This is a genomic window from Streptomyces sp. NPDC087215 (assembly GCF_044744885.1).
Lineage (GTDB): Bacteria > Actinomycetota > Actinomycetes > Streptomycetales > Streptomycetaceae > Streptomyces.
The window spans coordinates 1-113779 of sequence record NZ_JBIUZD010000004.1 but is presented as its reverse complement, the minus strand read 5'-3'; the positions used below and the strand labels follow the sequence as shown (position 1 = coordinate 113779).

The following is a 113779-nucleotide window of genomic DNA, read 5'->3' as shown; positions in this document are numbered from 1 at the left end:
GAGGACTTTCACGGCATATCAGTGGATTCCCCCCGGCACTTTCCGCGGTACTTCGTCGATCATCGTCATGTCTGCGTCGACTTTTTGTCCAGTCGAAAGGCGGCGGAGTTGTGCGAGTGCAACCTTCCGTTCCGTTCGAGCGGCCGTCCCCCACGAGCGAATTGGAACAAGGCGGGGGTCATCCGGGAGGATGTCTCCATGAGCGCCCAGATTCTCGATGGCAAGGCCACCGCAGCCGCGATCAAGTCCGATCTGACCGTCCGTGTGGCGGCCCTCAAGGAACGGGGCGTCACGCCCGGACTCGGTACCGTCCTCGTCGGCGACGACCCTGCCAGCCAGAAGTACGTGGCCGGGAAGCACCGGGACTGCGCCGAGGTCGGCCTCTCCTCGATCCAGCGCACCCTGCCCGCCGACGCCACCCAGGAGGAGATCGAGGCGGTCGTCCGGGAACTCAACGAGGACCCCGCCTGCACCGGCTACATCGTCCAGCTCCCGCTGCCCAAGGGCATCGACGAGAACCGCGTCCTGGAGCTGATGGACCCGGCCAAGGACGCGGACGGCCTGCACCCCACCAACCTCGGCCGTCTGGTGCTCAACGAGCCCGCCCCGCTGCCCTGCACGCCCAACGGCGTCATCACGCTGCTCCGCCGCCACGGCGTCGAGATCAACGGCGCCGAGGTCGTGGTCGTCGGCCGAGGCGTCACCATCGGCCGCACGATGCCGCTGCTGCTCACCCGCCGCTCCGAGAACGCCACCGTGACCCAGTGCCACACCGGCACCCGGGACCTCTCCGCCCATCTGCGCAACGCCGACATCATCGTCGCCGCCGCCGGTGTGCCGCACCTGATCAAGCCGGAGGACGTGAAGCCGGGCGCCGCCGTCCTCGACGTGGGCGTCTCGCGCAACGCCGAGGGCAAGATCCTCGGCGATGTGCACCCGGACGTCGCCGAGGTGGCCGCCTGGATCTCCCCGAACCCGGGCGGTGTCGGCCCGATGACCCGCGCCCAGCTCCTCGTCAACGTCGTCGAGGCCGCCGAGCGCGCGGCCGCGGCGCTCTGACGTGACCTCCGGGACCCCGGAGACGCCGGGGAACCGGGACGGGAACTCCGGCGCGGCGGACCCGACCGGGACGCCGGTCGCATCGGGCTCCGACGGGGGCACGGGCTCCGGCGCACCCGTGCCCTCCGGCGCGCCCGCGCCCTACCTCGGGGGCCCGGTCTCCCACGGGGGGCCGGTCTCCCCCAAGAGGCGCCGCTCCCTCTTCACCACCAGCACCGCGCGGCCCGAAGGCGGTGGCCGGGCCGCCTCCGGCGACGCCCCGGCGCCCGCCCGCCAGTGGCCGCTGCTCACCGTGCTCACGCTCGCCGGGCTCGGGCTGCTGGTGGTGGGCACGGACCTGTTCCCGCAGGCCTTCCGGGTCGGCACGATCCTGATCGGGATCGCCCTCCTGGTGGGCGGGGTGATGCGCTGGGCGCTGCCGTCCGTCGGGATGCTGGCCGTCCGGTCCCGCTTCACGGACCTGATCACGTACGGGGTGATGGGCGGTCTGATCGTGATGCTGGCGCTCATGGTCCAGCCGGAGCCCTGGCTGCGGATTCCCTTCCTGGAGGAGGTCCTCCACCTCACCGTCACCTAGTCCGGTGGTCCGGAGCGCGTGAGGACGGCGCCCGCCCTCTCCCCCGTGGGAGGGCGGGCGCCGCTGTGATCAAGAGTCATGTACGTGCCAATGGACGTTCAAGCTCCGTCGGCGCGCTGTGGCACGGAAGTGACCATTCCGCCACCTCGGCGCCGCACCGGGGCAGCGGGCCCGGCCGTGGACCTGCCATCCTTCGGGGAACGGTAGAGGGGTACGGGACGAGGGAGACCGCGGATGTCCGGCTGGAAGGCGCTGCCAGGCGAACTCGACCCGGACGTGCGCGCGTTCACGGAACGGCTCCGCAGGCTCGTGGACCGCAGCGGCCTCGCGGTCACCGCCCTCGCGGACCGTACGGGACACGAACGGTCCGCGTGGGACGCGTACCTGGACGCGCTCCTCCCCGTACCCCGCGGCGCCGTCCTGGCCCTCGCCGAGGCGACGGGCGACGACCCGGCGGCCCTCACGGCCCAGTGGCGGCACGCGGACCGCGCCTGGGCCGTACTCGGGGCGGGGGAGGAGCGCGCGGGACGGGACGAAGCCGGTCCCGGCCCCGGCCCCGGAGACCCCGACCGTGCCGACCGTGCCGACGTCATGGTGTCCGCCGACGACGTCGAGCGGTACGGCTTCGGCGGTGCGGCCCGTGCCGGGGGAGGCGCCGAGACGGCCCACCGCGACGACGGCGACCGCACTCTGAGCCTCCGGCGCGTGGAGCGGCACGGTACGGCGCCGGTCGCCGGGCGCGGACGCCCGCCCCGGACCCCGGCCGGTCCCGCACCCGGGACCCCCCTGGGCGGCGCCGGAGCGGTCCACGGCGGCCCCGTACCGGCCCCCGGCCCCGCGCCCGGCCCTCGTACCTCCGCCTCCGACCTCGGCCCCCGTGCCTCCGGCTCGGGTCCCGGAGGTCCCGCGCCCGGCCCTCGTGCTCCCGTCCCCGGCTCCGTTCCCGCGTCCGGGCCGCCAGCCCCCGCTTCCCGGCGCCGTACCGTGCTGCTCTACGCCGCCGGGATCACCGGCTCGTCGCTCGTCGTCACCGCCGCCCTGCTCCTCGTCGACCTCGGCGGCTCCGGCGCTACGGACGACCGGGCGACCGCCCCGCCCCCGGCCACGGCGCCGCCCACGACCCGGCCCCCGAGCCTCCCGCCCGGCGTGAGGTGCGCGGGCGCCGACTGCGCGGGCCGGGACCCGGAGGGCATGGGGTGCGGCGGCGACCTCGCCGTCACCGTCGCGGGGGCCCAGGTCGGCGCCGCCCGGGTCGAGGTCCGCTACAGCCGCGTCTGCGGGGCCGCGTGGGCGCGGATCGGCGGGGCCGCCCCCGGCGACACCGTGACCGTCACCGCTTCCGGCGCCGAGCGGAGCGCCACCGTCGTGAGCGGCACCGGCACGGCGGCGGCCGGCGCCTACACCCCGATGGTCGCCGTGGGCTCCGGCACGGCCGCGCGCGCCTGCGGCACCCTCGCGGACGGCGGCAAGGGCTGCACCACGACCCCGGACCCGTGACCCCGGGCCCGGGGGAGGACCGAAGGCAGTGAGGCGGACCACAAGGGGGTGGGGATCCACCGGGGCCCGGGTCGGATAGCCTGACCGCTGGATATCTCTTCATGTCGAGACACCGATCGATCAAGAGAGCTATCCCGCACCAGGGGCAGGGACCCCCACCGCCAGCTGTCTTACGGAGATCGCCATGACCCGCACTCCCGTGAATGTCACCGTGACCGGCGCGGCCGGCCAGATCGGCTACGCGCTGCTCTTCCGCATCGCCTCCGGCCACCTGCTCGGCGCGGACGTGCCGGTCAAGCTGCGCCTCCTTGAGATCCCGCAGGGCGTGAAGGCCGCCGAGGGCACCGCCATGGAGCTCGACGACTGCGCGTTCCCGCTGCTCAAGGGCATCGACATCTTCGACGACCCGAACAAGGGCTTCGAGGGTGCCAACATCGGCCTCCTCGTCGGCGCCCGTCCGCGCGGACCGGGCATGGAGCGCGGCGACCTGCTCGCCGCCAACGGCGGCATCTTCAAGCCGCAGGGCGAGGCCATCGCCGCGCACGCCGCCGACGACGTCAAGATCCTGGTCGTCGGCAACCCGGCCAACACCAACGCCCTGATCGCCCAGTCCGCCGCCAAGGGCGTCCCGGCCGAGCGCTTCACCGCGATGACCCGCCTGGACCACAACCGCGCGCTGACCCAGCTGGCCCAGAAGACCGGCTCGTCCGTCGAGGACATCAAGCGCCTCACCATCTGGGGCAACCACTCGGCGACCCAGTACCCGGACGTCTTCCACGCGGAGATCGCGGGCAAGAACGCCGCCGAGGCCGTGAACGACGAGGCCTGGCTGGCCGACACCTTCATCCCGACCGTCGCCAAGCGCGGCGCCGCGATCATCGACGCCCGTGGCGCGTCCTCGGCGGCCTCCGCCGCCAACGCCGCCATCGACCACGTCCACACCTGGGTCAACGGCACCGCCGAGGGCGACTGGACCTCCATGGGCGTCCCGTCGGACGGCTCGTACGGCGTTCCGGAGGGTCTGATCTCCTCCTTCCCCGTCACCTGCGCCGACGGCAGGTACGAGATCGTCCAGGGCCTGGAGATCAACGACTTCTCCCGCGCCCGCATCGACGCCTCCGTCAAGGAGCTCTCCGAGGAGCGCGACACGGTCCGCGAGCTCGGCCTGATCTGAGTCCGTTCCGACCGGCCTGATCCGAGTCCGGTTCCGACCGGCTGATCCGAGGCCGGTCCCACCCGGACCCACCTGCCCGGCGCCCCCGGGCCGTACGACCGACCGTACGGCCCGGGGGCGCCGTTCTCATGCCCGCCGCGCTCCCGCTCTTCCCCGGCACCGCCCCGCCGCGCTCCCGATCACCCGTCGGCACCACCCCGCCCGGCTCTCGAATTCCCGCCGACACCACCCTGCCTCCTCCCCTATGCTGACGCCCCGGTCCGCCGTCAAGGCGCCCGCACATCACGGCAGTTGCACACCATCGGGGGAGTTTTGCCGCAGTCCTTCCCGCCCAGGCAGCCCGACGAACCACCGAACGCGCCACCGGGCGTCCCACCGCAGGCCCCACCGCCCGGCATCCCGCCAGGCGTTCCGTCCGGCGGCCCGCCGCCCGTCGACCCGCGCCGCCACCCGTCCACCAGCGAGGCCACCCGGCTGCTCTGCGCGGGCACCTACCTCGACGACGCGTACCGGGACGCGGTCATCGACGAGCTGTACGTCCACGAGGAGCGCTTCGCCGCCCCCTCCCTGGGCTTCGACGCCGCCCGCGTCCTCGCCCACGCGCTGCGCGCCCGCCGCGTCGAACTCGGCTGGTCCATCGGCATCATGGCCCTCTGGATCATCGCGCTGCCGCTCACCAAGGGCCTGATCATGCTCCTGATCGTGCCGTTCGTGGTGGCCGGTCTGGCCCGCTGGATCCGAGGCCGGTCCGCCGCCGCGCCGCTCTTCCGGGTGGTCCCCGCCTTCCTGCTCCGCTGGTACGGGCGGCTGATGCTGCTCCAGTCCGCGCTGCTGCTCCTCTTCCTCGCCCTCGGCGACCAGGAGGACGTCTGGGAGGGGCTCGGCGGCGTCTCCGACACCCTCGCTGTCCTCGGCTTCGGGGCCGGTGTCATCGCCGGAATCGGGGGCATCGGACCGGTGGAGGCGTGGATCACCCTGGCCGTGCCGTGCCTCGTCGCCTGGGCGGTGGCCACGCAGCAGGGCCAGTTCGCCCGCGCGCTCACCGAGGAACTGTCCCGCGACCGCTTCCCCGACCTGGCCTCCGACCCCGCCGAGCGGGCCGAGGGCGTCCGCTTCCGGCGGCTGCGCGACCGCGTCCGGGTCGAGCAGCGCGAACGGCTCGTCATGTACGGCGCCGAGGACCCGTTCTGCGGCGCGGGCGAACCGTACGAACCGTGGTCGCTCTCCATCGAACTCCGGCCCCGCGAGGACCTCGGCGGCCCGGCCCGGCCGCTCGACAACAGCTCCGTCATGCGGCACGTCGTCCCGCTGGTGGAGGCCCTGCGCGAGCCCTCTCCGCACGGCGCGCCGCACCTCAGGGCGGCCGTCCGGGACCGGCTGCGCGAGCTGGAGATCGACGAGGTCGTCTTCCTGCCGGTCGACGGACTCCCGGCCCGCACGGCCGCCCCGTACGGCCCCGGGGGCTTCGAGCTGCACCGCTCGGGCTCCGTCGAGGAGGGCGGCGAGGCCCGCCGCCACTTCCTGCGGGTCCGGGTCGGCGGCTGGGGCGAGGAGGTCGTCACCACCGTCTTCGTCCGCGTCCACACCCAGGGCGGGATGCTGATGCTGGAGGTCGCGCCGCACGTGCTGCGGCCGGTGAAGCCGCTCTACCGGTACGCCGACCGGATCGCCCACCGCTACCGGCACAACCACCGCTTCGGCCGGGCCGTCTGGGCGCTGGGCCGCACCCCCCGCTCCGGCGGGCAGGCGTTCGTCACCGTGGGGCGTTCGCTCGGGCACCTCTGGCGGCTGCTCACCGGCGGCCACGCCCGCGCGCTGCCCGAGGGCCCCCGGGTCTCCGTCCGCGAGCTGGGCTCCGACGACCGGGCCTCGCTCTTCCAGGAGATGGACCACAGCCGCTATCTGAAGAGCGTGCAGGACCGGGTCGCGAACGGCGTCCTGCGGGCGCTGCGCGAAGCGGGCTACGAGACCGGTGAGTTCGAGCAGCGGATCGTGCACGTCGCCGAGGGCGCCACGTTCATCGAGAACACCCGGGGAAACGTCACCGTCGGCGACCACAACACCGTCACCAACAAGACCTTCACCACCACGACCACCGGAGGAAACCGTGGCTGAACAGGACACCGGAACCGGCGCCGGACGCGCCCACGGGGGCGTCCACGTCACCAACACCGGCGGCAACGTCACCATCGGCGACCACAACACCGTCACCAGCACCGTCCAGGGTGCCGCGCCCGACCGCGACCCGGCGCAGGAGGAACTCCTCCGGGCCGTCCGCAGGCTCCGCGCCGACCTCGAAGGAGTCGTGCCCACCGAGGGGACGGCCGCCCTCGGCGCCGAACTCGCCGACACCGAGGACGAGATCGAGGGCACCGGCCGCGCGGGCACCGGACGGCTGACCCGGCTGCGCCGCGCCCTCACGGACGCGGGCGCGGTGACCGGCATCCTCGCCTCGGGGGTGGCCGTCGGCCAGGCGGTCGGCGCGCTGCTCGGTGGCTGAGATGAGCGGATACGGGGGAGGCGGACGGGACGGCGGGGGCGGCGCCCGCTGGAACGCCGGAACCCAGTCCTGGGAACGGTACGGGGGCCCGCCTGGGCCCGTAGGGGAAGCGGGGCCCGCTGTCGGGGGCGCGGAGGCGCTCGTGGTGCGGGCGCCGGAGTACGCCGTCACCCCGCCCGTGCCCCCGTACGCCCCGGAGCACGGGCCGGGTGGCGTCCCCGCGTACGTGCCGGAGGAGGGCGGGTGGCGGTCCGCCGGGCCCGTCGGCGCCCCGGCGGGGCGTCCGTCCGTGCGGACGGGCCTCGTGGCGGGAGCGGTCGTGGCCGTCCTGGTCGTGGGCTCGGTCGGCGGACGGATGATCTGGGGCGGTGACGCGGAGGACCCGGTGGCGGACGGCTCCGGGGTCACCGGCACCGCCACGGTGCCGGAGTCGCCGTCGGAGCCGTCGTCCCCGTCGACGGAGCCCTTCCCGACGGAGACGACGGAGACGACGGGGACGCCGGAGGGCACGGACGGGACCTCGGCCCCCGGTGCCTCGGGGGCGGCGACGCCACCGCCGGGCTACGGGGCCGTCGAGGACCCGAAGGGCTTCACGCTCGCCGTCCCCGGCGGCTGGACCCGCACCGAGTCCGGCCAGAGCGTCTTCTACACCGCCGAGGACGGCGCCCGTCTGATCCAGGTGTACGAGGTCGCCGAGGGGGGACTGACCCCGTACGAGTCCCTGCGCGCGACCTCCGAGGACAGCCGCACCAGCAAGCCCGGCTACCGGGAGATCCAGCTGGAGCGGATCTCCGGGGACCCGGACGCTCCGGCCGACGCGGCCGAGCTGGTGTACGTCTACACCCGGGACGACGGCAGCCGCCGCAAGGTGGTCGACCGGGCCTTCACGGCCGGGGACGGCACCCAGTACGCGGTGCTGGTGGCGGGCCCGGAGGACGAGTGGCCGAACCAGCGCGAAGTCCTGAGGGTGGCACTGGAGTTCTTCGAGCCGGGCCCGGCCTGAGCGTCCGCCCCGCCCCGCCCCGCCGGACGCGCGGGGCGGATCCGGACCGGACGCTCAGGTCCCGGTGGCCCGGTGGCCCGGCAGCCCGGCGGGCCAGGGGCCGCCGGTTCCTCGCGGTGGCCCCGGGGGTCAGACCTCCCCGCCGTCCCGCACCCGCGCCGCCAGCGCCGACAGGTCCTCCTCCGCGCGCCGGAGCAGACCGTCGCCGAAGGTGATCCGGGTCGCGCCCAGGCGGCCGAGTTCCGCGAAGGACGGGCCGCCGGGGCGGGCCAGGGCGTTGAGGGGCAGATCGCCGAGGGCGGCGCGGAGCGCCGGGAGGTCCGACGGCGGGGCCAGGATCGGATAGACGCAGTCCGCGCCCGCCGCCGCGTAGCGCAGGGCCCGGTCGATCGCCCCCTCCAGCGGCTCGGGCGCCCGGCGGACGTAGGTGTCGACACGGGCGTTGAGGAAGAGGCCGGGCCCCGCCGCCCGTACCGCCGCGAGCCAGTCGGCGTGCGCCCCGGGGTCCCGGAGGGAGCCGTCCGGACCGGTGTCCTCCAGGTTCATCCCGACGGCGCCCGACTCCCGTACCCGCTCGACGAGTTCGGCGGGGGAGAGCCCGTATCCGCCTTCCAGGTCGGCCGTGACGGGCACCGAGACCGCGCGGACGACCCGGGCCACGGCCGCGAACATCTCCGCCGCCGGGGTCCGCCCGTCCTCGTACCCCAGGGCCGAGGCGATCCCGGCGCTGGGCGTGGCGAGCGCCGGGAACCCGGCCGTCTCGAAGGCGCGGGCGCTGACCGCGTCCCACGGGCCCGGCACCACCAGCGGGCCGGTGGCGGCCCGGTCCCGGTGGAGGGCCCGCAGGTGCCCGGCGTCCGGGGTTCCGGTCACGCCGAGCGCGGCACGTAGTGGCCGGGCACCAGCCGGGTGGTGACGGCGATCCGGTTCCAGGCGTTGATGACGACGATCGCGCCGATGACACGGGCGAGCCCGGTCTCGTCGAAGTGGGCGGCGGCGCGGGCGTAGACGTCGTCGGGGACGGGCCCGTCGGGGAGGGTGGTGACGGCCTCGGTGAGTTCGAGGGCGGCCAGCTCCCGCTCGGTGTAGAAGTGCCGGGACTCCTCCAGCGCGGAGAGCTGCACGATCCGCTGGACGGTCTCGCCGTCGGCGAGGGCGTCCTTGGTGTGCATGTCGATGCAGAAGGCGCAGTGGTTGATCTGCGAGGCGCGGATCTTGATCAGGTGGTAGAGCGTCGGGTCGATGTCCTTCGAGGCGGCCCCCTCCAGACGGAGCATGGCCCGGTAGAACTCGGGGACGCGCTCGGCGAAGGGCAGCCGGGGAGCGTGCTCGTGGGCGTACTCGGCCTTCCCGGGCGTGGCGGTACCGGCGGTCTCGGTGGTGTCCGTGTGTGAGGTCATGCCTTCACGGTACGGGCCGGGTGGCTCAGGGGTATGGTCCATTTCCATGGCGAACGAGTGGGCCACTTTCGGGGCCGACCTCCATCTGGAGCTACGGGGACCACGGCTGCGCGCCGGTCTCATGGACGCCCTGCGGGAGGCGGTCCGGAGCGGGCGGCTGACGGCGGGGACGCGGCTGCCGTCGTCCCGGTCGCTCGCCGCCGATCTGGGGATCGCCCGCAACACGGTGGCCGACGCGTACGCGGAACTCGTCGCCGAGGGCTGGCTGACGGCCCGCCAGGGCTCGGGCACCCGGGTCGCGCGCCGCGCGGACCCCCGTCGTACGGAGACCGCGCGGGCGGCTTCCGTACGGGCGGTCTCCGCGCGGGCGGGGGGCGGAGGACGGGTGGCCGGGGGCCGGGCCGGTGGAGGCGGAGCGGCCGGAGTCCCGGTGGCGGTCCCTCCCGTCCCTCCCCGGACGCCGACGCCCTCGTACGACCTGAAGGCGGGCACGCCCGACCTCGCGTCCTTCCCGCGCGCCGAGTGGCTGAAGGCGTACCGGCGGGCCCTCGCCGACGCCCCGAACGAGGCCCTCGGGTACGGGGACGCGCGCGGCCGTGCCGAACTCCGCACGGTCCTCGCCGAGTACCTGGCGCGCGCCCGGGGCGTGCACGCCCGGCCCGAACGGATCGTGGTCTGCGCGGGGTTCGTGCAGGGGCTGGCACTGCTGGGCCAGGTGCTGCGGAGCCGGGGCGTACGGGACGTGGCGGTCGAGTCGTACGGTCTCGGGCTTCACGCCGGACTGCTCACCGGCGCGGGCCTGGGGACGCCGGTCCTGCCGTTCGACGAGCGCGGCACCCGGGTCGAGGAACTGGCGGACGGGAAGGCGGGGGCGGTCGGGGCGGTGCTCATGACGGCGGCCCACCAGTTCCCGCTGGGCGGCGCGCTGCCGCCGGACCGGCGCACGGCGCTGGTCGGCTGGGCGCGCTCCTCGGGGGCCTTCGTCCTGGAGGACGACTACGACGGGGAGTTCCGGTTCGACCGGCAGCCGGTGGGGGCGCTGCAAGGGCTGGACCCCGAGCGGGTCGTCTACCTGGGCACCGCGAGCAAGTCGCTGGCGCCGGGGCTGCGGCTGGCGTGGATGGTGCTGCCGGAGGAACTGGTGGGCGAGGTGGTGGCGGCGAAGGGGACGGACGGCGGGAGCGCCCCGGAGCAGCTGGCGCTGGCGGAGTTCATCCGCTCGGGGGCGTACGACCGGCACGTCCGCAGGGTCCGGCTGAACTACCGGCGGCGCCGCGACCAGTTGGTGGCGGCGGTGGCCGCGCACTCGCCGGAGACCCGGGTCAGCGGGATCGCGGCCGGACTGCACGCGGTCCTCGCCCTGCCGCCGGGCACGGAGCAGGCGACGCTGCGGGCCGCCGCCTGGCACGGTCTGGCGGTCCAGGGCGTGGACCAGTTCCGCCGCCCCACGGTCGCCCCGGCCCTGGACGGCCTGGTCGTCGGCTACGCGACCCCACCGGACAGCGCGTGGCAGGGCGCCCTGGAAGCCCTGATGAGGGTGCTGCCCTGAGGAACGCCCACGCCGTCCGTGACCCGCGCCGCCCGCCGCCCTTCCCCGGGCATGGGCCCGGGGGCGACGGTCGTGATCTCGTCCGGGCACCCCCAGAGGACCACGCCGGGGCAGCCCGGCGGCTCGACGTACCCGACCTCCACGGGCACGCCCGTCCACCGGCCGCAGACGACGCACACGGCTCCGGTGGACGTGGGAACGGTGCGGGAGGTGAGGGCGTCCCGGATCACGCGGTCACCCCTGCGGCGGCGAAGTGTTCGGCGCGGAAGGGTGCGCCGAAGGCGACGGGTGGGAGGCGGCTCCGCCCGCGCGCCCTGGACGTGGCGCGCGGGCGGGGTGGATTCCACCGATCAGCCGCCTGCGGGGACCGGTCGTCCCGGATCGTCCAGCCACGGTGTCTCTCCCGTGGCGGTCACGGTGAGACCGAACCGTCCGGGGCCGGGGCGGTCGTGCCCCAGCCACCAGGCGTACGCCGCCTCCACCTCGTCCCAGAGCCGGCGGGGTCCGTGCTGCCAGACCGTGAACCGGTCCTCGGACTTCCCGTCGAAGTCCACGGCGGCCCATGACGTGGCGTCGGTGGTGGCGACCCACAGGCGGGTTTCCACGCCGTCCACGCCGGGGTCCTCGTGCCAGGCTTGCCACACGTCCCGGAGCTGGAGCCCGAGGGCGAACCGCGCGTCGAAGTTCTCCCGGGCCACGTCCCACGGGGACAGCGTGGTCACCGACTCGTCGGGCACGTGTTCCTCGCGCACCACGTCCCGGTAGATCCGCAGGCCGGTGCGCTGGCTCCGCATGAGCATGAACGCCGCGTACGGGGAGAACGGCCCCGACGCGCTGCCGTTGTCGTCCACGGTCAGCCGCAGCAGCCCGTAACAGGTCCACGGCGCATCCCACGGGGTGAGGATCACGCCCCCGGGTCTCACCTGCGTGAGCCACGGGCGAGGGACCGTCCGCACGGCGCAGGTGGACACGAGACGGTCGTACGGGGCGCTGCCCGCGTATCCCTCGGCCCCGTCCCCGGCGACGACCGCCACACCGAACCCTTCCCCGCGCAGACGGGCTTGGGCGTCCGCCGCGAGAGTGGCATCGACTTCCACGCTCGTCACGTTCCCCGCACCGGCGAGGCAGGACAGCAGTCCGGCGTTCCACCCGGTGCCCGTGCCGATCTCCAGAACCTTGTGTCCGGGGTGCGCGTCGAGCATCTGGAGCATCCGGAACACGATCTCCGGAGCGCTCGCGGAACTTGACGGCCACCGGTCCCCGTCTCCGGGGTCCTCGCCGTCGTTGACCTGTGTCACGGCGGGTTCGTCGGCGTACGCGGCACGCAGCCAGGCTTCCGGCGAATCCGCCCGGTCGCACGGCTCGTATCCGTCCCCGACCCACAGCCGGTCAGGCAGGAACCTGTGACGTCGGGCAGCCCGTGCGGCTTGGAGGAACTTCGGCTCCAAGTTGCCCAGTTCCGTGCTTACTTCATCGAGCATCGCGCGGAGCGCGGTGTCACTCGAACTGTCGGCCATGGGGTGCCTACTTCTCTTCCTTCTTGTGCTTCGGCGGGTCCTTCGGCGCGGACGTGTCCGGGAACTGGGGCGCGTCCCCAGGGTCCTTCTTGCCGGAGTGCTTTCCGTCGCCACCGCTTCCGCCCGGACCTGTTCCCCAGCCCATGGTGTGTCCCTTCGTCGGTTCTGCTCATCTGAGAACCCGCCCGGCGGTCTCACGTCCCCACGTGGGGACCGCCGGGCGGGCGTGCTGCTCCGGGAATCCGGCGGGTGCCGGTCCCGGAAGACTGAGAGGACGCGCTACGCGGCGAGCAGCGCCCGCGCGAGAAGGCCCTCGTACCGCTCGCGGGCGTTCCCGGTCCGGTCGTCGTCCTGGCGCTCGACGTCGCTCGGTCCGGTCGTCGGCCGGATGTCGGTCGCCGGGTCCTCGACGACGGGTTCGGTCGTGACGGGCATGGTCTCTCCGTTCGCTCAGCGGCTCCGGCCCCTGCTGGGCTCGGGAAGTGGTGCCCGCCCCCGCCGCAGAGCGAGTCACGGCCCCGTGCTGTCCTGGAGAGCGGGGCCTGTGCGGTGGGGGCGGGAGATCAGGGGGTGTCCGCGTACAACGGGGCTGTGAGGGTGCCGACGCGCTGCACTGCCGGGGCCACCGGAGGTTCCCGTATGTCCTCGGAGCGGGCGGTGCTGAACCAGATGCTCAGGACGTAGGTGGCGCCCGTGTCCGGGAACGCGGCACGGAACGGGTGCCGTGTCCCCAGCACTTCGAGAGCGTCCGCCGCAGCACGCTCGGAGTCGGCCCAACTCCGCAGCATCGGAGCGCAGTCGGGGCCGGTCGGGGTGACCGGTCGAAAGGCTCTCGGCGGTCCCCAGCTCACTTGCTTGGGGGCGGGGTCGATGCGGTCCGCGAGTCGGCGTGCCTCACCCCGGAGCCACCGCAGGGCGAACTTCGCGGAGATGCACTCGAAGGCCGCAAGGCGGGTCGCAGCGGTGGCGTGCGTCTCCTTGACGGGCCACTCCGCGTACACCTCGGCGACGTAGGCGGGCAGTATCACCGCCGTCAGCCCCGTCACGGCGCTCCCGCCGCCCGGCGTGCGTACGGAACGGGCGTGATGAGCGTGCGGATCTCCCCCCGCTCCGTGATGTCCGGCTCCCTGAGGGACTGACGGGACGCGGGCCACTCCGCACCGCCACCGGGCGGGCGCAGTATGAAAAGTCCGTGATCCGTTCGGACGATCTTGCCGTACCGGGCACGGCCGTTGCTGATGTCCACGGCGTACCCGTTGAGGGCGGGGGACCACGTGGTGTTGGGCACGGTCAGCCGTCTCCCTTGTGGTGCTCGATTGCGGATGGGAACACGGGGCCAGGAAGCCCCGCCCGATGCTTGCACTAGGCAACCGTCCGACCACGCACAGCGGTACCGTTGGGAAGGGGGCGGGAGTTAAGAGGGTTAAGCGGTCAGAGCACGGGAGTTGGGGCCAGTGACGACACGGCAGCCGAACGTCGGCCTTGAGAGGCTGTACCGCGAGAGCGGGTGGACCCTGCGGCAGTTCGCCCAAGAGGTCAACCGTCTCGGTACCGAGCGCGGAACCCCTCTCAAGTACCAACAGCCCTCAGTTCATCAGTGGTTAAGCGGCCACCTGCCGAAAGAAACTGTTCGGCCGCTAATCCTGGAAGCGCTCGCCCGGAGACTGCTCCGTCCCATCACGCACGCCGATGCAGGATTCCCGGAGCTCCCGGAAGAGCCCAACAGTCGCCCGACTACCGTTGAAGGGCTGGTGGACCTCGGGAGGCAAGACATGGACCCCTCACGCCGTAGCGTCCTCGGCGCGGGACTGTTCTCCGTCGCGCTCACCATTCCCAACTGGCCGGACGTGGTGGGCCGCATGGGGGCTGCACAGGCAGGTACCCGGACCCGCATCGGCATGACTGACGTGCACACGGTAGCGGCCATGACGGAACAACTCTCAGCTATGGATGACCAGTTTGGCGGCCGGACCGCGCGCCCTCTCGCTGCTGCGTTCCTGGTGAATACCGTCGCCCCCTTCCTGCGGACTGACGGGCCCGATGACGTACGGAAAGCCATGATGTCCGCTGCGTCCGATCTTTGTTACCTCACTGGGTACATGGCAGTGGATGAGGGTTTGCACGGGCTCGCGCAGCGCTATTACTTGAAAGCCCTGGAATTTGCGGGAGCATCGGAAGACCACCTGACGTACTGCACCACGCTCCGGGGCATGAGCGTGCAAGCGGTAGATCTGAATCAAGGGCCGATGGCTATGCGGCTCGCGGATGCTGCGGCGGCCTCCTCCCCGCAGGCTGGTCCGCGAATGCGCGCCTTCCTCGCCGGCCAGCAGGCACATGCAGCCGCGCAGATCAGAGACCGTCGGTCCGCGCTCATGTACTTGCAGGAAGCCGAAATTTCCATGGAGAAGGCAGAGTCGCATGGGAAGGTGTTCGGCTCGTATGACCCCGCGTCACTCAATTATCACACCAGTCAAGTGCGGTTCGAAATGGGCGACGTGAACGGCGCCGTTGCCGCTATGCAGGAATCGGACCGGCTTCGGTACAGCATCTATCGGCGTACACGCGTCAAGGAGCGGGCGATCCTTGCCGAGAGACAGCTAGCCATTGGCCATCTAGAAGCCGCATGTAAGACATGGGGGCTGGCGCTGGATGACTACCCGCTAGTTAACTCGGGGCGAATCGATAAGAGAATGACGGACATGTTCCACCTGATCCGCCCGCACATCCGCAACCACTACGCCCAATCTCTTTATGAGCGAGCGCGCGAGACCGTCAGGACCGAACTGGTTCCGACATGATGGAACCCCGTCCCGCCCTGATCTCCAACTCGGAGACCAGGGCGGCGCCGTGCCATGCCGCTGCGCGGCGGGGGATACCGCGGAAGGGCGGCAGGCGCAGCGCAGCGGGTGCGGGACGGTCGGGTGTTCGGTCGGTGAGGTGGACGCCCGCCGAGCACGCCCGCTCGGCGCTGGGGGACGGTGTTCAAGACCGTCACGTGGCGGCACACGAGCGCCTCCGCCGTACACCTTGAGGCTCGGAGCAGCCGAACGGATCGATACACGACGCCGTCCGGCCCGTGGGGGAGCCCGACGAGGCGGATCTGGTGGCCTATCTCGACGCCGGGCACGATCTGATGGACGTCCCGGAGACCGGGTGGGACGTCCTCACCGGCATGGGCCACCGGCACTCGGTGGGGTGCTCCTCCCTGATGAAGGCCCGGTTCGAGGCGCCGATCCCGACCGGGCGCGGGGACCGGCCGCAGGGCAGACGGGACCGGCCGCGCAAGCGCGGTGAGCGGTGAGTGGCGAGCGCTCGTGCGTCACGGCAGCGCCCGGGTGAGCCAGGCCACCTCGCCGTTCTCCTCCGTGGACAGACGGTCCCGTTCGAAGCCGAGCTTCTCCAGGACGCGTAGCGAGGGCGTGTTCCAGGTGCCGACGGTCGACCAGAGCCGCTTCCGGCCGGTCGCCGCGGCGGCGTCGAGCACCGCGGCGGCCGCCTCGGTGGCGTAACCGCGCCCGTGCACGCGCTGGAACAGCTCGTACGCGATCTCGGGCTCGTCCAGTGTGGAACGGCCGACGATCAGCCCGCAGTAGCCGATGAAGTCTCCTTCGGCGCGGCGCTGGATGGGCAGCAGGGCGATCCCCGTGGTGGCCGTCGTGCTCAGCAGTTCCGCGATGGACGTGCGGATGCGCTCGACCTCGGGGGTTCCTCTGCCGCGTTCGGTGAGCAGCGCGCAGAACTCCTCCGCGTCCGCCACGGCCCACGGTCGCAGCGTCAGCCGCTCGGTCTCCAGATGGAACGGCATCGTCCCGTACGTGGTCATGCCTCTACTCTGCCCCGGTCTTCACCGGTCGCAGCGGGCACGAGATGATCGCGGCCGGAACCTCCCGGTCCGTCACCGGACGGAGGTGCGGCGCTGGACGCGGCGGGCCACGGCGAGCACGATCGGTGCCGCGAGCCAGCACAGGTACGCGCCGGGGCCCCTCAGCAGGAACGAGAGGGGGATGGACGCCCCGAACACCGCCGCCAGGCAGACGCTGCGCACCAGGCTCTCGGCGAAGACCTGGGGCGGGGCGTCCGGGCGGTACAGGTGCGCGCGCCGGATCTCCCGGATGATCAGTGCGAACGACGCGGACGCCAGGACCTGCACGAGCGCGTACAGGCTGAACCGAGGCGGGAAGGCGCCGTCCGAGGTGAGCACCCGGGTCGCGAACGGCATCAGGATCTGCATGAACAGCCACGTCAGGGTGAGGCTGGTCAGGCGGCTGTTCAGCGTGCGGACGTACCGGAAGATCTCGTGGTGGGCGCGCCAGTGGGCGGCGATCACCACGAAACTGATCCCGAAGGCCAGGTACTCCTTGCTGTGGTCGGCGACCGAGTCGAGCATGGCGCTGGTGGTGTCGCCGGAGGGGACGGGGAGGTCCAGCGCGAGGAGGGTGAGCGCGATCGCGACCGCCGCGTCGACGAACGCGGTGAGCCGGTCGGCGGCGCGCGCTCCCGCCGTGCTCGTCCCGTCGTCGGGCTCGTGGCCGGTGTGGGTCGTCATGGTGAGGACAGCTCCCTGTGGCTCAGGCGCCGGTTCCCGCCGTCGTCCGGGGGGTGGCCGGCAGGCGCCGGGATCGCACGGCCAGGACGATCATGACTGCCGGGACGAGGATGTCGCTGACGGCGACTCCGCCGGTGTTTCCCGGGGCCCCTCGTGAGAGTCCTGGCCGCTCGGGGTCCGGCAGGCACGGGGTGCGTCGTTGTCCGTGGTGCCGCGCATGATCGGCACGCCGGTTCCTCGTGAAGCGGGGGAGCGGGGGAGCGCCATGCCGATCACGAACCCGCAGGCAGCGGGACATGTGCTCCTGCGGAAACCCCGTTCCCAGGAACAGTCACCCCGTCCGAGCCGGGTCCGACGGGACCGCGCCCCGAAGCGCGCCGCGTCACGTGTGGACGGGGGTCCCGTCCCGGCCGGTCTCCGGGGCCGGTTCCGGGGCCTCGCCGAAGCGGGCCAGGGTCAGGGAGCCCGCCAGGGCGACCGCGAAGCCGAGGAGGGCCGCCCAGGTCCAGCCGTCGCGGGTGCGGTCGCCGAGCCAGGCCACGCCGACCAGCGCGGGGCCGATCGTCTCGCCGATGACCATGCCCGCCGTGGCCGTCGTCACCGCGCCGCGCTGGAGCGCCGAGGTCAGCAGCACGAACGCGGAACCGCCGCCGAGCAGCAGCGCGTACAGGGCAGGGTCGGCCGGGTCGGGGCCGTCGATCAGCCGGACCGCGACCTCCACCACCCCGAAGCCGACGCCCGCCCCCAGACCGAGGACCAGGGCCCGGGGCCGCTGCGGCAGCCGCCCGCCCGCCGCGCCGACCAGCAGCACCCCGAAGGCCGTCGCGAGCAGTCCCCAGCCCAGCGCGTCCGGACCGGCCCGGTGCCCCTCCGGGCCCGAGGCCAGGGCGAGGAGCGCGAGGCCCGCGCAGACCACGGCCACCGCCGTCCACTCCACCCGGCTCAGCCGCACCCGCAGCACCCGTGAGGAGAGGACCGCCGTGACCGCCAGACTCGCCGCGAGCGCCGCCCCGACCACGTAGATGGGGAGCGTCCGCAGCGCCACGATCTGGAGGGCGAACCCCAGGCCGTCCAGGCCGAGCCCGGCGAGGTACCGCCACTGCCGCAGCGCCCGCCACAGCAGGGCGACGTCCACACCGCTCCCGGTTCCCGGCGGTGCGGCGCGGGCCGCCACCGCCTGGAGGACCGAGGCCGCGCCGAAGCAGACGGACGAGGCGAGCGCGCAGATCATCCCGAGGAGCACGGAACGACTCTAGGCGCTGCGGCCGGAAAGCACCGGCCTACACTGTGCGGTCGCGGCAGGCGCGGACGCGGCGGACGCGGAACCGCGCGGTCGCGGCAGGCGTGGACGCGACGGGCGGCCCGCACGGTGTGAGAAGCGCGACCGGGGGCCGCGCGTGAAAAGGGGAGGCGTTCGGACATGCGGAGGCTGAGGTCGAGCACCGTGGTGCTCGGCGGGATGGGCGTGCTCGCGATGACGATCACCGCCTGCGGATCGGAGCCGGACAAGCGGTGCGTGGACCCGCTGTCCCGGGAGGAACTGCCGCGCTACGAGTGCGAGAGCGGCGGTGGTGGCGACGACGATGACAACGGCTCCACCCACCGGGGCTCGTACTACTACGGCGGCTCCGTCCGCGACAGCCGGGTGAGCGGCGGCAGCTTCGACCGGACCGCCGTGGACACCGGCGGCTTCGGCTGCTCCGGTTCCAGCGGCGGCTGAGGGGAGCCGGACCGTGGAACGGCACACCATCGAACCCCGCCCCGACTGGCAGCGGATCGTGGAGGAGCAGGGTCTCGTCTATCCGCTGACCCGCCATCCGGACGGTTCGCTCCGCCCGTACTGGGACGAGAGCGCCTACTACTCCTTCACCCTGTCCGAGGTCGAGGCGCTGGAGGAGGTCGTCGAGGAACTGCACGAGATGTGTCTGACGGCCGCCGCGCACATCGTCGAGCGGAACCGTTTCGCCGAGCTGGGGATGACCGACCCCCGGCTGATCTCCCTGGTCGCCGAGGCCTGGCGGCGACGGGACGAACTCCCCAGTATCTACGGCCGGTTCGACCTCTGCTACGACGGTGGCGGCCCGGCGAAGATGCTGGAGTACAACGCCGACACCCCGACCTCCCTGGTGGAGGCCGCGAGCCCGCAGTGGTTCTGGATGGAGGAACGGTTCCCCGGCGCCGACCAGTGGAACTCCCTCCACGAACGGCTCGTCGACGCCTGGAAGCGCCAGGCGTCCCTGCTGCCGCCGGGACCGGTCCACTTCGCGCACTCGGACGGCGACGAACTGGGCGAGGACCTGATGACGGTCGCCTATCTGCGCGAGACCGCCCAGCAGGCCGGACTCGCCACCGAGGCGCTCTCCGTGGAGCGCATCGGCTGGGACCGGCTCTCCCGCCGGTTCGTGGACGACCGGCTCCGCTTCATCCGCAGCTGCTTCAAGCTCTACCCGTGGGAGTGGCTGACCACCGACCGCTTCGGCGGGCACGTCCTGGACACCCTCGACAACGGCGGCGGCACCGGCACCACCTGCTGGATCGAGCCCGTGTGGAAGATGCTGCTCTCCAACAAGGCGCTCCTGGCGATCCTGTGGGAGCTGTACCCGGGCCACCCCAACCTGCTCCCCGCCCATCTGGACGGCCCCCGCGACCTCGCGCGGACCACCGGCTGGGCCGCGAAACCGCTGCTCGGCCGCGAGGGCGCGGGCGTCACCCTGCACGAGGCCGGTACGGAGCCCTTCGTACGGGACGGGGAACCCCGCTGCTACCAGGGGCTGGCCCCGCTGCCCGACTTCGACGGCAACCGGGTGGTGCTCGGCGCGTGGATCGTCGGCGACGAGGCGGCGGGGCTCGGGATACGGGAGTCGGCTGGCCCCGTCACCGACGAGTACGCCCGCTTCGTCCCGCACGTCATCCTGTAGCGGCGCCACCGCCCGCCGCGCGTGCCCTGTGGGGCCGTACGGCCGCCGCCCAGCCTCGTCACCGGGGGACGGCGTACGGCCCGGCCGCCGCTCGGGGCCGCCGCTCGGGGGTGCCGCCCGCCCCCGCTACTCAGGGACGTAGTCGCGCAGCGGCGCGGGCCGCAGGCCCGCCGCCTCGGCCGCGGCCAGGGCGCGCCGCAGGTCCTGCTCCAGGGTCTCGTTGAAGTGCAGCAGGATGATGTCGCCCGCCTTCAGGGTTGGCGTGGGCGGGGTCCACTGGCCCCAGGTCGTGAGGTCGTACGTCCAGGTCACCAGCGCCTTCGCCCCGCAGGCGCGGGCGGCGGTGCGGGTGGTCGCGTCGTACACCCCGTACGGCGGGCGCACCAGCCGGGGCCCGTCGCCGAACTGGGCGAGGTGCTGGTCGCGCGCCCCGCAGAACTCCGCCTTCTGCCCGGCGGCGTCCAGCGTCGTCAGGTCCGGGTGGCTGACCGTGTGGTTCTCGACCCGGGAGGGCCCGTGGTCGAGCAGGGTGTGGAAGTAGCCGGAGTCGTACGAGTAGGCCCCGGGCAGCAGGAACAGCGAGGCGGGCACCCGGCGGTCGAGCAGCAGCTTCGCCGCGGCGGGGTCGTGGAACCAGCCGTCGTCGATGGTGATGAAGACGACCGGGTCGGTGGTGTCGATGTGCGACACCACCGGGACGGGCGCGGGCCAGGCCGCCGGGGCGGCGTGCACGGGTCCCGCGACCGCGCCGACGAGCGCGAGCGGGACGAGGGCGGCGAGCGCGGCACGCACGGCGTGACGCAGACGGAGTCTCGGCATGGCCGCATCATTGGCCTAGACCAACTGTCGTGTCAATGGCCCGAGTTGGCCAGAAAACTCCGTCGTGGGCCCGCCATCCTCCCCGGAGGGCCGGACCCCGGCCTCCCGCCGCCGTACGACTCCACCGCCGCCCGGCCACGGGCCACACCAGCCCCCGGCCACCGGGCACGCCGGGGCCTGCCCGGCCACCGGGCACGCCCCGGCCACCGGGTGCGCCCGGCCCCCACCGGGCGCACCCGCCCCCGGTCCTCCTCAGCCCTCCGACAGGACCTCCCGCAACTGCTCCAGACCCCAGTCCAGGTCCTCCTTCGAGATGACCAGCGGTGGCGCGATCCGGATGGTCGAACCATGGGTGTCCTTCACCAGGACGCCCCGCTCCATCAGCCGCTCCGAGATCTCCCGGCCCGTGCCCCGCGACGGCGCGATGTCCACCCCGGCCCACAGCCCGCGCCCGCGCACCGCCTCCACCGCCCCGTCGCCCAGGAGCAGCCCCAGCTCCGCGTGCAGATGCTCGCCCAGCTCCGCCGCCCGCTCCTGGTACTCGCCGGTCCGCAGCATCGCGATCACCTCCAGGGCCACCGCGCAGGCCAGCGGGTTCCCGCCGAACGTCGACCCGTGCTCGCCCGGCCGGAACACGTCGAGCACCGACCGGTCCGCGACCACCGCAGACACCGGCACCACACCGCCGCCCAGCGCCTTCCCCAGGATGTACACGTCCGGCACCACCCCCTCGTGCTCGCACGCGAACGTCCGGCCCGTCCGGCCCAGACCCGTCTGGATCTCGTCCGCCATGAACAGCGCGTTCCGCCGGAGCGTCAGCTCCCGCACCCCCGCCAGATAGCCCGCGGGCGGCACCAGCACCCCCGCCTCGCCCTGGATCGGTTCGAGCAGCACCGCCACCGTGTTCTCGGTGACCGCCGCCTCCATCGCCGTCAGGTCCCCGTACGGCACGATCTCGAACCCCGGCGTGTACGGCCCGAAGTGGTCCCGCGCCTCATGGTCCGAGGAGAAGCTGATCACCGTCGTCGTCCGGCCGTGGAAGTTGTTCGCCGCGACCACGATCTTCGCGTGCCCGTCCGGCACGCCCTTCACCTCGTACCCCCACTTCCGGGCGGTCTTCACGGCCGTCTCCACGGCCTCCGCGCCCGTGTTCATCGGCAGCACCGCCTCCTTGCCGCACAGCTCGGCGAGCCCGGCGCAGAAGTCGGCGAAGCGGTCGTGGTGGAAGGCGCGCGAGGTCAGCGTCACCCGGTCCAGCTGGGCCTTCGCCGCGTCGATCAGGCGCCGGTTGCCGTGCCCGAAGTTCAGCGCCGAGTAACCGGCCAGCATGTCGAGGTAGCGGCGCCCCTCGACATCGGTCAGCCAGGCGCCGTCCGCCGTCGCGACGACGACCGGCAGGGGATGGTAGTTGTGAGCGCTGTGCGCCTCCGCGGAAGCGATCGCGTCTTGTGTGCCCGACACGGGATCTCCGTTCGTCCTGCGGCTCGGGGGACGACCCCCGACGAGGGGGTGTGGCCCCTGTTTCTATCGTCGCTCGGATGCCGGACGGGGAAACCTCGCGCGCGGCGCGCCCGCTACGCTGAAAACACGCACGGCGACTGGCGTACGGGGAAGCGACCCCGGGGGAGCCGTGCGCGGCAGACCACACGGGACGCCGCCCGCCTGGGCGTCACGGGACCGATGTCCCGGTGGCGCCGCGCTCCGCACGCCGTCCCCGGGACCCCCGAAGCCCGGAGGACACCACCGTGACCGCTCCGCAGCACCCCGCACTCACCGCCGCCGACCCCGAGCTCGCCGCCCTCGTCGGCGCCGAGGAACGGCTCCAGGCCGAGACCCTCCGTCTCATCCCCAGCGAGAACTACGCCTCCGCCGCCGTCCTCGAAGCCTCCGGCACCGTCCTCCAGAACAAGTACAGCGAGGGCTACCCCGGACGCCGCTACTACGAGGGCCAGCAGAACATCGACCTGATCGAGACCCTCGCCGTCGAACGGGCCAAGGCCCTCTTCGGCGTCGGCCACGCCAACGTCCAGCCCTACTCCGGGTCCCCGGCCAACCTCGCCGTGTACCTGGCGTTCGCCGAGCCCGGCGACACCGTCATGGGCATGGCCCTGCCCATGGGCGGCCACCTCACCCACGGCTGGGGCGTCTCCGCCACCGGCCGCTGGTTCCGGGGCGTCCAGTACGGCGTCCGCCGCGACACCGGGCGCGTCGACCTCGACGAGGTCCGCGACCTCGCCCTGCGCGAACGCCCCAAGGTGATCTTCTGCGGCGGCACCGCGCTGCCCCGCACCGTCGACTTCGCCGCCTTCGGGGAGATCGCCCGCGAGACGGGCGCCGTCCTCGTCGCCGACATCGCGCACATCGCCGGGCTCGTCGCGGGCGGCGCCCACCCCTCTCCCGCCGGACACGTCGACGTGATCTCCACGACCACCCACAAGACCCTGCGCGGCCCGCGCGGCGCCCTCCTCATGTCCCGCGAGGAGCACGCCAGGGCCCTCGACAAGGCGGTCTTCCCCGGTCTCCAGGGCGGCCCGCACAACCAGACCACCGCCGCCATCGCCGTCGCCCTGCGCGAGGCGTCCGGGCCCGGCTTCCGCGACTACGCCCACGCGGTCGTCGCCAACGCCCGCGCCCTCGCCGAAGCGCTCCTGGCCCGGGGCTTCGACCTGGTCTCCGGCGGCACCGACAACCATCTGATCCTGATCGACCTCACCGGCCGGGACGTCCCCGGCAAGACCGCCGCGCGGGCCCTCGACCGGGCCGGGATCGTCGTGAACCACAACACGGTCCCGTACGACTCCCGCACGCCCTTCGACCCCTCCGGCATCCGCATCGGCACCCCGGCGCTCACCTCCCGGGGCCTCGGCACGGAGCACATGGCCGCCGTCGCCGACTGGATCGACCGCGCCGTCAAGGCCGCCGGGACCGGCGACGAGGACACCCTCACCGCCGTCCGCGCCGAGGTCGCCGACCTGATGGCCCTCCACCCGGCACCCGGCCTCCCGGTCTGACCGGCCCGCCACCGACCCGGTCTGACCGGCTCACGACCGACCCGCGCGGCCCGGCTCACGACCGGGCCGCGCGGCCCGACCGCCGCCGCGCCATGCACCCGGTCCCGGCCCGCCCCGGCCCCGCGGGACCGGCGGGCGCGGCGGCTCGGCGGGCGTGGCGCGGAGCCAGTCGGGGATCACTTCCCGCACCTGAGAGAATGGCCCGCATGGCCTCTGACAGTCCTCGTGTGCTCTCCGGAATCCAGCCCACCGCCGGCTCGTTCCACCTCGGCAACTACCTCGGCGCCGTCCGCCAGTGGGTCGACCTCCAGGAGACCCACGACGCGTTCTACATGGTCGTCGACCTGCACGCGATCACCGTCCCGCAGGATCCGGCCGCGCTGCGCGCCAACACCCGGCTCGCCGTCGCCCAGCTGCTCGCCGCCGGTCTCGACCCCGAGCGCTGCACCCTCTTCGTCCAGAGCCACGTCCCCGAGCACGCCCAGCTCGGCTGGGTCATGAACTGCCTCACCGGCTTCGGCGAGGCCTCCCGCATGACCCAGTTCAAGGACAAGTCCGCCAAGCAGGGCGCCGACCGCGCCACCGTCGGCCTCTTCACGTACCCGGTCCTCCAGGTCGCGGACATCCTGCTCTACCAGGCCGACCAGGTCCCGGTCGGCGAGGACCAGCGCCAGCACATCGAGCTGACCCGCGACCTCGCGGAGCGCTTCAACGGACGCTTCGGCGAGACGTTCACGATCCCCGCTCCGTACATCCTCAAGGAGACCGGGAAGATCTACGACCTCCAGGACCCGACGATCAAGATGAGCAAGTCGGCGTCCACGCCGAAGGGCCTCATCAACCTCCTGGACGACCCGAAGACCAGCGCGAAGAAGGTCAAGAGCGCGGTCACCGACACCGAGACGGTGATCCGGTTCGACCCCGAGCACAAGGCCGGCGTCTCCAACCTCCTCACCATCCTGTCCACCCTCACCGGGACGTCCGTCGCCGACCTGGAGAAGAGCTACGAGGGCAAGATGTACGGCGCGCTGAAGACGGATCTCGCCGAGGTCATGGTGGACTTCGTCACGCCGTTCCGGACCCGGACCCAGGAATACCTGGACGACCCCGAGACGCTGGACTCGATCCTGGCCAAGGGCGCCGAGAAGGCCCGCACGGTCGCCGCCGAGACGCTGGCCCAGACGTACGACCGGATCGGTTTCCTGCCCGCCAAGCACTGAGCGGCGCCGGAGACCGAGGCCCCTGGCCGAAAGGGTGGTGCAGGCCGCACACTGGCGCTGCACCACCCGGCACGAGCCGACCGACAACGACCGACACCGGAGGAGAACGACGTGGGGACCGTAACGCTCGGCGTTTCGATCGCGGTCCCGGAGCCCTACGGCAGCCTGCTCCAGGAGCGGCGCGCCGGCTTCGGGGACCCGGCCGCGCACGCCATCCCCACGCACGTCACGCTGGTCCCGCCGACCGAGGTCGCGGAGGAGCGGCTGCCGGAGATCGAGGCGCACCTCGCCGGGGTCGCGGCGGACTGCCGGCCCTTCCCGGTCCGGCTGGAGGGCACCGGCACGTTCCGGCCGCTGTCGCCGGTCGTCTTCGTGAAGCTCCGGGAGGGCGTGCCCCTCTGCGACCGGCTCCAGCTCCGGATCCGCGACGAGGCGGGGCCGCTGGTGCGCGAGCTCCAGTTCCCGTACCACCCGCACGTCACCGTGGCGCACGGCATCCCCGAGGAGGGGATGGACCGGGCGTTCGCGGAGCTCGCCGGCTTCGAGGCGGCCTGGACCTGCCGTTCCTTCGCACTGTACGAGCAGGGGCCGGACGGGGTGTGGCGGAAGCTGTACGACTACGAGTTCGGCAGCGGTCGCCCGATCTCCGCCGTCCCGGCCCAGGGCGGCAGCCCCGTCGACAGCCCGTCCGCGACCCCGAGGACCTGACCCGGCGGACGGCCCCGGGCCGCCGTACGGCCGGTCTCAGACCGGCAGGCGCCGGAAGAGCGGCCGGGGCACGTGCCGGACCGCCGCCATCACCATCCGCAGGACCCCCGGCACCCACACCGTCTCCGAGCGCCGCCGCAGCCCCAGCTCGATCGCGGTCGCGACCGCCTCCGGAGTGGTGGCGAACGGCTCCTCGGCCCGCCCCGCCGTCATCCTCGAACGCACGAACCCGGGCCGTACGACCATCACGCGCACCCCCGTGCCGTACAGCGCGTCCCCGAGGCCCTGCGCGAAGGCGTCCAGGCCCGCCTTCGACGAGCCGTAGATGAAGTCCGCGCGGCGCGCCCGCTCGCCCGCCACCGAGGACAGCACCACCAGCGAACCGTGCCCCTGCGCCTGGAGCGCGCCCGCGCACACCAGACCCGCCGAGACGGCGCCCGTGTAGTTGGTCAGGGCGACCCGGACCGCCGCGACCGGATCGGACTCGTCCCGCGCCTGGTCGCCGAGGACCCCGAAGGCGAGCAGCACCATGTCGATGTCGCCCTCCGTGAAGATCTTGCCGAGCCGCTCCTCGTGCGACTCGGGGTCGAGCGCGTCGAAGGGCACGGTCCGCACGTCCGCGCCGAGCGCCCGCAGCGACTCCGCGGCGGCGGCCAGCGCGGGGGAGGGCCGCCCGGCCAGCCAGACGGTACGGGTACGGCGGGCGATCAGCCTGCGGGCGGTCGCGAGACCGATCTCGGACGTGCCGCCGAGGACGAGCAGGGACTGCGGGGCACCGAAGGCGTCCTTCACGGGAACTCCTGGGGGTCTGGTGGTCGCGCCGCCCCGGAGGACGGGGCGACGGCCTCGGAGAGCGAGGCGACAGCCATGGGAGTGACCGTATAGCCGGGTCTGTCGGTTATGCCGGTATTGATGGGCGGTTCGTCGAAATGGGTGATGAGAGGAGAGTCGGCTGAGCACACCGGCCGTCACCCGGGCCCGGCCCCGGCCCCGGCCTCAGCCCGGGACGGGGACGGGGACGGGACGGGCGGCGCCGCGCGGGACGCGCCGTGACGGAAGCCGTACGGGATGCCGCCGTACGGGATGCCGCTGTTCGGGATGTCGCTCGTGGGCGGGCGCGCCCCGGCGGGAGATCCTGGAGCGGCCCCGCCAGGAGTGGGCGCGGACCGGCGGGAGAGGGATGAGGACATGGACTGGCTGACCAAACTCCCCGTCGTCGGGCCGTGGGTCGCCCGCTTCCTGCGGACCCACGCCTGGCGCTCGTACGAGACGCTCGACGGGGCACACTGGAGCAGGCTCGCCGCGGCGATCACCTTCCTCTCGTTCCTGGCCCTGTTCCCGCTGATCACGGTCGCCGCCGCGATCGGCGCCGCGCTCCTGTCGAAGGACCGGCTCGACCGGATCGAACAGAAGCTCATGGACCAGGTCCCCGGCATCTCCGACCAGCTCGACATCGGCGGCCTGGTCGACAACGCGGGCACCGTCGGACTCGTCGCGGGCGCGGTCCTGCTGGTCACCGGCATCAGCTGGATCGGCTCCATGCGGGAGTGCCTGCGCGCGGTGTGGAGCCTCGACGCCGTCGAGGGCAACCCCTTCCTGCTGAAGGCCAAGGACGGGCTGATCCTCATCGGACTCGGCGGGGTCGCCCTCGCCTCGCTCGCCGCGTCCTGGCTGGGCTCCACCGCCGTCGGCTGGACCGCCGACCGGATCGGGATCTCCGGCGGGGGCGCGGGCGGGATCGCCCTCCAGGCGGCGGCGGTACTGGTCGGGGTCGTCGCCGACTTCCTGATCCTGCTGTACGTGCTGACCCTGCTGCCCGGGGTGCAGCCGCCCCGCCGCGCCCTGGTGCAGGCGGCGCTGATGGGGGCGGTCGGGTTCGAACTGCTGAAACTGCTGCTCGGCGGCTATATGAAGGGCGTCGCGGCGAAGTCGATGTACGGGGCGTTCGGCGTGCCGGTCGCCCTGCTGATCTGGATCAACCTCACCGCGAAGCTCCTGCTGTTCTGCGCGGCCTGGACGGCTACGGATTCACGTCGTCCCGCTGCGCCCGGCGACGCCGCCCCGCCGCCCCGGCCAGCGGCCAGCGCCGGTTGACGAGGAAGACACCCCCGGCGAGGAGGACGAGGACACCGCCCGCGACACCGAGCGCGATCCCCATGCCGCCGGAGTGCTCCGCCGCCGCCGCGTGGACGGTGCCCTCGGGCGCGTTCTTGCCGGGGGCGGGCGCGGCGGGCTCGTCGGGGGCGGTGGTCCCGGTACGGGCGGACCTCGGCGGCACCAGTTCGCCTACCGGGGTCACCTTCCCGGAGGCGGCGAAGCCCCAGTCGAGGAGCCGGGCGGCCTCCCGGTAGACCGCGTGCTGCTCCTTGGAGGAGGGGTTCATCACGGTGACGAGCAGGACCCGGCCGTTGCGCTCGGCGACACCGGTGAAGGTGGCGCCCGCGTGGGTGGTGTTGCCGTTCTTGACCCCGGCGATGCCCTGGTAGGGGGCGACGCTCAGATCGCCGGTGAGCAGCCGGTTGGTGTTCTGGATCTCGAAGGTCTCGCGCTTCTTGCCCGGCTTCTGCTCGCCGGGGAAGGCGGCCCGGGGAGTGGCGGCGTACTCGCGGAAGTCCGCCTTCTGCATCCCGTTGCGGGCGATGAGTGTCAGGTCGTACGCGGAGGAGACCTGGCCCGGGGCGTCGTAGCCGTCCGGGGAGACCACGTGCGTGTCGAGCGCCTGGAGCTCGGCCGCGTGGTCGTTCATCTCCTTCACGGTCTGCCGCACACCGCCGTTCATGCCGGTGAGGACGCGGACGGCGTCGTTGCCGGAGCGCAGGAAGACACCGAGCCACAGGTCGTGGACGCTGTAGGTCTGCTTCTCCTTGATGCCGACCAGGCTGGAGCCCGCACCCATGCCGGCCAGGTCCTCGGTGGTGACCAGGTGCTTCTGCGTCTTGGGGAACTTGGGCAGGACGGTGTCCGCGAAGAGCATCTTCAGGGTGGACGCGGGGGCGAGCGGCCAGTGCGCGTTGTGCGAGGCGAGGATGTCGCCGTTCTCCGCGTCGGCGACGACCCATGAGCGCCCGGACAGCTCCTTGGGCAGCACGGGCGCGCCGGGGCCCAGCCGCACCTGCGTCCCGGGGACGCCGAGCAGGGCGCCGCCGAGCGAGGACATCGCGGCGGGGGGCCTGGGCTGCTTGTCCTTGGCGTCCTTCGGCTCCGCGTGCGCGGGCACGGCGGTGACGAGGGAGAGGAGCAGAGCGGCGGCGACCGCCCGAGCGGTCTTCTTCGATGCGGACACGGTCGTGAACGTACAGGTACGCGAGAACGATCCGAACCCCGGCTGGCGGTTCGCCCGCCCCCGTCCACCCGGACGCGGCCCGCCGAAGGCCCCCGGCGATACGGGCACCATCAAGCTCAGCCGCCGCGTCTCCTGGTTCTCGCTCGCGTTCGGCGTGTGGAGCTGGTTCATCTGGATCACTTTCTCCATGTAGCTAACGGGTAGAGCTTCGATGACAGAAAAGAGCAGGTGAAAGACCTTGACCCCCTTCCTTTCCCCCGTGGGAGCCGAGCACCTGGACACAGTGCGGGTGGCCGTCTATGCCCGGCAGTCCAAGGCACGTCCCGACTCGTCCGAGGCATCGCCGGAGGCGCAGGTGGCGGCTGGCGATGCGCTGGCCGCAGCCAGGGGGTGGGAGGTTGTTCACACGTTCAAAGACGTCGGTCGGTCCGGTTGGGATCCACATGCCGTGCGCCCGGCTTTCGAAGACCTCATGTCCGCCGTCCGCGCGGGCGAGGTGGACGTGGTGGTGGTCAACGAGCTGTCCCGGCTGACTCGCAAGGGCGCGCACGACGCCCTGGAGATCGACAGCGAGTTCAAGAAGTACGGGGTCCGATTCGTCTCCGTCCTCGAACCCTTCCTCGACACCTCGAATGCGATCGGCGTCGCGATCTTCGCGCTCATCGCAGCCCTCGCGAAACAGGACAGCGACATCAAGGCGGAGCGCCTGCGCGGGGCCAAGGACGAGATCGGGGCGGTCGGTGGCCGGCATTCCAGCTCGGCCCCCTACGGCATGCGGGCCGTGCGCGAGAAGATCGGCGAGCTCGTCGTCTCCGTTCTCGAACCGGACGAGGACAACCCGGATCACGTGGCGATCGTCGAGCGCATGGTGGAGATGTCGTTCGCCGGAATCGCCGACAACAGGATCGCGACGACGCTGGATTCAGAAGGCGTACCGGCGCCGGGCGAGGCCGGGCGACGCGCCACGGAGAGGCGCATGAAGTCGATCAAGAAGCGACGTGTGTCGGGGGAGGACAGCCCCATCCGGTGGCGAGCGCAGACGGTGCGCTGGATCCTCTCCCACCCGGCCGTCGGAGGCTTCGCCAGTGAACGCGTCAAGCGGGGCAAGGCGCACGTGAACGTGATCGCCCGGAACGAGGCCGGGGTACCCCTGACGCCTCACCGGGGAGTGGTCGCGGGGATCAGATGGCTGGAGCTCCAGGAGAAGCGGAGCAAGCGCAACAAGACCAACAGGCAGCCCGACGGAGAGGCCACGCCCACTCTTCTGAGCGGGTGGCGCTTCGCGACATGTGCGATCTGCTCCGGTTCTCTGGGGCAGAGCAAGAACAACGGCGGACAGGACTACTACATGTGTGCCAACCCCAAGGGGCACGGCGGACTCAGCGTCAAGCGCGACGACGCCGACGACTACGTGGCCCGGTGTGTCTGGGCGCGGCTCGACGGTGCGGACATGGACGACGAAGAGGACAGGGAGTGGGTAGCGGAGGCGGCACTCCGCTTCGCGCTGCGGCGCGACCTGTCCGGCGTGCAGGAGGAGAAGCGTGAGACGACAGCTCATCTTGAGCACGTTCGGAACTCCATTGCCGAACTTCAGGCAGACCGTAAGGCGGGGCTCTACAGAGGGCGCGATGAACTGGCCATGTGGCGCGCGACGATGACGCAGTACCGGACCTTCGAGGATCAGTGCACATCCGAGCTGGACGAGCTGAACGAGAAGACCACCGCGGCGATTCAGGTTCCGTCGGAATGGTCCGAGCCGGGCGACGATCCCTTGGGTCCCGGTTCTCCCTGGGCGGTATGGGACGTCTTCAAGCGCCGCGAGTTCCTCGACCTCTTCCTCGTCGGCGTCTCCGTCGGCCCCGGCAGGAACCCTGAGACCCGGAAGTACATCGCTGTCGAGGATCGGGTGACGCTCCACTGGAGGAGCCTTGCCGCGAATGAGGACATCGAGGACGGCGAAGAAGCGCCGGCCGCGCTCTGACTCCTCCGCGTGAGCCCCGGTGGTTCGCCCACTCCGCCTTCATGCTCATGCGGGGACAGCGGACGAACCCACGGTACGGGCCACGCCGCCTCTGGAACGAAGGGAAGCCGCGTACGTGTGGTGGGCAATGCGTGGCCGTCCCCGCCCCGAGCGGTTAGGGCCGACGCCGACCGCCACGGGTGGGACCGCGCGGCTGGACAACCCCGATCAGCCCGTTCCCCTGGCCGGCTGATCTGCAGGACCGCCCCGTCTGCGAGCCGCCTGCCCAGTACCCGGCCGGGGCTCTACTTCTCGGCTGCCCGGACACCCCGGAAGCCGATCACACCGACGGCCGTCCCCAGGACAAAGGACGTGACAGCGAGCGCGAGATGGACCCACAGGTAGGCGGTCGGGTCACCCGCGTCGTCGAAGGCAAGCCCGCTGGCGTCCTTGAACAGGTTCTTCGCGAAGGTCACCCAGATCACCCAGGACCAGACGCCGAACGCGAGCAGGAACCAGGAGACGCGGCGGCTGAGCTTCATGGGGAGTCCTTCGGGGTGGGCGAGACGTTCCCCGCCAGTATCGAACCGTTGCCTCCAGGCCCCGCAGGTGGGGCTCTGTACGCTAGTGGTCAGTAGCGTATGGATCACTTTCGTCAAGAACCTCTGGAGTGACGGGAGCGGTCTCGCCTTCGACGAAGCGGGCGATCCGACCGCCTACTTCTGGGTTCATCTGCTGCTCGCCGTCACGTCCTTTGTCCTGGGGACGGTGATCGGGGTGCTCGGGTTGCGTGGGGTGCGCGCCGCGCGCCGCGAGAACGGCTGAAGACACCGCGTGAGCGGTGAGAAGAGGGGTTACGGGGCGTGGTCGTCTTCCTGCTGGTCCTGATCGTGGTGGTCGCGCTGCTCGTGGCGGTCCACCGGTACGTGTGGCAGCGCCTGGTGCGCGACGTCACGAAGCCCGGCGGGCTGCCGCGCCGCCTGGGCACCGCCGCCGTCGTGGTGCTCCCGCTGCTCTTCGTCGCGGCCATGGCGAGCTCCCGGCTCGGGGCGCCGTTCCCGCTCCAGCAGGCCGTCGCCTGGCCGGGCTACCTGTGGCCCGCGCTGCTCCTGTACGTGACGCTCGCCCTGCTCGTCGGCGAGGCCGTCCGCCCCGCCCTGCGCGGCTGGCTGACCCGCCGGGCCGCCCGGACGGCGGGACCGTCCCCGGCACCCGTACCGGAGCCCCTGCCGGAGCCCGTCCCCGCGTCCGTACCGGGGGCCGCGTCCGCGCCGGAGCCGCCGTCCGCCGCTTCCGCCGCACCGGAGGGGTCCGCCCCCGCCGGGGAGGAGGCGCCGGTCGCACCCGCCGAGGTGTCCCGGCGGCTCTTCGTCTCCCGGGTCGTCGGCGGGACCGCCGCCGCCGTCGCGGCCGGGACCGTGGGGTACGGCACGTACGGCGTGCTGCGCGGCCCCCGGATCAAGCGGGTCACCGTCCCGCTCGCCAAGGTGCCGCGCGCCGCCCACGGCTACCGGATCGCCGTCGTCTCCGACGTCCACCTCGGGCCGATCCTGGGCCGCGCCCACACCCAGCGCATCGTGGACGCCGTCAACTCCGCCCAGCCCGATCTGATCGCCGTCGTCGGCGACCTCGTCGACGGCACGGTCGCGGACCTGGGGTCCGCCGCCGAGCCGCTCGCCCGGCTCCGCGCCCGCCACGGCTCCTTCTTCGTCACCGGCAACCACGAGTACTTCTCCGGCGCCGACGCCTGGGTGGACCACGTCCGCGAGCTGGGCCTGCGCCCGCTGCGCAACGAACGGCTGGAGATCCCGGCCGGGTTCGACCTGGCGGGCGTCGACGACATCGCCGGGGAGAGCCAGGGGCAGGGCCCGGACTTCGCGAAGGCGCTCGGCGACCGCGACCGGGCCCGCGCCGCCGTGCTCCTGGCGCACCAGCCGGTCGTCGTCCACGACGCCGTGCGCCACGGGGTGGACCTCCAGCTCTCCGGCCACACCCACGGCGGCCAGCTCTGGCCCGGCAACTTCGTCGCCGAACTGGCCAATCCGACGGTGGCGGGGCTCGAACGCTACGGCGACACGCAGCTGTACGTGTCCCGGGGCGCCGGTGCCTGGGGGCCGCCGGTCCGGGTCGGCGCGCCCTCGGACATCACGATCGTCCAACTCGCCTCGAAGCAGGCCTAATCGGGGCAGGGTCACTCCCTGCGCAGAGACCGATACGTGCTGCTCATCGACTTAAATTCGCATTTCCCGGACATATACCTGTGGTGTGAATGTTCTCACTTTGAGATGTGAAAACGGTGTGATGGGATGACTGCATCGCGACGTTCTGGGGGCCGTCGCAGCTGGGGTGGACGAATAAAGGAAGCACGGCAATGCGGTCGACGGTCCGTCTGCGGATCCTCATCACTTGTGGAGTACTGGTGGCCGCCGGAGTGGGGGGCTGGCAACTCCTGCCCTCCGACGGCGGCAGCACCGAACCGATCAGCGTCGGCACGACCGACGAGGTCACTTCACTGGACCCGGCCGGCGCGTACGACGCCGGTTCCTGGGCCATGTACAGCAACGTTTTCCAGTCTCTGATGACGTTCAAGCCGGGTTTCACCACACCGGTCCCGGACGCGGCGGAGAACTGCAAGTTCGTGGGCACCAAGCTCACGACGTACCAGTGCACGCTCCGTGACGATCTCTCGTTCTCCAGTGGACGCAAGATCACCGCCGAGGACGTCAAGTACTCCTTCGAGCGGATGCTGCGGATCAAGACGGACGTCGGTCCGCAGCCCCTCTTCCCGACGCTGAAGACGGTCACGACCGAGGGCCGTACCGTCACCTTCCACCTGAGCGGCCGGGACGCCACCTTCCCGCTGAAGGTGGCGACGGGCGCCGGTTCGATCGTCGACAAGGACAAGTACCCGGCGAACAAGCTGCGTACGGACACCTCGGTCGACGGCTCGGGCCCGTACGTCCTCAAGGAGTACAAGGAGGGCGAGTCCGCGCTCCTGGAGCCCAACCCGAAGTACAAGGGCGCCGTCACCAAGACCGGCGGCCCGGTGCTGGTGAAGTACTACGTCCAGTCCGAGGGCCTCGCCGACGCCTGGAAGGCGAAGGACGTCCAGGTCACGCACCGGCAGCTCCCGCCGGACTTCCTGTCCTCGCTCGACACCCAGGACGGCACCCGCGTCACCGAGGCGGAGAGCGCGGAGATCCGCAACATCAACTTCAACGTCGAGCCCGGCAGGCCGATGGCCGACAAGGCCGTACGGCAGGCCGTCGCCGCGGTCCTGGACCGCCCGGCGATCACCACGGGCGCGTACAAGGGCACGGTGGAGCCGCTGTACTCGCTCATCCCGCAGGGCTTCGTCGGACACAGCACCGCGTTCTACGACGTCTACCCGGCGCCGAGCGCCAGGACGGCGAAGAAGATCCTGAAGAACGCCGGGATCCAGACCCCGGTGAAGTTCACCTTCGGCTTCCGCAAGGACGCCACCTACGCCGCCGAGACCGCTGAGATCAAGCGGCAGCTGGAGGAGACCGGTCTCTTCGAGGTGAAGACCGTCGAGGCGAAGTGGACCGACTTCCAGAAGGCGTACGCGAACGGCGCCTACGATGTCTACACCGTCGGCTGGCTCCCCGACTTCCCGGACTCCGACAGCTTCACCGCGCCGCTCGTCGGCACCGAGAACACCCTGCACAACGGGTTCTCCAGCAAGCGCATCGACAGCCTGATCTCCTCGACGCAGCAGTACAGCGACCGCGCGCGGGCGACCGCCGACTTCAAGGCGATCCAGAGCGAGGTCGCGTCCGATGTGCCGCTGGTGCCGCTGTGGCAGAAGAAGGACTACGTCCTCTCCACGGACTCGGTCGCCGGTTCGCAGTACCTGACCGACGGCACCGGCATCTGGCGCCTCTGGGAACTCAGCTGGATCTAGCGGATCCCGGCCGTCCCCTCCGGATCCCGCCGGTCGTGCGGGATCCGTGGGACGACCCCGCCGCACGGACGGGCGGCCCGGTCACCTCGTGTGCCGGGCCGCCCGTCCGTGCGTGACGCCCCGGGTGTCCGATGGCCCGGGGCGCTCGTGACGTCCCGGGCCGTTCACGCGCCCGGGGCGCTCGTGGTGCCGCTCAGGCGGTTCCCTCGGAGGCGCCGGTCTCCTCGAAGGGGCCGCCGGGGACCATGCTGCCGAAGAGGCCGCCGATCAGTTCCTCGATGTCGAGCGCGGTCGCTCCGGCGGGGGCGACGGGCGTGATGCCGGTGCTCGTCCTGAGGCTGAGCCCGAACTTCTTGACCTTCGCGTTCTCCGTGAGCGCGGCAAGGTCGACGTACACCTCGGTCAGGGCGCCGTTCTTGAGCGTGAAGTCGGCCTTCGCCTTGACGTCGGGGACGTCCTTGAGATCCTTCTCGGTGGGCAGCTCCATGGGCAGGTCCTTGGCCAGCGGGCGGATCCCGGCGAGGAGTTCCTTCAGCAGGGTGCGGGCGCTGGCGGTGGCGGTGATGCGCTCGGCGCCGTCCTCGCCCTGGGCGGTGGTGAACTCGACCTCACGGGCGATGACCTCGCGCACGGAGTCCAGAAGCTTCTTCTGCGTACCGGCGTCCAGGGTCGGTGCGGCCGACGGTGCGGCCGACGGCGCCGCGCCGGGCTCCTGGGCGAACTTCCGCCCCGCCTTCTCCAGTTCGTCGGTACGGAACTTCACCCACTGGCCTTCGATGACCTTCTTCAGGCCCGCGGCCTCCGGGGGCAGCTCGTCGGCGGGCGGCAGGGGAGTGCCCATGACCTGGCTGAGGGCCTTGACGTCGGAGCGGAGGTAGGTGAAGTCGCCGACGGCACGGTACTCGAAGAGGTCGCCCGAGGGGGTGCTGACCTTCATGGAGCTGCCGGTGAGGTCCTTCTGGCCGGACTCGGTGATCGGCTTCTTCGACTCGACGGTGACGCTGATCTTCGCGCCGCTCAGCAGCTTCGCGACCTCGTCGGGGATCTCCTCGCCGGGCTCGGGCTTCGTGCCCGCGTCGAGCTGCTTGAGCGTCGCGACGTCGGCGTCCAGGTCCAGCTCGAAGGAGAGGGACTTCTCCTTGCCCAGCTTCTCGAACGCCTGGTCGAGCTTCTGCCCGGCGGACACCTGCTCGACCGTGCCGCAGGCGGCGGTACCCGCCAGGACCGCGCCGACGACTGCGGTGGCGGTGAGGGTCTTGCGTATGGCGGTGATGATGAACTCCTCGTGGACACGGCCACGGTGTGCGCGCGGCCGGTGCTGACAGTCGGTCACAACGACGCGGACGGTGGTCCGTCCGGTACGGCTCCGGCGGCCCGAGCGGACACGCCGTGCCCGCGTCCCTGACGCGGAGGGGCCGGCGGGCCCGGTCACGGCCTCGGGGGCGGGTCGCCGGAAGCCCCGGCGAGGTGAGCTCGGTCGGGGCGGCGGGGCCGCCCCTGCCCGAACTCTTTCATGGAGGGCAGTGTCGGGGCACCGTGAATATTCGGCAACGAATCGCCCCGGATCTTGCCGGGCCCGGCTTCCGGCCCGGCCCGCCACGGGCGCGGGCGCGGGCGCGGGGAGCGCCCGCCCCGGTTCCCGTGAACGGCTCCGGGACGGCTACGGAGCCTTCGGGCGGTCCCGCTCGGCGGCGGGCTTTCCCGAGGCCGCCATTCCGGCGGCCGTGGGCATGAAGTCGGAGAGCAGTTCGTGGGTCTCCTTGACCAGCGGGCGCAGCACCCGGAAGCGGGAGAGCGAGATCGCGCGGGCGGTGACCGGAGCGAGCCGCTCCACCAGACGGCGGCTGTTGGCGGCGCCCTCGGACCGGTCGTACACCCAGAAGAGCACCAGGCCCATCTGCTGGAGCCAGAGCAACCGGGGGAGGGCTTCGGCGAGTTCCGGGTCCACCTTCACGGAGGCGCCGGAGATGACCCGCCGGTGCACCTCGATCGCCGCCTCGCGGGGCCCCTCGGACTCCGGGGAGAAGGGGCTGAGCGGGCTGTCCGGGTCGGCGGCGTTCTTGAAGAACTGGGAGGCGAACTCGTGGTACGGCCCGGCGATGTCGAGCCAGCCGAGGTAGACGCCCCGGATGCGGGCCGTGAGGTCCTTCTCGCCGCCCGCCAGGAGCGGTTCGACGGCCGCCTGGTGCTCCTGGGCGATCAGGTCGTAGAACCCCTGGACGAGGTGTTCCTTGGAGGAGAAGTAGTAGTAGGCGTTCCCCACGGAGACTCCGGCCTCCTGCGCGATGGCCCGCATCGTCGTCTTGTCGTACCCGCGTTCCTTGAACAGCCGGAGCGCGGTCTCCAGGATGAGCGTCCGGGTCTGCTCGCTCTTGGGGGCCTTCTTGTCTTCCTTCTCGTCCTTCACGTGACCGAGCCTAGCCGGGTGGCCCGGTCGCTCCGCAGTGCCCGTCGTCACAGGGGCCGTCGGTCCCGGCGGGCCCGTCCCCGGGGCCCTTCAGGGCCTCCCGCCACTTCGCCGCCGCGAGCACGGTCAGCCGGGCGAAGGGCTGTCCGGCGGGGGTGGCGAGCCAGTGGGCCCTGGGCCGGTGGTCGGCGAGCGCCCAGAGGCAGACGATCCAGGCGGCGGTCCCCCGGTAGACCTGGCCCCGGTCCGCGACCACGGTGATCTCCCGCAGGGTGGTGGCGTGGTCGAGGTCGGGGAAGCGGAGCCGGGCCTCCCGGGAGCCCGCCGGGACGAGGACGAGCGGGACGAGCTGCCGCTGTCCCAGCAGCCAGTGCCTGAGGTGGACGCAGAGCGGGCAGTCGGCGTCGTACAGGACCGTCAGCCGTCCCACGGGGGTGGACACGGCGGCTCAGCCCTGGGGCGCGGGCGGCGTCCACGGCCCGGTCTTCGGGGTGGTGGTCCAGCCCTGCGGGCCGACCGGCGGCACCTGCTCGCGCTCCATGACGCCCCGGCGGCGGATCTTGTTGAGCACGTACACGTTCCCGAGGTGCATGACGCCGAGGACGAGCAGGACGACCCCGAGCTTCACGGAGAGCGCCTCGAAGAGCGCGCGGGCGTCGGAGACGGCGTCGTCCTGGCTCAGATAGAGGGCGACGAAGCCGAAGTTGACGAGGTAGAAGCCCACCACGAGGAGATGGTTGACGGCTTCGGCGAGCTTCTCGTTCCCGTGCAGGACGTCCTCCAGGAAGATCCTTCCGTTACGGCTGAGGGTGCGCGCGACCCAGATGGTCAGGGCCACGGCGATCAGCAGGTAGACGATGTACGCGACGACAGTGAGGTCCATGCCCCACCCTCCCTTGAACGCGTTCAAAAGCTGGCGGTCCTGACGGTAGACCTCTCTTTGAACATGTTCAAGTCGTGTCGGGGAGAGAGTGGGCCCTGCTCATCCGCCGCTCGGGGTCGGGAGTGTGACGCGCCCTCACGGCGTGGCCGGACAGGGCCGCGCCGCCGTCCTCCCGCCGTGCGCCGGGTCATCGGCCGTCGGCATGGACAGCGCTGGCCACGGCCGGACACCGGGCCGTCCGCTGTGATCCGGGGGGCTTCTGTGACACCCCCGTCGACGCCCCGCACACCACGCCGGGGACCATCCGCGAACTCCTCGACCGCTCGCCGCCGAACGGGCCGTCGTCGTCGGCCCCTCGTCCGGCGGCCGGGCCGGGTCGCCCCGGAGTCCGCCGCCCGCCACCCCGGCCGGGTCTCCGCCCTCGCCCTCCCCGCCCTTGAGGGGGTCAGGCCCTCAGGCGCCGGGGGCCTCTCCGTCGGGCTCCGGGCCTCACGACTTCCTGGGGCTCTCCCTCGGGCCCCACAAGCCCCACAAGCCCCATCGGCCTCACGGCTCCCCGGAGAGCCTCCCGGCCCTCATAAGCCCCACGGGCTCCCGGAGAGGTTCCCGGCCCTCCATGCAAGCCTCACGGGCGCCCCGGAGAGGCTCCCCGGCCCTCACGCAAGCCCCACGGCTCCCCGGAGAGGCTCCGGCCGTCCCTCAGCCCTCCTCCTCCGCCACCCCCACGAACAGCGCCACGTCCCGGAGCGCCTCCGAGAGGAGCAGTGGGGGTACGTCCGCCACCGCCGCCTCCGTCCAGGCGGTCCGCGCGCCCGCCGGGCCCGTCCCCCGGTCGAACCGCACCGGGCCCGTCACGCACAGCCGGGGCGTCACGTCCGCGTCCGGCCCCTCGTCGACCAGCTCGACCGGGAGCCCGGCCCGCCACCGCGTCGCCCCGGCCACCGGCACCTCGCCCGGCACCGGCAGCTCCCGCGTCATCCGCGCCGACCAGCCGTCCCTGAAGTACCCCAGATGGTTCCCCGACCAGCCGCGCTCCGTCATCAGGGCCCGCGCCCGCCCGTACCGCAGCACCCGCCCCGCGAACCGCCCCGACACCCCGTCGGCCGCCTCCTCGGGCGAGGGCGCGAACACCTCGCGGAAGACCTGCTGGAACGGCCGGGAGCCGTCGCCCCCGGGCAGCGCGGCCCGCCACTCGGCCACCTCCTCGCCCCCGGCCCGCACCGGATGCCAGAGCCGCAGCCGCGCCCCGGGCCCCACCGGGCACGCCGTCCCGTCCGCCCCCGCGAGCGCCCAGCCGCCACCGGTCCGCTCCGGTATCCCGGCCGTCCACCGCGCCCCGCCGTCCTCCGTGACCTCCCACAGCAGGACGCGGGCCACCGCCCCGGTCACCGGATGGTCCACGCAGTACCGGTGCCAGTCGTCCACCGGCCAGGTCGTCCCCGCGGTCAACTGCTCCTCGAGGCGCGCCCGTTCCGATGCCAGGAGACCCTTCAGGCGCTTCAGCTCCGCCCGCAGCTCCGCCAGCTCCCCGGCACGGGTCTCCCGGACCTCCTTCGGCGCCGACCGCAGCGGACGCCCTTCCGGGTCCAGGAAGGACAGCAGGGCCGCGCCCGGCTCCCGTACCGCCAGTTCCGCGGTGAACGCGCCGAGCCGCACCTCCCTGATCCCGCGCCCGTCGAGCCCCAGGGTCGCCACCCCGCGCTCCCTGAGCATCGACGGCGTCACCCCCGAGCGGGCCGCGACCGCCTCCAGGGCCTTGGTGATCCCCCTGGCCACGGTCCGGTTGCGGACCTTCCCCGGCAGCCTCCCCAGCCACTGCGCGGCCTCCTCGCCCCGGCCGTCCCCGCACTCCCCGAGCACCGCGACGGCGGCCGTGGCCAGCGACTGGCTCCGGCACACCCCGCCCGAGCCCCCCAGCCCGGTGCCCGCGTGCAGCGCCACCGCCCCCACCAGCGGCACCACCCACCGCGCGGGCAGGTCGAGCGACGCCCACAGCACACCGCGCAGCAGCGTGGTGTTGCCCTCCGAGGCCAGTGTCGGCACGGCCGTGCCCCACGGGTTCGGATCGGCCACCCGGTGCTCGGATTGCGCCACGACCCCCTCCAGGAGGAGCCGTACGGCCTCCGGGCCCGCTCCGGCCCCGGCCAGCAGCTCCGCCGCGCGCCGCCGCCAGGACCGGGTGGCCCGTCCCTTCCCCACCTCGGCGCAGTGCCCCAGGAACTCCACCACGCCCGGCCCGGTGAGCAGCGGCCCGTGGGCGGCGCGCATCGCGGGGCCGAAGTCGTCGTTCCCGTCGAGGAGATGGGCGGGCAGCAGCCCCGGTTCGACCCGGACCGGGCTCACCAGGAGGGCGTCCATCCGGTCCCGCAGCGCGGCGAACCGGTCGTTCCTGAACACCCGGAGCCGTTCGGCGGCCGCGCGCAGCACCCGTATCCGGGGCCGGTCGTACCCTCCGCTCCGCTCGGCCGCCGCGAGCGCCACCGGCACCAGGGCCAGGAACGACCGCTCCAGCTCGTGAGGGGCGACCTGGGCCGCCCTCCCCAGCAGACGCCCGAGCAGCAGCTCGGCCTCGGCGGCCGACCAGCCGAGGTCCTGCCGGGCGAGCGCGGCGAGCGCGGGACCCGCCAGGTCCTCGTCCGTCCTGCGGCACACCCGCAGATGCAGGGCGAGCGCGCACTCGCGCCGTCCCGCCGCGTCCAGGGAGTCCAGGAACTCCCGCAGGGCCCCGGCCCCGCCCTCGGCCCGCTCCCGCCCGACCGCCCTGTCGAGCCCGCTCTCCGGGCCCGTGATCCCCACCATGTGCCCGACCGTAGAGGGCACCACTGACAAGGCCCCGGGGCTCGCGCCGCCCCACCGTACGAAAAGCGGACACAACGGTGCACGGCGTACGATCGGCGCATGGAGCCGACGGAAGCGACCGGGCCCTCGGGCGGGCGGCGCGACTGGACCGACGGGTACGTGGACCGCTGGCGGGGGGTCCTGCCGGACCTGGACCCCGTCGTCGAGGGGGCCGTCACCCGGATGAAGAAGCTCTCCGTCCATCTGCGCCGGGTCAGGGAACAGGCACTGGTCGACTTCGGTCTGGAGCGGTACGAGTTCGACACCCTGCACCGGATCGCGGGGCACGGCGGCAGCGCCGCCCCCTCCGAGCTGGCCGACGACCTCGATCTGGCCCCCGCCTCCGTCGCCGCCCGCCTCGACGCCCTGGAGGAGCGCGGTCTCGTCCGCCGGGTCCGCGCCGCCGCCGAGCGGCGCCGGGTCGTCGTCGAGCTGACCGAGGCCGGGCGGGAGACCTGGCGCGGTGCGACCGGTGTCCTCGGCCAGGAGGAGGCCCGGCTGCTCGGGGTCCTCGCCCCCGGCGACCGCGCCCTCCTCAACGACCTGCTCCGGCGCGTCATGATCGGGGCGGAGTCCCCGGAAGCCCCCAGCTGACCCCTACCCTGCCCCTACGGGCCCGGGAACGCTCCCTACGGGATCAGATGCTCAGGGACCGGGCGTAGTTGAGCTGGCCCATCACCCAGGGGAAGGTGTCCGGGCCGCGCGCCGGGATCATCGTCGAGTGGTGGCGCCCGCCGCTGGTCACGGTGATCTGGACGAAGCCGGTCGTGTGCTTCTCCTTCATCAGCAGGAAGAGCAGACCGAGCAGGCAGAAGACGAAGAAGACGACCGCGAGGACGACCGCCACCGTCGGCATCTTCTCCTCGGTCCGCGACATGTCCATGGCGTTCCACACCGCGCCCTTGAGGGGCATCGGCCCGGCGGGCGTGATGATCTGGTCGCCGACGACGGTGATGTCGCCCAGGCTCAGCAGCGGCGCCCCGCCCATCGGGTACGGCACGGGCACCGGCACCCCGCCGTGCGCGTTCGGCGGGTACGGGGGCGTCTGAGGGTGTCCCTGGCCCGGCGTTCCCGCCTGCTGGCCCGGACCCCACTCGTAGCCCTCCGGCTTGTAAGGGTTCGGCTCGTTCATCTGTCCCCGTCCTCCGCGCGGTCCCGTACGGAGAGCCCGTACGGGACCGTAGGGGAGCCCGTACGGAAAAAGCCCGCTCCCGCACGCCGCAGCGTACAGAAGCGGGCCGTCCGGCCGAAGTCCCGGTCAGAAGCGACGCGTGATCAGCGCGCGCTTCACTTCCTGGATGGCCTTGGTGACCTCGATGCCACGGGGGCAGGCGTCCGTGCAGTTGAACGTGGTGCGGCAGCGCCACACGCCGTCCTTGTCGTTCAGGATCTCCAGGCGCTGCTCACCGGCCTCGTCGCGCGAGTCGAAGATGAACCGGTGCGCGTTCACGATCGCGGCGGGGCCGAAGTACTGCCCGTCGTTCCAGAAGACCGGGCAGGACGAGGTGCACGCGGCGCACAGGATGCACTTGGTGGTGTCGTCGAAGCGCTCGCGGTCCTCGGCGGTCTGCAGGCGCTCACGCGTCGGCTCGTTGCCCGTGGTGACCAGGAACGGCATGACGTCCCGGTACGCCTGGAAGAACGGCTCCATGTCCACGACCAGGTCCTTGAGGACCGTCAGGCCCTTGATGGCCTCGACCGTGATGGGCTTCTCGGGGTTGATGTCCTTGATCAGCGTCTTGCAGGCGAGCCTGTTCTTGCCGTTGATCCGCATCGCGTCCGAGCCGCAGATGCCGTGCGCGCACGAGCGGCGGAAGGTCAGCGTGCCGTCGACGTCCCACTTGATCTTGTGGAGGGCGTCGAGGACCCGCTCCTTGGGGTCGATGTCGATCTGGAAGTCCTCCCAGACCGACGCGTCCGACACCTCGGGGTTGAAGCGGCGGATCCGCATGGTGACCGTGATGTACGGGGAGGCGGCGGACTCCGCCTCGACCTTGTCCAGTACGGGGGTAGCCATCAGTACTTACGCTCCATCGGCTGGTAGCGGGTCTGGACGACCGGCTTGTAGTCGAGACGGACGGTCTCGGAGCCGTCCTCGCCGACCTCGCGGTACGCCATGGTGTGGCGCATGAAGTTGACGTCGTCGCGGTTCGGGTAGTCCTCGCGGTAGTGACCGCCGCGGGACTCCTTGCGCGCCAGGGCCGAGACGGCCATGACCTCGGCCAGTTCGAGCAGGTTGCCCAGCTCGATGGCCTCCAGGAGGTCCGTGTTGAAGCGCTTGCCCTTGTCCTGGATCGAGACGTTCTCGTAGCGCTCGCGCAGTTCGGCGATCTTGTCGACGGCCGTCTTGATGGTCTGCTCCGTGCGGAACACCATCACGTTGGCGTCCATCGTCTCCTGGAGCTCGCGGCGCAGGTCGGCGACCCGCTCGCTGCCCGTGGAGTCGCGCAGCTTCGCGATCTGCGCGACGACGAGGGACTCCGGGTTCTCCGGCAGCTCGACGAAGTCGGTCCTGGTGGAGTACTCGGCGGCGGCGATGCCGGAGCGCTTGCCGAAGACGTTGATGTCGAGCAGCGAGTTCGTGCCGAGGCGGTTGGCGCCGTGCACGGAGACGCAGGCGACCTCGCCGGCCGCGTACAGGCCCGGGACGACCGTGGTGTTGTCCGAGAGGACCTCGCCCTGGACGTTGGTCGGGATGCCGCCCATGGCGTAGTGCGCGGTGGGCTGGATCGGGATCGGGTCCGTGTACGGCTCGATGCCGAGGTACGTACGGGCGAACTCGGTGATGTCCGGGAGCTTGGCGTCGAGCTGCTCCGGCGGGAGGTGCGTCAGGTCCAGGTAGACGTGGTCGCCCTCGGGACCGCAGCCGCGGCCCTCGCGGATCTCCGTGTAGATGGAGCGGGAGACGACGTCACGGGAGGCGAGGTCCTTCATGACCGGCGCGTACTTCTCCATGAAGCGCTCGCCGTCCTTGTTGCGGAGGATGCCGCCCTCACCGCGGGCGCCCTCCGTCAGCAGGATGCCCATGCGCCAGATGCCCGTCGGGTGGAACTGGAAGAACTCCATGTCCTCCAGGGGCAGCCCGCGGCGGTAGCAGGCGGCCTGGCCGTCACCGGTCAGGGTGTGGGCGTTGGAGGTCACCTTGAAGAACTTGCCGGTGCCGCCGGAGGCGTAGATGACCGCCTTGGCCTGGAAGATGTGCAGCTCGCCGGTGGCCAGCTCGTAGGCCACGACGCCCGCGGAGTGCTTGACCCCGTCGACCTCGGTGATCAGCTGGTCCAGGACGTAGAACTCGTTGAAGAACTCCACGCCCTCCTTGACGCAGTTCTGGTACAGCGTCTGGAGGATCATGTGGCCGGTGCGGTCCGCGGCGTAGCAGGACCGGCGGACCGGGGCCTCGCCGTGGTTGCGGGAGTGGCCGCCGAAGCGGCGCTGGTCGATGGTGCCGTTCGGGGTGCGGTTGAACGGCAGGCCCATCTTCTCCAGGTCGAGGACGGCGTCGATGGCCTCCTTCGCCAGGATCTCGGCGGCGTCCTGGTCGACCAGGTAGTCACCGCCCTTGACCGTGTCGAAGGTGTGCCACTCCCAGTTGTCCTCCTCCACGTTCGCCAGCGCGGCGGCCATGCCGCCCTGCGCGGCGCCCGTGTGGGAGCGGGTGGGGTAGAGCTTGGTCAGCACGGCGGTGCGGCTGCGCTTCGTCGACTCGATGGCGGCGCGCATACCCGCGCCACCGGCGCCGACGATGACGGTGTCGTACTTGTGGATCTTCATGGCGTGGTTACCTCAGCCCCGTGCCTAGCGGATGTTCGGGTCGAAGGTGAAGATCACCAGCGTGCCCAGAAGGATGGTGAACACCGTGGCGGTGTACAGCAGGCCCTTGAGCCACAGGCGCGTGTTGGCCCGCTCCGCGTAGTCGTTGATGACGGTGCGGAGGCCGTTGGCGCCGTGCAGCATGGCGAGCCAGAGCATCAGCAGGTCCCAGACCTGCCAGAACGGGGACGCCCAGCGGCCGGCCACGAAGGCGAAGCCGATCTTGGAGACGCCGCCGTCCAGGAAGAGCTGGATCAGCAGGTGGCCGAGGACCAGGACGACGAGGACGACGCCCGAGAGGCGCATGAAGAGCCACGCGACCATCTCGAAGTTGCCGCGGGTCGCGCGAGGGGTCTTGCCGGTGCGCTTGCGGGGGGCCTCGATGTACGGCGCGGGGTTGTCCACGTCGTAGTGGGGACCGCCCTCGACGGGCCCGATCGCGGCTGAGGTGGTGTCAGCGGACATGTCTGGCGTCAGCTCCCGAACAGTTCACGTACGGCGTGGCCGAGGACGGGGTACAGGGAGCCCGCCATCAGCACGACCCAGATGCCCACGACGGTCCAGAGCATCTGCTTCTGGTAGCGCGGGCCCTTGGACCAGAAGTCCACGGCGATGACACGGAGACCGTTCAGCGCGTGGAAGAGGATGGCTGCGACGAGACCGTACTCGAGAAGAGCGACGATCGGCGTCTTGTAGGTCGCGACGACCTCGTCGTACGCCTCGGGGGAGACGCGGACGAGAGCGGTGTCCAGCACGTGTACGAACAGGAAGAAGAAGATGAGGACGCCGGTGACTCGATGAGCCACCCAGGACCACATTCCTTCCCGGCCGCGGTACAGCGTTCCAGCCGGCACGGAAAAACCCTCCGGGAGCGGGGATCGGGGCCGGCCGGCTTCTCTGTCGGTCTGGCCCGGCCGGGTACGGTCCACCGGCCCCGGTCATCGTAGCGACGACTTGTCGGTTCGCTCGCGCGGGGTCCGTATGTGTGATCAAACAGGCACGGACGGACTACCGCGGGGGCCCGAATCACCGCTTTGCGGAGGGATTCACCGTACGGAGTGCCGGTAGCCGGACTCCTCGGCGAGACGGAAGGCCAGCCGGGCGCGGGCGAGCCCGCGCAGTTCGTCGGCCGCGACGACCCGCTCCTCCTCCGGTTCGTTGCCGAGACGTGACCGGATGCCCGCGAGGACCCGGTCGAGACGCTCCCCGGGACCCACCCCGGCGAGGCTGATCACGAACGCGTGTCCGAACCTGCTCTCGTACGCGGCGTGGGCGGCCCGCAGCGCGGTCCGGGCCGCGAGCGGGGCGTCCGGGCGCGGCGGGACCGGGGACTCGGCGGCCAGGGCCTCGTCCAGATCCGCCCGGGACAGGTCGTACCCGGCCTCCTCGGCGGCGGCGAGCAGGGCGTCCCGGGTGTGGTACGGGCGGTGCGCGCTCACCCGTTCGGCCCAGCGGAGGCTGTGGCAGCAGGAGAGGAGCAGGGCGACCGCCTCGACGGCGGGGGCGGAGTTGAAACGGGCCAGGCCGTACGGGGAGGATCCGCCGTACTGGGCGGGCAGGGCGAGGAGGTCAGGTGTGTCCGTGGAGCCCGTGTTCCGGCAGGGGGCATGGGTGTCGCTGGTCAGCGTGGGCTCCGGTAATCCGGGACGGGTGGGGTGGACGTGACTCAACGTTATCGACGGGACGGGGGAGGTGTCCGACGAATGCGCGAATTTCACTCGGAAGGGAGAGTTTCGGGACAGGCGATGGACGTTCGGATTCCGGTCCGTCCCCCGATTGGCCCGACCGCCCCCCGTACGGGAGGATTCCGATGATGCGGTACTTCATACGAGGGCCCCACCGGGGCTCCGCGTTCCTGGCGGCCACGGTGACGCTGGTCACCGTGACGGCCTGCTCGAACGGCTCCCCGTCCGGGACCCCGTCCACCCCCGCCGCGGCCGCTTCCTCCGGCTCAGGACCCGGCGCCACCGCACCCACCGGTGCGAGCCCCGCGCCGACCCCCACCCCGACCCGGACCCACCCGCTCTCCGTCGCCCCCCGCACCGTGCCCGCCGTCCGCGCGCACGAGCCCGCCAGGGGACCCGGCTGGCGGCCCGCCCCCACCACCGGGGTCGTCCTCGCCGCGGACGCCGGGGGCCTGGCCGACGAGGGGAAGCTGATCGCCGGGGAACTCGGCATCCCCTACCGGGGCGCAGTCGCCCCCGGACCGGGGGACGTGGAGCTGGCCCTCGGAGCGGGCGGCGCCCCCGAGTCGTACACCCTCACCGTCCGCGACGGCCGGGTCCGGATCAGCGGGCCCGACGAGGCGGGCGTCTTCTACGGCACCCGCACCCTCAAGCAGTCCGTCCGCGCCACCGGCGCCGTGCCCGAGGGCACCGTCACCGACCGGCCCGCGAAACCACAGCGCGGACTCAACCTCGACACCGCCCGCAAGCACTTCACGGCGGGCTGGATCGAGGACCGCATCCGGGAGATGGGCGACCTCAAGCTCAACCAGCTCGGACTGCACTTCTCCGACGACCAGGGCTTCCGCATCGAGTCGGACAGCCACCCCGAGATCGTCTCCGCCCAGCACCTGACCAAGGCCGAGGTCCGCCGCATCCTGGCCCTCGCCGCCGAGCGGCACGTCACCGTCGTCCCCGAGATCGACTCCCCGGGACACCTCGGCGCCGTCATCGACGCCCACCCCGGACTCCAGCTCCGCTCCGCGACCGGCCGCGCCCCGCGCGGGGCCGTGGACATCTCGGACCCGGAGGCGGCGCGGATCGTCGACGACCTGCTGCGCGAGTACACCCGGCTGTTCCCCGGGGCGTACTGGCACCTCGGCGCCGACGAGTACGTCGCCCTCATGGCGAAGGACCCCGAGGCCAGCTATCCGCAGCTGGCCCGCGCGGCCCGCGCCCGGTACGGGCCGGACGCCCGCGTGCAGGACCTGGCCACCGGCTGGCTCAACGACCGGGCCGCCGTGGTCCGCCCCACCGGCAAGACCCTCAAGGCGTGGAACGACGGCTTCTTCGCGGGCGGGGTCACCAGCGCCGCCCCTGACATCGAGGCCGAGTACTGGACGGGCAAGGAGTACGGGGCCCGGAGCCCCGTCGCCTATCTGAGCGCGGGCCGGAAGGTCGTCAACCTCAACGACGAGTACCTCTACTACGTCCTCGGCCAGCCCAACGACTTCACCTACCCCACCGGCCGCCGCATCTACGAGCAGTGGACCCCGCTCGTGGTCCGGGGCACCTCGCCCGTCCCCGCCTCCTACGACCCCCAGATCCTCGGCGCCCGCTTCGCCGTCTGGTGCGACCTGTCCGGCGCCCAGACCCCGGCGCAGGTCGCGGACGGCATCCGGCTGCCCCTGGCGGCGCTCGCGCAGAAGGTCTGGGACCCGGCGCGGCCGGACATGACCTGGGACCAGTTCCGGGCCCTCGCGGCGAAGGTACGGGGCTGACCTGCGGGTTCTTCGCGCACGCGGTGGTATTTTCCTCCGGCGGCGGCCAGGTGGCCGCTCCGGCACCCGGGGGAGGGCGCCGCTTCGTTCCAGGGGAAACAGTTCTCGTGCTCCGCAATCCCACCGGCCTCTCGCACGCCGTGGTGGCGCTGCTCGGCGCCACGGTCGTCATCGACCTCTTCAGCGTGTTCGCCACCTCCGAACTGCACGCGGCGGTCACCGGCCGCCCCGCGGGGGACGTGTCCCCGCTGCTGTTCGCGCAGGGGATCGTCGCCGTCGCGGCGCTGCTCCAGATCCTGGCGCTCGTCGCGACCGCGACCCTCTTCATCATCTGGTTCCACCGGCTGCGCCAGAACGCGGGCGTGTGGGCCGGGGACCTCCAGGGCCGGAGCGCGGGCTGGGCGATCGGCGCCTGGTTCATCCCGATCGCCAACCTGTGGATGCCGCGCGGGATCGCCGCGGACATCTGGCGGTCGAGCCGCGCCGAACCCTTCGGCGCCGACCGGCCGCGCGAACTGCTGCTGCTCAACGGCTGGTGGACGGTCTTCGTGCTCGACGCGATCGTCGCCCGGGGGGCGAGCAGGGCCTATGAGAAGGCGGACGAGTTCGAGGAGTACGCGTCCGCCGCGAAGTGGCTCTACCTCTCCGACGCCCTGAACATCGTCGCCGCCGTCCTCACGATCTTCTTCGTGCGCCGTCTGACCTCTATGCAGCACGCCAAGGCCACTGGCATGATTCCGGCCGCAGACTGACGCAAAAGCGCCCCCCCGGCGCAGGCGCGGAAGTGCTGCGTCCGTAACGGCTGGCGAGGAGGCGTCCATGACGTCGGTGGTGTCCGTGGCAGGCCGGAGCCTGCGGGAGCTGATCGACCGGGCCGACGAGCGGGCGCTCGCCGCGGCCGGTCTCGCCTGCCTCGACCGCTGTCTGCCCCTGCTCGCCGCCGACGGGGGCGAGGCCCTGCGCCCGGTGTGGGCGGCCGTCGCCCGGGGTGACGGCCGGGCCTGGGGCGAGGCCGTCGCCGGAGCCAGGACCGCGCTGGCTCCCGGCAACGGCCTCTCCGACCGTGACTCCGGCGCTGGTTCTGGCCCCGGTGCCGGCTCCGGTCCGGTTTCCGCGTCGGCGGATGCCGAGGCCGTGTACGGGATGCTGGCCGCCGCCCCCGGGAACTGGACGGCCGACGCCCTGCGCGGCTGGGCCGACGGGTGTTCCGCCACCGCCCTCGCCCTGCACGGGCGGTACGACGCGGGGGCCGTGCCCGAGGGGCTCGTCGAGCGCTGCCGGGCCGGGGACGCGGCCGGTGCGGGCCCGCTGCTCGCGGGCGAACTCCGCCGTCAGCAGGCCGTCCTCGAAGCCACCGCCCACGGCCCCACCGGACTGCGCCGGGCCCGGGAGCTCTCGGTCGAGGGCGGCCGGGTGCTGCGCGCGGTGGTCTCCCGCCGGGCCCGCACCGCCTGAGGGGCCCGGCTGCCCTAAAGCGTGTTGCAGCCTTCTGCAACACGCTTTAGGACTCGTCCGGTGCCTCGGCCGTCGCCGAGGCGATCGTCGCGGAGATCTCCCGCTCCGCCGTGGCCTTGTCTAGGCCGAGCCCGGTCAGGACGCCCGTGCCGTCCTCGTGCTCCAGGAGCGCGAGCAGGATGTGCTCGGTGCCGACGTGGTGGTGGCCGAGGCGCAGGGCCTCGCGGAAGGTCAGTTCGAGGACCTTCTTCGCCGCCGCGTCGTACGGGACGAGCGAGGGCGCGTCGGCGACGGCCGCGGGCAGGATCGCCGTGACGGCCGTACGGATCTGCTCCGGAGTCACCCCCCGGGAGCCGATCCAGAGCGCGGCGAGCCCCTCGGGCTCGGCCAGCAGTCCGAGGGCCAGATGGGCGGGGAGGATCTCGTCGTTCCCGGCGGCGGTGGCCTCGTTCTGGGAGGCCATCACCACGTTCCGGGCCCGGGGCGTGAAGCGGCCGAAGCCCGCGTTGGGGTCCAGCTTCTCCGCGTCGGGGTCCTTGGGGACGAACCGCTTCTGGGCGGCCTGCCGGGTGACGCCCATGCTGCGGCCGATGTCGGTCCAGGAGGCACCGGAGCGCCTGGCCTGGTCCACGAAGTGGCCGATGAGGTGATCGGCGACATCGCCGAGGTGGTCCGCCGCGATGACGGCACCGGAGAGCTGATCCAGCGCGTCGGGATGGACCTTCTTGATCGCTTCGATGAGCTCGTCGAGACGGACGGGGACGTTCGGGGCGACTGGATTCGTCATGAGCGCAACCCTAGGTTGACACCTGAGGGGGTGTCAACCTTCGGTTGACACCGAAGGGGTGTGCCGCGCCCGGCGGCGGGAAGGGCCTGAAAGGGGAGGGGAAAAGGGAGACGACCGGGGCCGCCACCCCCCACAGGAGAGGCCCCGGTCGTCAGCCACGGAGTCGCGGTGCGGCTCCGTACTCCTTTCAGCGCCGGGGTCGCGGTTTCTGTCACACCGCACTTCCCGGGGCAAAGGTTGCAAGTTGAACAAAGAGCCCGGAGCGCGTGGACGCGGCGCCGCGCCACGACGTAGCGTGCAGGTGCGCGAGGCGGAGTGGCGGCGGTGACCGGCCGCGACGACGTGACGACGCGACCGACGGAACAGGGTTTGGGGAGTGCTGGGGGACGACGCGGAGCTGACGGCCGCGGTGCTCGCTGCGCGGGACGGGGACGAGAACGCCTTCCGTACCGTGTACCGCGCCGTGCATCCACGGTTGCTCGGCTACATACGCACGCTCGTCGGTGACGCCGACGCCGAGGACGTCGCCTCGGAGTCCTGGCTCCAGATCGCCCGCGACCTCGACCGCTTCGACGGCGATGCCGACCGCTTCCGGGGCTGGGCGGCCCGTATCGCCCGCAACCGGGCCCTCGACCACATCCGGATGCGCGGAAGGCGCCCCGCCGCCGGTGCCGACGAGGCCGAACTCACCGAGAAGCCCGCCGCGTCCGACACCGCGGGCGAAGCCCTGGAGGCGCTGGCCACCGGCCACACCATGCATCTGATCGCCCAGCTTCCGCAGGACCAGGCCGAGGCCGTCGTCCTGCGCGTCGTGGTCGGCCTCGACGCCAAGACCGCCGCCGACACCCTGGGCAAACGCCCCGGCGCCGTGCGCACCGCCGCCCACCGAGGCCTCAAGAGGCTCGCCGAACTCCTCGGGGCCGACCCGGAGGCGATCGGGTCCGGCGGCGCCGCCGGACCCGTCGTCCCGCTGGACGGCGTCCCTCCGCAGCGCGGCCGTGTGCCGGGGGCCGTGGCCCCCGGCGGTGTGACGCAATCGCGTCCGCGTACGCAGAAGGACATGTGATGGCCGACGAGCGGTATCAGTGGCTCGACCAGGAGGCCGCGGAGCGGCTGCTCGGCGGTGCGCCCGTCGGCGCACCCGACGGCCCCGCCCGTGTCCGGGCCGCCCGCCTCGCCGACGCTCTCGACACCGTCCGCACCCCCGCCCTCTCCCCGGTCACCGACGTCGAACTCCCCGGCGAGGCGGCCGCGTTGGCCGCCTTCCGGGAAGCCTCCGCCGGGCGCGCCGCGATGGCGGCCCGAGCGCCGGGCGCGGACCCGGAGGCCACCGCCGACCTCGGCCGGGTGCGCCTCGCGCCCGTCGTCGCCCCGGTGCGCCGCTGGGGCCGGTCCGTGCGGTACGGGCTCGCCGCCGCTGCCGCCGCCGTCGCGGTCGGCGGGGTCGCCGTCGCCGCCGGATCGGGGATGCTGCCGCTGCGGGGCCCGTCGCCCGCCAGTTCGGTCACGGCGGGCGAGAGCGTCGACCCGCTCCTCTCCGAGCATCCCTCCCCGCGCCGGGACCCCGGGGTGCCTTCGGCGCGGCCGGGCGGCGACGGCCGCTCGCCCGGCGCGTCCCCCTCCACCGGCCCGCGCGCCTCCGCCCCGGGCGACCGGGCCGGGCGAGGAGCCACGGAACCGGGCGGCGGCGAGGAACCCGGCGGTACGGGCCCGGGGAAGGTCCGGGACGGGACGGCCGCCCGCGAGAAGGCGGCCAAGGCCTGCCGGGCGTACCGCGCGGGGAAGCTCGACGCCCCGGGCCGGAAACGGCTCCTCGGCGCGCTGAGCGGCGGCGAGACCCTCGGCCGTTACTGCGACCGGGTCCTCGGCGCCGCTCCCGACGAGCACGGGGAGGACGGCGACGAGGACGACGAACGGCCCCGGAACGGCGCCCCCGGAAAGGGCGACGGCGGGGGCGACGACGGGCATGACGACGGGCATGACGACGGGAACCCGGGCAAGGGCAAGGGCCAGGGGAAGAGCGACGGCACCGCCAGGAGCAAGGGCGACCGAGGGAACGGCGGCGGCCCGGACCGCACCGGCACCGGGCACGACCACGACCACCGGTCCGGCTACGGCTCCGGAGACGACAGGGTGAAGAGCGGCGCGAACGGCACCGGGCGGGGTGACGCGGAGCCCCTGGAGCGGGGCGCGGCGGAAGACACCGCGCGGGGCAGCGCACGGACCCCCGTGCGGGGCGAGCCGGAGGGCAGCGCGGAAGACACCGCGAATGCCGCCTCCGCCGCTGCCGGGCGGGTCGCCGGGCGCGTGGAGAACGCCTCCGCCGGGCGCGTCGCCGGGCAGCGTGTCCGCGCTCCGTTCCCGTCCGGGCCGTGGGCCGTTCCCTCCGGCCCGGGGGCCCCGGCCGCCCCGGCCCCGTGCCCCGAGGTTCCGGCCCCCGGCACCGAGGCCGTCGCGCTCCTCCGGACGCCGGTGTAACACTTTCGGGCCCGCCGACGCAGTACGTAATGCCGACTGGTCATCGGCCGCGCGGCGAGCCGGGGTTCCCCCCGTACCTACGGCTCCGCGCAACGGCGCGGGTGGGTCACGTTCCCCCGGTCCCACCCGCGCCCCTTCCCCCTTCCGGTGGGAGCGCCCCGCCGACACCCCCCCGAAGGCCCCGTACGCACGGCCCGGGAGTCCCCGCCGGGGCCCTTGCCGAAGGTCACAGCGTGGTGTTCCCCCGTGCCGGAACTCCCGCCGCTACAGTCCGACCCGAGAGCCCGTACCGCTGGGTAACAAGCTGTCGGGCGAGGACGAGCTGTCGGGAGGCACACCAATGGCGCGCGAGTCGGAGTCGGGACTGCCCATCGAGCCGGTGTACGGGCCGGACGCGCTGGCCGGGTGGGATCCGGCGGAGAAGCTGGGCGAGCCCGGCGCGTACCCCTACACCCGGGGGGTGTACCCGTCGATGTACACCGGCCGCCCCTGGACGATGCGGCAGTACGCCGGGTTCGGCACCGCCGTGGAGTCCAACGCGCGGTACAAGCAGCTGATCGCCAACGGCACGACGGGCCTCTCCGTGGCCTTCGACCTGCCGACCCAGATGGGACACGACTCGGACGCCCCGATCGCCTCGGGCGAGGTCGGCAAGGTCGGCGTCGCCGTCGACTCGATCGAGGACATGCGGGTGCTGTTCGACGGCATCCCGCTGGACGAGGTGTCCACGTCGATGACGATCAACGCCCCCGCCGCCCTCCTGCTGCTGCTCTACCAGCTCGTCGGCGAGGAGCAGGGCGTCCCGGCCGAGAAGCTGACCGGCACCATCCAGAACGACGTGCTCAAGGAGTACATCGCCCGGGGCACGTACATCTTCCCGCCGAAGCCCTCCCTGCGGCTGATCGCGGACATCTTCCAGTACTGCCGGGCCGAGATCCCCCGGTGGAACACCATCTCGATCTCCGGCTACCACATGGCGGAGGCGGGCGCCTCGCCCGCGCAGGAGATCGCCTTCACCCTCGCCGACGGCATCGAGTACGTCCGGACGGCGGTGGCCGCCGGGATGGACGTGGACGACTTCGCACCCCGGCTCTCCTTCTTCTTCGTGGCCCGGACGACGATCCTGGAGGAGGTCGCCAAGTTCCGCGCGGCCCGCCGGATCTGGGCGCGGGTGATGCGGGAGGAGTTCGGCGCCCGCGACCCCAGGTCGCTGATGCTCCGCTTCCACACCCAGACCGCCGGGGTGCAGCTCACCGCCCAGCAGCCCGAGGTCAATCTGGTGCGCGTCGCGGTGCAGGGGCTCGCCGCCGTCCTCGGCGGCACCCAGTCCCTCCACACCAACTCCTTCGACGAGGCCATCGCGCTGCCGACGGACAAGTCCGCCCGTCTCGCCCTGCGCACCCAGCAGGTCCTCGCGTACGAGACCGACGTGACCGCCACGGTCGACCCCTTCGCGGGCTCCTACGTCGTCGAGAGCATGACCGACGACGTCGAGGCGGCGGCCCTGGCGCTGATGGCCCGGGTCGAGGCCATGGGCGGCGCGGTCAGCGCCATCGAACGCGGCTTCCAGAAGGGCGAGATCGAGCGCTCGGCGTACCGGATCGCCCAGGAGACCGACAGCGGCGAGCGGGTCGTCGTCGGCGTCAACCGCTTCGCCGTCGACGTGGAGGAGCCCTACGAGCCGCTGCGGGTCGACCCGGCGATCGAGGCGCGGCAGGCCGAGCGGCTCGCGGCGCTGCGGGCCGGGCGGGACCAGGAGGCGGTGGACGCCGCGCTCGGGGAGCTGAAGCGGGCGGCGGCGGGCACGGAGAACGTCCTGTACCCGATGAAGGACGCGCTCAGGGCCCGTGCCACGGTCGGCGAGGTCTGCGGCGCGCTCCGGGAGGTCTGGGGCACGTACGTCCCCCACGACGTCTTCTGACGTCCCCTCCGGGAGCCTGTCCCGGAGCCGTCCCGGAGCCGTCCCGGAGCCTGTCCCGGACCCGTCCCGGACCCGTCCCGGAGCCAGCCCGGGACCCGCCCGGGACCCCTTCCGGAAATGATCAAGACGCAGGTCACAGCGGAGTGTCGCGCGTGTGTGCGACACTCCCGCCATGTTGGGTGTCACCGATCTGCCGACCTATCTCGCCGGGCTCGTCCTCATCATTCTGCTGCCCGGCCCGAACTCCCTCTACGTGCTGTCCGTCGCCGCCCGCAAGGGCACCCGGACCGGGTACAAGGCCGCCGCCGGGGTGTTCACCGGCGACACCGTCCTCATGACCCTCGCCGCCCTCGGCGCGGCCTCCCTGCTCCAGACCACCCCGCTCCTCTTCACCGTCGTGAAGTACGCGGGCGCGGGCTATCTGGCCTGGATGGCGTACGGGATGCTGCGCTCCGCCATCGCCCTGTGGCGGTCCCGGGGCGAGGACACCGCCGACGGGGCGGACGCGCGGGAGCCGGGCCGCGAGGAGCACCCCTACCGCCGGGCCCTCGTCATCAGCCTCTTCAACCCCAAGGCGATCCTCTTCCTGATCTCCTTCTTCGTGCAGTTCGTCGACCCGGCGTACGCCTATCCGGCGCTGTCCTTCCTGATCCTCGGCAGCCTGCTCCAGATCGGCAGCTTCCTCTATCTGACGACCTTGATATTCGGCGGCACCCGGCTCGCCGCCGCCTTCCGGCGCCGCAGGCGGCTCTCCGCCGGGGCGACCTCGGCGGCCGGCGCGCTCTTCCTCGGGTTCGCCGTGAAGCTCTCGCTCAGCAGCGCCGCTTGACCCTCACACCGTGTGAGGGCGTTCCGTAGGGGTCGTCATGTTCACCATCGGAGACTTCGCCCGGCACGGGCGGGTGTCGGTCCGGATGCTGCGCCACTACGACGCCATCGGACTGCTGCGCCCGGCCCGGGTCGACCCGCACACGGGCTACCGCCACTACACGGCGGACCAGCTCGCCCGGCTCAACCGCGTCATCGCCCTCAAGGACCTCGGCTTCACCCTCGAACAGGTGGGGGCCGTCCTCGACGAGCGGATCGACACGGACGAACTGCGGGGAATGCTGCGTCTGCGCAGGGCCGAGCTGGAAGCGGCCCTCGCCGAGGCGCGGGCACGGCTCGCCCAGGTCGGCGCGAGGCTCCTGGCCATCGAGAGCGAGGGACGCATGTCCGTCCAGGACGTCGTCGTCAAGAAGATCCCCGCCGTTCGCGTCGCCGAACTGAGCGCCGTCGCCGCGAGCTTCGGGCCGCAGGACATCGGGCCGGTGATCGGCCCCCTGTACGAGGAGCTGTGCGGCCGTCTCGAAGCGGCCGGGATCACCGGCTTCGGGCCGGGGATCGCGGTCTACGAGGACACTGGCGAGGGCGACGGCTCGGTCCTGGTGCGCGCGGCCATGACGGTGCCGGAGGGCACGGCCGTGCCGGGCGTCGAGGTGCGCGTCCTGCCGGGCGTCGAGGAGGCGGCGACCGTCGTCCACCGGGGCCCGATGGACGACATCCTGCCGACCGCGCAGACCCTGGCCCGCTGGATCGGGACCAACGGCTACGCGTCCCGGGGCTACGCCCGCGAGCTGTACCTGGAGTGCCCGGAGGACCGGTCCCGCTGGGTGACGGAACTCCAGGAGCCGATCGCCCGCGCCTGACGGGACGGGCGGGGCGAGCGGGGCCAGGCGGGCCAGGGGTCCCAGAGGTCCGGGGTCCCGGGGTCCCGGGGTCCCGGGGTCCCGTGATTCCAGAGTCCCGCGGGAAGGTCCCTCGGGGGGAGCCCCCATTCGTAGGGGAAGGCCCTCAAGGGATCTCCCTTGAGGGCCTTCCCCTACGGGAGGTGCCCCTACGGGAGGTGCCCCTACGGGAGGTGCCCCTACGGGAGGTGCCCCTACGGGAGGTGCCCCTACGGGAGGTGCCCCTACGGGGTTGCTCCCACGGGGAAGCTCCCCGGGCCCTGCGGGGAGCCCGCTACGGGACCCTCCCTCAGGGAAAGCTCCCCACGGGAAAGCCCCTACGGCGAGGCCCCCCTGCGGGGTAGGCCCCCTGGAGGCCCCGCCCCCCTCAGCACCCCAGCGCCTCAGCCCCGCAGGGCCTTCCGCAGTCGTAGCGCCTGGCGGGCCAGACGGCGGACCTGGGGGTGGCGGGGGATCGGGAGGCCGCCGGGGAGACCGAGGACGGTGAGGCGGCGGCGGGTGAAGTGGTGCCGGGTGCGCTCGGCGAGCGGGCCCGACAGATGCCGTACGGCGGAGGCGCGCAGCTCCGGTCTGATCCTCGGCTGCATCGCGAAGCCGACCGCCGCGACCAGGTCGTTCAGCTGCTCCGCACCGAGGGGGGCGCCGCCGTCCCCGCCGTCCGTCTCCAGCGGCGGGACGACCGCGTCCACGACCGTCAGCGGCACGCGGTTGCTGTTCTGGAACGGGGCCAGCCGCTCCAGGAGCGTCCGCGTCCCGACCCGGGCGACCGGCAGCCCGTAGAAGGTCGTGGCGGTGAGCAGCGCGGTCGAGAAGCAGCCGACGACCAGCGCGGGCCGCAGCTCGCGGTAGAGGACCTCCGCGAGGACGGGCCGGTGCTCGACCGTCAGCTCGGCGCCCAGCTCCGCCGCCGCCCGCACCAGCGCCTCCGACCAGGTGTCGGGGGCCGCCGGGTGCGGTTTGAAGACGAGCTTCCGATGGCCCCGGGCCACCGCGCCCCGCACCATCCGCAGGTGCAGTTCCTCCTCCTCGGCGGCGCTCAGCAGGTCCAGGGCCGCGAGGTACTGGCCGAGGAGCAGCGCGGGCCCGTCCGCCCGGCCCGCCGGGGCGGGGGGCCCCGACAGCTCGGCGACGCACCGGAGGAACGCCTCCGTCGGTACGGGCTCCGGCACCGCCCCGAACTCGGCGAGCAGCAGCGGGTCGAGCCCGGGGACGAGGTCCAGATGGAGCAGGCGCCCGACGCGCCCGCCGATCAGCGGGTCGATCTTGTTGCGGGTCGGCCCGTAGCTCATCAGACCGTCCGCGTAGACGGTGAGGGGCGCGTCCGGCAGCAGCTGCGCGAGCGCGAGCGCGGGCGTCACCTGGATCGATTCGAGCACCAGCTCGACCCGGTCGTCGCCGAGGTGCCAGAGCGCGCGCAGATACCGCTGGAGCATCGGCAGGTCCCCGGGCCTGGGGGTCCAGCCGGCCGGATGCAGCGGGAAGATCGTCTCGTTCCAGGAGAGGACGGAGTCGAACCGGCCGCGCAGCCGGTCGAAGCCCTCGGCCTCGTCGAGCGGCGGGGTGGTCTCGGGGACGGCCGTGGTGCCGGTGACGAGCAGGACGCGCCGGTGGGCCGGACCGAAGCGGTCGCTGTCGAGGGCGGCGGCGAGCGTCACGGCTCCGTACAGGGTGGAGGCGCAGAAGATCTGGGTGGTCCGGCGGGCCCTCATGCCGCCACCTCCGGGGCGCCCGTGCCCGTACCGGCGGCCGTGCCCGTGCCCGTACCGGCACCCGCCGCGCCGCCCGGTGCGGGAGGTGGCGCCGGGCGCCGCCGGCGCAGTCTGCGGAGCATCGTCGCCCGGTCGCCGCCCATCGCGGCCAGCGCCTCTTCGAGCACGTCCTGAGGCATCCGCCGCAGCGCGCCCGCGCTCATCGACTTCAGCGTCCGGGCCACCTCGGGCTCGAATCGCCCGAGGGAACCGATGTGATGGGAGATCACCGCGCAATACGTGCGCACGGCCTTCGGGAGAAGCAGTTCCGCGTCCTTGTCCTTCGCCGTCTCCTCGATCACCTGGTCGAAGGCGCGGATGAAATCCAATTGCCGTACGTCCCCGATCTGGGTGAGCGAGGTCGCCACCCCGCGCCGGTAGAACACACCGAGTTCCCCGATCGCCGCGAACGATTCCGCCTCGCGGTGCAGCCGCCAGATCCACGGCCGGTCCTCCGCCGTCCGCAGCCCGTGCGGGAAGTGCAGCAGCCCCCGGTCGAGGAGCCGCCGGTGGTAGATCCCGGCCCAGGCGTACGGATAGTCCACGGAGGTCGTCCGGTGCGCGGGCAGGATCGCGTCCCGGGGGTCCAGGACCTCGGCCCGGCGGGGGACCGGCGCCCGGCGGACCGTGCGGCTGCGGCCCGTGACCGTGACGTGGTCGGTCCGCAGGAAGTCGCAGCCCAGCTCCTCGGCGGCGGCGACCAGCCGCCCGTAGTAGCCGGGCGCCAGCCAGTCGTCGCCGTCCAGGAAGGTGACGTACCGGCCCCGGGCGGCGTCCAGACCGGTGTTCCTGGCGGTGGCCAGGCCCTCGTTCCGCTCGTGTCTGATCAGGACGGCACCCGGGATCTCGCGCGCGGCCCGTTCGAGGAGCCGAGGCGTCCCGTCCGACGAGCAGTCGTCGACCAGCAGGAACTCGAAGTCCTCCCGGGCGTTGGCCCGCAGGCTCGTGAGGGTGTCGGGGGCGTATGTCTGCACGTTGAAGAACGGCACGACGACGGAGAGCTTGACCACCCGGCCGACGCTAGGCGCCGCCCCGGCATTCCCACCGACCGCCGGGAAACCACTCGGTGAACACCAGGAGACGGACCGCTTAACCGCCTTTCCGGGCAAGGGAGAAGCAGCCCCGCAAAACCCGGAAGGCGACCCGCTTAAGCGGGCGGAGAGGCGCTGTTCACCGTTTGTTGCCGCCCAGTTGGGCCGAAAAGAGGAATGCCCTTCTAGCGTCCTCGACGTGCCAGCAAGTACCAGAGAAGCGGTGCGGACCGCCGTACTCGCGGATTCCGACACCCGGTGGAAATGGGGCGCCCTCACGGCGCGCCGGATCACCCCGGCGGCCGTCGAGCCCACCGGATTCGTCCTGCGCGGACGCGCCACCCCCACCGCCCGTCAGCTCGCCGAGACCGGGGTGTCCGACACCGCCCCGCGCGAGGTGACGGGCGCGGAGTTCCTCCGCGAGGTGCGGGACGCGGAGGCGCGCGGCGAGGGGTACGACGTGGTGGTCCTCGCCCTCGTCGGCGGCGCCGTACGGGCCCTCCTCCAGGGCCTCGCCGACCTCGGCCCCGCCCGGCGCCCCGTGGTCGTCACCGGCTATGTCGGCGTCGTCTACGAGAAGCTCACCGACGGGCTGCTGCTCCGGCACGGCGCCGATGTGGTCCTCGCCAACTCCCGTCACGACGCGGAGCGTTTCCGTGCCGTCTACGAGGGCGTGGGCGCCTGTGCCGAACCGGTCGTGGAGGCCGCGCTGCCCTTCCTCGGCGGCGCCCCCCACACCCCGGAGGCGGGCCGCGACACCCTGGTCTTCGCCGCCCAGCCGTCCGTGCCCGCCACCCGCGCCGAACGCGCCTACCTCCTGCGCCGCCTCGTCGGGCACGCCCGCCTCCACCCGGGCCGCGAGGTCCTCCTCAAGCTCCGCTCCAAGCCGGGCGAACACACCACGCACCTGGAGGAGTTCCCGTTCCAGAAGCTGGTACGGGAACTCGACGCGCCCGCCAACTTCCGCCTGGTGTACGGGCACATGGGCGAAGTCCTCGACCGCACCGACCTCCTCGTCACCGTCTCCTCCACGGCCGCCCTCGAAGCGCTCCACCGGCGCGTCCCCACCGCGGTCCTCACCGACCTCGGGGTCCGCGAGGCGCTCGGCAACCACCACTTCGTCGGCTCCGGCCTGCTGACCTCCTTCGACCTGCTCGACCGGGGCCTGGTCCCGGCCCCCGACGAGACCTGGCTGGCCCGGCAGGGCGTGGCCGCCGACACCCCGTACGAAGCAGCCTTCGACGCCGCCCGCGAGCGGGTCGCCGCCCTTCTGGCGCTGCCCGCGCTGCCCCCGGTCACCCCCTACTACACGGCGGAGACCGCCCCCGGCTACCTGCCCGGCGTCCTCGCCCGCCACCGCCTGGACATCACCGCGCCCGAGCCCCGCGAGAGCGGGCTGCGCCGGGTCGTCCGGGAGGCGGCGCGGGGCGCCTACCGGCAGGGCGTGCAGCGCGTCGCACCCGTCATCCGCCGCCTGGGAGAACTCTGATGAGCGCCACCACAGCCCCGGCCGAACAGCCGCCCCCGGCCGCGTCCGACCGGCCCGCCGCGTCGTCCGGCCCGCCGTTCCGGGCCGGGACCACAGCCCAGCGGCCCGCTGAGACGGCCGAGCAGCCGTCCCCGGCTCCCACCGCGTCCGACCGGCCCGTCGCCCCGGCCGAACGGCCGCCCCCCGCCGCGTCCCCCCGGCCCGTCGCGTCGGCCGAGCAGCCGCCCCCGGCCCGGACCGCATCGCACGGGCCCGTCGCCCCGGTGGCCGAAGGACACGCGCCCGCCCCGGCGGCCGACGAACCCCGGGCCGCCACCGCCGCCGGAGGACACCGGCCCGCCGCGCCCCCCACCGTCCTCGCCGTCATCCCCGCGCGGGGCGGTTCCAAGGGCGTCCCCGCCAAGAACCTCGCCCCCGTCGCCGGAGTGCCCCTGGTGGCCCGCGCCGTCCGTGCCTGCCTCGGCGCCCGGCCCGTCACCCATGTCGTCGTCTCCACCGACGACCCGGGCATCGCCGCCGCCGCCCGCGACGCCGGAGCCGAGGCCGTCCGCCGCCCCGCCGCGATCGCGGGCGACACCGCCACCAGCGAAGCCGCCGTCCTGCACGCCATGGACGCCTTCGAGGCCACCCACGGGCGCCCGGCCGACGTGGTCCTCCTCGTCCAGTGCACCAGCCCCTTCCTCACCCCCGCCGAAGTCGCCGAGACCGCCGGCCGCGTCACCTCGGGCGCCGCCGACACCGCCTTCACCGCCGCCCCGGCCCACGGCTTCCTGTGGCGCGACACCGTCGAGGACGGCGCCACCGGCGTCAACCACGACAAGGCGCACCGCCCCCGCCGCCAGGACCGGGAGGCCGAGTACCTGGAGACCGGCGCCGTCTACGCCATGGCCGCGCCCGGCTTCCGTACCCACCGGCACCGCTTCTTCGGCCGCACCGCCCTCGTCGTCACCGACCCCGCCCGGGTCCTGGAGATCGACGACCCGCACGACCTGGCCCGCGCCCGCGCCCTCGCGCCGCTCCTCGACACCCCGGCCACCCCCGGCTTCGCCGACGTCGACGCCGTCGTGCTCGACTTCGACGGCACCCAGACCGACGACCGGGTCCATCTGGACGCCGAGGGGCGCGAGTTCGTCTCCGCGCACCGGGGCGACGGCCTCGGCATCGCCGCCCTGCGCCGCGCCGGACTGCCCGTCCTCATCCTCTCCACCGAGCAGAACGCCGTCGTCGCCGCCCGCGCCCGCAAGCTCAAGATCCCCGTCCTGCACGGCATCGACCGCAAGGACCGGGCCCTCAAGGAGTGGTGCGACGCCGAGGGCATCGACCCCCGGCGCGTCCTCTACGCCGGGAACGACGTCAACGACCTGCCCTGCTTCCGCCTCGTCGGCTGGCCCGTCGCGGTGAGCAGCGCCCATGACTCCGTACGGGCCGCGGCCCGCGCGGTCACCGTCACCCCGGGCGGCTCCGGGGCGATCCGCGAGATCGCCGCCTGGCTCCTCGGACCCGAGCTCGACAACCCCGAATCCTAAGGAAGAGCACCATGAGCACCCGTCTGCGCACCCTCGGCGACAAGACCGCCGGTCCGGGCCGTCCCGTCTACGTCACCGGCGAGATCGGCATCAACCACAACGGCGACCTCGACAACGCCCTCGCCCTCATCGACATCGCCGCCGAGGCGGGCTGCGACGCCGTCAAGTTCCAGAAGCGCACCCCGGAGATCTGCACCCCGCGCGACCAGTGGGACATCGAGCGCGACACCCCCTGGGGCCGGATGACGTACATCGACTACCGTCACCGCGTCGAGTTCGACGAGGCCCAGTACCGCGCCATCGACGAGCACTGCCGGAAGCGCGGCATCGACTGGTTCGCCTCCCCGTGGGACACCGAGGCCGTCGCCTTCCTGGAGAAGTTCGACGTCCCCGCCCACAAGGTCGCCTCCGCCTCCCTCACCGACGACGAGCTGCTGCGCGAACTGCGCGCCACCGGCCGCACCGTCATCCTCTCCACCGGCATGTCCACCCCGGCCCAGATCCGCCACGCGGTCGAGGTCCTCGGCAGCGCCAACATCCTGCTCTGCCACGCCACCTCCACCTACCCGGCCAAGGCCGAGGAGCTGAACCTGCGCGTCATCCAGACGCTCCAGGAGGAGTACCCCAACGTCCCGATCGGCTACTCCGGCCACGAGACCGGCCTCCAGACCACCCTCGCGGCCGTCGCCCTCGGCGCCGCCTTCGTCGAGCGCCACATCACCCTCGACCGCGCCATGTGGGGCTCCGACCAGGCCGCCTCCGTCGAGCCGGGGGGCCTCCAGCGCCTCGTCCGCGACATCCGCGCCATCGAGGCCGCCCTCGGCGACGGCGTCAAGAAGGTCTACGAGTCGGAGCTCGGCCCGATGAAGAAGCTCCGCCGGGTCCAGGGCCTCGTCGCCGCATGACCGGGCAGCTGGCGTTCGTCGAGAGCCCGGTCCAGCTCCTCAACGTCCTGGAATGGGCGCACACCCGGGCCGCGGCCACGGGCACGTCCACCGCCGCGCAGGCCGGTCCTCCCCCCGGGGAGTCCGGCCCCGCGTCCGCCGTACGGGCCCTCCGCCCGACGGACGCCACCACCCCCGGGACGGCACCCGCCGCCGCGCCCGGACCCACGGTCGTCGTGCTCTCGCCGACCGACCCCATGTCGCGGGGCCAGCTGCGCCGGATGGCCCAGCTGGCCCGCGACGAGGGCCTCACCGTCCACTGGCAGGAGGCCAGGGGAGGCAGGGGCGCGCTGGCCCGCACCCTGCGGGAGCTGGCCGGTCCGCTGCGCGCGGCGGAGCGGGTGATCATCGGCGACCCGTTCTCCCGGTACGTCCAGCTGCTCCTGACGCTCTTCGCCCCCCGGCACCTGACGGTCGTCGACGACGGCACCGCCACCATGGAGTTCGCCGCCCAGCTCGGCCGGGGCGAACGCCTGGTGCGCTGGCACCGCAAGGGCAGCCTGGGTCCGCGCGAACTGCTCCTGGCCCCGGTGACCTCGCTGGCCCGGCGGCGCCTGGCCCCCGCCGGGAGCCGTACGGTCGAGATCTTCACCTCGCTGCCCGTTCAGGCCCCGAAGGGCGTCACGGTCACCCGGAACTCCTTCGCCTGGACCCGGTCCCGGTTCGGTCCGCCGCTGCTGACCGGCGGCGCGGACCTGGTGGGCACCTCGCTGGTCGAGACGGGGGTGGTGGACGCCGACCACTACGACCGGGTGGTCGGCGAACTCGCCCGCGCGCACGGCGCCACCCGCTACTTCGCGCACCGCAGGGAGAGCGCGGAGAAACTGCACCGGATCGCGGTCGGGACGGGCCTCCAGGTGGTCCGGCCCGATCTGCCGCTGGAACTGATCGCCCGCCGGGGACCCGTCGGCCGTACGGTCGTCAGCTTCCCGTCCACGGTCGTGCACACCCTGCCGCTGGCCCTCGCGGGGACCGGGGTGAAGGTCGCCGTCTGCGAGATAGCGCCCGAGTGGCTGCGGGAGACCGCCTCGCCGCGCGCGCGGGGCTTCCTGTCCGGGGTGGCGGGGACGGCGGCCCAGGAGGTCGACCGGCTCACCTCACGGGCGACGGGCCCGGCCGACCGGCTCGAATTCGGCTGAGCGTACCCACAAGGAGTGACCTTCATGCCTGCCAAACCGAGAATCTTTCCCCTAAGGGGCTGAACTTTTCGTGATCAACGGGCAGTTGGCCCGCCCGGAGGCATACCCTTCAAAGGGTGAACCAGTTGAAGTCCCGTGAGCCAGGCTCCGCCACCCTGCCCGGAACGCTGTCCGAAGACCTGCGCGTCGAACTGATCGCGTTCCGCAGGGACTTGCACATGCACCCCGAGCTGGGGAACCAGGAGTTCCGTACGACCGCCGCCGTCAAGGCGCGCCTCGAAGCGGCCGGTCTGGCGCCGAAGGTACTGCCGGGCGGCACCGGGCTCATCTGTGACATCGGCACCCCGGACCGCGACCGGCCCATGCTCGCGATCCGCGCCGACCTCGACGCCCTGCCCATCCCGGACGTCAAGACGGTCGCCTACCGGTCGACCGCGCCCGACCGCGCGCACGCCTGCGGACACGACGTGCACACCACCACCGTCCTCGGCGCGGGACTGGTCCTCGCCGGGCTCGACCGGCAGGGTCTCCTCCCGGCGGCCGTACGGCTCCTCTTCCAGCCCGCCGAGGAGATCCTCCCGGGCGGCGCCGCCGACGCGGTCGAGGCGGGGGTCCTGGACGGGGTCGGCCGGATCATCGCCGTCCACTGCGACCCCCGGGTCGACGCGGGGAGGATCGGGCTGCGGCCCGGCCCCATCACCTCCGCCTGCGACCGGCTCGAAGTGACCCTGGACGGACCCGGCGGCCACACCGCCCGCCCGCACCTCACCACCGACCTCGTCACCGCCGCCGCCCGGGTCGCCACCGACGTCCCCGCCGTCCTGGCCCGCCGGGTGGACGCCCGCTCCGGCCTCTCGGTCACCTGGGGCCGGATCGAGGCGGGCCACGCCTGCAACGTCATCCCGCAGCACGCCGAGCTGTCCGGCACCGTCCGCTGCCTCGACCTGCCCACCTGGCGGGAGGCGCCCGACCAGATCCACGCGGCCATCGACGAGGTCGCGGCCCTGCACCGGGCGAAGTCCACCGTCACCTACGTCCGGGGCGTCCCCCCGGTCGTCAACGACCCGGCCGTCACCGAACTGCTCCGCGACGCGATGACCGCCCGGTGCGGTCCGTACGCGATCGAGGACACCGAGCAGAGCCTCGGCGGCGAGGACTTCTCCTGGTACCTGGAGCACGTCCCCGGCGCCATGGCCCGCCTCGGCGTCCGCACCCCCGGCGACACCCGGGTCCGCGACCTGCACGCGGGGGACTTCGACGTGGACGAGCGCTGCATCGGGACGGCCGTGGAACTCTTCACGGCGGCGGCCCTCCTCGACGCGACCCCGGGGCCCTGACCCCGCCGCTCCCACCCCCTCTCACCCCCTCTCACCCCTCCCGTCCCACCGCTCCCGCGCCTCCGACGGCTCTCGCCGGGGCGCGGGGCCGGGCTCCACCGCCATCGGGGCCGTACGCCCCGGGCCCGCCCCGTACAGACCCTCCGGGCCCCCGGGCCCGCCCCGTACGACCTCCGTACGCCCCGGCCCGGTCCGCACACCCCCTCCCACCGGCCGGTACGCCCCCGCCCCGCTCTTTTCGGCCGTCCGTGCCAACCCGTGGCGTGTTTCCCCCGGCGGCCTGGCGCGGGCCGTCCCCCGGGCGATATAACCGGCTGTGCCGGGCCGAACGCCCCCGGTGGCCTTTCCCTGGCCGGTTCGCGACGATCCGATAACGACTCATGAACGGGTCTTTAACTGACATCTACGCGCGTTACGATCGCCGCGAAACCAGCGCCGGAAGAGGCGCTTTCGGTCAGTCTCGAAGGGACCATCCTCTTGCGCCGGATCACCAGGATCACGACCGTGGGCATCGCCTCTGCCGCGCTCGCCCTCACCGCCACCGCCTGTGGCAAGTCTTCGTCGGACGCCGGCTCGTCCCCGAGCTCCTCCTCGAAGGCCGGCAAGGCCGCCATCGCGTACGACATCGGCGGCCGTGGCGACCAGTCCTTCAACGACGCCGCCTACGCGGGCCTGAAGAAGGCCGAGGACGAGCTCGGCGTCAAGGGCGCCGAGGCCGAGCCGTCGGCCGGCGAGGGCGACGCCGACAAGGTGCAGCGCCTCACCTCGCTGGCCCGCGCCGGGAACAACCCGGTCATCGGTGTCGGCTTCGCCTACGCCCCGGCCATCGAGAAGGTCGCCAAGCAGTTCCCGAAGACCACCTTCGGCATCATCGACGACACCTCGGTCACCGGCGCGAACATCGCCAACCTCGTCTTCAACGAGGAGCAGGGCTCCTACCTGGCCGGCGTCGCCGCCGCCAAGGCGTCCAAGACCGGCACGGTCGGCTTCATCGGCGGTGTCGAGGTTCCGCTGATCAAGAAGTTCGAGGCGGGCTTCGCCCAGGGCGTCAAGGACACCAACCCCAAGGCGAAGGTGCTCACCCAGTACCTGACCCAGCCGCCGAACTTCGACGGCTTCGCCAAGCCCGACCTGGGCAAGGCCGCCGCGCAGGGCCAGCTCGACAAGGGCGCCGACGTGATCTACGCCGCCGCCGGTCTGGCCGGTTCCGGCTCCATCGAGGCCGCCGCGAACGCGGGCAAGTGGGCCATCGGCGTCGACTCCGACCAGTACAACCAGGCGGGTCTGGCCAAGTACAAGGACCACATCCTGACCTCGGTCACCAAGGACGTCTCCGACTCGGTCTTCAACCTGGTCAAGTCGGTCAAGGACGGCAAGCCGGAGTCCGGTGAGGTCCGCTACGGCCTCGCCACGGACGGCGTCGGCCTGGCCGACTCCAACCCGGCGTACACGAAGATGACCGATGTCACCGCCGCCGTCGAGAAGGCGAAGAAGGACATCGTCGACGGCAAGATCACGGTCAAGACCGCTCCGTAAGGACGCAGGTCACGACCTTGAGCCCGAGGGCCCGGCCCCAGTGGCACGCCACTGGATCCGGGCCCCGGTCCCATTCCCGTACGGATTTTCACTTTTCGGCAGCGCTACGCGTGTAGATGTCTCCCTGGCACGATAACTTCGCCCCGCCCTGCCCTCCCGCTCCCACTCCTTCCGGCCAAGGAGAGTGCGTCATCAACGCGTCCAGCCCCCCTGCCGTCGAACTGCACGGCATCACCAAGCGATTCCCCGGCGTCATCGCCAACAAGGACATCGCCATCACGGTCCGCAAGGGCACCGTGCACGCCCTCATCGGCGAGAACGGCGCCGGCAAGTCGACCCTCATGAAGATCCTCTACGGTATGCAGAAGCCGGACGAGGGCACCATCGCCGTCGACGGCGAGCAGGTCACCTTCTCCAGCCCCGGTGACGCCATCGCGCGCGGCATCGGCATGGTGCACCAGCACTTCATGCTCGCCGACAACCTCACCGTCCTGGAGAACGTGGTTCTCGGCGGCGAGAAGCTGTACGGCATCGGAGCCAAGGCGCGGAAGCGGATCGGGGAGATCTCCGACGCGTACGGCCTCGGGGTCCGCCCCGACGCCCTCGTCGAGGACCTCGGCGTCGCCGACCGGCAGCGCGTGGAGATCCTCAAGGTCCTCTTCCGGGGCGCGAAGATCCTCATCCTCGACGAGCCCACCGCCGTCCTCGTCCCGCAGGAGGTCGACGCGCTCTTCGACAACCTGCGCGAGCTCAAGGCGGAGGGCCTCACGGTCATCTTCATCTCGCACAAGCTGGGCGAGGTCCTGAAGGTCGCCGACGACATCACCGTCATCCGGCGCGGCACCACCGTCGGCACCGCCGACCCGAAGACCGCCACCACCAAGCAGCTCGCCGAGCTGATGGTCGGCAGCGAGCTGCCCTCCCCGGAGACCCGCGAGTCGACCGTCACCGACGTGCCGATGCTCCAGGTCGAGAACCTGACGCTGGTCGAGAGCGGCGGCAGCGCCGCCCCGCTGACCACCGCCGCCCCCGCCGACCCGGCGCGGGCCCTGGACGTGCACGAGGAGGTCGCCGTCGGCCGCAAGCTCCTCGACGACATCTCCCTCACCATCCACAAGGGCGAGATCCTGGGCATCGCGGGCGTCGAGGGGAACGGCCAGACCGAGCTGATCGAAGCCCTCATGGGCATGGCGACCCCCGACGCGGGCGTCATCAGCCTCGACGGCACGGACATCTCCAAGGTCTCCGTCCGCAAGCGCCGCGAGGGCGGCATCGGCTACATCCCCGAGGACCGGCACCGCCACGGACTGCTCCTGGACTCCCCGCTCTGGGAGAACCGCATCCTCGGTCACGTCACCGAGGCGCCCAACTCCCGGCGCGGCATCCTCGACCCCAAGGCCGCCCGCCAGGACACCGAGCGGATCGTGCGCGAGTACGACGTGCGCACCCCCGGCATCGACGTCACCGCCGCCTCGCTGTCCGGCGGCAACCAGCAGAAGCTGATCGTCGGCCGCGAGATGAGCCACGGCCCCAAGTTCCTGATCGCCGCCCACCCCACCCGCGGTGTGGACGTCGGCGCGCAGGCGCAGATCTGGGACGCGATCCGGGACGCCCGCCGCGAGGGCCTCGCGGTGCTGCTGATCTCCGCGGACCTCGACGAGCTGATCGGTCTCTCCGACACCCTCCGGGTCATGTACCGCGGCAGGCTCGTCGCCGACGCGGACCCCGCCACCATCACGCCCGAGGAGCTGGGCTCCGCCATGACCGGTGCGGCCTCCGGCCACCTCGAAGGCACCGAAGAGCAGTCCGAGCAGTCCGAAGACGGTGACGCCCGATGATGAAATTCGACAAGGACAAGCTGATCATCGGGGCCGCCGGCCCGGTGCTCGCGCTGGTCTCCTCGTTCGTCCTCACCATGCTGGTGCTGCTCGCGACGGGCCTCGACCCGATCGAGCCGATCCAGCTGATGATCGACAACGCCGGGTACTCGGACATCCAGGTCCTGATCGTCAACCAGACCGGGATCTACTACCTGGCAGCCCTGGCCGTCGCCATCGGCTTCCGGATGAACCTCTTCAACATCGGCGTCGACGGCCAGTACCGTCTCGCCGCGATGGTCTCGGCCGTCGTCGGCGCCTCGGTCTCGCTGCCCGGCCCGCTGCACATCCTGCTCATCGTGCTCGTCGCGGCGCTCACCGGCGCCTTCTGGGCCGGTATCGCCGGTCTCCTCAAGACCACCCGGGGCGTCTCCGAGGTCGTCTCGACGATCATGCTGAACGCGATCGCGACCTCCCTGATCGCCTGGCTGATCCTGCCGAAGAACCTCGGCGTCCAGCCCCCCGGCTCCAACGACCTCACGACCGGCAAGATCGCCGAGTCCGGCTGGTTCCCCGGCATCGACATGGGCCAGGGCAACGGCGAGATCTACGGCTTCACCTTCGTCGCCCTCGCCCTCGGCGTCGTCTACTGGTTCGTCCTCAACCGCACCCGCTTCGGCTTCGACCTGCGCGCCACCGGCGCCAGCGAGTCCGCCGCGCAGGCCAGCGGTGTCGACGCCAAGAAGATGATCCTCACCTCGATGCTGCTCTCGGGCGGCCTCGCCGGTCTCTCCGGAATGCCGACCCTGCTCGGCGACACCCACACGTACAGCCTGTCGTTCCCGGTCGGCGTCGGCTTCACCGCCATCACGATCGCGCTCCTCGGCCGCAACCACCCGGTCGGCATCTTCTTCGCGGCTCTGCTCTTCGCGTTCCTCGACAAGGCGTCCTCGTCGCTGGACGTCGAGGGCTACCCGAAGGAGATCACGCAGATCATGCAGGGCATCATCGTGATCGCCGTGGTCGTCTCCTACGAACTCGTCCGCCGTTACGGCCTCCGTCTCCAGCAGCAGAAGGTCGGCGAGGAGCTCGCCGCAGGCGGCGCCATCAAGACCGACAAGGAGGTCTCGGCATGAGCACCGGCACAGCCACCAAGCCGAGCACCGCGCCCAAGGGCGCCGGGCGCCGCAAGCTCACCCTGCCGTGGATCATGCTGATCGCCGCGGCCGGCCTGGTCCTCTTCTCCCTCGTCCGGGTCATCTCCGGCGCCGACGACCTGACCTCCGTCGGCCAGGTCTCCGGAGCGCTCCAGCTCGCCGTCCCGATCGGTCTCGCCGGACTCGGCGGACTGTGGGCCGAGCGCGCGGGCGTCGTCAACATCGGTCTCGAAGGCATGATGATCCTGGGCACCTGGTTCGGTGCCTGGGCCGGATACCAGTGGGGCCCCTGGGTGGGCGTCCTCTTCGGTCTCCTCGGCGGCGCGCTCGGCGGTCTGCTGCACGCGATCATCACCGTCACGTTCAACGTGAACCACATCGTCTCCGGTGTCGCGATCAACATCCTCGCGGTCGGCTTCACCCAGTACCTGTCGAACTTCACCTTCGGCGAGGCCGAGGGCGGCTCCTCCAAGCAGTCCCCGCGCATCGACGAGATCACCCAGATCACGGTCCCAGGACTCTCCGACTGGCTGGGGAACCTCCAGGGCAAGCACTGGTTCCTGATCTCCGACGTCGCCGGGATCCTCGGCGGTCTGGTCACCAACCTGTCGCTGCTCACCGTCGTCGCGCTGCTGCTGATCCCGGGCACCTGGTGGGTCCTGTGGCGTACGGCCTTCGGCCTGCGGCTGCGCTCCTGCGGTGAGAACCCGGTCGCGGCCGAGTCCCTCGGCGTGAACGTCTACAAGTACAAGTACATCGCCGTCACCGCCTCCGGCGCCCTCGCCGGTCTCGGCGGCGCGTTCCTCGCGATCGTCGCCACCGGCATCTACCAGGAGGGCCAGACCGGCGGCCGGGGCTACATCGGCCTCGCCGCGATGATCTTCGGCAACTGGATGCCCGGCGGCATGGCGCTCGGCGCCGGACTCTTCGGCTTCACCGACAGCCTCAAGCTGCGCGGCGGCGCCGAGAACGTGCACGCCCTGCTGCTGCTGGTCGCGGTCCTGCTCGTCCTCGCCGCGGTGTGGCAGCTGTACCGGAAGAAGTACGTGGTCGGCGCGATCTCCGCCGCCTTCTCCGCCGCCTTCTTCCTCTGGTACGCGTTCACCGACCAGGTCCCGAGCCAGTTCGTCGACGCCGCCCCGTACATCACCACCCTGCTCGTGCTGGCCCTGTCGGCCCAGCGCCTGCGGATGCCCAAGGCGGACGGTCTGCCCTACCGGAAGGGCCAGGGCAAGTGACGGACACCCTGGCCGAGGCCGACTGGGAGGCCCTGCGGGTCACGGCCCGCGCGGCCATGGCCCGCGCCTACGCCCCGTACTCGGGGTTCCCGGTGGGCGCGGCGGCCCGGGTCGACGACGGGCGGACGGTCTCCGGCTGCAACGTGGAGAACGCCTCGTTCGGCCTCGCTCTGTGCGCCGAGTGCGGGCTGGTGTCCGCGCTCCAGGCCTCCGGCGGCGGGCGGCTGACCCACTTCGTCTGCGTGGACGGCCGGGGCGAGTCCCTGGTGCCGTGCGGCCGGTGCAGGCAGCTCCTGTACGAGTTCGGCGGCCCCGGCCTCGTCCTGGAGACCCCGGCGGGGTTCGTCACGCTGGCCGAGATGCTCCCGCAGGCGTTCGGCCCGGAGCACCTGTCGCAGTAGTACCTCGGAGCGGCCCTTCCGGCACGATGGGAAGGGCCGCTCCTCCTTTCCCCCTTCTATGCGCGTAGAAAGAGGCACCACCATGGACGTCATCTCCGTCATCCGCACCAAGCGGGACAAGGGCGAGCTGAGCCCCGAGCAGATCGACTGGGTCATCGACGCGTACACCCGTGGCACGGTCGCCGACGAGCAGATGTCCGCCCTGGCCATGGCCATCCTGCTGAACGGCATGAACCGCGCGGAGATCGCCCGCTGGACCGCCGCGATGATCGCCAGCGGCGAGCGCATGAACTTCGACGCGCTCTCCCGCCCCACCGCCGACAAGCACTCCACCGGCGGTGTCGGCGACAAGATCACCCTCCCGCTCGCCCCGCTCGTCGCCGCCTGCGGCGCGGCCGTTCCGCAGCTCTCCGGACGCGGCCTCGGCCACACCGGCGGCACCCTGGACAAGCTGGAGTCCATCCCCGGCTGGCGGGCCCTGCTCTCCAACGAGGAGATGCTGCACGTCCTGGACACCACCGGCGCGGTCATCTGCGCGGCGGGCGACGGCCTGGCCCCCGCCGACAAGAAGCTGTACGCGCTCCGCGACGTCACCGGCACCGTGGAGGCCATCCCGCTGATCGCCTCCTCGATCATGTCGAAGAAGATCGCCGAGGGCACCGGCTCCCTGGTCCTCGACGTCAAGGTCGGCACCGGCGCCTTCATGAAGAACATCGAGGACGCCCGCGAGCTGGCCTCGACGATGGTCGGCCTCGGCACCGACAGCGGGGTGCGGACGGTGGCGCTGCTCACCGACATGTCCACCCCGCTCGGCCTCACCGCGGGCAACGCCCTGGAGGTCCGCGAGTCGGTCGAGGTCCTGGCGGGCGGCGGCCCGGCGGACGTCGTGGAGCTGACGGTCGCGCTCGCCCGCGAGATGCTCGACGCGGCCGGGATCAAGGGCGCCGACCCGGCGAAGGCACTGGCCGACGGCTCCGCGATGGACGTCTGGCGCCGGATGATCGCGGCCCAGGGCGGCGACCCGGACGCGGCCCTCCCGGTCGCCCGCGAGCAGCACGTGGTGACCGCCCCGTCCTCGGGCGTCCTGACCCGGCTCGACGCGTACGACATCGGCATCGCCGCCTGGCGCCTGGGCGCGGGCCGGGCCCGCAAGGAGGACCCGGTGCAGGCGGGCGCGGGTGTCGAGCTGCACGCGAAGCCGGGCGACACGGTGACGGCGGGCCAGCCCCTGCTGACCCTGCACACGGACACCCCGGAGAAGTTCGACTACGCCCTGAAGTCCCTGGACGCGTCCTGGGACATCGCGGCCGAGGGCACCGGTTTCACCCCGAAGCCGATCGTCCTGGACCGCATCGCCTGAGTCCCGTGCTCCCGGTGTCCCGGAACCGCCGATGAGTTCCGGGGCGCCGTACGGTCACAGGGATGTGGACATCAGACAACCGTTCGTCGTGACCCTGACCGCGCGCCCCACCCGGGACGAGGTGGCGCGGCTGTGCGCCGAGCTCGGGGCGGTCCCGCCCGGTGAGGTGGTGTGCGAGGTGGGCGCGCTCGCCCGCGCCGACCTCGCCGCCGTGGACGCCCTGGCCCGGCTGGGACTGGCCGCCGGGCGGCGGGGGCACCGCATCCGCTTCCACGGAGCGGGCCCGGAACTGCGGGCCCTGCTCCTGCTGACGGGTCTCGACGGGACCCTGGCCACGGAGGACGGGCCGTCGTCCCCGTAGGCCGTCCCTTCCGGACCGTTCCGGACCGGAAGGGACGACCGGGTGCCGTCCTCAGGCCTCCAGGCGGGCCGGGAGGTCGAAGAGCGGGAACCAGCGCGGGGTGTCCAGGAAGAAGTCCATCCCCGCGACCTTGCCGTCGCGCAGCTCCAGGACGATGAGCGCCCAGGGGCTGAAGCCGCCCTCCGGGTCCGGGTGGTAGTGGGCGAAGGCCGGGGAGCCGTTGGCCACGGTGGGCACCAGCTTCGAGCCGCGGCACACGTCGCCGACGCCCAGCATCCAGCCGACGATGTCGTCGTGACCCTGGAGCCAGAGGTCGTAGGGCGGCATGGTCATGGTCGCGTCCTCGTGGAGGAGCGCGGTCAGGGCCTTCATGTCGTAGCCCTCGAAGGCGGCCACGTACCGCTCCAGGAGGGCCTTCTGCTCCTCGTCCAGCGGGTTCGCCGTGTCGGAGGTGGCCGGTGCCTGCTCGGCCAGGGTGGCGCGGGCCCGCTGGAGGGCGCTGTTCACCGAGGCGACGCTGGTGTCGAGGAGCTCGGCGACCTCGCTGGCCTTCCAGGCGAGCACCTCGCGCAGGATGAGCACGGCCCGCTGCTTGGGCGGCAGGTGCTGGAGGGCGGCGACGAAGGCCAGCCGCACGGTCTCCCGGGAGACGGCCGTCTCCGCCGGGTCGGCGACGGAGGGCAGCACCCGTCCGTCGGGGATCGGCTCCAGCCAGGTGATCTCCGGCTGCTTGACGAGCTGCGCCTGGGCGACCGGCGTCGGTCCGGTCAGGTCCATCGGCCGTGCCCTCCGGTTGCCCGCGTTCAGCGCGTCCAGGCAGACGTTGGTGGCGATCCGGTACAGCCAGGACCGCAGCGAGGAGCGGCCCTCGAAGGACTCGATGGCCTTCCAGGCGCGGACCATGGTGTCCTGCACCGCGTCCTCCGCCTCGAAGGACGATCCGAGCATCCGGTAGCAGTAACCGGTCAGCTCCCTGCGGTACTTGTCGAGTTGGTCGGTCGTCGCGGTCGCTGCGTCAGTCATCGGGTCCACACCCCACTCACCCCTCACCGGCACCCGTTCGGTGCCGGTGAGAGGGAAGCTACCCCAGCGGACTGACAGCGGGGGTCAGGTTCCCGGCTTGCGGCCGTAGACGAAGACGTCGTCGCCGTTGCGCAGGAGGTTCCAGTACGCCTTCGCGTCGGCCGGGCGCATGTTGACGCAGCCGGCCGAACCCGGCGGGTTCCACATGGACTTGGTGGTCGAGTGGAACGCCTGTCCGCCGTCGAAGAACTGCGCGTACGGCATGGAGACGTCGTAGAGCGTCGACCAGTGGTTGATGTTCCGCCAGTAGACCTTCTTCGAGCCGGTCCGGGTCTCGCTGCCGTCCTTGCCCGTACGGACCGGCACGGGGCCGAACTTGAGGCGGCTGCCGTCCTGGATCCAGCTCAGCTGGCGGGTCAGGTCCACACAGGCGATCCGGCCCCGGTTCGTCGGACACGCGCGGTCCTTGTTGGGGTTGGTCCCCGCCGCCCGCTGCTTGAGCATGGTGTCCATGGTGCGCCAGGTGACCGTCCCGGCGTATCCGGCGCTCGGGGTGATGCCGTGCTTCACCTGGAACGCCTGGACGGCCTTGCAGTCCGCGAGCGACTGGCGCCCGTCGGCCGTCCGTCCGAGGAACTTCTCGACCTGCTTCTGGTACGGGCCCGTCGTCACGTTGCAGGACGCGGCCTGTGCCGGTGCCGCGCCGAGCGCGACCGTCACCGGGACCAGCAGTGAGGCCATTCCGGCGACCAGACCGACTCTTTTCCCCGCCCGGCCCGCTATTCGCTTCATTTCTGTCAACTCCCCGTTGTGTCCTGTCGGTCAGGACGCCCGGGGGAGCGTCTCAGGTTGCGGTGCGGGCGGGGGTGATTCCGGAGTGTTCCCGGCGTGGAACCGGTCGGAATCCGTCCGGATTCAGCAGGGCGCGGCGAGCTGGAGCCGACGCGCCGCGGTGCGGGCGCTGAGGCTGCCGTACAGCGTGACGGACACGACGCCGAGGACCGCGACGAGACCGATGACGACGGTGCCCGCCCAGCCGCCCGCGTGGAAGGCGACCGCGCCGAGCGTGCCGCCGACGCTGCTGCCCAGGTAGTACGCCGACTGGTAGAGCGCCGAGGCCTGCGCGCGGCCCGTCCTCGCCGTACGGCTCACCGAGGAGGAGGCGACGGCGTGGCCCGCGAAGAAACCGGCCGTGATCAGGACCAGGCCCGCGAGGACCGAGGCCAGCGAGTCGGCGAGCGACAGGAGCAGACCGGCGGCGGTGGTGGAGACCGCCAGGTACAGCGCCCCGCGCCGCCCGAGCCGCCCGACGAGCCGTCCGGCCGCCGCCGAGGAGACCGTACCGACCAGGTAGACCAGGAAGATCGAGCCGATGACGCCCTGCGGCAGCGAGAACGGGGCCTCCACCAGGCGGTAGCCGATCACGGTGTAGACCGCGCCGAAGACCGTCATGAACAGCGCGCCGATCACGTACAGCCGCATCAGCAGCGGGTCCGCGAGATGGCTCCGCACGGTCCGCGCGAGCGCCTTCGGGTTCAGGGTGCCGGGGGTGAAGTGCCGGGCCTTCGGCAGCAGCGCGCGGAACGCCAGCGCGCACAGCAGCGAGGTCACGCCGACGGCGGCCAGACCGGCCCGCCAGCCCCACAGCTGGGCGACCCAGCTGGTCACCAGACGGCCGCTCATGCCGCCGATCGAGTTGCCCGCGACGAAGAGGCCGATCGCGGCGATCAGCGCCCGGGGCCGCACCTCCTCGGCGAGGTACGCCATCGCGGAGGCCGGGAGTCCGGCGAGCGCCGCGCCCTGGAGGGCGCGCAGCGCGATCAGCGACTCCAGGTTCGGGGCGAGCGGCACGAGGAGCGCGAGGGCGACCGCGGCGGTCAGGGAGGCGGTCATCATCGCGCGCCGTCCGAAGCGCTCCGAGAGGGCGCTGAGCGGCAGGACGAGGAGGGCGAGGGCGCCGGTGGCGGCGGAGACCGTCCAGGAGGCGGCGGAGGCGGTGGCGCCGAACTCGGCGGAGATCGCCGGGAGGAGGGCCTGCGTGGAGTAGAGGAGCGCGAAGGTGGCGAGGCCCGCGGCGAAGAGCGCGAGGCTCGTACGGCGGAAGGCGGGCGTGCCCGGGGCGAGGCGGGTGTCGGCGGCGGGGTCGGCGGACGCGGTGGAGGCGGCCGCCTCGGTACTGACGGGAGGCATGTCACGAACGTAGGACGCGCGGTTTCATGCGTCCAATGCACGGATCTGCTGTAATCGATCCCATGGTGCATGAGTACAGGTCAGGGCCTCGGCTGTCACCGAACAGTAACGAAGAAGACATGGGACTGCTGCTCGCGCCCCGGCTCGCGTACTTCGCCGCCGTCGCCCGGCACGAGCATGTGACCCGGGCCGCCGCCGAGATGGGCGTCCCGCAGTCCACGCTCTCCCGGGCCGTGGCGCGGCTGGAGGAGGACCTGGGCGTCACCCTCTTCGCCCGGCGCGGCCGCACGGTCTCCCTGACCCCGGCGGGCCGCCGCTTCCTCACCGCCGCCGACCGGGCGCTCGCCGAGGTGGAACGGGCCGCCGACACCGTACGGGCCGACGCCGACCCGACGGCCGGGCGGGTGGCCTTCGGCTTCCTCCACACCATGGGCTCCGAGACCGTCCCCGCGCTCATCCGGGCCTTCCGCGTCGACCACCCGCGCATCCGCTTCACCCTCGTCCAGAACTACGGCGAGGCCATGATCGAGCGGCTCAGGGCCGGTGACCTCGACCTCTGCCTGACCTCCCCGGTGCCCGACGCCCCCGATCTGGTCGGCCGCCGTCTCGACGAGCAGCGGCTGCGGCTCGTCGTCCCCGACGACCACCGGCTCGCGGGCCGCCGAAGGGTCCGCCTCGCCGAGGCGGCCGACGAGACCTTCGTGACCCTGGAACCGGGGTACGGGCTGCGCCGCATCACCGACGACCTGTGCGCGGAGGCGGGCTTCAGGCCCCGGATCGCCTTCGAGGGCGAGGAGGCCGAGACCCTGCGCGGTCTGGTCGCCGCCGGACTCGGCGTCGCCCTGCTGCCCCCGCCCGCCGTGCCCCGCCCCGGGGTGGTCGAGCTGACCGTCACGGCCCCGCGCGCGGTCCGCGAGATCGGGGTCGCCTGGCTCGACGGGCATCCGGACACCGCCCCCGTGGCCGCCTTCAAGAAGTTCCTGCTGGGCAGGCGCGGCCGACTGCTGCCGAAGGAGCCCTCACCTCCCGGGCGAACCACCGAGGAGCCCCCGCCCCCGGCGTGAGCCGTCAGGGAGCCCCCGCCCCGGCGCGAGCCGCCGAGGAGCCCTCACCTCCGGCGCGAGCCGCCGAAGCCCGCCGCGAGCGGCATCCGCAGGCCCAGCGGCGGGGGAGCGGCCATCGCGTCGGTCAGCGGCCGGGCGACCGGCCGGGCGAAGAGGGCGCCGAGGACGAAGTCGGCGGCGAGCGCCCGGACCTCGGCCGCGTACTGGCGCAGCGCGTGCCCGTCCGAGTGCACCTCGAACCGGCAGGTGTCCCGGTTGGCCTTCTTCGCCCGCTCGGCGAACCGGAACGACAGCTCCGGGTCGGTCCTGGAGTCGTGGGTGCCGTGCACGAGGAGCACCCGTCGCCCCACGAGCTGCCGTACGGGCTCCGGCTCGGCCGCCATGTCGTCCTCCGGCAGCCACGGGGCCAGCCCCAGCACCGCGCCGACCGCGTCGTGCCCGGCGGCCCGCAGCGCCGCCCGCGCCCCCAGACCGTGTCCGACCAGACAGACCGGGACGTCCCCGTACCGGCGCACCGCCTCCGCGACCGCCCAGGAGGCGTCCCGCGCGAGAGCGGCGTCCGTCCCGTTCCAGCCGCGCCCCCGGTAGCGCACCACGTGCGCCACCAGACCGTCGTCCCGGCCCGCGCGGACCAGCGCGCGTCCCAGCGGCAGCACCGCCGCGTGGGCCCGCGCGGAGGCGCCCCGGCCCGACACCGGCTCGCCGTCCGGCAGGAGCAGCGCCACGCCCCCCGCCGAGGTGATCCGGGAACCGCCAACGGGCCGACCGAGCCGGGGTCTCCGTGCGTCGGGCGGCCCCACGAGTGCGAAGTGCGCCATGACAGAACAGTCTCAGAAGCCGAGGTGTACGCCAGTCGTACGCGCGGTCTCTGTTACGTATCGTCCGGTCAGCGAACGCCCTTACCGCTCAAGGACGTTCGAATCGGGACACGCCCCCGGTCGGGCTCGGACACCGGGGCGGGCCCCGGAGGGAAGGACGGCGGAGCGGACCCTGCGCCACGGGGCGCGCTCTACGCGCGTAGGCGCTAGAGTGCGGAAATGACGAGCCAGACCCCCAGCGTCCCCACCGGGGACCAGATCCGGCGCGCGCCGAAGGTGCTCCTCCACGACCACCTCGACGGCGGACTGCGCCCCGGCACGATCATCGAACTCGCCCGGGAGCAGGGCTACGGGCAGCTCCCCGAGACGGAGCCCGACAAGCTCGGCGTCTGGTTCCGCGAAGCCGCCGACTCCGGTTCCCTGGAGCGGTACCTGGAGACCTTCGCGCACACCTGCGCCGTCATGCAGACCCGGGACGCCCTCGTCCGGGTGGCCACCGAGTGCGCCGTGGACCTCGCCGAGGACGGCGTGGTCTACGCGGAGGTGCGCTACGCCCCCGAGCAGCACCTGGAGGCCGGTCTCACCCTCGAAGAGGTCGTGGAGGCGGTCGACGAGGGCTTCCGCGAGGGCGAACGGCTGGCGAGGGCCGCCGGGCACCGCATCCGGGTCGGCGCCCTGCTGACCGCCATGCGGCACGCGGCCCGCGCCCTGGAGATCGCGGAACTCGCCAACCGCTACCGCGACTCCGGCGTCGTCGGCTTCGACATCGCGGGCGCCGAGGCCGGCTACCCGCCCACCCGGCACCTCGACGCCTTCGAGTACCTGAAGCGCGAGAACAACCACTTCACGATCCACGCGGGCGAGGCGTTCGGACTGCCGTCCATCTGGCAGGCGCTCCAGTGGTGCGGCGCGGACCGGCTCGGCCACGGCGTCCGGATCATCGACGACATCGAGGTCGCCGAGGACGGCTCGGTGACCCTGGGGCGGCTCGCCGCGTACGTCCGCGACAAGCGGATCCCGCTGGAGATGTGCCCCTCCTCCAACCTCCAGACCGGGGCCGCCACCTCGTTCGCCGAGCACCCCATCGGCCTGCTCCGCAGGCTGCACTTCCGGGCCACGGTCAACACCGACAACCGGCTGATGAGCGGCACCAGCATGAGCCGCGAATTCGAGCTGCTGACCGAGGCGTTCGAGTACACGCTCGACGACATGCAGTGGTTCACCGTCAATGCGATGAAATCAGCGTTCATTCCTTTCGATGAACGCCTGGCCATGATCAACGAGGTCATCAAGCCCGGATACGCCGAGCTGAAGTCCGAATGGCTGTTCCAGCAGACCGCCGCGACCAGCGAATCCTCCCGCACGAAGGGCTGAACACCGCCCCGGTGAGGGGACGGGAGCGGCCGGGTGAGCGCGACACCCGGCCGCTTTCCGGTGTTTGCGGACGGGCCGTTCACTGGTTAGGTTGCGGAACTCTGCATTCCCAGGATTTCCCCTCCGGGCTTTCTCCCCGAAGCCCCCGGATTCCCCAAGGAAGATTTTCAGATGAAGCAGTCTGCCGCCAAGAAGCTCGGTGTCGCCGCCCTCGGTGCCGCTTTCGCCGTCGCCGCCGCCGGCACGGCCTCCGCCGCGCCGTCCCTGCCGCTCGACGCCGACGCGCTGGGCACGGTGACCCAGGCCGTCCCGCTCGGTGACGGCCTCACCACGCTCCCCGACGGCGCCGCCGAATCCCTCGTCGCCGGACAGGGCGCCCTCGGCCAGGGCCTCGACCAGGGTGTGAAGACCGTCCCGGCCGCCGCCGGACAGGCCACCCAGAACCTCCCGCTCGGCGCCGCCGCCAGCGGCCTCGGCGCCACCCCCCTCGGCGGCCTCCTCGGCGGTCTGCCCCTCGGCGGCCTGCCGATCGGCTGACCGGGCCCGCACCACGCCGAAGGGCGCGCACCAGGATCTCCCGGGTGCGCGCCCTTCGGCGTACGGCCGTCCGGCCACTACCAGGACGTGGAAGAGGACTTCTCCGCCGGGAGGAAGATCCACAGGCCCAGGTAGATCAGGAACTGCGGGCCGGGCAGCAGGCACGAGACGATGAAGATCAGACGCATCGTCCACGCGGAGAGGCCGAAGCGCCGGGCCAGCGCCGCGCACACTCCGCCGATCACGCGTCCGTCACGGGGGCGGGTCAGTGCGGCCATGGTGGTGCTCCTTCGGGGTCGGTGCGGGAACCGCTTCTGCCGGGCTCCCGATGTCTCCATGGTGCCGCCCGACGGGGTCCGGGGGCGTCGGCCTACCGGGCGATCGGAACCCTGGTAATCGTCGGGGTCGCACCCTGAGAACCCTCGTTCCGCAGCAGGGGCGTCCCCCGTCCCGGTCTGGTCCTCCGGGATGAGGCCGCCCGCCGCGCCCGCGGCCCGCGGCGCAGCCGGTGCCGCCCGGCCGGGACGAACAGCAGGTGCGCGAGCGCCACGCCCGCCGTGTTCAGCAGGACGGAGTCCACGTCCACCACCTGGCCGGGCACGGCGGTCTGGAGCAGCTCCAGCGCGAGCGAGACCAGGGCGCCCGCTGCGGTCGTCCGGGCCAGCGAGGCCCACGGGGAGACGTCGAGACGTCCGTCGGCCATCGGGAGCAGCACTCCGAGCGGGGCGAGGAGCAGCAGCCCCTCGGCGATCAGCCGGACCGCGGCGGCGGTCCCGAGCGCGAGATCGGCCCGCAGACCCGCCAGGGGGACCGTGTTCGGCGCGGTCACCCAGGCCACGTCACGTGGCCGGAGACCGATCCACGCGACGAGCAGCAGATGCGCGGCGAGGAGGACGAACCCCGCCACGCGGACGACCACGGCGGCACTCCCGCCCGAACCTTGACGCTGCACGCCCCCCAAGACGCCCCCGGCGCCGGAATCGGTTCCGCCGCCCCTCCCGGACGGGAATGTGAGGAATGCCCCACCGTCCGCCCCACCGTCCGCCCCACAGGCCGTCCGGCCACGTGCCCGTACGGCCCCGGGGGTGGGCGCGGTCGTTCAGCCCGTCGTCGGGACGGGGCTCGTCGGGGCGGGGCTCGCCGGGGTCGGGGCGGGCGTCACCGGCGGGGCCGTCGGCGGGGACGACTCCGGGCGCTCGCGCAGCTCCGTGGTGCAGCGGTAGCGCTTCGGCGGGTACGGCCCAGGGCCGCCCAGCAGGGCCGTGTGGTCGCCCGCGCCCGCCGAGCTCTCCGCGAAGGTGCACACGAGCTGCGACAGGGCCGTCGGCGTCAGGTCCTCCGGCTGGCGGCTCAGCCGCAGGGTGCCCGCCGGATCGCTGCCGCCCCCGCCGTCCACGGACAGCGGGCCCCGTACCGCCGTCGTGAACCCGGCCGCCCGCTCGCTCTCCGACGGCTCGGCGAGCAGTTGCGCCAGCAGCCCCCGGGCCATCCGGACCAGGTCCCCGCCCGCCTTCTCCTCCGGCAGCGGCGACCGCCGGTCCACCATCTCCAGCTGGGAGCCGCAGACCAGGAACACCCGGACCGGCACGCCCTGGACGGTGCCGCCCGTCGCCGAGTCCCCCGGCACGCTGCACGGCACCCGGGAGGGGGCCGCGCCCGCGTCGACCGGGACCGAGGTGGTCCTGATCCCGCAGCCGGTGACGAGCGCGGCGACCGCGACCGCGACCGCGGCCAGGGCCCCCGCCGTGCCCGTACGTCCGGAAGTACGGCGCCTCACGCTTCCTCCACCTCGCCCTGGCCGCTGCGGGTCCGCACCTCGCGCGTGATGTCCGAGGCGTCCAGCGGGAGCCGCAGCACGAAGACCGCCCCGTCCACCGTCCCGTCCTCGCCGACCGAGTTGGACGCGGTGATCGAACCGCCGTGGATCAGCGCGTTCTCCATGGCGATGGAGAGACCGAGCCCGCTGCCCTCGGACCGGGGCCGGGACGCGCTCGCCTTGTAGAAGCGGTCGAAGACGTGCGGCAGCACCTCCTCGGGGATGCCGGGCCCGTGGTCGCGGACCGCGATGACCAGCTCGTCCTCCTCGGTGCGCACCGAGACGCGGACCGGGGAACCGCCGTGCTTCAGCGCGTTGCCGATCAGGTTGGCCAGGATCACGTCGAGGCGGCGCGGGTCGAGCGGCACGACGATCCCGCGCTCGGCGTCCAGGTCCACCGCGTCGAGCCAGGCGCGGGCGTCGATGCAGGCGGTGATCTGGTCGGCGATGTCGACGGGGTCGAGGACCAGGCGGGCGGTCCCCGCGTCGAAGCGGGTCACCTCCATCAGGTTCTCCACCAGGTCGTTGAGGCGCCGGGTCTCGCTGACCACGAGCGCCACCGCGGGGGCGATCATCGGGTCGAGGGAGTCCTGCTCGTCCTCCAGGACCTCGGTGACGGCGGTCAGCGCGGTCAGCGGGGTGCGCAGCTCGTGCGACATGTCGGCGACGAACCGCCGGGAGGACTCCTCCCGCGCGCTCATGTCCGCGACCTTCTTCTGCAGGGACTCGGCCGCGCTGTTGAACGTACGGGTGAGATCGGAGAGTTCGTCCGCGCCGGTGACCCGCAGCCGGGTGTCGAGCTTGCCCTCGCCGAGCTGCCGGGCGGCCTCGCCGAGCCGGTGCACGGGCCGGAGCACGGTGGTCGCCGAGACCTGCGCGAGCAGCACGGAGCCGACCACGGCGAGCGCGGTGGCGATGCCCAGGGACCAGGCGAGCGAGTTCAGGTCGGCCTTCTCCGCCGCGAGCGACTTGAACATGTAGCCGGTGGGCCCGCCGCCGTCGACCCGCGCGCCGCCGACCAGGTACGGCGTGCCGCCCCGCTCGACGCGCTGCCAGAACAGGTGGTACGGGTACGGGTTGGCCTCCGTCACGGGCCGTTCGGTGCCCACCGCGTCCTGGAGCGCGCGCGGCACGTCGGCCAGGGTGAAGTCGTCCGGGTCGGAGGCGCCGACGATCGGCTTGCCCGTGTCCCGCTCGCCGAGCAGCAGCACCTGGTAGTCGGCGCTGCCGGTGGCCATCTGCTCGGCGGTCCGCCGCAGGTCGTCCTGGGTGGGCCGGAGCGGCAGCGTGGCCGCCCGGTTCTGCATCTCCTGACGGAAGTCGTTGAGCGCCCCGTCCTGGGTGCGGGTCAGCACCGCCTCGCGGTTGAGCCAGTACGCGATGCCGGAGGCGGCGACGGCGGCGCCGAGGGCGACCAGCGCGAAGACGACGACGAGCCGCAACCGCAGGCTGGAGAGCCGCAGCCGGGTGAGGATGCCTTTGCTCACGCAGGGACGTCCAGCCGGTAGCCGACTCCCCGCACGGTGCGGATGAGGGTCGGGGAGGACGGCACGTCCTCCACCTTGGCGCGCAGCCGCTGCACACAGGCGTCGACGAGCCGGGAGTCGCCCAGGTAGTCGTGCTCCCACACCAGCCGCAGCAACTGCTGCCGGGAGAGCGCCTGTCCGGGCCGCCGGCTCAGTTCGAGGAGCAGTCTCAGCTCGGTGGGGGTGAGCTGGAGGTCCTCGCCGTTCTTGGTGACCGTCATCGCGGAGCGGTCGATGACCAGCGAGCCGTACGTCGCCGAGTCGGTCGACTCCCGTTCGCCGCGCCGCAGGACGGCCCGGATGCGGGCGTCCAGGACCCGGCCCTGGACCGGCTTCACCACGTAGTCGTCGGCACCGGACTCCAGGCCCACGACGACGTCGATGTCGTCGCTGCGGGCGGTCAGCAGGATGATCGGCAACTGGTCGGTGCGGCGGATCCGCCGGCAGACCTCGAAGCCGTCGATGCCGGGCAGCATGACGTCGAGCACCACGAGGTCCGGCCGCTGCTCGCGCAGCAGCTGGAGGCCGTCCTCTCCGGTCGCGGCGGTGGCCACCCGGTGGCCCTGCCGTGACAGGGAGAGTTCGAGGGCCGTGCGGATGGCGTCGTCGTCCTCGATCAGCAACAGAAAAGGCACGGGCAGCATTCTGTCGTATTCGGCCGTCCGAGTTCGACCGCGGGGAGGCGCGCTTCCGCCCCGGGGGGCCTGTGACACGCCTGTGACAGTCGGCGGACAACGCCATGAAGTCCGCTCGGCAAGCTTCTGGACACACGGACCGAACAGCACTCCAACCGACGGGGGGGTCGAGATGACCGCACTGCAGGGCACCACCTCAGGCGCAGTGATCACGAGGCTCCACGACGTCGTGCGGAGCACCGAGAAGTCCGGCGCGGTGAACGGACGGGGGTGCGTTCGCAGCGTCGGGCGTCAGCGCAAGGCGCCGCACATGGTCGCCGTCGCTGACGGGGGAACGGCGTACGGGGAGGTCACGGGGGAACGCGTCAGCTGTTCGGAGGCCGAGTTCACGGCCTACGTCCAGGAGCGTCGTGCCTCCCTGTACGCCACCGCCTACCACCTGACCGGTGACCGCTTCGACGCGGAGGACCTGCTCCAGAGCGCGCTGTTCTCCACGTACCGCGCCTGGGAGCGGATCAGTGACAAGGCCGCGGTCGGCGGGTACCTCCGCCGGACCATGACCAATCTGCACATCAGCGCCTGGCGCCGCCGCAAGCTGAACGAGTACCCGACCGAGGAGCTGCCGGAGACGGTCGGCGAGTCGGACGCGATGCGCGGCACGGAGCTGCGCGCGGTGCTGTGGCAGGCCCTCGCCCGGCTGCCCGAGCTCCAGCGGACCATGCTGGTGCTGCGCTACTACGAGGGCCGGACCGATCCGGAGATCGCGGAGATCCTGGACATCAGTGTCGGCACGGTGAAGTCGAGCATCTGGCGGTCGCTGCGGCGGCTGCGCGAGGACGAGGTGCTCAGCTTCGGCCGTGACGAGGAGGAGTCCTTCGGCGAGCTGGTGGCCTGAAGGCGGGGGAACGGGGGAACGACCCCGGCGGCCACGGGGGATCGGGGCCGCCGGGAACACGGGGGAACCGTACGGGGGTACGGGGGAACGGCGCGGGTCGCACAAGTCAGGGGGGCTTGTACGGCCCGCGTCGTGCTGTGTCCGCGGGGCCCGGCCGGGCGGCTGTCCGGCCGGGCCCGCACGCGTCGGTGTCCGTCCATGCCCCGTGCGGTCCGTGTCCGGACGGGGCTCCACGGGTCGGTGTCCGGCCGGGGCCCCGGCGTGCGGCTAGCGCGTGGCCGGGGTGCGGTGGCGGCCCGCCGCGGCGGCGGCCAGCCTGCCCAGGGCCTCCGGCTTGGCGCAGGGGTGGGCGCCCAGGGCCGCCTGCCGGGCGACGATGGCCCGCTCGGCGCGCATCAGGCGCCAGCCCCGGCGCAGCAGGAACGGCACCGACTTGCGGCCCTCCCTGAGGTCGCGGGCGAGCCTGCGGCGGAAGGTCGTCGAGGGGCGTCCGCGCAGACAGAGCGCGTCGGCGAGGACGCCCAGGTCACGGCAGCGGGCCACGATCTCGGCGGCGAAGATGCCCTCCGCGACGAACAGCGGGGTCCGCTCGATGCCGAAGGTCTCGTGCCCCGTCCGGGAGCTGGTGGAGATGTCGTACACGGGGACGTCGGTCCGTCCCGTACGGCACAGTTCGACGATGGCGGCGACGGCGGCGTCCGCGTCCCAGGACAGCGGGGAGTCCCAGTCGATGTCCTCGCTTCCCCCGACGAGGGGGAGCGAGGGGTCGCCGGCCTCCTTGTAGAAGTCGTCGAGGCGCAGGACCGGGAGGCCGGTGACGGCGGCGAGGGACGACTTGCCGGAGCCGGAGGGGCCCGCGAGCAGGACGACACGGGTCGGGATCGGTAGGGAACTCACGGGACACCAGTGTGAACCATTCCCCCGTGCAGGGGACCCCCGAGGAAGGCCGTTGGTATCGAGCATCACACCTCAACTACTGTCGGTGTCCGCCCGATCACCCTTCGGAAGGAACATCATGGCGCGTCACGCAGCATCCCGGACCTCCCGCCGCAGCGCCCTGCTCAGGGCAGGGCTCGGTGTCACCGCGGTCGGTGCGGCGGTGTTCGGCGGGGGCGCGGCGGCTCAGGCGGCGGCCCCGCTGCCGCTGCCGGTCGACTCGCTGACCAGGACGGACGCCGTCGCGGCCGGAGAGGGCGCGCTCTCCGGTGTCGCCCACGGCGTGGCGCCGCTGACCCGGCTCCAGCTCGACCCGCTGGCCAACACCGGCGTGGACCCGCTGGCCAACGGCCTCGGCACCCAGGTCTCCGACTTCAAGCCGGTCGGCACGAACCTGGTGACCGACCACGTCACCAAGGGCGGCTCGGTCGAGGACCTGCCGGTCGCTGGCCCGCTGACCCAGGGGCTGCTGCCCTGACGCGTCGCGGCCCCGGGGGGCCCGGGGCCGCGACGGACGTGCTCCCGGCGCTCGGGCGCCTCTGGTGCGAGGAGCCCGCCCGCCGGTACGAGGAGTCGTCCTCTAGTACGAGGAGCCGCCCGCGCCCAGCGAACCCGTGGGGTGCCAGACGGTCTTCGTCTCCAGGAAGGCGGTCATGCGGTCCGTGCCGGGGGACGCGGTGAAGTCCTCGGTACGGGGGCGCAGGACCCGCTTCAGGTTGTCCGCCGCCGCGATCTCCAGGTCGCGGGCGAGGTCGCCGCCGGTCGCGCCCGTGAGGTCGATCGCGTTGACGTCCTGGTGGGCCGCGAGGTGCGGGCCCATCTCGGACGCCTTGCCGGACAGGATGTTCACGACACCGCCGGGCAGGTCGGAGGTGGCGAGCACCTCGCCCAGGGAGAGCGCCGGGAGCGGCGCCTTCTCCGAGGCGATGACCACGGCCGTGTTGCCCGTGGCGATCACCGGGGCGATCACCGAGACCAGGCCGAGGAACGACGAGTCCTGCGGGGCCACGACCGTGACGACACCGGTCGGCTCGGGCGAGGACAGGTTGAAGTACGGGCCCGCGACGGGGTTGGCGCCGCCCACGACCTGGGCGATCTTGTCGGTCCAGCCCGCGTACCAGATCCAGCGGTCGATCGCCGCGTCGACGACCGCCGCCGCCTTCGACTTCGACAGGCCCTCGGCCTCGCCGACCTCGCGGACGAACTGCTCGCGGCGGCCCTCCAGCATCTCGGCGACGCGGTAGAGGATCTGGCCCCTGTTGTACGCGGTCGCGCCCGACCAGCCGCCGAAGGCCTTGCGGGCGGCGACGACCGCGTCACGGGCGTCCTTGCGGGAGGAGAGCGGGGCGTTCGCCAGCCACTTGCCCTTCGAGTCCGTCACCTCGTACACCCGGCCGCTCTCGGAGCGGGGGAACTTGCCCCCGACGTACAGCTTGTAGGTCTTGAAGACGCTCAGACGGTTGGTCGACTCAGACATCGAGGTAGGCCTCCAGACCGTGACGGCCGCCTTCACGGCCGAAGCCCGACTCCTTGTAGCCGCCGAAGGGCGAGGTCGGGTCGAACTTGTTGAACGTGTTGGCCCAGACGACACCGGCGCGGAGCTTGTCGGCGACCGCGAGGATGCGGGAGCCCTTCTCCGACCAGATGCCCGCGGACAGGCCGTACTGGCTGTTGTTGGCCTTCGCGACGGCCTCGGCGGGCGTGCGGAAGGACAGCACCGACAGGACCGGGCCGAAGATCTCGTCCCGGGCCACGGTGTGCGCCTGGGTGACGTTCGTGAAGAGCGTCGGGGCGAACCAGTAGCCGGAGGAGGGGAGTTCGCAGGGGGCGGACCAGCGCTCGGCGCCCTCCGCCTCGCCCCGCTCCACCAGCGCGGTGATGCGGGCCAGCTGCTCGGCGGAGTTGATGGCGCCGATGTCGGTGTTCTTGTCCAGCGGGTCGCCCAGGCGCAGGGTGCTCAGGCGGCGCTTGAGCGCGTCGAGCAGCTCGTCCTGCACCGACTCCTGGACCAGGAGGCGCGAGCCCGCGCAGCAGACCTGGCCCTGGTTGAAGAAGATGCCGTTGACGATGCCCTCGACGGCCTGGTCGAGGGGGGCGTCGTCGAAGACGATGTTGGCGCCCTTGCCGCCCAGCTCCAGGGTGACCTTCTTGTCCGTACCGGCGACGGACCGGGCGATGGCCTTGCCGACGGCGGTCGAACCGGTGAAGGCGACCTTGTTCACGTCCGGGTGCCCGACCAGCGCGGCGCCCGTCTCCCCGTATCCGGGAAGGATGTTGACGACGCCCTTCGGCAGTCCCGCCTGGCGGCAGATGTCCGCGAAGAACAGGGCGGTCAGCGGGGTCGTCTCGGCGGGCTTCAGGACCACCGTGTTGCCCGTGGCCAGCGCCGGGGCGATCTTCCACGCCAGCATGAGCAGCGGGAAGTTCCACGGGATGACCTGACCGGCCACGCCCAGCGGCCCGGGGTTCGCCCCGTAGCCCGCGTGGTCGAGCTTGTCGGCCCAGCCCGCGTAGTAGAAGAAGTGCGCGGCGACCAGCGGGAGGTCCGCGTCGCGGGTCTCCTTGATCGGCTTGCCGTTGTCCAGGGTCTCCAGGACGGCCAGCTCGCGGCTGCGCTCCTGGATGATCCGGGCGATGCGGAAGAGGTACTTGGCGCGCTCGGCGCCGGGCAGCGCCGACCACTTCTCGAAGGCCTTGCGGGCGGCCCTCACCGCGCGGTCGACGTCCTCGGGGCCCGCCTGGGCGACCTCGGAGAGGACCTCCTCGGTGGAGGGGGAGACGGTCTTGAAGACCTTGCCGTCGGCCGCGTCGACGAACTCGCCGTCGATGAACAGGCCGTAGCCGGCCGCGATGTCGACGACGGACCGGGACTCCGGTGCCGGTGCGTACTCGAATGCAGATGCCATGTTGATCAGTCCACCGTCACGTAGTCGGGGCCGGAGTAGCGGCCGGTCGCCAGCTTCTGACGCTGCATCAGCAGGTCGTTGAGCAGGCTGGAGGCGCCGAAGCGGAACCAGTGGTTGTCCAGCCAGTCCTCGCCCACGGTCTCGTTCACGATGACCAGGAACTTGATCGCGTCCTTGGTGGTGCGGATGCCGCCCGCGGGCTTCACCCCGATCTGCACACCGGTCTGCGCCCGGAAGTCGCGCACCGCCTCCAGCATCAGCAGCGTGTTCGCCGGGGTGGCGTTCACCGCGACCTTGCCGGTCGACGTCTTGATGAAGTCCGCGCCCGCCATCATGCCGAGCCAGGAGGCGCGGCGGATGTTGTCGTACGTGGACAGCTCGCCGGTCTCGAAGATCACCTTGAGGCGGGCGCGGTCGCCGCACTCCGCCTTGACCGCGACGATCTGCTCGAAGACCTCCAGGTAGCGCCCGGCGAGGAACGCGCCCCGGTCGATGACCATGTCGATCTCGTCGGCGCCCGCGGCGATGGCGTCGGCCGTGTCGGCCAGCTTCACCGGGAGCGCGGCGCGGCCCGCCGGGAAGGCGGTGGCGACCGAGGCGACCTTGACGCCGGAGCCCGCGAGGACCTCCTTGGCGGTGGCCACCATGTCGGGGTAGACGCAGACGGCGGCGGTCGTCGGGGTCGCGCGGTCGGTCGGATCGGGGTGGACGGCCTTGGCGGCGAGCGCCCGGACCTTGCCCGGGGTGTCCGCGCCTTCGAGCGTCGTCAGGTCGATCATGGAAATGGCCAGGTCGATGGCGTACGCCTTGGCCGTGGTCTTGATCGAGCGGGTGCCGAGGGCGGCGGCGCGCGCCTCCAGGCCGACGGCGTCGACGCCGGGCAGCCCGTGGAGGAAGCGGCGCAGCGCACCGTCGGACGCGGTCACGTCGGCGAAGGGAGCACCTCCCGCGCCGGAGGCCGCGGGGGAGGGTGCTGCGGATGCAGTGGTGGGCATGGTCACCAGTCGAGCATATCTACGCGCGTAGCGGCCTGTACAGGGGACCGGGACGGCAGAGCCGGAGGTCACAGTCGGGGTGCTCCGCTGTGAGCGCTGTCACATGCCTGTGACATGGGGCGTACAGCTTCCGAATACATGATCAATAGATTTTCCTTCAGCAGCCGACCAGACCTCACCGGACATCCGGACATACGGACCGACCGAGAAAAAGCGGCATGAGGCTCTCCCATCCACCTGCCTGATCTTCCAGGAGTCGTTGTGCGCACCGCCCTTCGTACCGCCCTCGCCACCGCCCTCGTCGCGGGCGTCGCGATGGCCACCCCGGCCTTCGGCGCCGGAGCCGCCTTCGCCGCCGACGGCCCGGCCGCTGCGGCTCCGTCGGCCCTGGCCGCTTCGGCCGCCCGGCCTGCGGACGCGAAGCCGGCGGACGCGAAGCCCTCGGCCGGTACGAACACCGCGGGCAAGGCGTCGGCCGCCACGCCGACCGCCGCCCCGGCGGACCCGGCCGGGGGCGTCCTCGTCCGGACCGAGACCCTCCTCGGCGGCACCGTCGCCAAGATCTACAAGGTCGACGCGCTGCACCACCGCGCCGAGCTCACCCACCAGGGCAACCCGGTGGGCGTCGTGGACGCCAACACCCGGCCCGCCGCGGGCAACGACAACGGCGAGTTCTTCGTCCTCTTCGAGAACGGCACCACCTACAACTGGAACCGCGCCTACCTCCCCGGCGCCGCGCCCGGCCTGTACGAGCTCGCCGACGGCACCCGGCTCCAGCTCGCCGAGAAGGACGGCCGCTTCGGCCTCCAGCTGGTCGAGAACGGCAAGGGCCGCGGCTACACCTACCTCAACGGCCCCCGCCAGGTCTGGACGTACGGCAAGGCGATCGTGGTCCTGGAACAGGACGGCGGCTTCGCCGCGTACATCCCGGGCGGCGCCCGGCAGGCCGCCCCGCGCCCCGTCGAGAGCCCGGCGCCCGGCCCCGGCCCGGTCGTCACCGTCGGCGAGTGCGCGGTCCGGCAGGACGTCCCCTCGGTCTTCGCGCTGATGACCGTCACCCTCACCAACGACCTGGAGAAGGGCCCGAAGGCCGTCCTCAAGGACGAGGCGGGCAAGGCCGTCGTCACCGTCGACCGCGCCCACCCGGCCGACCGGGGCCAGGGCCTCACGATCAAGGGCGCGGACACGGCCGCCCCGCGGCTCGGCCAGCGCACCCAGGGCGGGGACACGCCCTACCGCTGGACCGCCTTCCCGAAGCTGCCCGAGGGCTGTGTGAAGAAGTCGGGCACGCCCGTCACCACGCCCACCACCGCCCCCGCCGGAAACACCGGCACCACCGTCAACACCGCCGGGCAGACCACCGTCGTCCCGAAGGGCGGCGTCGCGGCCGGTGCCGAGCTCGGCACCGCCGACGACTCCGGCGCGCTGCTCGCCACCGGCGCCGGTGCCGCCTCGCTCGCCGCGGCGGGCCTCGGCTTCGTCGTCCTGCGCCGCCGGGCCGCCGCCCGCGTCTGACGCCGACGCGGTCCGGCCGGGAACTCCGGGCCGCGCCGGGCCCGCCGGGCCGCTCGCGTGGTGCGCGCCGGGCCGCTCACGGCGCCGGTGCCGCACGCCGCCCTCGCGGCAGGCGCGTCACTTGCCGTACCTGTGGTGCCACCTGTGTCACCGGTGCCACTCGCGTCACCAGCGCCATGTGTGCCGCTGGCACCACTCGTCTTACCCGCACCACCAGCACCACTCGCACCACAGCACCACCCGCCTTACCCGCACCACCGGCGCCGCCCACCGGCGCCGCCCTCCGCTCCTCGACCCCGACCCGAGCAGGAGCACCACCCCGGACCGGCCCCGCGCACCGCGCGGGGCCGGTCGCGCACCCCGTCCGGAGCCCTCCCGTGAACAGCAGCCCCGCCCGCCCCCGTACGCGCACCGCTTCCGCCGTCCTCGTCGGCGCCCTCGCCGTCCTCACCGCGCTCACCGGATGCTCCGCCGGGCCGGGGCCCGCCGCCGTCACCCCGCCCGCGCGGATCTCCCCGGCGACCGCCGCCCCCGCCCCCGCGGCGAGCGTCCCGGCCGTGCGCCCGCTGGCCCGCTCCCTGCCCGTACGGGTGCGCGTCCCCGCCGCCGGGGTGGACACCGGACCCGTCCTGCCGCTGGGGCTCGCCGCCGACGGGACCGTCGAGGTGCCCTCGGTCGCCGACGCCGACCGGATCGGCTGGTACGACAAGGGCGTCACCCCCGGGCAGACCGGCCCCGCCGTCCTCATCGGGCACTTCGACACCGCCCGGGGCCCCGCCGTGCTGCGGAACGTCTCACGGGTCCGGGTCGGCGACGAGATCACCGTGGACCGCGCCGACGGCACCGCCGCGGTCTTCCGGATCAGGGAACTGGAGCAGGTCGGCAAGAACGCCTTCCCCACCGCCAAGGTGTACGGCGACACCCGGGGGCCCGAGCTGAGGCTCGTCACCTGCGGCGGCGAGCTGACCGGCGGGCACCGCCCGGACAACATCATTCTGTACGCGGACCTGGTGACCGCGCGGGCCGCCTGAGCCCCCGTCGTTCCGCTGAGGCAGAATCGGCGGCATGACGCCCCCCGAGCCGACCCCCGAGCCCCGCCCCGAGCCGAGCCGGGAGCCGAACCAGGAGAAGCCGTCCGACGCCTCCGCCGACCAGGTGTTCCGCTCGCCCCTCGGCATCGCGAGCGGGGTCTTCCTGCTGCTCCTCACCACCTTCTTCGCCGGTGACTCCATGATCCGCGGCGAGGGCCGGTCACCCTGGTTCGCGCTCGCCGGGCTCGTCCTCGTCGTTCCGCTGATCGTGGCGTTCACGATCCGGCCCGTCGTCCGCGCGAACGACGACCGGCTCCACATCCGCAACCCCTTCCGGTCGATCACCCTGCCCTGGGCGCAGGTCGCCGACGTCCGGGCCGGATACTCCAGCGAGGCCTTCGCCCGGGACGGCGCCAAATACCAGCTGTGGGCGGTGCCCGTCTCGCTGCGCCAGCGCAAGAAGGCCGCCCGCCGGGCCATGCGCGCCTCCCAGGACGACCCGCACGGGCGGACCTCCACCTCCGCCGACGTACGGGACCGGAGCGCGCGGACCGCGCCCACCGACCAGACCGTCGCCGATCTGCGCGAGATGGCCTCCCGGCACGCCGGTGCCCCCGGGGCGCGGGGCGAGGTCACGGTGCGCTGGGCGTACGAGATCATCGGCCCCGCCGTGGCCGGACTGCTGCTCCTGATCGTCCTGTTCTCGACGGGCTGACCGGTTCTCGCCCCCGAACCGGGGCCGTCGGTGTCCTAGGGGCAACGGCGCGGTGAAGCGTGCCACCGGGAAATGGTTTATCTCCCAACCGTCACGCGCGTCTCAATAGATTGCCCCTGCCGAGACTGTGGGGGTGGGGGCGATGACCAAGGACACCGGTGTGTCCGGAACGCGCTGTCTGGTCGACCTGGGGGCCGACGGACGCTACGGGTGGCGGCTCGTCGCCCAGAACGGAAGGGTCGTCGCGCGGTCGGGGGGCTGCTACGACGACCACGCCGGATGCCGGGCGGCCTTCGCCGCCCTGTGCGCCGGACACACCGCCCTGGCCGGCGGAGTGCAGCACACCCCGGGCGGCAACGGCTGGGTGTGGCTGCTGCGCGACGCCGAAGGCCGTACCGCCGCCCTCTCCGGACGCTCCTACGAGCGCCATTCCACCTGCCGCACCGCCTATGCGCGGTTCCGCGCGCTGATCGCCGAAGAAGGCCCCGGATGGGCCTCAACAGCCCTTCGGTGAACGAAAGTTGCCCCGCGCACGCCCCTCGTTCACATGGCGTGGCGGACGAGTCCACCCGGCGGGACTTACGTCCTCACCGTGACGACCGAGACCCTTGACCCACCGCACGGCAGACGGCCGTCCGGCAGCCCGGCGGAACCGCCGCCCGACACGCCGAGACGGCTGCACGCCGACCCCGGCCTTCCCGACCGGGTCTTCCGCACCGTCGCCCGCACCGGCGGCGGCCTCGTCCTCGCGGTCATGCTCCTCGTCGGCGGCTTCCTGCTCCACCGGGCCTGGCAGGCGCTCGACCGCGCCGGACCCTCCTTCCTCACCACCGAGAGCTGGGAACCCGACGGCGGTCGCTTCGGCATCGCCGCCGTCCTCCTCGGCACCGTCCTCATCGCCCTCGTCGCGATCACCGTGGCCGTGCCGCTCGCCACCGGAGCCGCGCTCTACATCTCCGAGTACGCCCCGCCCCGGCTGCGCCGCACCCTGATCTCCACCGTCGACCTGATGGCCGCCGTGCCCTCCGTCGTCTACGGACTGTGGGGCGTCTTCTGGCTGGAGGAATCGATCCTGCCGACCGCCCGCTGGATCGCCTCCTACCTGGGCTGGATCCCCTTCCTCCGGGTCGACGGCGCCGACCCCGACGACCCGCTCGCCCCGCCCACCGTCTACACCTCGTCGACCTTCGTCGCCGGACTCGTCGTCGCCATGATGGTCGCGCCGATCATCTGCTCGATCATGCGCGAGGTCTTCTCCCAGGCACCGGCCGGGGAACGCGAGGGCGCCTACGCGCTCGGCGCCACCCGCTGGGGCATGATCCGCAGCGTCGTCCTGCCCTTCGGCAAGGGCGGCATGATCGGCGGCACCATGCTCGGCCTCGGCCGCGCCCTCGGCGAGACCATCGCCGTCTACATGGTCATCTCGCAGGTCTTCACCATCCAGTGGCACGTCCTGCAGACCGGCACCAGCTCGGTGTCCTCCCTCATCGCCCTGCGCTACGGCGAAGCCACGCCCTTCGGCATGTCCGCCCTGATGGCGGCGGGCTTCGCCCTCTTCGTCATGACCCTGATCGTCAACTTCGCCGCCTCGTCCATCGTCGCCCGCAGCCGCTCCGGCGCCACCAGCGACGCGTAGCTCCCCAAGGGGGACCCCACCGACATGACCATCGCCCCGGAGCGGCCGGCCCTGCGCCCGCCCGCCGAGCAGGCCCCGCCACCCGGACCCGAACACCGGCGGACCACCGGCGGCGCCCGCGCCTCGGACGTCTACGCCGTGCTCGGCGCCGCCGCCGCCTCGCTCGCCCTGACCTGGCTGCTCTTCGCCCGCCTGCTGCCCTTCAGCGGCGCCGTCGGCTCCGTCCTCGTCGCGTACGTCCTCTTCCTCGCGCTCTACGCGCTGCTCGTCTCCTTCGACGAGGACGGGCCCGCCGTACGGGACCGGATCGCGGGCGCCGTCGTGCGCAGCTTCGGGCTGCTCCTCCTCGCCGTGCTCGTCTTCGTCGTCGCCTTCACGCTCTGGGAGGGCCGCGCGGCCCTCGTCCACCTCAACTTCTTCACCCAGGACATGAGCCTCGCGGGACCGCTCGAACCCCTCGACGTCGGCGGCGTCCTGCACGCCGTCGTCGGCACCCTCGAACAGGTCGGCATCGCGCTCGCGCTCACCGTGCCCACCGGCATCGTCTGCGCGGTCTTCCTCAACGAGGTGCCCGGCGCCTTCGCCCGTCTGGTCCGTACGATCGTCGAGGCCATGACGGCCCTGCCCTCGATCGTCGCGGGCCTCTTCGTCTACGCCACCGTCATCCTGGGCCTCGGCATGGAGCGCTCCGGCCTCGCCGCCTCGCTCGCCCTCTCCGTGATGATGCTGCCGATCATCATCCGCGCCTCCGACGTCGTCATCCGGCTGGTCCCCGGCACCCTGCGGGAGGCCTCGTACGCCATGGGGTCCTCGCGCTGGCGGACCGTCTGGCACGTCGTCCTGCCGACCGCCCGCTCCGGACTCACCACGGCCGTCATCCTCGGCACCGCGCGCGGGGTCGGGGAGACCTCTCCGGTGCTGCTCACCGCCGGGTTCACCGCCGAACTGAACGCCCTGCCGACCTCCGGCGCCCAGGTCTCCCTGCCGCTCGCCACCTTCGAGCTGGTCAAGTCACCCGAACCGAACATGATCGCCCGCGGTTTCGGCACCGCCGCCGTCCTCATGCTGCTCGTGCTGCTGCTCTTCGTCCTCGCCCGGATCGCGGGCGGACGGGGCCCCGGACAGCTGACGAAGCGCCAGGAGCGCCGCCGGGCCCTCGCGTCCCGGCGGGACGCCGCCCGCCAGGACGCCGCCAGGAGCGGCGCGGGGGCCTTCGCCGCCGGGCCGTCCGCCGCCCGTCCGGACCGATCCGCAGAACCGAGGAGCACGCAGTGAGAACCGCAGAACCGAGGAGCACGCCGTGAGAACCGCCGTCCAGCCCGTCCGCATCCTGCTGGGCCTCGCCACCGTGCTCAGCGCGGTGCTCGCCCTGCTCGTCGGGCCGCCCGCCGCGCAGGCCGCCGGATACACCAAGATCACCGGCTCCGGCTCCACCTGGAGCTCCAACGCCGTCGAGCAGTGGCGCCGCAACATCGGCGCCAACATCGGCCTGACCGTCAACTTCAACGCCAACGGCTCCTCCCAGGGCCGCGAGCAGTTCAAGAACGGCACCGTCGACTTCGCCGTCTCCGAGATCCCGTACGGCCTCAAGGACGGCAACGCCACCGACGTGCCGCCGGGCCGCGGCTACGCCTACATGCCGATCGTCGCGGGCGGCACCGCCTTCATGTACAACCTGCGGATCAGCGGCCGTCAGGTCACCAACCTGCGGCTCTCGGGCCCCGTCCTGGCGAAGATCTTCACCGGCGAGCTGACCATGTGGAACGCGCCCGAGATCAAGGCCGACAACCCCGGCCTGATCCTCCCGGCCCGCCGCATCGTGCCCGTCGTGCGCTCCGACGGCTCGGGCACCACCGCCCAGTTCACCACCTGGCTCGCCAAGGAGCAGAGCGGGGTCTGGAACGACTACTGCCGCCGTGCCGGACGCCAGACGCCCTGCGGCATGACCTCGTACTTCCCCGTGGTGCCCGGCGCGACCACCGTCGCCAAGTCCGGTTCGCTCGGCGTCTCCGCGCACGTCCGCCAGCCGCAGGGCGAGGGCGCCATCACCTACGTCGAGTACTCGTACGCGATGAACGCGCACTTCCCGGTCGCCAAGATCCTCAACTCCTCCGGGTACTACGTCGAGCCGACCGCCTCCAGCGTCGCCGTCGCCCTGCTCCGGGCCCGGATCGACGACGACAAGAACTCCACCGACTACCTCACCCAGATCCTCGACGGCGTCTACCGCACCACCGACCGGCGCGGCTACCCGCTCTCCAGCTACAGCTACATGGTCGTCCCCACCAGCGAGACGGCCCCGCACACCCGGGAGAAGGGCCGCTCGCTCGGCACCTTCGCCCGCTACTTCCTCTGCGAGGGCCAGCAGCAGGCCGAGGAACTCGGCTACTCGCCGCTGCCGAGGAACCTGGTCCAGGCGGGCTTCGAGCAGATCCGCCGGATACCCGGCGCGCCCACCGGCGCCGTGGACCTGTCCGACTGCCGCAACCCCACCTTCTCGGCGGACGGCACCAACACCCTCGCCAAGAACGCGCCGATGCCCAAGGACTGCGACAAGCGCGGCACGACCCAGTGCGCCGACGGAACCGGCGGCGCGCGCGGCAACGACACCCCCGTGCACAACGGCGGCTCCAACGGCGGTACGTCCACCGGGGGTTCGACCGCCGGAACCAACGGCGGCTCCGGCGGCGGCGGTTCGACCGGCGGCGGCTCCGGCCCCTCCTCGGGCGGTGCGACCGGTGGTGCCGACGGCGGTACGTCCTCCGGCGGTCCGGCCGGCGGAGGTACGGCGGCCTCCGGCGGGACGACCGGCTCGGGCGGCGCCACCGGCGGCGGTGTGGACCCCGACACCGGGGAGGCGCTCGGCACCGGCGGCGGTGGTTCCGGTGCCGGTGGCGCCACCGGCACCGGCCAGGACGGCGGCGGCATCGTCGCCACCCCGGTCACCCTCGCCGCCGACACCGGAGGCGGTCTGCGCGGCCTGCTGATGGCCCTCTCCGCCCTCCTGCTCCTCGCCACGGTCGTCGCGCCCCCGCTCGTCGGCCGCGTCCTCGCCGCCCGCGCCGAACGCACCGGAGGCACCCGATGAAGAGCCCGAGCACGAAGAGCCCGAGCACCGGGAGCCCGCGCGGGAAGACCTCCCGCACCCGGGCGGCGGGGCTCGGCGCGCTGCTCGCCGCCGTCGTCCTCGCCCTGCTCCCGCTGCCCCCGGGCGGCACCGCCGTCGCCGCCACCGGCCCCGCCGGGAACTCGGCGGCGACCAAGCGCGGCACGAAGGGCCCGTACGACGACTTCTCCGGTCTCGAAGTGACCGTCCACCAGACGCGGAACCTGCGGGCCCAGGGCCTCAAGGTCACCTGGCGGGGCGGGGTCCCCACCCAGGGGCGCAAGAGCGACTACCTCCAGATCATGCAGTGCTGGGGCGACGACCCCGCCGGTCCGAAGCGCGAGCAGTGCCAGTTCGGCGGCGCCGCCACCAGCGGCGGCAACTTCGGCACCCACATCGCCCGGCGCGAACTCCTCGTCGGCACCGACCCGCTGGAGAAGGAGTACGACGAGCTGATCCCCAGCCCGGAGTACCCGGGCCAGAAGACCAGCCCCTTCGTGCCGTTCCGGCCGGTGTCCGGGCCGCCCACGAAGAAGACCACCGACTGGACCTACTTCGGCCCCGGCGACACCAACGAGGAGTTCTTCGCCGCCACCCAGCCCGACGGCACCGGCGAGGTGGCCTTCAACCTCCAGACCACCCGGGAGGCCCCCCACCTCGGCTGCGGCGACCCCCTCGGCACCGGCACCGACGTCAGGGGCCGCCGCTGCTGGCTCGTGGTCGTCCCCCGGGGCTCCCACGACCCCGACGGCTCCACCGGCGTCGACCACCGGCCCAACACCTCCCCGTTCACCACCACCAACTGGGACCGCCGGATCGTCTTCCCGCTGGACTTCCTGCCGGTCCGCGAACCCTGCCCCACGGACCGCACCGAACGGCGCATGACCGGCTCCGAACTCGTCACCGACGCCGTCACCTCCTGGCAGTCGGCGCTCTGCGCCACCGGCACCACCCGCTTCACCTTCTCCCAGCGCGGCGAGGAACTGGCCCGGGGCAACCTCACCCGTCCGACCGCCACCACCCCAGGACTCGCCTTCACCGTCGAACCCGTCGAGGGCGGCGAGAAGGCGGGCTTCGTCCACGCCCCGGTCGCCGTCAGCGGACTCACCGTCGGCGTCTTCTGGGAGGCGAGCGGCATCGGACTCGTCCGCGACCTGAGGCTGAGCCCGCGCCTCCTGGCGAAACTGCTCACCTCCTCGTACCCGCTCGACGTCCGCTACCTCACCTACGACCGGCCCGCGCCCGAGCACCTCAAGGGCAACCCGGACTCCCTCGTCCGCGACCCCGAGTTCCTGGAACTCAACCCCGCGTTCGCCCGCTCCCCGCAGGCACCCCAGGTCTACCCCGGCGGAATCCTGCTCTCCGCCGAACGCTCCGACGCCACCAAGGTCGTCTGGGACTATCTGCGCGGAAACGCCGAATCCCGCGCCTTCCTGGAGGGGCGGCCGGACCCCTGGGGAATGAAGGTCAATCCCCACTTCAAGGACCTCGGACTCGTCACCGACGGCTCCTACGAATTCCCGAAGGCCGACCCCACCGAGACCGAGATAAAGGTCGGCGAGAAAAGCATCACCTACGGGGCGATCGACCGTTCCCCGTACGCCGTCGACCTCCACGACGCGGCCCGCTGGGTCCGGCGCGGCACCAACAACGCCAAGTACGAGGCCCTCGACGACCCCACCGCCGCGGGCGGACTGAAACTCTCGGGCCCCGAGTACCTCCCCGGCGAGCGGCGCGCCTACGGCCTCACCGACGCCGCCTCCGCCGTCCGCTACCAGCTCCAGGTCGCCGCCCTGCCCAACGCCGACGGCACCTACGTCCGGCCCACCACCACCTCCCTGCTCGCGGCGGTCGGCCAGTACGAGGACTCCGCCGTCCCCGGCGTCCTCGCCGCCGACCCCGCCCGCACCCGGGGCGACGCCTACCCGCTCACCGTGGTGACCTACGCCGCCGCCTCCACCAAGCTGCCCGCCGACGCCCGCCGGGACTACGCGCGCGTGCTCCGGTACGCGGCCGGACCGGGCCAGAAGCAGGGCACCGCGCCCGGCGAACTGCCCTACGGCTACGCCCCGCTGCCCCAGAAGCTGCGGACCCTGGCCGCGGCGGCGGCCGACCGCCTCGAACGCGGCGCCCCCACCGGCCCCGGCACCTCCGGCGGCTCCACGTCCGGCGGCTCCACCGGCTCGGGCGGCCCGGACTCCGGCGCCACCGGCACCGGCGGCACGACCGGCTCCACCGGCGGCTCCGGCACCTCCGGCGGCTCCGGCGCGAGCACCTCCGGTGCCGCCGGCGGCACCGCGCCCCCCTCCTCCGCCGCCCCGCCCCCGGCCACCACCGGCGGGGGCACCACCGGCACCCCGGGGGAGCACCTCGCGGGCACCGGCAGCACCCCCTCCGAGGTCCTCGGCGTCATCCGCTGGGTCCTCCTCGCCGTCCTCGTCGCGGGCGGCCTCGCGGGCGTCGCCGGACCCGTGGTCCTCGGCCTCGCGGGACGCCGCCGAATTCCCTCGGATTCATCTAGGACAGGAATTCGTCACCTGAAGAGCGACTGAACGTGGTGGTCGCGGGAGACACCCGTAAGGAATTGTTGTCCCCGGCCGGTCGACGGACCGGCCGGATAAAGAAGAATCCGGATTCTGCTTGTGCGTCCATTCCATGACATCCGTTTCCACGGAGGAGATCAGAAGTGAACGTCAAGTCCCGCGCCCGTGTCGTCGCCGCCCTCGGCACGGCCGCTCTCGGCCTCGGTTTCCTGGCGGCCCCCGCCCAGGCCGACCCCAACCCGATCACCCAGTACCGCACCCTCGCGGGCGTCGGCTCCGACACCACCCAGGACGTCGTGAACGGCCTCGGCAACGTCATCACCAACGCCATCGGCCAGAAGACCGTCGCCTCCTGGGACGCCACCGGCTCCGCGAGCATCAAGACCAAGGCGACCGGCTGTGACCTGACCCGTCCCAACGGCTCCTCCGCGGGCATCGACGCCCTGCGCAACGCCGTGGACACCAACTCCGGCTGCCTCGACTTCGCCCGCTCCTCCCGGGGCCCGGCCGATGTCTCCACCACGGACCTGACCTGGATCCCCTTCGCCAAGGACGCGGTCTCCTGGGCCAAGCGCTCCGACAGCGCGCTGCCCGCCGACCTGACGGTGGCCCAGCTCAAGGGCATCTACGAGTGCACCCTCACGTCCCTCAACGGCGTGACGCTCACCCCGGTCCTGCCGCAGTCCAACTCCGGCACCCGCCAGTTCTTCCTCGCCTCCATCGGCGTCACCGCGCCCGGCGCCTGCGTCCAGCAGGGCGTCCAGGAGAACGACGGCACCGTCCTCGACACCGTCGGCGACATCGCCCCCTACTCCGTGGCCCAGTACACCGCGCAGGAGAAGCTCGTCGTCACCGACCGGCGCGGTGCCGCCGTCCTCGGCTCCATCGGCTCCGTCGCGCCCCGCAACGCCGACAAGACGCTGAACCTCTCCTTCCCCTTCACCCGTGACGTCTACAACGTCGTCCCGACCGCCAAGCTCGGCAACACCACGATCGCCCAGACCTTCGTCGGCTCGACGTCCAAGGTCTGCGCCGCCTCCACCACGATCGCCAACTACGGCTTCGGCACCCTCGGCACCGCCTGCGGCGCCACCACCGTCACCGGCGAGCGCTGATCACCACCGCTTCCTGACCGCACACCGGCCGGGCACCCCCCAGGTGCCCGGCCCCACGGCGTACCCGATCCGACACCGACTCCCCCGGGGGACCCCGCATGAACCGCCCCGCACCACTCCGACCGCCCGTGGCCCTGCTCGCCGCGCTCGCCCTGCTCTGCGGCGCCCTGGCCGCCGTCCTCGCGCTGGCCGCCCCCGCCAAGGCGGTCACCGTGCACGGCACGTTCACCCTCAAGGGGGGCTCGGGCTCGACCACCGCCAAGCCCTTCGCCACCGGGGTCACCACCCCGGCCGCCTGCCCCGCCCCGGCCGACCCCGCCAAGCCGTACGTCAAGGCCCTGCTCTCCGTCGTCAGCCCCGACAACCGCGAACAGACCGTCAACCTGGCCGTCACCGTCACCGGCGACCCGCTCAGCGCAGGCCCCTTCACCCGCGGCTTCGACACCGCCGTCGACTACGGCACCCTCCAGGACCGGCTCCTCGAACTGCGCGGCGGCGGCCCCGTCGACGGCCGCTACGAACTGCGCCTGGCCTGCCGGACCGCGCACGGCGCCGAGTCCGACGACTACTTCTCCGCGATGATCGAGGTCACCGGCACCACCTGGACCCCGGTCGCCCAGCTGACCACCGTCACCGAGGTCGTCTCCGACCCCGCCGCCCCCACCGTCGGCGGCCGGGCCAGGCTCGTCGCGACCGTGCAGCCCAAGGAGGCCGCCGGAACGGTCAGCTTCCAGAAGTTCGTCAACGAGGAACTCATCGACATCGCCACCGTCGACGTCGTCGCGGGCAAGGCGGAGACCACCCTCACCGGACTGACCCTGACCGGCCCCGAGGGACTGCCCGTCCTGGCCACCTTCACCCCCGCCGCCCCCGAGGCCCACACCGGCTCCTTCTCCGTCTTCACCCTGTACGTCCACGAGGCCACCGCGAGCCCCACCGGCCCCACCCCCACCGGGACGGACACCCCCACCCCCACCGGCACCGCGACCGGCACCGCGAGCCCCACCGGCACGCCCACCGAGAACCCCACCGACGAACCCACCGACGAGCCGACCGACACCCCCGAGCCCACCGGCACCGACACCCCGTCGCCCACCGCGACCGACGACACCGGCAGCACCGGAGGCTCCGGCACCACCGGCGGCTCCGGCGGCGGCGACAGCGGCACCGGCGGCTCCTCCGGCGGCACCGGCACCCACGGCGGCTCCGGCTCCCTCGCCGCCACCGGCGCCACCACCGCGGCCTCCGCCGCCCTCGGCTCCCTCGCCCTCTGCCTCCTCGGCGCCGCCGCCGTCGCGCACGCCCGCCGCCGCAAGGACGGCGCCCGCCCGTGACCACCGCACCGCCCCCCACCGCCCCCCGCGCCGGGCTCGCCCTGGCCGGGGCGGCGCTGTGCGTCCTCGCCGCGCTCCTCATCGGCTTCGCCGCCAACCTCACCGTCGTCGGCCACCTCCAGCACGCCCGCGACCAGTCCACCGGCTACGACGACCTGCGCGAGCAACTCGCCCTCGGCACCGCCCCGGTGGGCCAGCTCACCTACGACGGCAAGCCCCTCGCCCCCGGCGCCCCCGTCGCCCTCCTGCGCGTCCCCGCCCTCGGCCTGCGCGAGGTCGTCACCGAAGGCACCACCTCCCAGGTCCTCATGTCCGGACCCGGCCACCGCCGTGACACCGCCCTCCCCGGCCAGGCCGGAGCCAGCGTGATCATGGGCCGTAGATGGGGCTACGGCAGCCCCTTCAACGACGTCCACCGCCTCCCGCCCGGCGCCAGGGTCCAACTCACCACCGGCCAGGGCGAGTCCGTGTACGAGGTCACCGGCGTCCGCCGCCCCGGCGACCCCAACCCCGCCGCCCTCCGCCCCGGCGAAGGACGCCTCACCCTGATGACCGCGAGCGGCGGCGCCTACACCCCCGAGGACGTCGTCCGCGTCGACGCCCGCCTCCTCACCACCGCCCGGCCCAGCCCGCCCCGGCCGCTGCGCCCCGGCTGGATCACCGCCGCCGAGAAGCCCCTCGCGGGCGACCCCGACGCCTGGCCCCGGATCTTCCTCGGCACCCAGGCCCTCCTCCTCGCCGCCCTGCTCACCGTCCTCGCCCGCCGCCGCTGGGGCGCCCGCCAGACCTGGGTCACCGCCGTGCCCGTCCTCGTGGCGCTCGGCGTCCTCGTCTCCGGCGAACTGACCCGGCTCCTCCCCAACCTCCTCTGAGACCCGTGGAGTCCACACCGTGACCGAGCTCGCCGACACCGTCACCCTGCCGCCCGTGCCCGCCACGGGAGCGGCGGCCCCCTCCCGGGCCGCCGCCCTCGAAGCCGAGGCCGTCTCGGCCTGGTTCGGCGACCGCAAGGTCCTCGACCGGGTCTCCCTCGCCATGCCCGCCCGCGAGGTCACCGCCCTGATCGGCCCCTCCGGCTGCGGCAAGTCCACGTTCCTGCGCATCCTCAACCGGATGCACGAACTCACCGGCACCGCCTCCCTCGCGGGCCGGGTCCTCCTCGACGGCGCCGACATCTACGACCGGGGCCGCCGCATCACCCACGCCCGCCGCGAGATCGGCATGGTCTTCCAGAAGCCCAACCCGTTCCCCGCGATGTCCCTCCACGAGAACGTCCTCGCCGGTCTGAAGCTCGGCGGCGTCCGCGCCGACAAGGAGACCAGGGACGCCCTCGTCGAGGAGTGCCTCACCAAGGCGGGGCTCTGGCGCGAGGTCAAGGACCGGCTGCGGCAGCCCGGCGGGGCGCTCTCCGGCGGCCAGCAGCAGCGCCTGTGCATCGCCCGTTCCCTCGCCGTCCGCCCCCGCGTCCTGCTCATGGACGAGCCCTGCTCCGCCCTCGACCCCACCTCCACCCGGCGCGTCGAGGAGACCATCGCCGAGCTGAAGTCCGAGGTCACCGTCGTCATCGTCACCCACAACATGCAGCAGGCGGCCCGGGTCTCCGACTCCTGCGCCTTCTTCCTCGCCGAACAGGGCACCCCCGGCGCCATCGTCGAACACGGCCCCACGGAAAGGGTCTTCGGCTCCCCGGCCGACCCCCGCACCGCCGACTACGTCAACGGCCGCTTCGGCTGACCCGCCCGTCCGGAGCCCGCCCGTACGGCCGGGGGCGCGCTCCCCGGCCGGACACGCCGGAGGGCCGGTGGGAAGCGTGCTCCCACCGGCCCTCCGCCGTCCGTCCGTACCGCCCGGGTCAGAGCCCGGCCGCCGCCGACAGGTCCCGCTTGACCGAGGCCAGCAGCTCCGCCGCCTTCGCACGGGCCGCCACGAGGCCGTCCGCCGACGCGACCGGCACCACGACCTCCAGGTAGCACTTCAGCTTGGGTTCCGTACCGCTCGGGCGGACGATCACCCGGGCCCGGTAGGCGCCCTCCAGGTGGTAGCGCAGGCCGTCCGTCGGCGGCAGCGCCTCCGTGCCCTCGGCCAGGTCCTCCGCGGAGACCACCGTCAGCCCGGCGAGCGAGCCCGGCGGGCGCTCGCGCAGCGCGGCCATCGCGGCCGTGATGATCCCCAGGTCCTCGACCCGCACCGACAGCTGGTCCGTGGCGTGCAGCCCGTGCTCGACGGCCAGGTCGTCGAGCAGGTCGGACAGGGTGCGCCCCCGCTCCTTCAGGACCGAGGCCAGCTCGGTGACGAGCAGCGCCGCCGTGATGCCGTCCTTGTCGCGGACGCCGCCGGGGTCCACGCAGTAGCCGAGCGCCTCCTCGTAGCCGTAGCGCAGGCCCTCGACGCGGGCGATCCACTTGAAGCCGGTCAGCGTCTCCTCGTAGCCGACGCCCGCCGCCCCGGCGATCCGGCCGAGCAGCGAGGAGGACACGATCGACTCGGCGAAGACGCCCGTGGCGCCCTTGGCCACCAGGTGCGCGGCGAGCAGCGCGCCCACCTCGTCGCCCCGGAGCATCCGCCAGCCGCCCGCGGCGGCGGTGTCCGGCACGGCCACCGCGCAGCGGTCGGCGTCCGGGTCGTTGGCGATGACCAGGTCGGGGTCCACGGCACGGGCCGCCTCGAAGGCGAGGTCCATGGCGCCCGGCTCCTCCGGATTGGGGAAGGCGACCGTCGGGAAGGCGGGGTCCGGCTCGGCCTGGGCGGCGACGAGCGCGGGCGGCGGGAAGCCGTGCCGGGCGAACGCGGCGGTCAGGACGTCCTTGCCGACGCCGTGCAGGGCCGTGTAGACGGTCCGCGCGGTCCGGGGGGACCCGGGGGTCAGGACGGCGTCCGTACGCTCCAGATAGGCGTCCAGGACCTCGTCGCCGAGGGTCTCCCAGCCGCCGTCCGGGCGGGGCACGTCGTGCAGCGAGCGGATCGCGGCGATCTCGGCGGCGATCTCCGCGTCGGCGGGCGGCACGATCTGCGAGCCGTCGCCCAGGTAGACCTTGTAGCCGTTGTCGCGGGGCGGGTTGTGGCTGGCGGTCACCTCGACGCCCGCGACGGCGCCCAGGTGCCTTATGGCGAACGCCAGGACGGGCGTCGGCAGCGGCCGGGGGAGCAGCGCGGCGCGCAGCCCCGCGCCGGTCATCACGGCGGCGGTGTCGCGGGCGAAGTCGGCCGACTTGTAGCGGGCGTCGTAGCCGATGACGACGAGGCCGCCCTCCTGGCCCTGGGCCCTGAGGTACGCGGCGAGGCCCGCGGCGGCCCGGATGACCACCGAGCGGTTCATCCGCTGCGGCCCGGCGCCCAGCTCGCCCCGCAGCCCGGCGGTGCCGAACTGCAGGGTGCCCGCGAACCGGGCGGCCAGCTCGTCGGTCGCGCCGCCTTCGAGCAGCGCGGCCAGCTCGTCGCGGGTCTCCGGATCGGGGTCCTCGGCGAGCCAGGCCTGGGCCCGGGTGAGGAGATCGTCCTGCGTCACGGTGTGCCTTTCGGGGTACGGGCGGGCGGCGGGGCCTCTTGCGGACGGGTACGGGCGGGGCGGGAGGGCGGGGTGCGGGAGCGGATGCCGCCGAGCGGAGCCCTTCCCCGTCCCGCCCCCTCCCGTAACCGGGTCTCCGCCCCGGAGCCCGCGCCCCGGGCGGGGGCCGGACCCGTACGGACCCGGGAGCGGGCTCCCGGTCACGGGAGGGCCGGGGCGGGCGGGAGACCGGTGCGGCGGGCCCGTGCCGGAGACCGGCGGCCCGAGACCGCGGCGCCCCGGAGCCCGTCCGGCCCCGGGGCGCGGAAGGGATCAGATCCGGGCGAGGACCCGGGTCAGCAGCTCGCCCATCCGGGCCGCCGAGTCACGGCCGGCCTGGAGGACCTCCTCGTGGTTCAGCGGCTCGCCCGAGAGACCGGCGGCGAGGTTGGTGACCAGGGAGATGCCCAGGACCTCGGCGCCCGCCTCGCGCGCGGCGATGGCCTCCAGGACCGTGGACATGCCGACGAGGTCGCCGCCCATGACGCGGACCATGTTGATCTCGGCCGGGGTCTCGTAGTGCGGCCCGGGGAACTGGACGTAGACGCCCTCCTCCAGGGTCTCGTCGACCTCCTTGCACAGCGCGCGCAGCCGCGGCGAGTACACGTCGGTGAGGTCCACGAAGTTCGCGCCGACGATCGGGGAGGCGGCCGTCAGGTTGATGTGGTCGCTGATCAGGACGGGCTGGCCGGGGCGCATCCCCTCGCGCAGACCGCCGCAGCCGTTGGTGAGGACGACCGTGCCGCAGCCCGCGGCGACGGCGGTGCGCACGCCGTGGGCGACGGAGGCGACGCCGCGGCCCTCGTAGAAGTGGGTGCGGCCCAGGAAGAGCAGCGCGCGCTTCTCGCCGATCCGGTACGAGCGGACCGTGCCGCCGTGGCCCTGGACGGCGGGCGGCGGGAAGCCGGGCAGTTCGGTGACGGGGAACTCGGCCTCGGGCTCGCCCAGCGCCTCGGCGGCGGGTGCCCAGCCCGAGCCCATGACCAGGGCGACGTCGTGCTTCTCGGCACCGGTCAGCTCGCGCAGACGCGCGGCTGCGGCCTCGGCGGCCTCGTACGGGGTGGCAGTTGCGTTCACTGACTCTCTCGCCTCGGGGAGGGGGGTCCGAGGCGGGCCCCGGACGGATTTGTTACGCGCAGAAGCGTATCCGGTGATTGCCTACGCGCGTAGATGACGATGCCGACGGACATGGGATCGTTGTCTTGTCGTTTCCGACGAACGGCACGGAGGAGGAGGCACAGGGGGCCTTCGGCGGTTCCCCCACCTCAGCAGGGGCGCTTGCGCAGCTCCATCACGTAGTCGTGCGGGGCGCCCGCCGACTCGGCGGCGTCGGCGACCTCGCCGAGGTACCGCGCGGACGGCAGCCCGCCCTCGTACCCGTTGAGGACGTACACCCAGACGGGCTCCTCGCCGTCCAGGGTGTGCACCCGGACCCGCATCCGCCGGTAGACGTCGAGGTTGACGCCCTCCCAGCGGTCCATGGAGTCCTCGTCCATCGGCGCGATGTCGTACAGCGCCACGAAGACCTGGGACCTGGGGGCCTCCACGATCGTCGCCAGCGCCCCCTCCCAGCCCATCTGCTCGCCGCCGAAGGTCAGCCGCCAGCCGTTGAGCCAGCCCGTGCCGCGCAGCGGGGAGTGCGGTGCGCGGCGGCTCATCAGCCGCGCGTCGAGGTTGCCGGCGAATGCGGCGTAGAGCGACATGGGACCGAGGGTACGGGAGGGGACGGGGTGTCCGCCGAAGCCCGGTGCGGCGGGGGCCGGTCCGGCCCGGCGGCCCGTGGGCGGGGCGGACCGCGCCCGGTGCGCGGGGACGGCGCCGACCCGTCGGCGGGGAGGGCCGTGACCTGTCGGCGGAGGCGGCCGGGACCCCTCGGCGGGACGGCCGGGACGCCTGCCCGCGGCCCTGTCGGCCACTCGCCACCGGGCCCGTGACCCGTCGGTACGGCCCCGGCGCGTCGCCCGGCCCCGGGTGCGCGACAATGGGTCACGCACTTGAAGCGTGCGGGACAATGGCGTACGCACTGCATCCCAGCGGGGGGACCCCCCGGCAGAACGAGAGCGCGAGGCGTAGATCCCAGTGACCCGGATCGTGATCATCGGCGGCGGACCCGGCGGATACGAGGCGGCCCTGGTGGGCGCCCAACTCGGCGCGGAGGTGACCGTCGTGGACTGCGACGGCCTCGGCGGCGCGTCCGTCCTGACCGACTGCGTCCCCTCCAAGACCCTGATCGCCACCGCGGAGGTGATGACCACCTTCGACTCCTCGTACGAGGAGCTGGGCATCATCGTCGCGGACGACACCCCCCACGTCGAGCAGGCCGCCCGGGTGGTCGGCGTCGACCTGGGCAAGGTCAACCGACGGGTGAAGCGCCTGGCGCTCGCCCAGTCCCACGACATCACCGCCTCCGTCACCCGGGCCGGTGCCCGGGTGCTGCGCGGTCGCGCCCGGCTCTCCGGGCGGCAGGCGATGGACGGCTCCCGCCAGGTGGTCGTGAGCGCCGCCGACGGCACCGAGGAGACGCTGACCGCCGACGCCGTCCTCGTCGCGACCGGCGGCCACCCGCGCGAGGTCCCGGACGCGGCGCCGGACGGCGAGCGCATCCTGAACTGGACCCAGGTCTACGACCTCAAGGAGCTGCCCGAGGAGCTGATCGTGGTCGGCTCCGGCGTCACCGGCGCCGAGTTCGCCGGTGCCTACCAGGCGCTCGGCTCCCGGGTCACCCTGGTCTCCTCCCGCGACCGCGTGCTGCCGGGCGAGGACCCGGACGCGGCGGCCGTCCTGGAGGACGTCTTCCGGCGCCGGGGGATGAACGTCATGGCCCGCTCCCGCGCCGAGTCCGCCAAGCGGGTCGGCGACCGGGTCGAGGTCACCCTCTCGGACGGCCGGGTCATCTCCGGCACCCACTGCCTGATGGCCGTCGGCGCGATCCCGAACTCCGCGGGCATGGGCCTGGAGGAGGCCGGGGTCAAGCTGAAGGACTCCGGTCACATCTGGACCGACAAGGTCTCCCGCACCACCGCCCCCGGGGTGTACGCGGCCGGTGACGTCACCGGTGTCTTCGCGCTCGCCTCGGTGGCCGCCATGCAGGGCCGTATCGCGATGTACCACTTCCTGGGCGACGCGGTGGCCCCGCTGAACCTGAAGACGGTCTCGTCGAACGTCTTCACCGACCCCGAGATCGCCACCGTCGGCTACACCCAGGCGGACGTGGACGCCGGGAAGATCGACGCCAAGGTCGTGAAGCTGCCGCTGCTGCGCAATCCGCGCGCGAAGATGCAGGGCATCCGGGACGGCTTCGTGAAGATCTTCTGCCGTCCGGGCACCGGCATCGTCGTCGGCGGCTGTGTCGTCGCGCCGAAGGCGAGCGAACTGATCCATCCGATCTCGATCGCGGTCGACAACAATCTGACCGTCGAACAGATCGCAAATGCTTTCACCGTGTACCCCTCCCTGTCGGGTTCGATCGCGGAAGTGGCACGGCAGTTGCAGACCCGGAAGAACGCGGACGAGGGGTAACACCGGCCGCCACCACCGCTCCCGCCTGCGGGAACGATTCCCCGACCCGGACAACCCCCGGCAAGGCGGGGCATAGTCCTGGCCCGGAGCGCAGCGCGGACGGGGTCTCCCATACCACTTGGAGGCCCCGTCCGTGCGTATCTTCCGTAATTCGCGGTATACCGCTGCAAACTCTCGCCCGGTCACGTTACTGTCAGTTTCGTGTTCGCTGCAGAACGTCGCCAGTTGATCCTCGAAATGGTGCGAGCCAATGGGGCCGTGTCGCTCCGCGAGCTCGCCCGCGTCGTCCAGACCTCGGAAGTGACCGTACGGAGAGACGTACGGGCACTGGAGGCAGAAGGACTCCTCGACCGCCGCCACGGCGGTGCGGTGTTGCCGGGCGGATTCACGCGAGAATCCGGCTTCCCGCAGAAATCCCATCTCGCCACCGCCGAGAAGACGGCCATCGCCGATGTCGCGGCGAGCCTCGTCGAAGAGGGCGAGGCCATCGTCGTCGGCGCCGGGACGACCACCCAGGAGCTGGCCCGCAGGCTCGCCCGCGTCCCCGGTCTGACCGTGGTCACCAACTCCCTGCTCGTCGCGCAGGCCCTCGCCCACGCCAACCGGGTCGAGGTCGTCATGACCGGGGGCACCCTGCGCGGCTCCAACTACGCCCTGGTGGGCAGCGGGGCCGAGCAGTCGCTCCAGGGCCTCCGGGTCTCCCGCGCCTTCCTCTCCGGCAGCGGACTGACCGCCGAGCGCGGCCTGTCCACGTCCAACATGCTCTCCGCGAGCGTGGACCGGGCCCTCGTCCAGGCGGCGGCCGAGGTGGTGGTCCTCGCCGACCACACCAAGCTCGGCGCCGACACCATGTTCCAGACGGTGCCCACGGACGTGATCACCCGTCTTGTCACCGACGAGCCGCCCGCCCACGACGACCGGGCCGCCACCGAGCTCCAGGCCCTCGCCGACCAGGGCGTGCAGATCGCCGTCGCGGGCACCGGAGCCGCGGGCGGACCGGGAGGCGAGCAGCTCCCCCCGGGCGTCCGGCCCCGCCGTGACATGCCGCTCCCGGTCCAGCGCGGCCGTATGGCGGCAGGCCAGTACCGGGGCACGGGGGGCGGTGGGATGGCCGCCGAGACACTGGAGCGCACGGCGAGGGTCGCCGACATGCGGCGCCGCTGAGGGCGCGGCCCGCCGCACTCCGGAGGGCCCCTCCCCGGGGCCCGGCACACCGTCGCCGAGCCTCCGGCGACGAGGTCCGGGCACCTCCGCCCATGCCGGCACCTGTCCGTGTCGGCGTGCCCGTACCAGCGCGGCTGTACCGGCGTGCCCGTATGCCGGAGTCCCGCTGTCCCGTGTCGCCGGAGCCCGCCCGTCCGCACCGGTGCGGCCCCAGGGTGGTGCCCGCGCGGCCTTCCCGTACCGGAGCCCGGTCGGTCGGCTGTCCGTACGGCGGAGTCCAGACAGCCGTGGCGGAGCCCAGCGCGTCCGCGCGCCCCGGCCCGGCCGGTCGTACGGCCCCGGTCCCGCGTCCTGTCGGCGGGAGGTCCGCGCCCGTCCGTCCCGGTCCGCTCCTCAGTCCTTGATGCCCCGCAGCGTCAGTGCGAGGAGGCGGTCCGCCAGTTCCCCGTCCTCCGGCGCCTGTTCCGCCGCGAGCGCGATCGCGTTGGTCAGCTGCATCAGATCGCCGATCGACACGTCGGCCCGCACCTGACCCGCCTCCCTGGCCCGTTCGAGCAGCCGCTCGCCCGCCGCGCGCAAGGGGTCGCTGCACCCCGCGAGCGCCGAACTCCGGTCGTGCGAGGCGGACATCAGCGCGTGCGCGAGCCCCCGGTACTCGCCCGCGTACGCGACCAGCGCCCGCAGCCACTCCACCAGGGCCCGGCACGACTCCTCCGCCCCCGCCAGCTCCGCCGAGCGCCGCAGCAGCGCGGCCAGGGCCTCCTGGAAGACCGCGTTCAACAGGTCGGCCCGGGTGGGGAAGTGGCGGTACAGGGTGCCGATGCCCACCCCCGCGCGGCGCGCGATCTCCTCCAGGGGCGCGTCGGCGCCCTGCTCGGCGAAGGCGCCACGGGCCTCGGTGAGCAGTCGCTCGTGATTGCGGCGTGCGTCGGCTCGCATGGTCTGGGTCCCGCCCTCCCCTCGACGAAGGGCCCGCAGGCAGCTGCCTGCGGGCCCTTCGTACCGTACTCCGTACCGCGGATCAGTCCTTGATGTCGCAGATCGAGGCGCCCGAGGTGACCGACGCGCCGATCTCGGCGGTCAGGCCCTTCACGGTGCCGGAGCGGTGCGCGTTCAGGGGCTGTTCCATCTTCATGGCCTCAAGCACGACGATCAGATCGCCTTCCTTGACCTCCTGGCCCTCCTCGACGGCGATCTTCACGATCGTGCCCTGCATCGGGGAGGCGAGGGTGTCACCGGAGGCCGCCGGGCCGGACTTCTTCGCCGCCCGCCGCTTCGGCCGCGCGCCCGCCGCGATGCCCTGACGCGCCAGCGTCATGCCCAGCGAGGACGGCAGCGAGACCTCGAGACGCTTCCCGCCGACCTCGACCACGATCGTCTCCCGGCCCGCCTCGTCCTCGTCGGCGTCCGGGCCGACCGGGGCGAAGGGCGGGATCTCGTTGACGAATTCGGTTTCGATCCAGCGGGTGTGGACGCGGAAGGGGTCGGCGGTGAAGTCGGGGTCGACGACGACGGCCCGGTGGAAGGGGACGGCGGTGGCCATGCCTTCGATCCTGAACTCGGCCAGGGCGCGGGCGGCGCGCTGGAGGGCCTGTTCGCGGGTGGCGCCGGTGACGATCAGTTTGGCGAGGAGGGAGTCCCAGGCGGGGCCGATGACGGAGCCGGACTCCACGCCCGCGTCGAGGCGGACGCCGGGGCCGGTCGGGGAGGTGAAGAGGGTGACGGTGCCGGGGGCGGGCAGGAAGCCGCGGCCGGGGTCCTCGCCGTTGATGCGGAACTCGAAGGAGTGGCCGCGGATCTCCGGGTCGCCGTAGCCGAGTTCCTCGCCGTCGGCGATCCGGAACATCTCCCGGACCAGGTCCAGGCCGGTGACCTCCTCGGTGACCGGGTGCTCGACCTGGAGGCGGGTGTTGACCTCCAGGAAGGAGATCGTGCCGTCCGTGCCGACCAGGAACTCCACCGTCCCGGCGCCGACGTAACCGGCCTCCTTCAGGATCGCCTTCGACGCCGCGTACAGCTCGGCGTTCTGCGCCTGCGTCAGGAACGGCGCCGGGGCCTCCTCGACCAGCTTCTGGTGGCGCCGCTGGAGCGAGCAGTCACGGGTGGACACCACGACCACGTTGCCGTGGGAGTCGGCCAGGCACTGCGTCTCCACGTGCCGGGGCCTGTCCAGGTAACGCTCCACGAAGCACTCGCCCCGCCCGAACGCCGCGACCGCCTCACGGACCGCGGAGTCGTACAGCTCGGGGACCTCCTCCAGCGTCCGGGCCACCTTCAGCCCCCGCCCGCCGCCACCGAACGCCGCCTTGATCGCGATCGGCAGCCCGTGCTCCTCCGCGAA

107 protein-coding genes and 1 riboswitch are annotated in these 113779 nt (G+C 72.9%); of the genes, 61 read left to right on the top strand and 46 right to left on the bottom strand.

Annotated elements, in window-relative coordinates:
• The first annotated feature begins 198 nt into the window (after positions 1 to 198).
• The 7 genes from ACIO92_RS13320 (at position 199) to ACIO92_RS13290 (ending at position 7810) form a co-directional block, all read left to right on the top strand.
• On the top strand, positions 199 to 1059 hold the full coding sequence (locus ACIO92_RS13320) for a bifunctional methylenetetrahydrofolate dehydrogenase/methenyltetrahydrofolate cyclohydrolase (RefSeq protein WP_366439581.1): 861 nt from the start codon (positions 199 to 201) through the stop codon (positions 1057 to 1059).
• Between the two features lies 1 nt (position 1060).
• Positions 1061 to 1636, top strand: a complete 576-nt coding sequence (locus ACIO92_RS13315; protein WP_366439580.1) for a DUF3017 domain-containing protein — start codon at positions 1061 to 1063, stop codon at positions 1634 to 1636.
• A gap of 234 nt (positions 1637 to 1870) precedes the next feature.
• Entirely contained in the window at positions 1871 to 3133 is a 1263-nt protein-coding gene (locus ACIO92_RS13310; protein WP_402281286.1) for a DUF2690 domain-containing protein, read from the top strand.
• Positions 3134 to 3317: 184 nt separating this feature from the next.
• Positions 3318 to 4307, top strand: coding sequence for a malate dehydrogenase (locus ACIO92_RS13305; protein WP_366439578.1), 990 nt, complete (start codon positions 3318 to 3320; stop codon positions 4305 to 4307).
• Positions 4308 to 4619: 312 nt separating this feature from the next.
• The gene (locus ACIO92_RS13300; RefSeq protein ID WP_366439577.1) at positions 4620 to 6422 is read left to right on the top strand and encodes a hypothetical protein; all 1803 of its coding nucleotides are present in this window, start codon (positions 4620 to 4622) and stop codon (positions 6420 to 6422) included.
• Positions 6415 to 6807, top strand: coding sequence for a hypothetical protein (locus ACIO92_RS13295; RefSeq protein ID WP_402281284.1), 393 nt, complete (start codon positions 6415 to 6417; stop codon positions 6805 to 6807). Before ACIO92_RS13300 ends, ACIO92_RS13295 begins: the two co-directional genes overlap by 8 nt.
• 142 nt (positions 6808 to 6949) lie before the next feature.
• Complete coding sequence (locus tag ACIO92_RS13290) at positions 6950 to 7810, top strand: hypothetical protein (protein WP_402281282.1); 861 nt, start codon at positions 6950 to 6952, stop codon at positions 7808 to 7810.
• 129 nt (positions 7811 to 7939) lie between these two features.
• On the opposite strand, the gene ACIO92_RS13285 is transcribed toward ACIO92_RS13290, so the two are convergent.
• Both ACIO92_RS13285 and ACIO92_RS13280 read right to left on the bottom strand, forming a co-directional pair.
• Complete coding sequence (locus ACIO92_RS13285) at positions 7940 to 8683, bottom strand: isocitrate lyase/phosphoenolpyruvate mutase family protein (protein WP_401236770.1); 744 nt, start codon at positions 8681 to 8683, stop codon at positions 7940 to 7942.
• Positions 8680 to 9210 carry a carboxymuconolactone decarboxylase family protein gene (locus ACIO92_RS13280; protein WP_366439573.1) on the bottom strand — a complete coding sequence of 177 codons (531 nt, stop codon included), beginning with the start codon at positions 9208 to 9210 and terminating at the stop codon, positions 8680 to 8682. The genes ACIO92_RS13285 and ACIO92_RS13280 overlap by 4 nt, the downstream gene beginning before the upstream one ends.
• A gap of 46 nt (positions 9211 to 9256) precedes the next feature.
• Between ACIO92_RS13280 and ACIO92_RS13275 the strand changes: the two genes are divergently transcribed.
• Positions 9257 to 10759, top strand: coding sequence for a PLP-dependent aminotransferase family protein (locus ACIO92_RS13275; protein ID WP_402281280.1), 1503 nt, complete (start codon positions 9257 to 9259; stop codon positions 10757 to 10759).
• Between the two features lie 350 nt (positions 10760 to 11109).
• On the opposite strand, the gene ACIO92_RS13270 is transcribed toward ACIO92_RS13275, so the two are convergent.
• The 4 genes from ACIO92_RS13270 to ACIO92_RS13255 form a co-directional block, all read right to left on the bottom strand.
• Complete coding sequence (locus ACIO92_RS13270) at positions 11110 to 12276, bottom strand: methyltransferase domain-containing protein (RefSeq protein WP_402281278.1); 1167 nt, start codon at positions 12274 to 12276, stop codon at positions 11110 to 11112.
• Between the two features lie 279 nt (positions 12277 to 12555).
• Positions 12556 to 12711, bottom strand: a complete 156-nt coding sequence (locus ACIO92_RS13265) for a hypothetical protein (RefSeq protein ID WP_401236775.1) — start codon at positions 12709 to 12711, stop codon at positions 12556 to 12558.
• A 128-nt stretch (positions 12712 to 12839) separates the two neighbouring features.
• On the bottom strand, positions 12840 to 13322 hold the full coding sequence (locus ACIO92_RS13260) for a hypothetical protein (RefSeq protein WP_402056517.1): 483 nt from the start codon (positions 13320 to 13322) through the stop codon (positions 12840 to 12842).
• Positions 13319 to 13564, bottom strand: coding sequence for a hypothetical protein (locus ACIO92_RS13255; protein ID WP_402281276.1), 246 nt, complete (start codon positions 13562 to 13564; stop codon positions 13319 to 13321). The genes ACIO92_RS13260 and ACIO92_RS13255 overlap by 4 nt, the downstream gene beginning before the upstream one ends.
• Before the next feature lie 166 nt (positions 13565 to 13730).
• Here ACIO92_RS13255 and ACIO92_RS13250 point away from each other — a divergent pair, with 166 nt between their 5' ends.
• The gene (locus ACIO92_RS13250; RefSeq protein WP_366439566.1) at positions 13731 to 15074 is read left to right on the top strand and encodes a tetratricopeptide repeat protein; all 1344 of its coding nucleotides are present in this window, start codon (positions 13731 to 13733) and stop codon (positions 15072 to 15074) included.
• A gap of 278 nt (positions 15075 to 15352) precedes the next feature.
• Positions 15353 to 15577, top strand: a complete 225-nt coding sequence (locus ACIO92_RS13245; RefSeq protein WP_401236779.1) for a hypothetical protein — start codon at positions 15353 to 15355, stop codon at positions 15575 to 15577.
• 18 nt (positions 15578 to 15595) lie between these two features.
• Here ACIO92_RS13245 and ACIO92_RS13240 read toward each other — a convergent pair whose 3' ends face one another.
• The 3 genes from ACIO92_RS13240 to ACIO92_RS13230 form a co-directional block, all read right to left on the bottom strand.
• Complete coding sequence (locus tag ACIO92_RS13240) at positions 15596 to 16099, bottom strand: GNAT family N-acetyltransferase (protein ID WP_402281274.1); 504 nt, start codon at positions 16097 to 16099, stop codon at positions 15596 to 15598.
• A gap of 72 nt (positions 16100 to 16171) precedes the next feature.
• Positions 16172 to 16822, bottom strand: a complete 651-nt coding sequence (locus tag ACIO92_RS13235) for a TMEM175 family protein (RefSeq protein ID WP_402281272.1) — start codon at positions 16820 to 16822, stop codon at positions 16172 to 16174.
• Between the two features lie 382 nt (positions 16823 to 17204).
• A complete protein-coding gene (locus ACIO92_RS13230) occupies positions 17205 to 18065 on the bottom strand; it encodes a hypothetical protein (RefSeq protein WP_366439562.1) in 861 nt (286 codons plus the stop codon).
• 177 nt (positions 18066 to 18242) lie between these two features.
• Here ACIO92_RS13230 and ACIO92_RS13225 point away from each other — a divergent pair, with 177 nt between their 5' ends.
• Together ACIO92_RS13225 and ACIO92_RS13220 are read left to right on the top strand one after the other, a co-directional pair.
• Positions 18243 to 18542: a hypothetical protein gene (locus ACIO92_RS13225; protein ID WP_366439561.1), complete on the top strand. Its 300-nt coding sequence runs from the start codon at positions 18243 to 18245 to the stop codon at positions 18540 to 18542.
• Between the two features lie 13 nt (positions 18543 to 18555).
• Complete coding sequence (locus ACIO92_RS13220; RefSeq protein ID WP_366439560.1) at positions 18556 to 19740, top strand: glutathionylspermidine synthase family protein; 1185 nt, start codon at positions 18556 to 18558, stop codon at positions 19738 to 19740.
• Between the two features lie 126 nt (positions 19741 to 19866).
• On the opposite strand, the gene ACIO92_RS13215 is transcribed toward ACIO92_RS13220, so the two are convergent.
• Both ACIO92_RS13215 and rocD read right to left on the bottom strand, forming a co-directional pair.
• Positions 19867 to 20559, bottom strand: coding sequence for a polysaccharide deacetylase family protein (locus ACIO92_RS13215; RefSeq protein WP_366439559.1), 693 nt, complete (start codon positions 20557 to 20559; stop codon positions 19867 to 19869).
• A 252-nt stretch (positions 20560 to 20811) separates the two neighbouring features.
• On the bottom strand, positions 20812 to 22020 hold the full coding sequence (rocD, locus tag ACIO92_RS13210; protein ID WP_366439558.1) for an ornithine--oxo-acid transaminase: 1209 nt from the start codon (positions 22018 to 22020) through the stop codon (positions 20812 to 20814).
• A 123-nt stretch (positions 22021 to 22143) separates the two neighbouring features.
• Positions 22144 to 22234, top strand: a riboswitch (ZMP/ZTP riboswitch).
• Between the two features lie 70 nt (positions 22235 to 22304).
• On the opposite strand from rocD, the gene glyA reads away from it, so the two are divergent.
• From glyA to ACIO92_RS13195, 3 genes are all read left to right on the top strand, one after another.
• Positions 22305 to 23570 (top strand): serine hydroxymethyltransferase, encoded by a 1266-nt coding sequence (glyA, locus tag ACIO92_RS13205; protein ID WP_401236783.1) that lies wholly within the window; start codon positions 22305 to 22307, stop codon positions 23568 to 23570.
• A 206-nt stretch (positions 23571 to 23776) separates the two neighbouring features.
• The gene (trpS, locus tag ACIO92_RS13200; RefSeq protein WP_366439556.1) at positions 23777 to 24790 is read left to right on the top strand and encodes a tryptophan--tRNA ligase; all 1014 of its coding nucleotides are present in this window, start codon (positions 23777 to 23779) and stop codon (positions 24788 to 24790) included.
• Positions 24791 to 24901: 111 nt separating this feature from the next.
• The gene (locus ACIO92_RS13195; RefSeq protein WP_366439555.1) at positions 24902 to 25498 is read left to right on the top strand and encodes a 2'-5' RNA ligase family protein; all 597 of its coding nucleotides are present in this window, start codon (positions 24902 to 24904) and stop codon (positions 25496 to 25498) included.
• Between the two features lie 36 nt (positions 25499 to 25534).
• Here the strand turns inward: ACIO92_RS13195 and ACIO92_RS13190 are convergent, their stop codons facing one another.
• Positions 25535 to 26290: a decaprenylphospho-beta-D-erythro-pentofuranosid-2-ulose 2-reductase gene (locus tag ACIO92_RS13190; protein WP_366439554.1), complete on the bottom strand. Its 756-nt coding sequence runs from the start codon at positions 26288 to 26290 to the stop codon at positions 25535 to 25537.
• Positions 26291 to 26686: 396 nt separating this feature from the next.
• On the opposite strand from ACIO92_RS13190, the gene ACIO92_RS13185 reads away from it, so the two are divergent.
• Positions 26687 to 27592 carry a YihY/virulence factor BrkB family protein gene (locus tag ACIO92_RS13185; protein WP_401236786.1) on the top strand — a complete coding sequence of 302 codons (906 nt, stop codon included), beginning with the start codon at positions 26687 to 26689 and terminating at the stop codon, positions 27590 to 27592.
• Here ACIO92_RS13185 and ACIO92_RS13180 read toward each other — a convergent pair.
• The gene (locus ACIO92_RS13180; RefSeq protein ID WP_366439552.1) at positions 27519 to 28781 is read right to left on the bottom strand and encodes a D-alanyl-D-alanine carboxypeptidase; all 1263 of its coding nucleotides are present in this window, start codon (positions 28779 to 28781) and stop codon (positions 27519 to 27521) included. The genes ACIO92_RS13185 and ACIO92_RS13180 overlap by 74 nt on opposite strands.
• 4 nt (positions 28782 to 28785) lie before the next feature.
• On the opposite strand from ACIO92_RS13180, the gene ACIO92_RS13175 reads away from it, so the two are divergent.
• Positions 28786 to 28974 (top strand): hypothetical protein, encoded by a 189-nt coding sequence (locus tag ACIO92_RS13175; protein ID WP_402281582.1) that lies wholly within the window; start codon positions 28786 to 28788, stop codon positions 28972 to 28974.
• A gap of 66 nt (positions 28975 to 29040) precedes the next feature.
• Positions 29041 to 30762 (top strand): recombinase family protein, encoded by a 1722-nt coding sequence (locus tag ACIO92_RS13170; protein ID WP_366439551.1) that lies wholly within the window; start codon positions 29041 to 29043, stop codon positions 30760 to 30762.
• A gap of 284 nt (positions 30763 to 31046) precedes the next feature.
• Here the strand turns inward: ACIO92_RS13170 and ACIO92_RS13165 are convergent, their stop codons facing one another.
• Entirely contained in the window at positions 31047 to 31283 is a 237-nt protein-coding gene (locus tag ACIO92_RS13165) for an SCO4848 family membrane protein (RefSeq protein ID WP_366439550.1), read from the bottom strand.
• Between the two features lie 67 nt (positions 31284 to 31350).
• Here ACIO92_RS13165 and ACIO92_RS13160 point away from each other — a divergent pair, with 67 nt between their 5' ends.
• The 3 genes from ACIO92_RS13160 (at position 31351) to ACIO92_RS13150 (ending at position 34666) form a co-directional block, all read left to right on the top strand.
• Complete coding sequence (locus ACIO92_RS13160; protein ID WP_366439549.1) at positions 31351 to 31566, top strand: SCO4848 family membrane protein; 216 nt, start codon at positions 31351 to 31353, stop codon at positions 31564 to 31566.
• Positions 31567 to 31604: 38 nt separating this feature from the next.
• On the top strand, positions 31605 to 32921 hold the full coding sequence (locus ACIO92_RS13155) for a metallophosphoesterase (protein ID WP_402281266.1): 1317 nt from the start codon (positions 31605 to 31607) through the stop codon (positions 32919 to 32921).
• Positions 32922 to 33112: 191 nt separating this feature from the next.
• Positions 33113 to 34666: an ABC transporter substrate-binding protein gene (locus ACIO92_RS13150; RefSeq protein WP_402281264.1), complete on the top strand. Its 1554-nt coding sequence runs from the start codon at positions 33113 to 33115 to the stop codon at positions 34664 to 34666.
• A 193-nt stretch (positions 34667 to 34859) separates the two neighbouring features.
• On the opposite strand, the gene ACIO92_RS13145 is transcribed toward ACIO92_RS13150, so the two are convergent.
• The 5 genes from ACIO92_RS13145 to ACIO92_RS13125 form a co-directional block, all read right to left on the bottom strand.
• A complete protein-coding gene (locus ACIO92_RS13145) occupies positions 34860 to 35999 on the bottom strand; it encodes a hypothetical protein (RefSeq protein ID WP_402281262.1) in 1140 nt (379 codons plus the stop codon).
• Between the two features lie 327 nt (positions 36000 to 36326).
• Positions 36327 to 37073: a TetR family transcriptional regulator gene (locus ACIO92_RS13140; protein WP_366439545.1), complete on the bottom strand. Its 747-nt coding sequence runs from the start codon at positions 37071 to 37073 to the stop codon at positions 36327 to 36329.
• Positions 37074 to 37083: 10 nt separating this feature from the next.
• On the bottom strand, positions 37084 to 37515 hold the full coding sequence (locus ACIO92_RS13135; RefSeq protein ID WP_366439544.1) for a DCC1-like thiol-disulfide oxidoreductase family protein: 432 nt from the start codon (positions 37513 to 37515) through the stop codon (positions 37084 to 37086).
• Positions 37516 to 37521: 6 nt separating this feature from the next.
• Positions 37522 to 37956: a hypothetical protein gene (locus tag ACIO92_RS13130; RefSeq protein ID WP_366439543.1), complete on the bottom strand. Its 435-nt coding sequence runs from the start codon at positions 37954 to 37956 to the stop codon at positions 37522 to 37524.
• A gap of 699 nt (positions 37957 to 38655) precedes the next feature.
• Entirely contained in the window at positions 38656 to 40755 is a 2100-nt protein-coding gene (locus ACIO92_RS13125) for a DUF4132 domain-containing protein (protein ID WP_402056487.1), read from the bottom strand.
• A gap of 99 nt (positions 40756 to 40854) precedes the next feature.
• On the opposite strand from ACIO92_RS13125, the gene ACIO92_RS13120 reads away from it, so the two are divergent.
• Complete coding sequence (locus tag ACIO92_RS13120; protein ID WP_402281259.1) at positions 40855 to 41388, top strand: MarR family winged helix-turn-helix transcriptional regulator; 534 nt, start codon at positions 40855 to 40857, stop codon at positions 41386 to 41388.
• A 43-nt stretch (positions 41389 to 41431) separates the two neighbouring features.
• On the opposite strand, the gene ACIO92_RS13115 is transcribed toward ACIO92_RS13120, so the two are convergent.
• The 6 genes from ACIO92_RS13115 to ACIO92_RS13090 form a co-directional block, all read right to left on the bottom strand.
• Positions 41432 to 41926 carry a hypothetical protein gene (locus ACIO92_RS13115; protein ID WP_366439540.1) on the bottom strand — a complete coding sequence of 165 codons (495 nt, stop codon included), beginning with the start codon at positions 41924 to 41926 and terminating at the stop codon, positions 41432 to 41434.
• Between the two features lie 126 nt (positions 41927 to 42052).
• Positions 42053 to 42811, bottom strand: coding sequence for a succinate dehydrogenase iron-sulfur subunit (locus ACIO92_RS13110; RefSeq protein WP_366439539.1), 759 nt, complete (start codon positions 42809 to 42811; stop codon positions 42053 to 42055).
• Positions 42811 to 44565, bottom strand: a complete 1755-nt coding sequence (gene sdhA / locus ACIO92_RS13105; protein ID WP_366439538.1) for a succinate dehydrogenase flavoprotein subunit — start codon at positions 44563 to 44565, stop codon at positions 42811 to 42813. Before sdhA ends, ACIO92_RS13110 begins: the two co-directional genes overlap by 1 nt.
• Positions 44566 to 44589: 24 nt before the next feature.
• Positions 44590 to 45069 (bottom strand): succinate dehydrogenase hydrophobic membrane anchor subunit, encoded by a 480-nt coding sequence (locus ACIO92_RS13100; RefSeq protein ID WP_366439537.1) that lies wholly within the window; start codon positions 45067 to 45069, stop codon positions 44590 to 44592.
• Positions 45070 to 45077: 8 nt separating this feature from the next.
• Entirely contained in the window at positions 45078 to 45458 is a 381-nt protein-coding gene (gene sdhC, locus ACIO92_RS13095) for a succinate dehydrogenase, cytochrome b556 subunit (RefSeq protein WP_351787875.1), read from the bottom strand.
• A 192-nt stretch (positions 45459 to 45650) separates the two neighbouring features.
• Positions 45651 to 46274 (bottom strand): 2-oxo-4-hydroxy-4-carboxy-5-ureidoimidazoline decarboxylase, encoded by a 624-nt coding sequence (locus ACIO92_RS13090; RefSeq protein WP_402281256.1) that lies wholly within the window; start codon positions 46272 to 46274, stop codon positions 45651 to 45653.
• A gap of 140 nt (positions 46275 to 46414) precedes the next feature.
• On the opposite strand from ACIO92_RS13090, the gene ACIO92_RS13085 reads away from it, so the two are divergent.
• From ACIO92_RS13085 to ACIO92_RS13075, 3 genes are all read left to right on the top strand, one after another.
• Positions 46415 to 48049, top strand: a complete 1635-nt coding sequence (locus ACIO92_RS13085) for a glycoside hydrolase family 20 protein (RefSeq protein ID WP_402281254.1) — start codon at positions 46415 to 46417, stop codon at positions 48047 to 48049.
• A 107-nt stretch (positions 48050 to 48156) separates the two neighbouring features.
• On the top strand, positions 48157 to 48801 hold the full coding sequence (locus tag ACIO92_RS13080; protein ID WP_366439535.1) for a DUF4328 domain-containing protein: 645 nt from the start codon (positions 48157 to 48159) through the stop codon (positions 48799 to 48801).
• Between the two features lie 76 nt (positions 48802 to 48877).
• Complete coding sequence (locus ACIO92_RS13075) at positions 48878 to 49504, top strand: hypothetical protein (protein ID WP_401236819.1); 627 nt, start codon at positions 48878 to 48880, stop codon at positions 49502 to 49504.
• A gap of 46 nt (positions 49505 to 49550) precedes the next feature.
• Here ACIO92_RS13075 and ACIO92_RS13070 read toward each other — a convergent pair whose 3' ends face one another.
• Positions 49551 to 50291, bottom strand: a complete 741-nt coding sequence (locus ACIO92_RS13070; RefSeq protein ID WP_366445526.1) for a Clp protease N-terminal domain-containing protein — start codon at positions 50289 to 50291, stop codon at positions 49551 to 49553.
• Between the two features lie 376 nt (positions 50292 to 50667).
• Between ACIO92_RS13070 and ACIO92_RS13065 the strand changes: the two genes are divergently transcribed.
• From ACIO92_RS13065 to ACIO92_RS13045, 5 genes are all read left to right on the top strand, one after another.
• Complete coding sequence (locus tag ACIO92_RS13065) at positions 50668 to 51357, top strand: RNA polymerase sigma factor (protein WP_366445527.1); 690 nt, start codon at positions 50668 to 50670, stop codon at positions 51355 to 51357.
• Positions 51357 to 52769 carry a hypothetical protein gene (locus ACIO92_RS13060; protein WP_402281251.1) on the top strand — a complete coding sequence of 471 codons (1413 nt, stop codon included), beginning with the start codon at positions 51357 to 51359 and terminating at the stop codon, positions 52767 to 52769. The genes ACIO92_RS13065 and ACIO92_RS13060 overlap by 1 nt, the downstream gene beginning before the upstream one ends.
• A 340-nt stretch (positions 52770 to 53109) precedes the next feature.
• Positions 53110 to 54690, top strand: coding sequence for a methylmalonyl-CoA mutase family protein (locus tag ACIO92_RS13055; protein WP_366445529.1), 1581 nt, complete (start codon positions 53110 to 53112; stop codon positions 54688 to 54690).
• 172 nt (positions 54691 to 54862) lie between these two features.
• Positions 54863 to 55519 (top strand): leucine efflux protein LeuE, encoded by a 657-nt coding sequence (leuE, locus tag ACIO92_RS13050; protein WP_366445530.1) that lies wholly within the window; start codon positions 54863 to 54865, stop codon positions 55517 to 55519.
• A gap of 37 nt (positions 55520 to 55556) precedes the next feature.
• Positions 55557 to 56378 carry a MerR family transcriptional regulator gene (locus tag ACIO92_RS13045; RefSeq protein WP_366445531.1) on the top strand — a complete coding sequence of 274 codons (822 nt, stop codon included), beginning with the start codon at positions 55557 to 55559 and terminating at the stop codon, positions 56376 to 56378.
• A 422-nt stretch (positions 56379 to 56800) separates the two neighbouring features.
• Here ACIO92_RS13045 and ACIO92_RS13040 read toward each other — a convergent pair whose 3' ends face one another.
• Positions 56801 to 58126: a polysialyltransferase family glycosyltransferase gene (locus ACIO92_RS13040; RefSeq protein ID WP_366445532.1), complete on the bottom strand. Its 1326-nt coding sequence runs from the start codon at positions 58124 to 58126 to the stop codon at positions 56801 to 56803.
• Positions 58123 to 59175: a glycosyltransferase family 2 protein gene (locus tag ACIO92_RS13035; protein WP_402281248.1), complete on the bottom strand. Its 1053-nt coding sequence runs from the start codon at positions 59173 to 59175 to the stop codon at positions 58123 to 58125. Before ACIO92_RS13035 ends, ACIO92_RS13040 begins: the two co-directional genes overlap by 4 nt.
• Positions 59176 to 59395: 220 nt before the next feature.
• Between ACIO92_RS13035 and ACIO92_RS13030 the strand changes: the two genes are divergently transcribed.
• The 12 genes from ACIO92_RS13030 to ACIO92_RS12975 all read left to right on the top strand — a co-directional run bounded on the left by ACIO92_RS13030 (position 59396) and on the right by ACIO92_RS12975 (position 73501).
• Positions 59396 to 60685, top strand: coding sequence for a DUF6716 putative glycosyltransferase (locus ACIO92_RS13030; RefSeq protein WP_366445534.1), 1290 nt, complete (start codon positions 59396 to 59398; stop codon positions 60683 to 60685).
• Positions 60686 to 61050: 365 nt separating this feature from the next.
• Complete coding sequence (locus ACIO92_RS13025) at positions 61051 to 62211, top strand: acylneuraminate cytidylyltransferase (protein ID WP_366445575.1); 1161 nt, start codon at positions 61051 to 61053, stop codon at positions 62209 to 62211.
• An 11-nt stretch (positions 62212 to 62222) separates the two neighbouring features.
• Positions 62223 to 63116: an N-acetylneuraminate synthase family protein gene (locus ACIO92_RS13020; RefSeq protein WP_366445535.1), complete on the top strand. Its 894-nt coding sequence runs from the start codon at positions 62223 to 62225 to the stop codon at positions 63114 to 63116.
• Positions 63113 to 64294, top strand: a complete 1182-nt coding sequence (locus tag ACIO92_RS13015; protein ID WP_401242749.1) for a hypothetical protein — start codon at positions 63113 to 63115, stop codon at positions 64292 to 64294. The genes ACIO92_RS13020 and ACIO92_RS13015 overlap by 4 nt, the downstream gene beginning before the upstream one ends.
• Before the next feature lie 116 nt (positions 64295 to 64410).
• Complete coding sequence (locus ACIO92_RS13010; protein ID WP_366445537.1) at positions 64411 to 65631, top strand: amidohydrolase; 1221 nt, start codon at positions 64411 to 64413, stop codon at positions 65629 to 65631.
• Positions 65632 to 66108: 477 nt separating this feature from the next.
• Positions 66109 to 67167, top strand: coding sequence for a BMP family ABC transporter substrate-binding protein (locus ACIO92_RS13005; protein WP_366445538.1), 1059 nt, complete (start codon positions 66109 to 66111; stop codon positions 67165 to 67167).
• 116 nt (positions 67168 to 67283) lie between these two features.
• On the top strand, positions 67284 to 69005 hold the full coding sequence (locus ACIO92_RS13000; protein WP_366445539.1) for an ABC transporter ATP-binding protein: 1722 nt from the start codon (positions 67284 to 67286) through the stop codon (positions 69003 to 69005).
• The gene (locus ACIO92_RS12995) at positions 69002 to 70120 is read left to right on the top strand and encodes an ABC transporter permease (RefSeq protein WP_366445540.1); all 1119 of its coding nucleotides are present in this window, start codon (positions 69002 to 69004) and stop codon (positions 70118 to 70120) included. Before ACIO92_RS13000 ends, ACIO92_RS12995 begins: the two co-directional genes overlap by 4 nt.
• Positions 70117 to 71379: an ABC transporter permease gene (locus tag ACIO92_RS12990; RefSeq protein ID WP_366445541.1), complete on the top strand. Its 1263-nt coding sequence runs from the start codon at positions 70117 to 70119 to the stop codon at positions 71377 to 71379. The genes ACIO92_RS12995 and ACIO92_RS12990 overlap by 4 nt, the downstream gene beginning before the upstream one ends.
• Positions 71376 to 71780, top strand: coding sequence for a cytidine deaminase (locus ACIO92_RS12985; protein ID WP_366445542.1), 405 nt, complete (start codon positions 71376 to 71378; stop codon positions 71778 to 71780). Before ACIO92_RS12990 ends, ACIO92_RS12985 begins: the two co-directional genes overlap by 4 nt.
• 82 nt (positions 71781 to 71862) lie before the next feature.
• Positions 71863 to 73140 carry a thymidine phosphorylase gene (locus ACIO92_RS12980; RefSeq protein ID WP_366445543.1) on the top strand — a complete coding sequence of 426 codons (1278 nt, stop codon included), beginning with the start codon at positions 71863 to 71865 and terminating at the stop codon, positions 73138 to 73140.
• 64 nt (positions 73141 to 73204) lie between these two features.
• Positions 73205 to 73501 (top strand): STAS domain-containing protein, encoded by a 297-nt coding sequence (locus tag ACIO92_RS12975; RefSeq protein ID WP_366445544.1) that lies wholly within the window; start codon positions 73205 to 73207, stop codon positions 73499 to 73501.
• 51 nt (positions 73502 to 73552) lie between these two features.
• Here ACIO92_RS12975 and ACIO92_RS12970 read toward each other — a convergent pair whose 3' ends face one another.
• From ACIO92_RS12970 to ACIO92_RS12960, 3 genes are all read right to left on the bottom strand, one after another.
• Positions 73553 to 74524, bottom strand: coding sequence for a sigma-70 family RNA polymerase sigma factor (locus ACIO92_RS12970; RefSeq protein ID WP_366445545.1), 972 nt, complete (start codon positions 74522 to 74524; stop codon positions 73553 to 73555).
• 84 nt (positions 74525 to 74608) lie between these two features.
• On the bottom strand, positions 74609 to 75265 hold the full coding sequence (locus ACIO92_RS12965; protein WP_401242764.1) for a L,D-transpeptidase: 657 nt from the start codon (positions 75263 to 75265) through the stop codon (positions 74609 to 74611).
• Between the two features lie 174 nt (positions 75266 to 75439).
• A complete protein-coding gene (locus ACIO92_RS12960; protein ID WP_401242741.1) occupies positions 75440 to 76714 on the bottom strand; it encodes an MFS transporter in 1275 nt (424 codons plus the stop codon).
• A gap of 62 nt (positions 76715 to 76776) precedes the next feature.
• On the opposite strand from ACIO92_RS12960, the gene ACIO92_RS12955 reads away from it, so the two are divergent.
• Complete coding sequence (locus ACIO92_RS12955) at positions 76777 to 77778, top strand: LysR family transcriptional regulator (protein WP_401242738.1); 1002 nt, start codon at positions 76777 to 76779, stop codon at positions 77776 to 77778.
• Positions 77779 to 77822: 44 nt separating this feature from the next.
• Here the strand turns inward: ACIO92_RS12955 and ACIO92_RS12950 are convergent, their stop codons facing one another.
• Positions 77823 to 78596, bottom strand: a complete 774-nt coding sequence (locus ACIO92_RS12950) for an alpha/beta hydrolase (protein WP_366445548.1) — start codon at positions 78594 to 78596, stop codon at positions 77823 to 77825.
• 219 nt (positions 78597 to 78815) lie between these two features.
• On the opposite strand from ACIO92_RS12950, the gene ACIO92_RS12945 reads away from it, so the two are divergent.
• Positions 78816 to 79970 carry an adenosine deaminase gene (locus ACIO92_RS12945; protein ID WP_366445549.1) on the top strand — a complete coding sequence of 385 codons (1155 nt, stop codon included), beginning with the start codon at positions 78816 to 78818 and terminating at the stop codon, positions 79968 to 79970.
• A gap of 171 nt (positions 79971 to 80141) precedes the next feature.
• Positions 80142 to 80507: a hypothetical protein gene (locus tag ACIO92_RS12940; RefSeq protein ID WP_366445550.1), complete on the top strand. Its 366-nt coding sequence runs from the start codon at positions 80142 to 80144 to the stop codon at positions 80505 to 80507.
• Between the two features lie 77 nt (positions 80508 to 80584).
• On the opposite strand, the gene ACIO92_RS12935 is transcribed toward ACIO92_RS12940, so the two are convergent.
• From ACIO92_RS12935 to afsQ1, 5 genes are all read right to left on the bottom strand, one after another.
• Positions 80585 to 80785, bottom strand: a complete 201-nt coding sequence (locus ACIO92_RS12935; RefSeq protein WP_351787972.1) for a PspC domain-containing protein — start codon at positions 80783 to 80785, stop codon at positions 80585 to 80587.
• Positions 80786 to 80877: 92 nt separating this feature from the next.
• Positions 80878 to 81426 (bottom strand): VanZ family protein, encoded by a 549-nt coding sequence (locus tag ACIO92_RS12930; protein ID WP_366445551.1) that lies wholly within the window; start codon positions 81424 to 81426, stop codon positions 80878 to 80880.
• A gap of 180 nt (positions 81427 to 81606) precedes the next feature.
• Entirely contained in the window at positions 81607 to 82284 is a 678-nt protein-coding gene (locus tag ACIO92_RS12925) for a hypothetical protein (RefSeq protein ID WP_401242733.1), read from the bottom strand.
• Positions 82281 to 83810: a HAMP domain-containing sensor histidine kinase gene (locus tag ACIO92_RS12920; RefSeq protein WP_366445553.1), complete on the bottom strand. Its 1530-nt coding sequence runs from the start codon at positions 83808 to 83810 to the stop codon at positions 82281 to 82283. The genes ACIO92_RS12925 and ACIO92_RS12920 overlap by 4 nt, the downstream gene beginning before the upstream one ends.
• Positions 83807 to 84484 carry a two-component system response regulator AfsQ1 gene (afsQ1, locus tag ACIO92_RS12915; RefSeq protein ID WP_017239746.1) on the bottom strand — a complete coding sequence of 226 codons (678 nt, stop codon included), beginning with the start codon at positions 84482 to 84484 and terminating at the stop codon, positions 83807 to 83809. Before afsQ1 ends, ACIO92_RS12920 begins: the two co-directional genes overlap by 4 nt.
• 172 nt (positions 84485 to 84656) lie before the next feature.
• Here afsQ1 and ACIO92_RS12910 point away from each other — a divergent pair, with 172 nt between their 5' ends.
• Positions 84657 to 85379, top strand: coding sequence for a SigE family RNA polymerase sigma factor (locus ACIO92_RS12910; protein ID WP_351787983.1), 723 nt, complete (start codon positions 84657 to 84659; stop codon positions 85377 to 85379).
• 267 nt (positions 85380 to 85646) lie between these two features.
• Here ACIO92_RS12910 and ACIO92_RS12905 read toward each other — a convergent pair whose 3' ends face one another.
• The gene (locus ACIO92_RS12905; RefSeq protein WP_366445554.1) at positions 85647 to 86342 is read right to left on the bottom strand and encodes an ATP-binding protein; all 696 of its coding nucleotides are present in this window, start codon (positions 86340 to 86342) and stop codon (positions 85647 to 85649) included.
• A 52-nt stretch (positions 86343 to 86394) separates the two neighbouring features.
• Here ACIO92_RS12905 and ACIO92_RS12900 point away from each other — a divergent pair, with 52 nt between their 5' ends.
• Positions 86395 to 86793, top strand: a complete 399-nt coding sequence (locus ACIO92_RS12900) for a hypothetical protein (protein WP_366445555.1) — start codon at positions 86395 to 86397, stop codon at positions 86791 to 86793.
• 102 nt (positions 86794 to 86895) lie between these two features.
• Here ACIO92_RS12900 and ACIO92_RS12895 read toward each other — a convergent pair whose 3' ends face one another.
• From ACIO92_RS12895 to deoC, 3 genes are read right to left on the bottom strand one after another with little or no spacing between them, the layout of a single operon-like run.
• A complete protein-coding gene (locus tag ACIO92_RS12895; protein WP_366445556.1) occupies positions 86896 to 87792 on the bottom strand; it encodes an aldehyde dehydrogenase family protein in 897 nt (298 codons plus the stop codon).
• Positions 87785 to 89221, bottom strand: coding sequence for an aldehyde dehydrogenase family protein (locus tag ACIO92_RS12890; protein WP_402281239.1), 1437 nt, complete (start codon positions 89219 to 89221; stop codon positions 87785 to 87787). Before ACIO92_RS12890 ends, ACIO92_RS12895 begins: the two co-directional genes overlap by 8 nt.
• 5 nt (positions 89222 to 89226) lie before the next feature.
• A complete protein-coding gene (deoC, locus tag ACIO92_RS12885) occupies positions 89227 to 90216 on the bottom strand; it encodes a deoxyribose-phosphate aldolase (RefSeq protein ID WP_366445558.1) in 990 nt (329 codons plus the stop codon).
• A gap of 261 nt (positions 90217 to 90477) precedes the next feature.
• On the opposite strand from deoC, the gene ACIO92_RS12880 reads away from it, so the two are divergent.
• The 12 genes from ACIO92_RS12880 (at position 90478) to ACIO92_RS12825 (ending at position 104945) form a co-directional block, all read left to right on the top strand.
• Positions 90478 to 91731 (top strand): hypothetical protein, encoded by a 1254-nt coding sequence (locus tag ACIO92_RS12880; protein WP_402281237.1) that lies wholly within the window; start codon positions 90478 to 90480, stop codon positions 91729 to 91731.
• A 377-nt stretch (positions 91732 to 92108) separates the two neighbouring features.
• Entirely contained in the window at positions 92109 to 92762 is a 654-nt protein-coding gene (locus tag ACIO92_RS12875) for a class F sortase (RefSeq protein ID WP_401242721.1), read from the top strand.
• A gap of 34 nt (positions 92763 to 92796) precedes the next feature.
• On the top strand, positions 92797 to 93477 hold the full coding sequence (locus ACIO92_RS12870) for a PH domain-containing protein (RefSeq protein WP_402056445.1): 681 nt from the start codon (positions 92797 to 92799) through the stop codon (positions 93475 to 93477).
• Between the two features lie 142 nt (positions 93478 to 93619).
• Positions 93620 to 93991, top strand: coding sequence for a DUF1508 domain-containing protein (locus ACIO92_RS12865; RefSeq protein ID WP_366445562.1), 372 nt, complete (start codon positions 93620 to 93622; stop codon positions 93989 to 93991).
• Positions 93992 to 94069: 78 nt separating this feature from the next.
• Entirely contained in the window at positions 94070 to 95113 is a 1044-nt protein-coding gene (gene pstC, locus ACIO92_RS12860) for a phosphate ABC transporter permease subunit PstC (RefSeq protein WP_351788000.1), read from the top strand.
• Between the two features lie 24 nt (positions 95114 to 95137).
• Positions 95138 to 96388 carry a phosphate ABC transporter permease PstA gene (pstA, locus tag ACIO92_RS12855; protein ID WP_402281234.1) on the top strand — a complete coding sequence of 417 codons (1251 nt, stop codon included), beginning with the start codon at positions 95138 to 95140 and terminating at the stop codon, positions 96386 to 96388.
• 25 nt (positions 96389 to 96413) lie between these two features.
• The gene (pstS, locus tag ACIO92_RS12850; RefSeq protein WP_402281232.1) at positions 96414 to 98201 is read left to right on the top strand and encodes a phosphate ABC transporter substrate-binding protein PstS; all 1788 of its coding nucleotides are present in this window, start codon (positions 96414 to 96416) and stop codon (positions 98199 to 98201) included.
• Positions 98198 to 100771, top strand: coding sequence for a hypothetical protein (locus ACIO92_RS12845; protein ID WP_366445565.1), 2574 nt, complete (start codon positions 98198 to 98200; stop codon positions 100769 to 100771). Before pstS ends, ACIO92_RS12845 begins: the two co-directional genes overlap by 4 nt.
• A gap of 134 nt (positions 100772 to 100905) precedes the next feature.
• Complete coding sequence (locus ACIO92_RS12840; RefSeq protein ID WP_366445566.1) at positions 100906 to 101877, top strand: substrate-binding domain-containing protein; 972 nt, start codon at positions 100906 to 100908, stop codon at positions 101875 to 101877.
• Between the two features lie 98 nt (positions 101878 to 101975).
• On the top strand, positions 101976 to 103211 hold the full coding sequence (locus ACIO92_RS12835) for a hypothetical protein (protein WP_402281230.1): 1236 nt from the start codon (positions 101976 to 101978) through the stop codon (positions 103209 to 103211).
• On the top strand, positions 103208 to 104083 hold the full coding sequence (locus ACIO92_RS12830; RefSeq protein ID WP_366445568.1) for a class E sortase: 876 nt from the start codon (positions 103208 to 103210) through the stop codon (positions 104081 to 104083). The genes ACIO92_RS12835 and ACIO92_RS12830 overlap by 4 nt, the downstream gene beginning before the upstream one ends.
• A 55-nt stretch (positions 104084 to 104138) precedes the next feature.
• Complete coding sequence (locus ACIO92_RS12825; protein WP_366445578.1) at positions 104139 to 104945, top strand: phosphate ABC transporter ATP-binding protein; 807 nt, start codon at positions 104139 to 104141, stop codon at positions 104943 to 104945.
• 118 nt (positions 104946 to 105063) lie between these two features.
• Here ACIO92_RS12825 and ACIO92_RS12820 read toward each other — a convergent pair whose 3' ends face one another.
• The 3 genes from ACIO92_RS12820 to ACIO92_RS12810 form a co-directional block, all read right to left on the bottom strand.
• The gene (locus ACIO92_RS12820) at positions 105064 to 106716 is read right to left on the bottom strand and encodes a phospho-sugar mutase (RefSeq protein ID WP_401242706.1); all 1653 of its coding nucleotides are present in this window, start codon (positions 106714 to 106716) and stop codon (positions 105064 to 105066) included.
• Positions 106717 to 107028: 312 nt separating this feature from the next.
• A complete protein-coding gene (locus ACIO92_RS12815) occupies positions 107029 to 107832 on the bottom strand; it encodes a purine-nucleoside phosphorylase (RefSeq protein ID WP_351788020.1) in 804 nt (267 codons plus the stop codon).
• A 188-nt stretch (positions 107833 to 108020) separates the two neighbouring features.
• Positions 108021 to 108458 (bottom strand): gamma-glutamylcyclotransferase, encoded by a 438-nt coding sequence (locus tag ACIO92_RS12810; protein WP_366445571.1) that lies wholly within the window; start codon positions 108456 to 108458, stop codon positions 108021 to 108023.
• A gap of 376 nt (positions 108459 to 108834) precedes the next feature.
• Between ACIO92_RS12810 and ACIO92_RS12805 the strand changes: the two genes are divergently transcribed.
• Together ACIO92_RS12805 and ACIO92_RS12800 are read left to right on the top strand one after the other, a co-directional pair.
• On the top strand, positions 108835 to 110274 hold the full coding sequence (locus ACIO92_RS12805; RefSeq protein ID WP_366445572.1) for an NAD(P)H-quinone dehydrogenase: 1440 nt from the start codon (positions 108835 to 108837) through the stop codon (positions 110272 to 110274).
• 237 nt (positions 110275 to 110511) lie between these two features.
• Positions 110512 to 111438, top strand: a complete 927-nt coding sequence (locus tag ACIO92_RS12800) for a DeoR/GlpR family DNA-binding transcription regulator (RefSeq protein ID WP_401242761.1) — start codon at positions 110512 to 110514, stop codon at positions 111436 to 111438.
• 393 nt (positions 111439 to 111831) lie between these two features.
• Here the strand turns inward: ACIO92_RS12800 and ACIO92_RS12795 are convergent, their stop codons facing one another.
• Together ACIO92_RS12795 and ACIO92_RS12790 are read right to left on the bottom strand one after the other, a co-directional pair.
• Positions 111832 to 112377: a helix-turn-helix domain-containing protein gene (locus tag ACIO92_RS12795; RefSeq protein ID WP_366445574.1), complete on the bottom strand. Its 546-nt coding sequence runs from the start codon at positions 112375 to 112377 to the stop codon at positions 111832 to 111834.
• 82 nt (positions 112378 to 112459) lie between these two features.
• The coding region (locus ACIO92_RS12790; RefSeq protein WP_402281226.1) for a biotin/lipoyl-containing protein at positions 112460 to 113779 on the bottom strand (1320 nt) is incomplete at its 5' end.

Coding starts and splice junctions, on each gene's coding strand:
- ACIO92_RS13320 (WP_366439581.1), top strand. CDS start 199: ATGAGCGCCCAGATTCTCGATGGCAAGGCCACCGCAGCCGCGATCAAG.
- ACIO92_RS13310 (WP_402281286.1), top strand. CDS start 1,871: ATGTCCGGCTGGAAGGCGCTGCCAGGCGAACTCGACCCGGACGTGCGC.
- ACIO92_RS13305 (WP_366439578.1), top strand. CDS start 3,318: ATGACCCGCACTCCCGTGAATGTCACCGTGACCGGCGCGGCCGGCCAG.
- ACIO92_RS13280 (WP_366439573.1), bottom strand. CDS start 9,210: ATGACCTCACACACGGACACCACCGAGACCGCCGGTACCGCCACGCCC.
- ACIO92_RS13275 (WP_402281280.1), top strand. CDS start 9,257: ATGGCGAACGAGTGGGCCACTTTCGGGGCCGACCTCCATCTGGAGCTA.
- ACIO92_RS13270 (WP_402281278.1), bottom strand. CDS start 12,276: ATGGCCGACAGTTCGAGTGACACCGCGCTCCGCGCGATGCTCGATGAA.
- ACIO92_RS13265 (WP_401236775.1), bottom strand. CDS start 12,711: ATGCCCGTCACGACCGAACCCGTCGTCGAGGACCCGGCGACCGACATC.
- ACIO92_RS13240 (WP_402281274.1), bottom strand. CDS start 16,099: ATGACCACGTACGGGACGATGCCGTTCCATCTGGAGACCGAGCGGCTG.
- ACIO92_RS13235 (WP_402281272.1), bottom strand. CDS start 16,822: ATGACGACCCACACCGGCCACGAGCCCGACGACGGGACGAGCACGGCG.
- ACIO92_RS13225 (WP_366439561.1), top strand. CDS start 18,243: ATGCGGAGGCTGAGGTCGAGCACCGTGGTGCTCGGCGGGATGGGCGTG.
- ACIO92_RS13215 (WP_366439559.1), bottom strand. CDS start 20,559: ATGCCGAGACTCCGTCTGCGTCACGCCGTGCGTGCCGCGCTCGCCGCC.
- trpS (WP_366439556.1), top strand. CDS start 23,777: ATGGCCTCTGACAGTCCTCGTGTGCTCTCCGGAATCCAGCCCACCGCC.
- ACIO92_RS13185 (WP_401236786.1), top strand. CDS start 26,687: ATGGACTGGCTGACCAAACTCCCCGTCGTCGGGCCGTGGGTCGCCCGC.
- ACIO92_RS13165 (WP_366439550.1), bottom strand. CDS start 31,283: ATGAAGCTCAGCCGCCGCGTCTCCTGGTTCCTGCTCGCGTTCGGCGTC.
- ACIO92_RS13150 (WP_402281264.1), top strand. CDS start 33,113: ATGCGGTCGACGGTCCGTCTGCGGATCCTCATCACTTGTGGAGTACTG.
- ACIO92_RS13130 (WP_366439543.1), bottom strand. CDS start 37,956: ATGGACCTCACTGTCGTCGCGTACATCGTCTACCTGCTGATCGCCGTG.
- ACIO92_RS13125 (WP_402056487.1), bottom strand. CDS start 40,755: ATGGTGGGGATCACGGGCCCGGAGAGCGGGCTCGACAGGGCGGTCGGG.
- ACIO92_RS13120 (WP_402281259.1), top strand. CDS start 40,855: ATGGAGCCGACGGAAGCGACCGGGCCCTCGGGCGGGCGGCGCGACTGG.
- ACIO92_RS13115 (WP_366439540.1), bottom strand. CDS start 41,926: ATGAACGAGCCGAACCCTTACAAGCCGGAGGGCTACGAGTGGGGTCCG.
- ACIO92_RS13110 (WP_366439539.1), bottom strand. CDS start 42,811: ATGGCTACCCCCGTACTGGACAAGGTCGAGGCGGAGTCCGCCGCCTCC.
- sdhA (WP_366439538.1), bottom strand. CDS start 44,565: ATGAAGATCCACAAGTACGACACCGTCATCGTCGGCGCCGGTGGCGCG.
- ACIO92_RS13100 (WP_366439537.1), bottom strand. CDS start 45,069: ATGTCCGCTGACACCACCTCAGCCGCGATCGGGCCCGTCGAGGGCGGT.
- ACIO92_RS13085 (WP_402281254.1), top strand. CDS start 46,415: ATGATGCGGTACTTCATACGAGGGCCCCACCGGGGCTCCGCGTTCCTG.
- ACIO92_RS13070 (WP_366445526.1), bottom strand. CDS start 50,291: ATGACGAATCCAGTCGCCCCGAACGTCCCCGTCCGTCTCGACGAGCTC.
- ACIO92_RS13060 (WP_402281251.1), top strand. CDS start 51,357: ATGGCCGACGAGCGGTATCAGTGGCTCGACCAGGAGGCCGCGGAGCGG.
- ACIO92_RS13055 (WP_366445529.1), top strand. CDS start 53,110: ATGGCGCGCGAGTCGGAGTCGGGACTGCCCATCGAGCCGGTGTACGGG.
- leuE (WP_366445530.1), top strand. CDS start 54,863: ATGTTGGGTGTCACCGATCTGCCGACCTATCTCGCCGGGCTCGTCCTC.
- ACIO92_RS13045 (WP_366445531.1), top strand. CDS start 55,557: ATGTTCACCATCGGAGACTTCGCCCGGCACGGGCGGGTGTCGGTCCGG.
- ACIO92_RS13040 (WP_366445532.1), bottom strand. CDS start 58,126: ATGAGGGCCCGCCGGACCACCCAGATCTTCTGCGCCTCCACCCTGTAC.
- ACIO92_RS13020 (WP_366445535.1), top strand. CDS start 62,223: ATGAGCACCCGTCTGCGCACCCTCGGCGACAAGACCGCCGGTCCGGGC.
- ACIO92_RS13015 (WP_401242749.1), top strand. CDS start 63,113: ATGACCGGGCAGCTGGCGTTCGTCGAGAGCCCGGTCCAGCTCCTCAAC.
- ACIO92_RS13000 (WP_366445539.1), top strand. CDS start 67,284: ATGTCTCCCTGGCACGATAACTTCGCCCCGCCCTGCCCTCCCGCTCCC.
- ACIO92_RS12995 (WP_366445540.1), top strand. CDS start 69,002: ATGATGAAATTCGACAAGGACAAGCTGATCATCGGGGCCGCCGGCCCG.
- ACIO92_RS12990 (WP_366445541.1), top strand. CDS start 70,117: ATGAGCACCGGCACAGCCACCAAGCCGAGCACCGCGCCCAAGGGCGCC.
- ACIO92_RS12980 (WP_366445543.1), top strand. CDS start 71,863: ATGGACGTCATCTCCGTCATCCGCACCAAGCGGGACAAGGGCGAGCTG.
- ACIO92_RS12970 (WP_366445545.1), bottom strand. CDS start 74,524: ATGACTGACGCAGCGACCGCGACGACCGACCAACTCGACAAGTACCGC.
- ACIO92_RS12965 (WP_401242764.1), bottom strand. CDS start 75,265: ATGGCCTCACTGCTGGTCCCGGTGACGGTCGCGCTCGGCGCGGCACCG.
- ACIO92_RS12960 (WP_401242741.1), bottom strand. CDS start 76,714: ATGCCTCCCGTCAGTACCGAGGCGGCCGCCTCCACCGCGTCCGCCGAC.
- ACIO92_RS12955 (WP_401242738.1), top strand. CDS start 76,777: ATGGTGCATGAGTACAGGTCAGGGCCTCGGCTGTCACCGAACAGTAAC.
- ACIO92_RS12950 (WP_366445548.1), bottom strand. CDS start 78,596: ATGGCGCACTTCGCACTCGTGGGGCCGCCCGACGCACGGAGACCCCGG.
- ACIO92_RS12945 (WP_366445549.1), top strand. CDS start 78,816: ATGACGAGCCAGACCCCCAGCGTCCCCACCGGGGACCAGATCCGGCGC.
- ACIO92_RS12940 (WP_366445550.1), top strand. CDS start 80,142: ATGAAGCAGTCTGCCGCCAAGAAGCTCGGTGTCGCCGCCCTCGGTGCC.
- ACIO92_RS12935 (WP_351787972.1), bottom strand. CDS start 80,785: ATGGCCGCACTGACCCGCCCCCGTGACGGACGCGTGATCGGCGGAGTG.
- ACIO92_RS12910 (WP_351787983.1), top strand. CDS start 84,657: ATGACCGCACTGCAGGGCACCACCTCAGGCGCAGTGATCACGAGGCTC.
- ACIO92_RS12905 (WP_366445554.1), bottom strand. CDS start 86,342: ATGCTCGATACCAACGGCCTTCCTCGGGGGTCCCCTGCACGGGGGAAT.
- ACIO92_RS12900 (WP_366445555.1), top strand. CDS start 86,395: ATGGCGCGTCACGCAGCATCCCGGACCTCCCGCCGCAGCGCCCTGCTC.
- ACIO92_RS12895 (WP_366445556.1), bottom strand. CDS start 87,792: ATGTCTGAGTCGACCAACCGTCTGAGCGTCTTCAAGACCTACAAGCTG.
- ACIO92_RS12890 (WP_402281239.1), bottom strand. CDS start 89,221: ATGGCATCTGCATTCGAGTACGCACCGGCACCGGAGTCCCGGTCCGTC.
- deoC (WP_366445558.1), bottom strand. CDS start 90,216: ATGCCCACCACTGCATCCGCAGCACCCTCCCCCGCGGCCTCCGGCGCG.
- ACIO92_RS12870 (WP_402056445.1), top strand. CDS start 92,797: ATGACGCCCCCCGAGCCGACCCCCGAGCCCCGCCCCGAGCCGAGCCGG.
- ACIO92_RS12865 (WP_366445562.1), top strand. CDS start 93,620: ATGACCAAGGACACCGGTGTGTCCGGAACGCGCTGTCTGGTCGACCTG.
- pstA (WP_402281234.1), top strand. CDS start 95,138: ATGACCATCGCCCCGGAGCGGCCGGCCCTGCGCCCGCCCGCCGAGCAG.
- ACIO92_RS12845 (WP_366445565.1), top strand. CDS start 98,198: ATGAAGAGCCCGAGCACGAAGAGCCCGAGCACCGGGAGCCCGCGCGGG.
- ACIO92_RS12835 (WP_402281230.1), top strand. CDS start 101,976: ATGAACCGCCCCGCACCACTCCGACCGCCCGTGGCCCTGCTCGCCGCG.
- ACIO92_RS12810 (WP_366445571.1), bottom strand. CDS start 108,458: ATGTCGCTCTACGCCGCATTCGCCGGCAACCTCGACGCGCGGCTGATG.
- ACIO92_RS12800 (WP_401242761.1), top strand. CDS start 110,512: ATGGTGCGAGCCAATGGGGCCGTGTCGCTCCGCGAGCTCGCCCGCGTC.
- ACIO92_RS12795 (WP_366445574.1), bottom strand. CDS start 112,377: ATGCGAGCCGACGCACGCCGCAATCACGAGCGACTGCTCACCGAGGCC.